123 protein-coding genes, 1 tRNA gene, 2 pseudogenes and 3 other annotated features (1 of these 129 cut by a window edge) are annotated in these 115,343 nt (G+C 36.5%); of the genes and pseudogenes, 45 read left to right on the top strand and 81 right to left on the bottom strand.

The genetic code is table 11. The features are described 5' to 3' along the window. Nucleotides 1-60 precede the first annotated feature (60 nt). The 6 genes from calY to KPL75_RS20460 form a co-directional block, all read right to left on the bottom strand. Nucleotides 61-654, bottom strand: coding sequence for a biofilm matrix protein CalY (gene calY, locus KPL75_RS20485; protein ID WP_219917544.1), 594 nt, complete (start codon nt 652-654; stop codon nt 61-63). Between the two features lie 365 nt (nt 655-1,019). Next, the gene (locus tag KPL75_RS20480) at nt 1,020-1,850 is read right to left on the bottom strand and encodes a DUF4047 domain-containing protein (RefSeq protein WP_219917543.1); all 831 of its coding nucleotides are present in this window, start codon (nt 1,848-1,850) and stop codon (nt 1,020-1,022) included. Nucleotides 1,851-1,997: 147 nt separating this feature from the next. Then, nucleotides 1,998-2,585 (bottom strand): CalY family protein, encoded by a 588-nt coding sequence (locus tag KPL75_RS20475; RefSeq protein WP_219917542.1) that lies wholly within the window; start codon nt 2,583-2,585, stop codon nt 1,998-2,000. Between the two features lie 64 nt (nt 2,586-2,649). Beyond that, a complete protein-coding gene (gene sipW, locus KPL75_RS20470) occupies nt 2,650-3,219 on the bottom strand; it encodes a signal peptidase I SipW (protein WP_219917541.1) in 570 nt (189 codons plus the stop codon). 201 nt (nt 3,220-3,420) lie between these two features. Beyond that, on the bottom strand, nt 3,421-4,707 hold the full coding sequence (locus tag KPL75_RS20465; RefSeq protein ID WP_219917540.1) for a D-alanyl-D-alanine carboxypeptidase family protein: 1,287 nt from the start codon (nt 4,705-4,707) through the stop codon (nt 3,421-3,423). Nucleotides 4,708-4,862: 155 nt separating this feature from the next. Continuing rightward, nucleotides 4,863-5,090: a hypothetical protein gene (locus KPL75_RS20460; RefSeq protein WP_002202721.1), complete on the bottom strand. Its 228-nt coding sequence runs from the start codon at nt 5,088-5,090 to the stop codon at nt 4,863-4,865. A 283-nt stretch (nt 5,091-5,373) separates the two neighbouring features. Here KPL75_RS20460 and KPL75_RS20455 point away from each other — a divergent pair, with 283 nt between their 5' ends. Continuing rightward, a complete protein-coding gene (locus tag KPL75_RS20455) occupies nt 5,374-5,598 on the top strand; it encodes a hypothetical protein (protein WP_219917539.1) in 225 nt (74 codons plus the stop codon). Nucleotides 5,599-5,790: 192 nt separating this feature from the next. Next, nucleotides 5,791-5,863, top strand: a tRNA-Val gene (locus KPL75_RS20450). A gap of 90 nt (nt 5,864-5,953) precedes the next feature. Here the strand turns inward: KPL75_RS20450 and KPL75_RS20445 are convergent. From KPL75_RS20445 to KPL75_RS20420, 6 genes are all read right to left on the bottom strand, one after another. Next, the gene (locus KPL75_RS20445) at nt 5,954-6,550 is read right to left on the bottom strand and encodes a hypothetical protein (protein WP_219917538.1); all 597 of its coding nucleotides are present in this window, start codon (nt 6,548-6,550) and stop codon (nt 5,954-5,956) included. A gap of 168 nt (nt 6,551-6,718) precedes the next feature. After that, nucleotides 6,719-7,264 carry a hypothetical protein gene (locus KPL75_RS20440; RefSeq protein WP_219917537.1) on the bottom strand — a complete coding sequence of 182 codons (546 nt, stop codon included), beginning with the start codon at nt 7,262-7,264 and terminating at the stop codon, nt 6,719-6,721. Between the two features lie 40 nt (nt 7,265-7,304). Continuing rightward, on the bottom strand, nt 7,305-7,667 hold the full coding sequence (locus KPL75_RS20435) for a hypothetical protein (protein WP_219917536.1): 363 nt from the start codon (nt 7,665-7,667) through the stop codon (nt 7,305-7,307). A gap of 136 nt (nt 7,668-7,803) precedes the next feature. Then, on the bottom strand, nt 7,804-7,986 hold the full coding sequence (locus KPL75_RS20430) for a DUF3976 domain-containing protein (protein ID WP_002011459.1): 183 nt from the start codon (nt 7,984-7,986) through the stop codon (nt 7,804-7,806). 28 nt (nt 7,987-8,014) lie between these two features. Beyond that, nucleotides 8,015-8,392 carry a permease gene (locus KPL75_RS20425; protein ID WP_219917535.1) on the bottom strand — a complete coding sequence of 126 codons (378 nt, stop codon included), beginning with the start codon at nt 8,390-8,392 and terminating at the stop codon, nt 8,015-8,017. Beyond that, on the bottom strand, nt 8,389-8,604 hold the full coding sequence (locus KPL75_RS20420; RefSeq protein WP_219917534.1) for a helix-turn-helix transcriptional regulator: 216 nt from the start codon (nt 8,602-8,604) through the stop codon (nt 8,389-8,391). Before KPL75_RS20420 ends, KPL75_RS20425 begins: the two co-directional genes overlap by 4 nt. Nucleotides 8,605-9,582: 978 nt before the next feature. Here KPL75_RS20420 and odhA point away from each other — a divergent pair. From odhA to KPL75_RS20390, 6 genes are all read left to right on the top strand, one after another. Further along, entirely contained in the window at nt 9,583-12,450 is a 2,868-nt protein-coding gene (gene odhA, locus KPL75_RS20415; RefSeq protein ID WP_016094520.1) for a 2-oxoglutarate dehydrogenase E1 component, read from the top strand. Between the two features lie 129 nt (nt 12,451-12,579). Next, nucleotides 12,580-13,836, top strand: coding sequence for a 2-oxoglutarate dehydrogenase complex dihydrolipoyllysine-residue succinyltransferase (odhB, locus tag KPL75_RS20410; RefSeq protein ID WP_002149727.1), 1,257 nt, complete (start codon nt 12,580-12,582; stop codon nt 13,834-13,836). A gap of 125 nt (nt 13,837-13,961) precedes the next feature. Further along, entirely contained in the window at nt 13,962-15,881 is a 1,920-nt protein-coding gene (locus KPL75_RS20405) for a putative thiazole-containing bacteriocin maturation protein (RefSeq protein ID WP_219917533.1), read from the top strand. Continuing rightward, nucleotides 15,878-17,827 (top strand): TOMM precursor leader peptide-binding protein, encoded by a 1,950-nt coding sequence (locus KPL75_RS20400; RefSeq protein ID WP_219917532.1) that lies wholly within the window; start codon nt 15,878-15,880, stop codon nt 17,825-17,827. Before KPL75_RS20405 ends, KPL75_RS20400 begins: the two co-directional genes overlap by 4 nt. A 22-nt stretch (nt 17,828-17,849) precedes the next feature. Further along, complete coding sequence (locus KPL75_RS20395) at nt 17,850-19,412, top strand: SagB family peptide dehydrogenase (RefSeq protein ID WP_219917531.1); 1,563 nt, start codon at nt 17,850-17,852, stop codon at nt 19,410-19,412. A 92-nt stretch (nt 19,413-19,504) separates the two neighbouring features. Then, nucleotides 19,505-20,095: a class I SAM-dependent methyltransferase gene (locus tag KPL75_RS20390; protein ID WP_219917530.1), complete on the top strand. Its 591-nt coding sequence runs from the start codon at nt 19,505-19,507 to the stop codon at nt 20,093-20,095. 31 nt (nt 20,096-20,126) lie between these two features. On the opposite strand, the gene KPL75_RS20385 is transcribed toward KPL75_RS20390, so the two are convergent. The 3 genes from KPL75_RS20385 to KPL75_RS20375 form a co-directional block, all read right to left on the bottom strand. Then, nucleotides 20,127-20,537 carry a DUF3908 family protein gene (locus tag KPL75_RS20385; protein ID WP_219917529.1) on the bottom strand — a complete coding sequence of 137 codons (411 nt, stop codon included), beginning with the start codon at nt 20,535-20,537 and terminating at the stop codon, nt 20,127-20,129. A gap of 251 nt (nt 20,538-20,788) precedes the next feature. Further along, nucleotides 20,789-21,277 (bottom strand): GNAT family N-acetyltransferase, encoded by a 489-nt coding sequence (locus KPL75_RS20380; protein ID WP_219917528.1) that lies wholly within the window; start codon nt 21,275-21,277, stop codon nt 20,789-20,791. 99 nt (nt 21,278-21,376) lie between these two features. Beyond that, nucleotides 21,377-22,711 carry an FAD-dependent oxidoreductase gene (locus tag KPL75_RS20375; RefSeq protein ID WP_219917527.1) on the bottom strand — a complete coding sequence of 445 codons (1,335 nt, stop codon included), beginning with the start codon at nt 22,709-22,711 and terminating at the stop codon, nt 21,377-21,379. Between the two features lie 199 nt (nt 22,712-22,910). Between KPL75_RS20375 and KPL75_RS20370 the strand changes: the two genes are divergently transcribed. Continuing rightward, nucleotides 22,911-23,333, top strand: coding sequence for a hypothetical protein (locus KPL75_RS20370; RefSeq protein WP_002140880.1), 423 nt, complete (start codon nt 22,911-22,913; stop codon nt 23,331-23,333). Between the two features lie 44 nt (nt 23,334-23,377). On the opposite strand, the gene KPL75_RS20365 is transcribed toward KPL75_RS20370, so the two are convergent. Next, entirely contained in the window at nt 23,378-24,616 is a 1,239-nt protein-coding gene (locus tag KPL75_RS20365; protein ID WP_219917526.1) for a TcaA 3rd/4th domain-containing protein, read from the bottom strand. A 19-nt stretch (nt 24,617-24,635) separates the two neighbouring features. Then, complete coding sequence (locus KPL75_RS20360; protein ID WP_016094528.1) at nt 24,636-25,421, bottom strand: zinc ribbon domain-containing protein; 786 nt, start codon at nt 25,419-25,421, stop codon at nt 24,636-24,638. A 200-nt stretch (nt 25,422-25,621) separates the two neighbouring features. Here KPL75_RS20360 and KPL75_RS20355 point away from each other — a divergent pair, with 200 nt between their 5' ends. After that, nucleotides 25,622-26,455 carry a hypothetical protein gene (locus tag KPL75_RS20355; RefSeq protein ID WP_219917525.1) on the top strand — a complete coding sequence of 278 codons (834 nt, stop codon included), beginning with the start codon at nt 25,622-25,624 and terminating at the stop codon, nt 26,453-26,455. Between the two features lie 14 nt (nt 26,456-26,469). Here the strand turns inward: KPL75_RS20355 and KPL75_RS20350 are convergent, their stop codons facing one another. From KPL75_RS20350 to trpE, 10 genes are all read right to left on the bottom strand, one after another. Beyond that, on the bottom strand, nt 26,470-27,153 hold the full coding sequence (locus tag KPL75_RS20350) for a DUF2278 family protein (protein WP_219917524.1): 684 nt from the start codon (nt 27,151-27,153) through the stop codon (nt 26,470-26,472). Between the two features lie 90 nt (nt 27,154-27,243). Then, on the bottom strand, nt 27,244-28,743 hold the full coding sequence (locus KPL75_RS20345) for an L-lactate permease (RefSeq protein WP_219917523.1): 1,500 nt from the start codon (nt 28,741-28,743) through the stop codon (nt 27,244-27,246). A 114-nt stretch (nt 28,744-28,857) separates the two neighbouring features. After that, the gene (locus KPL75_RS20340; protein WP_219917522.1) at nt 28,858-29,217 is read right to left on the bottom strand and encodes a DUF4029 domain-containing protein; all 360 of its coding nucleotides are present in this window, start codon (nt 29,215-29,217) and stop codon (nt 28,858-28,860) included. Nucleotides 29,218-29,290: 73 nt separating this feature from the next. Further along, nucleotides 29,291-30,067: a tryptophan synthase subunit alpha gene (gene trpA, locus KPL75_RS20335; RefSeq protein WP_219917521.1), complete on the bottom strand. Its 777-nt coding sequence runs from the start codon at nt 30,065-30,067 to the stop codon at nt 29,291-29,293. Between the two features lie 3 nt (nt 30,068-30,070). Then, nucleotides 30,071-31,264, bottom strand: a complete 1,194-nt coding sequence (gene trpB, locus KPL75_RS20330) for a tryptophan synthase subunit beta (protein WP_002140871.1) — start codon at nt 31,262-31,264, stop codon at nt 30,071-30,073. Continuing rightward, on the bottom strand, nt 31,261-31,875 hold the full coding sequence (locus KPL75_RS20325; protein WP_219917520.1) for a phosphoribosylanthranilate isomerase: 615 nt from the start codon (nt 31,873-31,875) through the stop codon (nt 31,261-31,263). The genes trpB and KPL75_RS20325 overlap by 4 nt, the downstream gene beginning before the upstream one ends. After that, complete coding sequence (trpC, locus tag KPL75_RS20320; RefSeq protein WP_219917519.1) at nt 31,872-32,633, bottom strand: indole-3-glycerol phosphate synthase TrpC; 762 nt, start codon at nt 32,631-32,633, stop codon at nt 31,872-31,874. The genes KPL75_RS20325 and trpC overlap by 4 nt, the downstream gene beginning before the upstream one ends. Nucleotide 32,634: 1 nt before the next feature. Continuing rightward, on the bottom strand, nt 32,635-33,660 hold the full coding sequence (gene trpD, locus KPL75_RS20315; protein WP_201039734.1) for an anthranilate phosphoribosyltransferase: 1,026 nt from the start codon (nt 33,658-33,660) through the stop codon (nt 32,635-32,637). Next, nucleotides 33,657-34,244 carry an aminodeoxychorismate/anthranilate synthase component II gene (locus KPL75_RS20310; RefSeq protein ID WP_219917518.1) on the bottom strand — a complete coding sequence of 196 codons (588 nt, stop codon included), beginning with the start codon at nt 34,242-34,244 and terminating at the stop codon, nt 33,657-33,659. Before KPL75_RS20310 ends, trpD begins: the two co-directional genes overlap by 4 nt. Further along, nucleotides 34,241-35,659 carry an anthranilate synthase component I gene (gene trpE / locus KPL75_RS20305; RefSeq protein WP_219917517.1) on the bottom strand — a complete coding sequence of 473 codons (1,419 nt, stop codon included), beginning with the start codon at nt 35,657-35,659 and terminating at the stop codon, nt 34,241-34,243. The genes KPL75_RS20310 and trpE overlap by 4 nt, the downstream gene beginning before the upstream one ends. Nucleotides 35,660-35,710: 51 nt before the next feature. Further along, nucleotides 35,711-35,955, bottom strand: a binding site (T-box leader). 42 nt (nt 35,956-35,997) lie between these two features. After that, nucleotides 35,998-36,236: a binding site (T-box leader), on the bottom strand. 306 nt (nt 36,237-36,542) lie between these two features. Here trpE and putP point away from each other — a divergent pair. Both putP and KPL75_RS20295 read left to right on the top strand, forming a co-directional pair. Next, the gene (gene putP, locus KPL75_RS20300; protein WP_219917516.1) at nt 36,543-38,021 is read left to right on the top strand and encodes a sodium/proline symporter PutP; all 1,479 of its coding nucleotides are present in this window, start codon (nt 36,543-36,545) and stop codon (nt 38,019-38,021) included. Nucleotides 38,022-38,182: 161 nt separating this feature from the next. Continuing rightward, nucleotides 38,183-38,581, top strand: coding sequence for an Ig-like domain-containing protein (locus KPL75_RS20295; protein WP_219917515.1), 399 nt, complete (start codon nt 38,183-38,185; stop codon nt 38,579-38,581). 24 nt (nt 38,582-38,605) lie between these two features. Here KPL75_RS20295 and KPL75_RS20290 read toward each other — a convergent pair whose 3' ends face one another. Further along, nucleotides 38,606-39,001 carry a PH domain-containing protein gene (locus KPL75_RS20290; protein WP_219917514.1) on the bottom strand — a complete coding sequence of 132 codons (396 nt, stop codon included), beginning with the start codon at nt 38,999-39,001 and terminating at the stop codon, nt 38,606-38,608. Between the two features lie 89 nt (nt 39,002-39,090). On the opposite strand from KPL75_RS20290, the gene KPL75_RS20285 reads away from it, so the two are divergent. Further along, nucleotides 39,091-39,762, top strand: coding sequence for a DUF4386 domain-containing protein (locus KPL75_RS20285; RefSeq protein WP_219917513.1), 672 nt, complete (start codon nt 39,091-39,093; stop codon nt 39,760-39,762). Here KPL75_RS20285 and KPL75_RS20280 read toward each other — a convergent pair. Continuing rightward, nucleotides 39,752-40,327, bottom strand: coding sequence for a Crp/Fnr family transcriptional regulator (locus KPL75_RS20280; RefSeq protein ID WP_219917512.1), 576 nt, complete (start codon nt 40,325-40,327; stop codon nt 39,752-39,754). The genes KPL75_RS20285 and KPL75_RS20280 overlap by 11 nt on opposite strands. Before the next feature lie 323 nt (nt 40,328-40,650). Continuing rightward, nucleotides 40,651-41,562 (bottom strand): DMT family transporter, encoded by a 912-nt coding sequence (locus KPL75_RS20275; protein ID WP_219917511.1) that lies wholly within the window; start codon nt 41,560-41,562, stop codon nt 40,651-40,653. Between the two features lie 203 nt (nt 41,563-41,765). On the opposite strand from KPL75_RS20275, the gene KPL75_RS20270 reads away from it, so the two are divergent. From KPL75_RS20270 to exsF, 6 genes are all read left to right on the top strand, one after another. Then, a complete protein-coding gene (locus KPL75_RS20270; RefSeq protein WP_219917510.1) occupies nt 41,766-42,497 on the top strand; it encodes an alpha/beta hydrolase in 732 nt (243 codons plus the stop codon). 90 nt (nt 42,498-42,587) lie between these two features. Then, complete coding sequence (locus KPL75_RS20265; RefSeq protein WP_002011397.1) at nt 42,588-43,106, top strand: YjcG family protein; 519 nt, start codon at nt 42,588-42,590, stop codon at nt 43,104-43,106. 1 nt (nt 43,107) lies between these two features. Then, the gene (locus KPL75_RS20260; RefSeq protein WP_219917509.1) at nt 43,108-43,530 is read left to right on the top strand and encodes a GNAT family N-acetyltransferase; all 423 of its coding nucleotides are present in this window, start codon (nt 43,108-43,110) and stop codon (nt 43,528-43,530) included. A 99-nt stretch (nt 43,531-43,629) separates the two neighbouring features. Next, nucleotides 43,630-45,696 carry an ATP-dependent helicase gene (locus KPL75_RS20255; RefSeq protein WP_219917508.1) on the top strand — a complete coding sequence of 689 codons (2,067 nt, stop codon included), beginning with the start codon at nt 43,630-43,632 and terminating at the stop codon, nt 45,694-45,696. Between the two features lie 296 nt (nt 45,697-45,992). Then, nucleotides 45,993-46,463, top strand: coding sequence for a spore coat protein CotY (cotY, locus tag KPL75_RS20250; RefSeq protein WP_219917507.1), 471 nt, complete (start codon nt 45,993-45,995; stop codon nt 46,461-46,463). A 167-nt stretch (nt 46,464-46,630) separates the two neighbouring features. Continuing rightward, entirely contained in the window at nt 46,631-47,134 is a 504-nt protein-coding gene (gene exsF, locus KPL75_RS20245) for an exosporium protein ExsF (RefSeq protein WP_219917506.1), read from the top strand. Between the two features lie 76 nt (nt 47,135-47,210). Here exsF and KPL75_RS20240 read toward each other — a convergent pair whose 3' ends face one another. Both KPL75_RS20240 and KPL75_RS20235 read right to left on the bottom strand, forming a co-directional pair. Next, the gene (locus KPL75_RS20240) at nt 47,211-47,396 is read right to left on the bottom strand and encodes a hypothetical protein (RefSeq protein WP_033718211.1); all 186 of its coding nucleotides are present in this window, start codon (nt 47,394-47,396) and stop codon (nt 47,211-47,213) included. 164 nt (nt 47,397-47,560) lie between these two features. Then, nucleotides 47,561-47,920, bottom strand: a complete 360-nt coding sequence (locus KPL75_RS20235) for a DUF1360 domain-containing protein (protein ID WP_000899658.1) — start codon at nt 47,918-47,920, stop codon at nt 47,561-47,563. A gap of 124 nt (nt 47,921-48,044) precedes the next feature. Here KPL75_RS20235 and exsY point away from each other — a divergent pair, with 124 nt between their 5' ends. Continuing rightward, nucleotides 48,045-48,509 carry an exosporium assembly protein ExsY gene (exsY, locus tag KPL75_RS20230; RefSeq protein ID WP_002149783.1) on the top strand — a complete coding sequence of 155 codons (465 nt, stop codon included), beginning with the start codon at nt 48,045-48,047 and terminating at the stop codon, nt 48,507-48,509. A 48-nt stretch (nt 48,510-48,557) separates the two neighbouring features. Here exsY and KPL75_RS20225 read toward each other — a convergent pair whose 3' ends face one another. The 10 genes from KPL75_RS20225 to KPL75_RS20180 form a co-directional block, all read right to left on the bottom strand. After that, nucleotides 48,558-49,103: a spore coat CotO family protein gene (locus KPL75_RS20225; protein WP_219921141.1), complete on the bottom strand. Its 546-nt coding sequence runs from the start codon at nt 49,101-49,103 to the stop codon at nt 48,558-48,560. A gap of 150 nt (nt 49,104-49,253) precedes the next feature. Beyond that, a complete protein-coding gene (gene fabI, locus KPL75_RS20220) occupies nt 49,254-50,024 on the bottom strand; it encodes an enoyl-ACP reductase FabI (protein WP_002011384.1) in 771 nt (256 codons plus the stop codon). A 108-nt stretch (nt 50,025-50,132) separates the two neighbouring features. Beyond that, nucleotides 50,133-50,987: a dTDP-4-dehydrorhamnose reductase gene (rfbD, locus tag KPL75_RS20215; RefSeq protein WP_219917505.1), complete on the bottom strand. Its 855-nt coding sequence runs from the start codon at nt 50,985-50,987 to the stop codon at nt 50,133-50,135. An 11-nt stretch (nt 50,988-50,998) separates the two neighbouring features. Continuing rightward, nucleotides 50,999-51,970, bottom strand: a complete 972-nt coding sequence (rfbB, locus tag KPL75_RS20210; RefSeq protein ID WP_219917504.1) for a dTDP-glucose 4,6-dehydratase — start codon at nt 51,968-51,970, stop codon at nt 50,999-51,001. Between the two features lie 15 nt (nt 51,971-51,985). Beyond that, nucleotides 51,986-52,531 (bottom strand): dTDP-4-dehydrorhamnose 3,5-epimerase, encoded by a 546-nt coding sequence (gene rfbC / locus KPL75_RS20205; protein ID WP_219917503.1) that lies wholly within the window; start codon nt 52,529-52,531, stop codon nt 51,986-51,988. An 8-nt stretch (nt 52,532-52,539) separates the two neighbouring features. After that, nucleotides 52,540-53,277, bottom strand: coding sequence for a sugar phosphate nucleotidyltransferase (locus tag KPL75_RS20200; protein ID WP_219917502.1), 738 nt, complete (start codon nt 53,275-53,277; stop codon nt 52,540-52,542). A 14-nt stretch (nt 53,278-53,291) separates the two neighbouring features. Then, the gene (locus KPL75_RS20195) at nt 53,292-53,972 is read right to left on the bottom strand and encodes a glycosyltransferase family protein (protein ID WP_219917501.1); all 681 of its coding nucleotides are present in this window, start codon (nt 53,970-53,972) and stop codon (nt 53,292-53,294) included. Nucleotides 53,973-53,985: 13 nt separating this feature from the next. Beyond that, a complete protein-coding gene (locus KPL75_RS20190; protein WP_219917500.1) occupies nt 53,986-54,672 on the bottom strand; it encodes a glycosyltransferase family protein in 687 nt (228 codons plus the stop codon). After that, nucleotides 54,669-55,358 carry a class I SAM-dependent methyltransferase gene (locus KPL75_RS20185; RefSeq protein ID WP_219917499.1) on the bottom strand — a complete coding sequence of 230 codons (690 nt, stop codon included), beginning with the start codon at nt 55,356-55,358 and terminating at the stop codon, nt 54,669-54,671. The genes KPL75_RS20190 and KPL75_RS20185 overlap by 4 nt, the downstream gene beginning before the upstream one ends. Nucleotides 55,359-55,513: 155 nt before the next feature. After that, complete coding sequence (locus tag KPL75_RS20180; RefSeq protein ID WP_002149800.1) at nt 55,514-56,611, bottom strand: glycosyltransferase; 1,098 nt, start codon at nt 56,609-56,611, stop codon at nt 55,514-55,516. Between the two features lie 165 nt (nt 56,612-56,776). Here KPL75_RS20180 and KPL75_RS20175 point away from each other — a divergent pair, with 165 nt between their 5' ends. The 7 genes from KPL75_RS20175 (at nt 56,777) to KPL75_RS20145 (ending at nt 64,238) form a co-directional block, all read left to right on the top strand. Continuing rightward, a complete protein-coding gene (locus KPL75_RS20175; RefSeq protein ID WP_219917498.1) occupies nt 56,777-57,637 on the top strand; it encodes a BclA C-terminal domain-containing protein in 861 nt (286 codons plus the stop codon). 122 nt (nt 57,638-57,759) lie between these two features. Then, nucleotides 57,760-58,605 carry a TylF/MycF family methyltransferase gene (locus tag KPL75_RS20170; protein ID WP_219917497.1) on the top strand — a complete coding sequence of 282 codons (846 nt, stop codon included), beginning with the start codon at nt 57,760-57,762 and terminating at the stop codon, nt 58,603-58,605. Between the two features lie 224 nt (nt 58,606-58,829). Next, a complete protein-coding gene (locus KPL75_RS20165; RefSeq protein ID WP_219917496.1) occupies nt 58,830-59,588 on the top strand; it encodes a class I SAM-dependent methyltransferase in 759 nt (252 codons plus the stop codon). Between the two features lie 6 nt (nt 59,589-59,594). Next, complete coding sequence (locus KPL75_RS20160) at nt 59,595-60,521, top strand: glycosyltransferase family 2 protein (RefSeq protein WP_219917495.1); 927 nt, start codon at nt 59,595-59,597, stop codon at nt 60,519-60,521. A gap of 127 nt (nt 60,522-60,648) precedes the next feature. Continuing rightward, on the top strand, nt 60,649-61,809 hold the full coding sequence (locus tag KPL75_RS20155; RefSeq protein WP_219917494.1) for an FtsW/RodA/SpoVE family cell cycle protein: 1,161 nt from the start codon (nt 60,649-60,651) through the stop codon (nt 61,807-61,809). Nucleotides 61,810-61,888: 79 nt separating this feature from the next. Next, complete coding sequence (prpE, locus tag KPL75_RS20150) at nt 61,889-62,629, top strand: bis(5'-nucleosyl)-tetraphosphatase PrpE (protein ID WP_219917493.1); 741 nt, start codon at nt 61,889-61,891, stop codon at nt 62,627-62,629. Between the two features lie 223 nt (nt 62,630-62,852). Then, nucleotides 62,853-64,238 (top strand): peptidase G2 autoproteolytic cleavage domain-containing protein, encoded by a 1,386-nt coding sequence (locus KPL75_RS20145; RefSeq protein ID WP_219917492.1) that lies wholly within the window; start codon nt 62,853-62,855, stop codon nt 64,236-64,238. Nucleotides 64,239-64,283: 45 nt separating this feature from the next. On the opposite strand, the gene KPL75_RS20140 is transcribed toward KPL75_RS20145, so the two are convergent. Genes KPL75_RS20140 through KPL75_RS20125 form a run of 4 tightly spaced genes read right to left on the bottom strand, consistent with a single transcriptional unit; the run spans nt 64,284 to nt 67,049 of the window. After that, on the bottom strand, nt 64,284-65,177 hold the full coding sequence (locus KPL75_RS20140; protein ID WP_219917491.1) for an RluA family pseudouridine synthase: 894 nt from the start codon (nt 65,175-65,177) through the stop codon (nt 64,284-64,286). Between the two features lie 15 nt (nt 65,178-65,192). Then, a complete protein-coding gene (locus KPL75_RS20135; protein ID WP_000673193.1) occupies nt 65,193-65,990 on the bottom strand; it encodes an NAD kinase in 798 nt (265 codons plus the stop codon). Between the two features lie 18 nt (nt 65,991-66,008). Beyond that, complete coding sequence (locus KPL75_RS20130; RefSeq protein ID WP_001081481.1) at nt 66,009-66,647, bottom strand: GTP diphosphokinase; 639 nt, start codon at nt 66,645-66,647, stop codon at nt 66,009-66,011. Nucleotides 66,648-66,677: 30 nt separating this feature from the next. Continuing rightward, the gene (locus tag KPL75_RS20125; RefSeq protein ID WP_219917490.1) at nt 66,678-67,049 is read right to left on the bottom strand and encodes a UPF0738 family protein; all 372 of its coding nucleotides are present in this window, start codon (nt 67,047-67,049) and stop codon (nt 66,678-66,680) included. A gap of 144 nt (nt 67,050-67,193) precedes the next feature. Between KPL75_RS20125 and KPL75_RS20120 the strand changes: the two genes are divergently transcribed. The 4 genes from KPL75_RS20120 to KPL75_RS20105 all read left to right on the top strand — a co-directional run bounded on the left by KPL75_RS20120 (nt 67,194) and on the right by KPL75_RS20105 (nt 69,651). Next, nucleotides 67,194-67,772, top strand: a complete 579-nt coding sequence (locus KPL75_RS20120) for a CYTH domain-containing protein (RefSeq protein ID WP_219917489.1) — start codon at nt 67,194-67,196, stop codon at nt 67,770-67,772. Between the two features lie 184 nt (nt 67,773-67,956). After that, a complete protein-coding gene (locus tag KPL75_RS20115) occupies nt 67,957-68,355 on the top strand; it encodes a globin domain-containing protein (RefSeq protein ID WP_219917488.1) in 399 nt (132 codons plus the stop codon). Continuing rightward, complete coding sequence (locus KPL75_RS20110; RefSeq protein ID WP_219917487.1) at nt 68,355-69,248, top strand: ClpXP adapter SpxH family protein; 894 nt, start codon at nt 68,355-68,357, stop codon at nt 69,246-69,248. Before KPL75_RS20115 ends, KPL75_RS20110 begins: the two co-directional genes overlap by 1 nt. A gap of 229 nt (nt 69,249-69,477) precedes the next feature. Beyond that, nucleotides 69,478-69,651, top strand: coding sequence for a hypothetical protein (locus tag KPL75_RS20105; protein WP_000748141.1), 174 nt, complete (start codon nt 69,478-69,480; stop codon nt 69,649-69,651). A gap of 145 nt (nt 69,652-69,796) precedes the next feature. Here KPL75_RS20105 and pepF read toward each other — a convergent pair whose 3' ends face one another. The 4 genes from pepF to mecA all read right to left on the bottom strand — a co-directional run bounded on the left by pepF (nt 69,797) and on the right by mecA (nt 75,300). Continuing rightward, nucleotides 69,797-71,623: an oligoendopeptidase F gene (pepF, locus tag KPL75_RS20100; RefSeq protein WP_219917486.1), complete on the bottom strand. Its 1,827-nt coding sequence runs from the start codon at nt 71,621-71,623 to the stop codon at nt 69,797-69,799. Nucleotides 71,624-71,673: 50 nt separating this feature from the next. Continuing rightward, nucleotides 71,674-72,909, bottom strand: a complete 1,236-nt coding sequence (locus KPL75_RS20095) for a competence protein CoiA (protein ID WP_219917485.1) — start codon at nt 72,907-72,909, stop codon at nt 71,674-71,676. Nucleotides 72,910-72,999: 90 nt separating this feature from the next. Further along, on the bottom strand, nt 73,000-74,544 hold the full coding sequence (locus KPL75_RS20090; protein ID WP_219917484.1) for a cardiolipin synthase: 1,545 nt from the start codon (nt 74,542-74,544) through the stop codon (nt 73,000-73,002). 72 nt (nt 74,545-74,616) lie between these two features. Beyond that, a complete protein-coding gene (gene mecA, locus KPL75_RS20085) occupies nt 74,617-75,300 on the bottom strand; it encodes an adaptor protein MecA (RefSeq protein ID WP_219917483.1) in 684 nt (227 codons plus the stop codon). A gap of 436 nt (nt 75,301-75,736) precedes the next feature. Between mecA and KPL75_RS20080 the strand changes: the two genes are divergently transcribed. Beyond that, a complete protein-coding gene (locus KPL75_RS20080; protein WP_219917482.1) occupies nt 75,737-76,411 on the top strand; it encodes a TerC family protein in 675 nt (224 codons plus the stop codon). Nucleotides 76,412-76,461: 50 nt separating this feature from the next. Here KPL75_RS20080 and spx read toward each other — a convergent pair whose 3' ends face one another. Continuing rightward, entirely contained in the window at nt 76,462-76,857 is a 396-nt protein-coding gene (spx, locus tag KPL75_RS20075; protein WP_002011348.1) for a transcriptional regulator Spx, read from the bottom strand. 579 nt (nt 76,858-77,436) lie between these two features. Between spx and KPL75_RS20070 the strand changes: the two genes are divergently transcribed. Next, nucleotides 77,437-77,640: a hypothetical protein gene (locus tag KPL75_RS20070; protein ID WP_219917481.1), complete on the top strand. Its 204-nt coding sequence runs from the start codon at nt 77,437-77,439 to the stop codon at nt 77,638-77,640. 29 nt (nt 77,641-77,669) lie between these two features. On the opposite strand, the gene KPL75_RS20065 is transcribed toward KPL75_RS20070, so the two are convergent. Continuing rightward, the gene (locus tag KPL75_RS20065; protein WP_219917480.1) at nt 77,670-79,316 is read right to left on the bottom strand and encodes a peptide ABC transporter substrate-binding protein; all 1,647 of its coding nucleotides are present in this window, start codon (nt 79,314-79,316) and stop codon (nt 77,670-77,672) included. A 352-nt stretch (nt 79,317-79,668) separates the two neighbouring features. Between KPL75_RS20065 and KPL75_RS20060 the strand changes: the two genes are divergently transcribed. After that, nucleotides 79,669-81,114 (top strand): MATE family efflux transporter, encoded by a 1,446-nt coding sequence (locus tag KPL75_RS20060; protein ID WP_219917479.1) that lies wholly within the window; start codon nt 79,669-79,671, stop codon nt 81,112-81,114. Between the two features lie 104 nt (nt 81,115-81,218). Here the strand turns inward: KPL75_RS20060 and KPL75_RS20055 are convergent, their stop codons facing one another. From KPL75_RS20055 to KPL75_RS27715, 8 genes and pseudogenes are all read right to left on the bottom strand, one after another. Continuing rightward, nucleotides 81,219-81,908 (bottom strand): cardiolipin synthase, encoded by a 690-nt coding sequence (locus KPL75_RS20055; protein ID WP_219917478.1) that lies wholly within the window; start codon nt 81,906-81,908, stop codon nt 81,219-81,221. A 19-nt stretch (nt 81,909-81,927) separates the two neighbouring features. Next, nucleotides 81,928-82,434, bottom strand: coding sequence for a matrixin family metalloprotease (locus KPL75_RS20050; protein ID WP_219921140.1), 507 nt, complete (start codon nt 82,432-82,434; stop codon nt 81,928-81,930). 360 nt (nt 82,435-82,794) lie between these two features. Further along, nucleotides 82,795-83,730, bottom strand: coding sequence for an ABC transporter ATP-binding protein (locus tag KPL75_RS20045; protein ID WP_070141281.1), 936 nt, complete (start codon nt 83,728-83,730; stop codon nt 82,795-82,797). After that, the gene (locus tag KPL75_RS20040) at nt 83,723-84,766 is read right to left on the bottom strand and encodes an ABC transporter ATP-binding protein (RefSeq protein WP_002149824.1); all 1,044 of its coding nucleotides are present in this window, start codon (nt 84,764-84,766) and stop codon (nt 83,723-83,725) included. Before KPL75_RS20040 ends, KPL75_RS20045 begins: the two co-directional genes overlap by 8 nt. Before the next feature lie 18 nt (nt 84,767-84,784). Continuing rightward, the gene (gene opp3C, locus KPL75_RS20035) at nt 84,785-85,801 is read right to left on the bottom strand and encodes an oligopeptide ABC transporter permease (protein WP_219917477.1); all 1,017 of its coding nucleotides are present in this window, start codon (nt 85,799-85,801) and stop codon (nt 84,785-84,787) included. Continuing rightward, nucleotides 85,798-86,727 carry an oligopeptide ABC transporter permease gene (gene opp3b, locus KPL75_RS20030; protein WP_000534165.1) on the bottom strand — a complete coding sequence of 310 codons (930 nt, stop codon included), beginning with the start codon at nt 86,725-86,727 and terminating at the stop codon, nt 85,798-85,800. The genes opp3C and opp3b overlap by 4 nt, the downstream gene beginning before the upstream one ends. Before the next feature lie 127 nt (nt 86,728-86,854). Next, the gene (locus KPL75_RS20025) at nt 86,855-88,489 is read right to left on the bottom strand and encodes a peptide ABC transporter substrate-binding protein (protein ID WP_070141279.1); all 1,635 of its coding nucleotides are present in this window, start codon (nt 88,487-88,489) and stop codon (nt 86,855-86,857) included. After that, nucleotides 88,486-88,698, bottom strand: a pseudogene (locus KPL75_RS27715) (hypothetical protein). The gene KPL75_RS20025 and the pseudogene KPL75_RS27715 overlap by 4 nt, the downstream one beginning before the upstream one ends. Before the next feature lie 110 nt (nt 88,699-88,808). On the opposite strand from KPL75_RS27715, the gene KPL75_RS20020 reads away from it, so the two are divergent. From KPL75_RS20020 to KPL75_RS20010, 3 genes are all read left to right on the top strand, one after another. Then, on the top strand, nt 88,809-89,189 hold the full coding sequence (locus KPL75_RS20020) for a DUF3899 domain-containing protein (RefSeq protein WP_219917476.1): 381 nt from the start codon (nt 88,809-88,811) through the stop codon (nt 89,187-89,189). A 104-nt stretch (nt 89,190-89,293) separates the two neighbouring features. After that, nucleotides 89,294-89,511: a binding site (T-box leader), on the top strand. Between the two features lie 74 nt (nt 89,512-89,585). After that, entirely contained in the window at nt 89,586-90,575 is a 990-nt protein-coding gene (gene trpS / locus KPL75_RS20015) for a tryptophan--tRNA ligase (RefSeq protein WP_219917475.1), read from the top strand. A 76-nt stretch (nt 90,576-90,651) separates the two neighbouring features. Continuing rightward, entirely contained in the window at nt 90,652-90,849 is a 198-nt protein-coding gene (locus KPL75_RS20010; RefSeq protein ID WP_219917474.1) for a hypothetical protein, read from the top strand. Nucleotides 90,850-90,964: 115 nt separating this feature from the next. On the opposite strand, the gene KPL75_RS20005 is transcribed toward KPL75_RS20010, so the two are convergent. The 7 genes from KPL75_RS20005 to KPL75_RS19975 all read right to left on the bottom strand — a co-directional run bounded on the left by KPL75_RS20005 (nt 90,965) and on the right by KPL75_RS19975 (nt 97,099). Next, nucleotides 90,965-91,711, bottom strand: coding sequence for a YjbA family protein (locus KPL75_RS20005; RefSeq protein ID WP_219917473.1), 747 nt, complete (start codon nt 91,709-91,711; stop codon nt 90,965-90,967). Nucleotides 91,712-91,849: 138 nt separating this feature from the next. After that, nucleotides 91,850-92,641: a DUF2268 domain-containing putative Zn-dependent protease gene (locus tag KPL75_RS20000; protein ID WP_219917472.1), complete on the bottom strand. Its 792-nt coding sequence runs from the start codon at nt 92,639-92,641 to the stop codon at nt 91,850-91,852. 114 nt (nt 92,642-92,755) lie between these two features. After that, nucleotides 92,756-93,994, bottom strand: coding sequence for a beta-ketoacyl-ACP synthase II (fabF, locus tag KPL75_RS19995; RefSeq protein WP_219917471.1), 1,239 nt, complete (start codon nt 93,992-93,994; stop codon nt 92,756-92,758). A gap of 31 nt (nt 93,995-94,025) precedes the next feature. Then, a complete protein-coding gene (gene fabH / locus KPL75_RS19990) occupies nt 94,026-94,958 on the bottom strand; it encodes a beta-ketoacyl-ACP synthase III (protein ID WP_219917470.1) in 933 nt (310 codons plus the stop codon). Between the two features lie 262 nt (nt 94,959-95,220). Continuing rightward, on the bottom strand, nt 95,221-95,397 hold the full coding sequence (locus KPL75_RS19985) for a ComZ family protein (protein ID WP_193645655.1): 177 nt from the start codon (nt 95,395-95,397) through the stop codon (nt 95,221-95,223). Nucleotides 95,398-95,461: 64 nt separating this feature from the next. Next, nucleotides 95,462-96,307 (bottom strand): NAD-dependent epimerase/dehydratase family protein, encoded by an 846-nt coding sequence (locus KPL75_RS19980; protein WP_219917469.1) that lies wholly within the window; start codon nt 96,305-96,307, stop codon nt 95,462-95,464. Between the two features lie 57 nt (nt 96,308-96,364). After that, nucleotides 96,365-97,099 (bottom strand): lipase family protein, encoded by a 735-nt coding sequence (locus KPL75_RS19975; RefSeq protein ID WP_219917468.1) that lies wholly within the window; start codon nt 97,097-97,099, stop codon nt 96,365-96,367. Nucleotides 97,100-97,255: 156 nt separating this feature from the next. Here KPL75_RS19975 and KPL75_RS19970 point away from each other — a divergent pair, with 156 nt between their 5' ends. Beyond that, nucleotides 97,256-97,438, top strand: a complete 183-nt coding sequence (locus KPL75_RS19970) for a YjzD family protein (protein WP_001211111.1) — start codon at nt 97,256-97,258, stop codon at nt 97,436-97,438. A 31-nt stretch (nt 97,439-97,469) separates the two neighbouring features. On the opposite strand, the gene clpB is transcribed toward KPL75_RS19970, so the two are convergent. Together clpB and KPL75_RS19960 are read right to left on the bottom strand one after the other, a co-directional pair. Continuing rightward, on the bottom strand, nt 97,470-100,070 hold the full coding sequence (clpB, locus tag KPL75_RS19965; protein ID WP_219917467.1) for an ATP-dependent chaperone ClpB: 2,601 nt from the start codon (nt 100,068-100,070) through the stop codon (nt 97,470-97,472). A 172-nt stretch (nt 100,071-100,242) separates the two neighbouring features. Further along, nucleotides 100,243-100,422 (bottom strand): YjzC family protein, encoded by a 180-nt coding sequence (locus tag KPL75_RS19960; RefSeq protein ID WP_002117000.1) that lies wholly within the window; start codon nt 100,420-100,422, stop codon nt 100,243-100,245. 491 nt (nt 100,423-100,913) lie between these two features. On the opposite strand from KPL75_RS19960, the gene KPL75_RS19955 reads away from it, so the two are divergent. The 3 genes from KPL75_RS19955 (at nt 100,914) to KPL75_RS19945 (ending at nt 102,168) form a co-directional block, all read left to right on the top strand. Then, nucleotides 100,914-101,723: a Cof-type HAD-IIB family hydrolase gene (locus KPL75_RS19955; protein WP_105584269.1), complete on the top strand. Its 810-nt coding sequence runs from the start codon at nt 100,914-100,916 to the stop codon at nt 101,721-101,723. 106 nt (nt 101,724-101,829) lie between these two features. Then, nucleotides 101,830-101,970, top strand: a complete 141-nt coding sequence (locus KPL75_RS19950; RefSeq protein WP_002170819.1) for a hypothetical protein — start codon at nt 101,830-101,832, stop codon at nt 101,968-101,970. Further along, the gene (locus tag KPL75_RS19945; protein ID WP_098778083.1) at nt 101,971-102,168 is read left to right on the top strand and encodes a DUF3813 domain-containing protein; all 198 of its coding nucleotides are present in this window, start codon (nt 101,971-101,973) and stop codon (nt 102,166-102,168) included. It begins immediately after the preceding gene. A 26-nt stretch (nt 102,169-102,194) separates the two neighbouring features. Here KPL75_RS19945 and KPL75_RS19940 read toward each other — a convergent pair whose 3' ends face one another. Continuing rightward, the gene (locus KPL75_RS19940) at nt 102,195-103,052 is read right to left on the bottom strand and encodes a YitT family protein (RefSeq protein WP_219917466.1); all 858 of its coding nucleotides are present in this window, start codon (nt 103,050-103,052) and stop codon (nt 102,195-102,197) included. A gap of 100 nt (nt 103,053-103,152) precedes the next feature. Between KPL75_RS19940 and KPL75_RS19935 the strand changes: the two genes are divergently transcribed. Beyond that, a complete protein-coding gene (locus KPL75_RS19935) occupies nt 103,153-103,284 on the top strand; it encodes a DUF3941 domain-containing protein (RefSeq protein WP_001120851.1) in 132 nt (43 codons plus the stop codon). A gap of 130 nt (nt 103,285-103,414) precedes the next feature. Then, nucleotides 103,415-104,260, top strand: a complete 846-nt coding sequence (gene prsA / locus KPL75_RS19930) for a peptidylprolyl isomerase PrsA (protein WP_219917465.1) — start codon at nt 103,415-103,417, stop codon at nt 104,258-104,260. A gap of 55 nt (nt 104,261-104,315) precedes the next feature. Here the strand turns inward: prsA and KPL75_RS19925 are convergent, their stop codons facing one another. The 3 genes and pseudogenes from KPL75_RS19925 to KPL75_RS19915 all read right to left on the bottom strand — a co-directional run bounded on the left by KPL75_RS19925 (nt 104,316) and on the right by KPL75_RS19915 (nt 106,366). Continuing rightward, the gene (locus KPL75_RS19925; protein ID WP_219917464.1) at nt 104,316-104,579 is read right to left on the bottom strand and encodes a hypothetical protein; all 264 of its coding nucleotides are present in this window, start codon (nt 104,577-104,579) and stop codon (nt 104,316-104,318) included. A 41-nt stretch (nt 104,580-104,620) separates the two neighbouring features. Continuing rightward, nucleotides 104,621-105,311, bottom strand: a pseudogene (locus KPL75_RS19920) (hypothetical protein). 200 nt (nt 105,312-105,511) lie between these two features. Further along, nucleotides 105,512-106,366, bottom strand: coding sequence for a CvfB family protein (locus KPL75_RS19915; RefSeq protein ID WP_219917463.1), 855 nt, complete (start codon nt 106,364-106,366; stop codon nt 105,512-105,514). Between the two features lie 435 nt (nt 106,367-106,801). Between KPL75_RS19915 and KPL75_RS19910 the strand changes: the two genes are divergently transcribed. Then, complete coding sequence (locus tag KPL75_RS19910; protein WP_002116984.1) at nt 106,802-107,293, top strand: YajQ family cyclic di-GMP-binding protein; 492 nt, start codon at nt 106,802-106,804, stop codon at nt 107,291-107,293. A gap of 38 nt (nt 107,294-107,331) precedes the next feature. Here KPL75_RS19910 and KPL75_RS27490 read toward each other — a convergent pair whose 3' ends face one another. Both KPL75_RS27490 and KPL75_RS19905 read right to left on the bottom strand, forming a co-directional pair. Further along, a complete protein-coding gene (locus KPL75_RS27490) occupies nt 107,332-107,517 on the bottom strand; it encodes a hypothetical protein (protein ID WP_258237049.1) in 186 nt (61 codons plus the stop codon). Nucleotides 107,518-107,761: 244 nt separating this feature from the next. Next, on the bottom strand, nt 107,762-109,117 hold the full coding sequence (locus KPL75_RS19905) for an alpha-amylase family glycosyl hydrolase (RefSeq protein ID WP_219917462.1): 1,356 nt from the start codon (nt 109,115-109,117) through the stop codon (nt 107,762-107,764). A 157-nt stretch (nt 109,118-109,274) separates the two neighbouring features. Between KPL75_RS19905 and KPL75_RS19900 the strand changes: the two genes are divergently transcribed. Beyond that, nucleotides 109,275-110,510 carry an ammonium transporter gene (locus KPL75_RS19900; protein WP_219917461.1) on the top strand — a complete coding sequence of 412 codons (1,236 nt, stop codon included), beginning with the start codon at nt 109,275-109,277 and terminating at the stop codon, nt 110,508-110,510. Between the two features lie 120 nt (nt 110,511-110,630). Here KPL75_RS19900 and KPL75_RS19895 read toward each other — a convergent pair whose 3' ends face one another. The 6 genes from KPL75_RS19895 to KPL75_RS19875 form a co-directional block, all read right to left on the bottom strand. Then, entirely contained in the window at nt 110,631-111,272 is a 642-nt protein-coding gene (locus KPL75_RS19895; protein WP_219917460.1) for a DUF1232 domain-containing protein, read from the bottom strand. A 176-nt stretch (nt 111,273-111,448) separates the two neighbouring features. After that, nucleotides 111,449-111,685, bottom strand: a complete 237-nt coding sequence (locus KPL75_RS27710; RefSeq protein WP_002149873.1) for a hypothetical protein — start codon at nt 111,683-111,685, stop codon at nt 111,449-111,451. 20 nt (nt 111,686-111,705) lie between these two features. Then, on the bottom strand, nt 111,706-112,386 hold the full coding sequence (ytaF, locus tag KPL75_RS19890) for a sporulation membrane protein YtaF (RefSeq protein ID WP_219921139.1): 681 nt from the start codon (nt 112,384-112,386) through the stop codon (nt 111,706-111,708). A 56-nt stretch (nt 112,387-112,442) separates the two neighbouring features. Further along, nucleotides 112,443-112,676, bottom strand: a complete 234-nt coding sequence (locus KPL75_RS19885) for a hypothetical protein (RefSeq protein ID WP_219917459.1) — start codon at nt 112,674-112,676, stop codon at nt 112,443-112,445. Then, nucleotides 112,666-112,968 carry a hypothetical protein gene (locus KPL75_RS19880; RefSeq protein ID WP_002087012.1) on the bottom strand — a complete coding sequence of 101 codons (303 nt, stop codon included), beginning with the start codon at nt 112,966-112,968 and terminating at the stop codon, nt 112,666-112,668. The genes KPL75_RS19885 and KPL75_RS19880 overlap by 11 nt, the downstream gene beginning before the upstream one ends. Before the next feature lie 13 nt (nt 112,969-112,981). After that, nucleotides 112,982-115,343 carry the 3' portion of a cation-translocating P-type ATPase gene (locus KPL75_RS19875; RefSeq protein ID WP_219917458.1) on the bottom strand. Its footprint extends 2,228 nt past the window's final position, so only the last 2,362 of its 4,590 coding nucleotides appear in the window; its start codon lies off the right edge, out of view; it ends in the stop codon at nt 112,982-112,984.

Genomic DNA, 115,343 nt, shown 5'->3' with positions numbered 1-115,343 from the left:
AATGGGCACTTCTTTTTTTCTTTATAAAAAAAAGCGGGGAATCCCCGCTTTTTTTATTTATTATCTTTCTTCGCCCTCTGTTTGGCTTGCGTTGAATGTCCATTCTAAGTTCAATGAATCGCCTTGGAATTTGTTTTGATCTTTACCATTATCTACGAATTCAAACTGTACCCATAGATAGTCTTCTGAATTTGGTGCTAGACCACCATTCTCTGCCCACTCTGGAGCAAAGATGTCTTTAGCTAAAACATCTGGATCCACATTTTGTAAATCTGCTAAAGTTGTTTCATATACAGGCTCGCTTTGTTTATCCCAGTTCCAAAGGAATTTCACTTTAATATGCTTACCGAAGTCTTCACCAGCATTATCGCCTTTTGCATCTTTAACAGTATACTTTGTCGCTAATTTAACGTCTTTAATCGCTAACGTACCGTCGTTCTTTAATAAGAACTCTTTCTTAACAGAATCCCCTGGTTTTAAATCTTTAATATCTACAAGCGTTTTAGGGTTTAATGTAAGATCTAACGTCCCAGCTGCAAATGTATTATTTGACACTTCTTTATCACTAAAGAATGCAAATGTTCCTCCACCAATTAAAGATAACCCCAATGCTGCTGATGCAACTCCCATACCTAATTTCTTTTTCAGACTCACAATCAATTCCCCCTAGCTGTTTTTTGTATTTTTATCTCTTATTTGAAATAAGAGGTGTAACTAAAACTGTATTAGCTAAGCTAATATTTGTTCTTTTTAAAAACCTTAAGTTCATTATAACGAACAAATCTATATAAGTACAATATATTTTTGATTATTTTTATTTCTCAATATTGTTTTGATTTTTCAGAAAATAATACATGATACTTTATACTAATTTATAACTTTTTTCACACTATAAGAAAAAAGAAAGACAAAGAGGTGAGGGCTAACGTTCCCTCACACTCACATAAACATTAATAGTTTTGTTTATTCGCTCGTTATCTCTTGCACCACATTCTTGTTTTCCAGCTTTTTATCTGTTTCTATTTCTTCTGTTCCTCTGCTTTCTTCTGCTCATCTACTTTCTTTTGTTCTTCTACCTTCTTCTGTTCTTCTGCTTTCTTCTGTTCTTCTACCTTCTTCTGTTCTTCTGCTTTCTTCTGTTCTTCTACTTTCTTCTGTTCTTCTACTTTCTTCTGTTCTTCTGTTTTCTTTTGTTCTTCTGTTTTCTTTTGTTCTTCTAGCTTCTTCTGTTCTTCTACTTTTTTCTGCTCTTCTAGCTTCTTCTGTTCTTCTGTTTCATTCTGCTTCTTTACTGTTTCATCTTTTAATAGTTGTTGTAACGCCTGTATTTGTTCATCAATGGCTTGCAAACTAGCCTCTTTATCAACATAATCACGCTTCTCTTTAATGCTATGAAAACCTTCGTTCACATACAAGGATACTTGCTGAATTGATTCACTTTTATTCACTTTCAATTCTTCTTGTATTTGATTGTAAGGAGTTTCTATTAAAGTATATACTTTTTGTAAAGACTCCTTCTCAGAAGCAATTTTCTCACGCCCTTGCTGCCATACAACAATTGCTTGTTCTATTTCTTCAATAGAAGTAACTTTCAATTTCGCTTTCATTTCTCCATACTCATGTCCAATAAGCTGTTTATGTTGCTCAGCTTGCTCTTTTAACGTATCAACTGTTTTCGGAAATATAATCGCTGTAGAAAGAGTGGCTTCTACTTTCGTTTCGTGAATAAATGAAGCTTCTGTATACGTCATCACTTGAGAGCCTAAATAAAACGTAATAGAGCACATACACGGCAATATAAGCATCCTTTTTAATTTGCAAGGTGTTTTCAGCATCTTAATCTCTCCCATCGAACAATGTGTTCTTTATACAGAACGTTACTTTCATTATAATAAAGACCTGTACAAAATGATAGCCATATCCTAGAAAATACATTCCAATCCACGCTATTTAACTGTAAAAGGGGCTATCAAGGTGATAGCCCCTTTTATATTATATTATCTTTCTGTACCATCTGTTTGTTGTGCATCAAACGTCCAAGTTAAATTTAGTTTATCGCCTTGGAATTCATTTTGGTCTTTTTTATTATCAACAAACTCGAATTTCACTGTAAATTTATCTGACTTACCTGCAGAAATACCTTTTTCATCCCAGAACCAAGCAGATAAATCATTGTCTACCGCTGTAAGTGTGTCACCCTTCAATTTATCTAGCGTTGTTTCTTTTACAATTGTTTCATGTTTATCTACATTCTTTAAGAATGTTACTTTAATATGTTTACCAAAATCATCTTTATTGTCGCCCTTCGCATCGGTTACTTTGTAATCTGTTTTTAGTAAAACTTTTTTGATGTCTAAAGAGCCTTTATTTTCTAGTTTAAAATCTCTTTTAATTGTATCGCCAGGCTTTAAATTCGATACATCAACAACTGTCGATGGGTTTGCCGCTAAATCAAGTGTACCAGCTGCAAATGTATTGTTTGACACTTCTTTGTCGCTAAAGAATGCAAATGTTCCTCCACCAACTAATGCTGCTCCTAATACTGCTGATGCGATACCCATTCCTAATTTTTTCTTTAAAGTCATGTCCATATCCCCTTAATATATATATATTTGTTAACTTCCTAAACGGAAAGTATAACCAAACGAACTAGACGGATTGTTCTACTTTTTTATCTTTCTTTTCTCCGTCAATGCTACGAATAGCGCCCAAAATAGAAATTGCGGAATAGCCAAGTAAAAAGACTCCTGGAATAATGAGAAGTAATGCTGCTCCCGCTTTTGAACTCGCATAATTCAGTCCATAACCAACGTATGGAACTGTAATATCTGCATACTTCCCGATTACATTCTCTGCAAGTACTGGTGCTAAATCTGGTCCGTTGTTGTTATCGCCTTTTGTTTCATACATTACTTTTCCATTTGTATCTTTCACACCGATAATACGGTGAGTGATAATTTTGTCATCTTTCTCTTTAAACGTAATAACATCACCTTTTTTATATTTAGAACCATCTTTCGTTGGCTCTATCGCAATGATTGATCCTGTTAAAAATGTTGGTTCCATCGATCCTGAAAGAACGCTCTTAAATTGATATCCCATCACTGTTGGATCCCCGCCACTCGCTTTTGAAGAAATAACTACAAAAGCTAAACAAACCATTACCGCAAATAAAACAAATGAGATAACGTTGCTAATCACCTTCCAAATTAATTTCATCGTCTCTCTCCCTCTCCGTTGTTTTATATTATTTGAAGTATGCAATATCCATCTCCGTTCTTTAACAAGAACACAATTAAATAATATAACGAACAATACAGAAATGCAATAAGAAAATTTACAATTATTAGTTAAATAACTTTTAAAATACATACAAAAAAGACCGTGACAAAACCTCATCACAGTCTCTATACTAACAATTTATTTCTCTTCTGATTTCATTCCTTGTTTATTTCGGCGTAGCACTACATATAAAATGGCTCCAAATAATAAAATCGCACCTATTCCAACACTTATCACTTTCATATTGGATTCCTTTACTTCAGGTGCAACTGTATCTTTTTTAGGCATCACAAAAGTAACCTCTTCTTTTGAAAGAACATTTACAGTCGCAATCGTTTGATTATTTTTTATAATATCTACCGCACCAACTACTTCACCGCGATGAATTCCTTTTTGGTACAAAGCCTCTTTATCCACTGAATTAACCCGAAAAGCCGTTTTTACATTTTTCCCTTCATCTTTCTTTAGCATAAGCTCAGCACTTTTTTCCAATTCAGAATCAACATCTTTATTTAAATACGTTGTCTTTTGATGCCAACTATGCTTATCTAGTACAGTTTGCTTCGTAAATTGCCCAAAAGAATATTCCGCCATCTGCTTCAAATCTTCATAAATTTCAGGTCTTTGAGAAGCCATTACTACATTTATAATACGATTTCCATCCTTCTCATTTAATAAAACGAGCGTATTGCGCGCTTCATTCGTAAATCCTGTCTTACCACCAATACTATACGGATTTTCAAAATAAGTAGACTTATTAAAAATAGACACTGTTTGCGTAGATGTCGTAACCGTCGTTCTTTTCGTATTCATCGCTTGTAAAATTTCAGGATACTTTTGCACGCCTCTCGTAATCATCGCCATATCATATGGCGTCGTATAATGATTGGGATCATGCAATCCATTTGGCGTTACAAAATGGCTATCTTTAGCCCCTAATTGCTTCGCCTTTTCATTCATCATATTAGCGAAATTTTCAACACTTCCTCCAATACGCTCCGCAATCGCATACGACACATCATTCGCACTCAACACCATTAAAATCATAAGTGCAGTATTTCTATTAATAGTCTCACCAGGTTGAAACTCAATTTGATAATTACTCTTCTCTTGATCTAATGCTAATTGTGAAAACGTAAATTGATCCTCTGGCTTCGTATGCTCCATCAGTAAAATCGCCGTTAACACTTTCGTCATACTAGCAGGGAACGCACGATGATGTGCATTTTTGTCGTACAACATATCTCCTGTTTTCGCATCAATCGTAGTTGCAAACTGACTAAAAACATTCGGCCCTTCCGCAGGTGGAGGTGCCACTTGCTCCGGATTTATTCCAACATTCGTCTCAGCATATAACGTCATAGGTGTCAAAAAAAATAAACAAATAACCATAATAAAAACCGAAATTTTCTTAAAATTTACCATATGACTCTCCCTTTTCACTTTACTTTCACATTCTATAAAATAACTCTACCAATCCATACGCAATTTGTATTAAATTGGAAGAATATTCACTATTTTTTACTATATCACACTTTTACGATAAGGAACATAAATATACAATAAAAAATAAGAAGGAATTACTCTTTCTTATCCTTCTCATCAATCAACGAATCTATTAACTTTTGACTAGCTTCCTCAGGCGTAATCTCATCCGTCATACCCATAAATGACCAACCTTTAGAATCGACCCACTCAACGAACTCTTGCAAAAACTCATCATGTGTCACATCCACATCAAGAATCGAGCCATCAATCGAAATCGTTCTATTTTTAGACACACGCATCTTGAACGTTTTTCTTACCATTACAATTATTCTCCCTCTACTCCTGAATATTTATAAATATCTTGTACTTCTTTTATACATGATTTCTTGAAAATTGTAAAAAGGATATATTGGCCAATTTGCATATTAAAAATGAAAATCTCTTATTATATAACCCTCACACTACATTCATTTAGTCATAAATTACGGAATACATCCATATAAAAAAACAGACCAACTTACATTTTATCACACTAAATATACTTGACTTTAGTACAATTAAATGGAATATATTAGAAAATACCTTAAAATGAGGAGGAACTCCATGGCGCGTTGTACGTATTGTAAAACGAAGTGGAAAGTAAAAGATGTATGGTCGATACTCATAACATTTGAAAAAGATTGTCCGTATTGTTTTGGAAGACAATATCTATCAAAGAAAACATTGAACGCTATGCCTGAACTTATAAGCTTACCTTTACACTTCTTACTCCCTTTTCTAGTTGATTTGAGTGATGAAGGACCTTTGGATTGGTATCGGAAAACATAACATAGCCGCTTTATTCAAAACCCGATTGCTATTAAAGTCTCTTCTTATATATATTCCCGAATACACTACTAGCGTGATTCCAAATACTTTACCTTTAACAGATTACTATAAAAATATTGTAAAATTTCAGTTAATTATATATAATTGCTTTAGCATAATGATTAAAGATGCTATTACATAAGCATTTTTGAAGATCCCGTAGCTCAGCAGGGAGAGCGCCACCTTGACAGGGTGGAGGTCGTGAGTTCGAGCCTCTCCGGGGTCATAAAAAAACACCATATCAACCTATTAGGTGATATGGTGTCTCTTTTTATCCAAGTTACTTCTTATAAAAACTAAAAATCTTGCCATTTAATTACTTCCCACCAAACATCTTCTCCAAAGACTTCGCATTAGCAAATAACAATTCTTGTAGGTTGTCATCAGCAACAATTTTGTAGTCACCATCTTTGTCTTTCTTTAAGTTCAATGTAACTTCACGAGTTGCCATTATTGCTTCTTTATCTGATAAGTGTTTGATGATCGCTGATGTCATCGTTTTTTCTATTACCTTTTCAGATTTCTCTTTGTCTTCACTAAAGGCACTAGCGAAAGCCATTGGCATAACTTCTCCCATTGCTTTTGTTACAGCAACAGATAGATCAACAGATGTAACTTTCACTTTAACTTCTGCTTTGTCATCCTTTTTTGATACTTCTTCTAGCTTTTCAAATTTAAAGCCCTTCGTAATTGCGCTTAGCATTGCTTTTCCGTCAGCATCATCTGTTTTTTCATTTAGTTTACTAAACTCTTTGTCACTTTCAACAAATGTACGAGCTTTTTCTAAGTCACCTTTTTGTATTGCTGTTAAAAATTCTTCAGCAGTATCTTTCGGATTTGCACATCCCGCTAGAACACCAACTGTTAATCCTACTACCATCATTAACAGCAATAATTTCTTTACCTTTTTCACGTTCATTCTCCTCTTACCTTTTCTTTTCTTTGCTAGTAAGCCATCATTATAAAATAGTATAAAACTTACATTACAAATATTTTTCAGTATAAAATTTATACGATTTGTTTTCTATTCTTTCCCAAAAGATGAAGAGCCTTGTAGCATTTCTACAAGGCTCTTCATCTATCAATCCGTATCCGTAGCGCAAATTAGCCACATTTTATGCTCTTTACTATCTAACACCATCCAAGTATTATCCCATGCAACATCGTAAAACCAATCTGTCCAAGGGCTTTGACTCTCAAACACTATAATATCCTCATAACGATCTTGGAACATGTATTGGCATACCTCGCTCGCTAATTGCTTCGCGACTACCATTCTCTCCGGAAAGTATTTATATGCTCCTCCTCTTATAATTTGAAATGCGATACTCCCATCAAGCATTACCGCGCTATTATATTCAAATTGAAACTTATATTTTTCTGATGTATGTATTTTTAATTCCTCTAAGTTATTGATTATATCTAAAGAGTTGAAGATTTTTTTGAAAAAGTGCTTGTATCTGTCTATTTCATAAGGTATTTCTTTGAAAAAATTTTCGTTATGTACTTTAAAACAGCTTATTACTGCTCCACCATTTAAGTTTTGTTTCTTAAATGTATTTATAAGCTGCTCAATAGATAAATCATTCGTTTCTATTTTTTCAAAGGCTCCTGCTTTCCATCCCATAACGCCCACTACTCTCTATTAAAAATTTGTTTCTTCATTATTATAGTACTTGTTTTAGCATCGGCCTTGCTACTCTATATTCTTCACTATTAGGTTCTTTTACGAGTATGTGGCGCCTTTCATCCTCTTCTTCTAAAATCATTTCAAATACTTCTGTTTTTTCTTGTAATATGTTGGATTCACTATCTTTAGTAGGCTGTTTGCTTGTTTCAATTTTCTTTGTTACTTCGCCAAGTTTTTGTCCGACTTCTTCTGCTTTGGCAGGTTCATTCGTAATGTAGTATTCCTGGCCCTCCCATACTAATATAGGTGGTACATGTTCTCGTTTGTTGCATATTATGTAAGTAATACTAGCTATAAGTAGTAGACATACTGCTATAAAGAAGATAGCTTTTTTATTCATATACTATTCTCCTTACCTATCATTTTATTGGATTATATAATATACAGAATAGATAGTAAATGGATTTTATGGTAATTTTTGTTTTATTTTTCAAATAGAAAAACCTTACTGTAAAGTAAGGTTCCGTTTTTAAATTCTATAATGTTTTATTAATTAAAACGATCATTACGATAATCGCTATAAACATAACAACTAAACAGCCGATCATTTTATAAAATCCTCTTTTCGTTAACGTTCCACCTTGGACGTCTTTACGAATAAATAGGAACACCGCTAAAAATAAAACAAGCCCCATACCAAAAGCGTACATCATTTGCATTTGTTAATCTTCCTTTCTCTCTTACATCTTAATATCTTTTCGATAAAACAACAAACGCTATAAAGACTGTACTCATCGTAAGTGCCATTAATATGTTTAATAGTTCAACCGCAGATAGTGTAATTACTTTTAAGTTTAAGCCGATAGAGAAAAGAAGATAGTATGCTGTTAATGCAAAAAATGTCACGAACATTCCTTTGTAACGAATGAGTTTCATTCGCTCATCTTTTTCTTTAAATTGCGGGTGCAAGTAGCTTAGGCAGAAACTCATAATCATCATTGCAAGCAATGGATAAGTTATAGCCGGCGGTGCGGAATGTGTCATTACGCCCGTTAGTACCATAAATCCACTCATAAACAGAAAAATAATTCCCATAATTACAAAGTACTTTTGTGAATAATTCATCCTTTCTCCCCCTCTTCTTTTCCTTCATGAATAAATACATGTTCTATCGTTGTCTGAAATGTTTTCGCTATTTCAAATGCTAACGGAAGTGATGGATCATATTTCCCCTTTTCAATCGAGATAATGGTTTGTCTGGAAACTCCAAGTTTCTCAGCCAATTTTTCTTGAGATAGTCCAAATTTTTTTCGGTATTCAACCATTTTATTTTCCAAGGAAATTTCTCCCTCCTCCCTTATATCGAGTATAAATGTAAAGGAAACTTTACGTCAAGGTTCCTTTACATTCTTTTGAATTATTTTGCATTCTATTTATCCCGTATTAACGGGCAGTAAGACTCCTACCTCAAAATTCGGCGGATGCGAGAAAGTTAGGTGGGAGATAACTGCCCGTTAATGCCCGATTGGTTCAACTAATAATCAGTGGAGGATGGACAAAACCCACACTGATTAAAGTTTCACTTTATATAGAAGAAATTTTTTCAAATTCAGCACGTCTATTTTGAAATGAAACATGGAACAATGTATATAGCCGTTATTATATTTCCTCCCCGCTTTTGTGAAAATTTAATATCTCCATATTTGTTTTATCCTTTTAAAATATTTCATTCTTCTCTTTATTGGGTGATGTGCGCTATTATTTTTACGTTGTTTTTCGCCATATTTATAGAAACTAACGGTTTATGAAGCATTTTTTATGTATAGCCACTTTTTTTGTAGAAATCCTTCATTTTCCTTTCAATATTTAACACTATCGATATAAAGTTTATGGTAAATTCATAATTTTTTATTTTTTATACTATATTCCGTTATATTGTTGTATAATATCAATGAAAGCGCTTATTATTTCAATATACATAATTCGAACCCGATTTTATCGAAACATTCTGATAGTTATACTTATATTTAAATTCAACAATTATAGTTATTAATGTAGGTATACCAAATATATCCACCCCATTTTTCTGTAAAATTACTTTATAACATGAAAGATTAACTTGGGTGATAAGTTATTGTGAATGTTTTTTTACAAAACAGATAAGTAATAGTGTTTGGTATTATGTAAATTATTGTAATAACATAAGATTAAAGAAAAACATTTACATTAATTATTATTTCATCAATTATTGAAAAAGAGCAAAATGCACCTTTTTGGATAGGAAAAGGATTATATGCATTGGGAGGTTTAAACAAATGACGAGGAAGAATACAACGACAAACCCTTGGGCCAAGTTCCATGGTCCGAACCTTGGTTATGTTATTGAACAGTATGATCTTTACGTAACTGGAGCAGGTTCTGTTGATCCGGAATTACAAGAGCTTTTTGAAATTTTTGGAGCTCCTTCGTTTCAAGATGATGTCGTAACAGGGGACAACACAGCAACACATTTTTCTCCTCAAAACACAGGGAACATTGAAAAGATTCTTAAAGTCGTTCAACTTGTTGAACAGATTCGTTCTTTCGGGCATACGTTGGCTCACATCAATCCGATGGAAGATGCTGCAAATGGGCAATCTCTTATCGAGAAAACAATGAACGAACTGAGCGATGCTGATTTGAAAGCGATTCCAGCTAAAACAGTATGGCAAGATGCACCAGAGGGTATTCACACTGCACTTGATGTAATTCATAGATTGAAAGACGTTTATACAAAATCTTTAGCTTATGAATTCTCACATATACAAGATAGTGAAGAACGCGCGTGGTTGCATCAAATGGTGGAATCAAATTCATTGCGTCAACCATTATCAAATAAAAAACGAACTGCTCTTTTAAAACGTTTAACTGCTGTTGAAGGTTTCGAGCAATTCTTGCATAAAACATTCGTTGGTCAAAAACGTTTCTCAATAGAGGGCGTTGATATGCTTGTACCTGTACTAGATGAAATTGTTTCAGAAGGTGCTAAAGGCGGCGTTGAAGATGTCATGATTGGTATGGCTCACCGTGGTCGTCTAAGCGTACTCGCTCACGTACTAGAAAAGCCATATGGTCACATGTTTGCTGAGTTCAAACATGCAAAAATAGAAGGCGCAGTGGCAAATGCTGGCTGGACTGGCGACGTGAAATACCATTTAGGTAGAGAACAAGTCGTTGGTAATGAAGAAGTTAGCACCCGTGTTACATTAGCAAATAACCCGAGTCATCTTGAGTTCGTTAACCCTGTTGTTGAAGGTTTCGCACGTGCAGCTCAAGAGAATCGTAAAAAATCTGGTCTTCCAGAACAAGATACTACAAAGTCATTCGTAATTTTAGTTCATGGTGATGCTGCATTCCCTGGTCAAGGTGTTGTGTCTGAAACATTGAACTTAAGTAGATTGAATGCATACCAAACTGGCGGAACTATTCATGTTATCGCAAATAATGCAGTCGGCTTTACGACTGATAGCTATGATTCTCGTTCTACTAAATATTCAAGTGACCTTGCAAAAGGTTTCGATATTCCGATTGTTCACGTGAACGCTGATGATCCGGAAGCTTGTCTTGCTGCTGCAAACCTTGCGATTCAATATCGTACGCTGTTCAAAAAGGACTTCTTAATCGATTTAATCGGTTACCGCCGATATGGTCATAACGAAATGGATGATCCAGCAGTTACGCAACCACAAGTGTACAAAAAAATTAAAAACCACCCAACTGTAAGAGCAATTTATGCAGATCAATTACAATCTGCTGGTGTTCTGAATGCAGATGAGGTTGAAACAATTACTCAGTTTATGCAAGAGGAATTAAAGGCTGAATACGCACAAGTGCCACCAGCTGATACGAGTGCTGCAACAATTCACGTTAAAGTTCCAGAGGTTGTTGCAAAAGGAATCCAGCCAATTGACACTGGTGTTTCAATTGACTCGCTTCGTGCAATTAATGAAGGACTATTATCTTGGCCTGAAGGCTTTAACGTATATCCAAAAGTGAAGAAAATTCTTGAGCGCCGTAAAGATGCTCTGGAAGAGAACGGTAAAATTGAATGGGCACTTGCTGAATCTTTAGCATTCGCTTCTATTTTGCAAGAAGGTACGCCAATTCGTTTAACTGGTCAAGATTCACAGCGTGGTACATTTGCGCATCGTCATATCGTATTACACGATACTGATACAAACGAAACATATTCACCATTACATCGTTTACCGAACATTAACGCATCATTCTCTGTTCATAACAGTCCGTTATCAGAAGCTGCTGTTGTTGGTTACGAATATGGTTACAACGTATTTGCTCCAGAAACTCTTGTGATGTGGGAAGCTCAATACGGTGACTTCTCAAATACTGCGCAAGCATTATTTGATCAATATGTTTCAGCAGGAAGAGCGAAATGGGGTCAAAAATCAGGTCTAGTTCTTCTATTACCACACGGTTATGAAGGTCAAGGACCGGAGCATTCTAGTGCACGTCCAGAGCGTTTCTTACAATTAGCTGCTGAGAACAACTGGACAGTTGCAAACTTAACGAGCGCAGCACAATACTTCCATATCTTGCGCCGTCAAGCATCTATCTTAGGAACAGAGGCGGTTCGGCCATTAGTAATTATGACGCCGAAAAGCTTATTACGTCACCCACTTACACTTTCTACAGGTAGTGAGTTAAGTGAAGGACGTTTCCAACCTGCTTTAGAACAAGGAAACCTTGGTGCGAAACCAAACAAAGTAAAACGTCTTGTTTTAAGTACAGGTAAAATGGCAATTGACTTAGCAGCAGAAATCGAGAGTGGTAAGCATGAGTACAGCCTAGATGAAGTTCATATGGTTCGTATCGAGCAGTTGTACCCATTCCCTGCTGAAAAAGTTCAATCTATTATTAAACGCTTTAAAAACTTAGAAGAAATCATTTGGGTTCAAGAAGAACCTCGTAATATGGGCGCATGGCATTACATGGCTCCAATTCTGTTCGAACTAGCTGGGGATAACGTGAAAACAGGTTACATTGGACGCCCGGATCGTTCTAGCCCATCTGGTGGCGATCCATTCGCTCACAAAGCTGAGCAAGAATTAATCGTTGCACACGCTTTAGATGTGAAGTACAACTTCCGTCAAGATAAACAAGAAATTGAAGTTTTCAGCAACTGAAAGTAACAATGAGTTTTTCAGGCTCAGCTGTGGCAGATAGTCTGCCACAGCCGGGCTAACAAATGGAGATTACCGAAGATTAAAGAAAACAAAACACACCGTTAGGCAAATAAGGGGAGGACATTTAAAATGATCGAAATTAAAGTACCTGAGCTTGCAGAATCTATTTCAGAAGGAACTATTTCACAATGGCTTATCAACGTAGGCGACAAAGTTGAGAAAGGTGGCAGCGTTGTTGAGCTTGAGACTGACAAAGTCAATGTAGAAATCATTGCAGAAGATTCAGGTATTGTATCGAAGTTACTAGGCGAACCTGGAGATACAGTTGAAGTTGGCGCTACTATCGCAATTTTAGACGCAAACGGCGCAGCAGTTGCAGTAAGTACACCTGCTCCGGCTAATGAGCAACCAAAACAAGAAACTACTGAAGCACCGAAAGCAGCAGCTCCAAGTGCTGAACAAAATAAAGCGTTGCAAGGTTTACCAAATACAAATCGTCCTATCGCATCACCAGCTGCTCGCAAAATGGCTCGCGAATTAGGGATCGACTTAAACGACGTACGTAGCACAGATCCACTTGGACGTGTGAGACCACATGATGTACAAGCTCACGCTGCAGCGCCAAAAGAAGCACCAGCTGCTCCAAAACAAAGTCCGGCTCCAGTTGCAAAAACTGAATTCGAAAAACCAGTTGAGCGTGTGAAAATGTCCCGCCGCCGTCAAACAATTGCAAAACGTCTTGTAGAAGTTCAACAAACATCTGCAATGTTAACTACATTTAACGAAGTTGATATGAGTGCAATCATGGAATTACGTAAAGAACGCAAAGATGCTTTCGAGAAAAAACATGATGTACGTCTTGGCTTTATGTCATTCTTCACAAAAGCAGTTGTTGCAGCATTAAAACAGTTCCCATTATTAAATGCTGAAATTCAAGGCGACGAGCTTATCATTAAAAAATTCTATGATATCGGTATTGCAGTAGCAGCTCCAGATGGATTAGTTGTTCCAGTTGTACGCGATGCTAACCAATTGAACTTCGCTGAAATTGAAAGCGAGATTCGTAATTTAGGTCTGAAAGCACGCGATAATAAACTTTCATTAAAAGAGCTACAAGGTGGTACATTTACGATTACAAACGGTGGCGTGTTCGGTTCTCTAATGTCGACACCAATCCTAAATAGTCCACAAGTAGGTATTCTAGGGATGCATAAAATCCAAGTACGTCCAGTTGCGATCGATAACGAGCGTATGGAAAACCGTCCAATGATGTACCTTGCACTATCTTACGATCACCGTATTGTTGATGGTAAAGAAGCAGTTAGCTTCCTTGTTGCTGTTAAAGATATGCTTGAAGATCCAAAATCATTATTATTAGAAGGTTGATAGATTATTAATCTATTAAAGGCTGTAGAATGAATCATTCTACAGCCTTTTTTCATTATGTTCATACGGGACAAATCACACTACATAGACTAATAATGTATGCCTAAAACGTAAGGGGGATAAACATGAATAACCTTCCAGTTCATGCAAAACTTAAAGCAAATAAGGATACTTTCTTCCTCCCCGATTCAAACGGGGGTGTTTACTTTCGAAATAACTCCAGTTCATTCCGTATGGATGGTGATGGAATTTATGACTGGATTGAGAAATTAATGCCTATGTTTAACGGTAATCATTCTTTGACAGAAATAACCGATGGTCTCCCTCTCCCCTATCAAAATCGTGTACTTGAAATTGGAGAGATTTTATATGAAAATGGTTTCGTTCGTGATGTAAGCCAAGATGCTCCCCACGAATTAAACAGTGCATTACTCGACAGGTATGCTTCGCAAATTGAGTTTTTAGAAGCTGATTCCCATTCAGGCGCGTTAAAATTCGAAACGTACCGCGCAGCAAATGTGCTTATAATTGGTTCTGGCGATATGCTTACTTCACTAGTTTCGTCTTTATTAGAATCTGGTTTACCTACATTTCATTATCTTGTTACAGATCGTGCTGAAACAAACTACGATCGAATTCATGAACTAAGCGAACGTGCATATGCAAATGATAGCAATGTACTTATTCAAGAAATAGATATTACAATTGATCTTCCTTTACATGAAGTATTCGAGCCTTTCGACTGGATTTTATACGTTTCCCAAAATGGAGATATTGAAAGTTTAAGAGCAATCCATACTATTTGTAGAGAGTTTAAGAAAAATTTCATACCAGCTATTTTCTTATCAAGAATTGGTTTAGCTGGACCTGTCGTAACTGCGGACCGTGAAGAATGCTGGGAATCAGCTTGGCATCGTCTACACGAAACTACTTTACAAAGTGAAAATCCATCTGAACCTTTCTCACCAATTACATCTGCAATGTTAGCAAATATTATCGTTTTTGAGTTATTTAAACATGTCGCTGAAGATTCACACAGGCAGCATAATCCTCAATTCTTTTTATTAAACTTGGAAACACTTGAAGGAAAGTGGCACCCTTTCATAAAACATCTTCTCGCAACCGATGAAATCTTTACAATTGATACGGTGCAAAATCTTCAAGAAAACCTTGCCCATCGTTCCGGACAATATACTTCAACTGAACTTTTTCGTTTTTTTGATACGTTAACTTCTAAAGAAGCTGGCATATTCCACATGTGGGATGAACAAGATTTACACCAATTACCTTTATCACAGTGCTATATTCAAGTTGCAAATCCATTATCAGACGGACCTACCTCTCCTCTTCCTACTATAGCTTGCGGTGGATTAACTCATAATGAAGCACGCCGTGAAGCTGGTTTAACAGGAGTTGAAATATATGTAGCTGAAATGATTCATCGTCTTATCCCCGAACATACTGATATCGGTATTGGTGCTGGGGAAACGATGACAGAAGGTGTATACCGAGCACTACAAAAACATTTAAATAATAAGTTATATGAACGCCAATCACATATGCTAGAGGAGATTACAGAGCTTGATTTAACCGAAATTTATGATAAACATTGCAGGTTTTACTACGATGCTCTCTCTACAATTCATGAAATACCTAAAGTAGGAATGAGTAAGGAGTTACTTGGTTTTCCTGTCGTTTGGATCGGTATAAATGATAGATGGTATGGTGCGGCCAATATTAATATAACACTCGCGTTAAGAAATGCTCTGCAACAAGCACTCCTTCATATTCAAAATGAAGAGATTCCTTATAAAGCTAATATGTTACCAGAATCATCCATCGTTTTATATAGTACGGATTCTGTTAGAGTAGCAATACAAGAAGAGGAAGAAATTCCAGGCGTACAGTCTTTACAAGTTGCCTTGCAAAATTTAGCGGAAAACAATTTTTATCCATTCGTTTTTGATTTAGCTATTGAGTCATTTTTAAGAGACAACTTAGACGGTGTATATGGGGTATTAATTGCAAAGGAGGATGACCAATGACTCAAAACATATTACTTATAGGAGATGGCCTACTCACAGAATATGTACATGAGCAATTGTGTAAGCAATATTCACTCATCCGCCAGCATACAATTACAGAAGCTCTCCCTGAAAACATTCATCTTGCTCTCGTCTTACATGACGGGTCTCCTTCTTCCGTACATCATGATGCTGAGCTTATCTTTCGCTCAAATCATATTCCGTGGCTTCGCGCGTTTACTTCGTTTGGTGAAGGTGTTATCGGTCCTTTCGTGAAGCCTTTTACAACTGGATGTTCCCACTGCGCTGATGGACGCCGGTTTATAGCTGGCTTTGATCAAAAAGAAATGTGGGAACTACAACGAAAATATGCATTAAAAGCAGAGAACGTGACGAGGCGTGATGTACGCGCCACCCAAAATGGAATGTTACAAATGTGCCAGCTCATTCATGCTGAAACAGAGAAGATATTAACTAACAAACATTCTTCTATAGACAATGAACTCATTTTACTGGACTTACAAACGTTACAATGTACCCGGCATTCGTTTCTTCCAGACCCTCTCTGTCCGGTATGCAGCAATTTGTCTGACGATACAGCAGATGCAGCGCAAATTTCTTTACAACCAAGTTTGAAAACGAGTACTGAAACGTATCGCTGTCGTTCCATTCATGAGCTAAACACATTTTTAACGAGAGACTATTTAGATTACCGGACTGGTATTTTAAACGGCCAAATGCAACATTCTTTATTACCGTTTGCTGATGTCATTATAAACATGCCATTACTGTTCGGAAATGAAGGTGTCGCGGGCCGAACTCATTCATTCGCACTTAGTGAAGCAACCGCTATTTTAGAAGGATTAGAACGATATTGCGGTATGTCGCCTCGTGGGAAAAAGCCAAATGTGCATGGTAGTTTTCATGAGCTGGAGCATATTGCACTGAATCCCCTCACACTCGGTGTGCATACAAATGAACATTACAATCGTGATAGTTTTCCATTTAAGCCGTTTGATCCTGATTATGAGCAAAACTGGGTATGGGGATACTCTTTATCACAAAGCCAGCCACTTTTAGTTCCAGAATCAATCGCTTATTATAGCCTTGGTCAACGAGATGCTTTCGTATATGAAACATCAAATGGATGTGCGATTGGTGGTAGTTTAGAAGAGGCAATTTTTCACGGCATTTTAGAAATTGTAGAGCGTGACGCCTTTTTGCTCACTTGGTATGCCGAATTACCTCTTCCCCGCCTTGATCTTAGTTCAGCAAATGATACGGAATTACAATTAATGATCCAGCGGTTACACACGATTACCGGGTATGAATTACATGCTTTTAATGCGACGATGGAACATGGTATCCCGGGCCTATGGGTCATTGCAAAAAATACGCGTGAAAATGGAATGAACGTTGTTTGTGCAGGAGGCTCTCATTTAGACCCAATCCGAGCTCTAAAGAGTGCAATTCACGAAATAGCAGGCATGTTACTTATAACAGACGATGAGCTCACACAAAAAAGAGAGCATTATGAAAACTGCTTACAAGATCCTTACCTCGTTAATAACATGGAAGATCATAGTATGCTGTACGGATTGAAAGAAGCGGAAGAACGTCTTCACTTCCTTTTACGTGAAGATGCTCCGGTGCAAACGTTCCAAGAAATGAATGCATTACAATCATTTGATATGGATTTAACATCTGATCTTCATCAACTTTTAAACAGGTTACATCAATCTGGACTTGAAGTAATTGTTGTAGATCAAACGGTCCCCCTTATAGAAAAGAACGGCTTACATTGTGTAAAAGTCATTATTCCAGGCATGTTACCGATGACGTTTGGCCACCATCTCACTCGGGTTACAGGACTGGATAGAGTGTATACCGTACCGATGACACTTGGATATAGGGCTGAGCCTTTAACGAATGAATGTTTAAATCCACACCCGCATCCGTTTCCATAATTCATAGCGAGGGGGAATTTTGATGCAACTGGATACTTTTTTACATCATCTCCATTTTTCTATTAATGAAATTATGTCGTCCGATAAAGAGACTGATTGGGAAGACGCACCACTTCCTTATAAATTATATCGAAATTTACCAGTCATCCCTCTCTCTTTAGAAATCCCATTAAATTTGCGGAATTCTTCTACTAAACCTAACTTAGAGGAAATCGGTCATTATCTTTGGTACTCATTTGGTTTAACACAATTATGTCAGCCTACTACTAACCTAGAAAATAATAAAACAACGACTCTATTTCGAAGATTCATCCCTTCTGGGGGTGCTTTATATCCAAATGAATTATATATGTATTTAAAAATTGATCATTATCCAGACGGCATTTACCATTACGACGCCGCGCATCACCGTCTTATCTTACTTCGCGAAGGAAATTTTGATTCTTATCTTACAGAAGCACTCGGCAATCGTTGCAACATACATTCTTGTTTTGGTGCTGCATTTGTATCCACTATGTTTTGGAAAAACTTCTTTAAATACAATAACTTTTCGTATCGTCTGCAAGGATTAGATAGTGGTGTTCTAATCGGGCAATTGCTTGAATGCGCAAAACAATTCGGTTATACAAATGGTGTGTATTTTCAGTTTCTAGACCGGGCAATGAATCATTTACTTGGACTGTCAGAAGGTGAAGAAAGTGTGTATGCTGTTCTTCCTTTAAGTACAGAACCAAGTGCAGATTGGTTTCACAACAATCATCGTGAAAATAAAACAGTTACTTCTCATGACTTGTTGCAACAAATCCCGCCGTTAATACATGAGCATTTCGTTCGTTCAAAACATGTAGATGACTATCCGATGATAAAAAAAACAAACGCGGCATCTATGGTCGAATCCACCGAATACTTTCAAACGTTAACACATGCAGAAAATTATCAATATAGTTCGCATACTGTGCATCTACCGCAAGCAGAGCGTTTATCATATGATTTCTTACAACTTTGTAAAAAACGATATTCACCTGATTCTGATTTCATTTTAACGAAATGGGATGCAGTCGAGCTCGCTACTCTACTCCAAGAAGCGAGCCTCTCCTTCCCTTATTACAACGACCTTGATGGCAAATATTTAAATAAAAACGCACGAGTCTCATTATATGGATGTTTTTATAACGTAAAAGACATTGAAAACGGTGCTTACGCTTATAACAGTAAAACGCATTCCATACAGCCCATAAGGCACGGAGACCTTCGTTATTCTCTGCAATCCAGTATGACGATGGATAACGTAAACCTTTTTCAAGCACCGCTTTGCTTACATGTAGTCGGAAAGAAAGATTACTATACAAATACATTAGGCTATAGAGGATATCGCATTCACCAAATGGAAGCTGGTATACTCGTTCATAAACTTGTTTCAGCTGCGACCGCTATGGGAATGGGTGGTCATCCTTTACTCAGTTTTGATACAAATTCATGTGATCAATTGTACGGGATTGATGCCAGAAATGAAACTTCACTCATTCAAATTCCGGTTGGGGCGTATCGGGCGCGGAATTGGCTAAAAGGGTCCTTGCATAATTAGAAGCACGCCGATTAATGGTGTGCTTTTTTTGAAGGAGTTAGATTATTAAAAGCGAAATAAATACATATTCTTATATAAAAGGAGAGTTTGAATTGAGTATTTTACAAAGATTAATCAAACAAGCGAAAAATCCTCGCGGGACAATTGGTTCCTCTATGCTTTGCATTATGAATGCTGCGCATACGAGACTAACAAATTGGGCCTTACAAAAAATACATATACGTGAAGATGCAGTTATTTTAGATATTGGTTGTGGGGGTGGTAAAACCATACAGACTCTTTCAAAACGAACTCCCCACGGAAAAATATACGGCATTGACTATTCAGAACAGGCTGTTGAAAACTCAAAGAAAACCAATATGAAGGATGTAAAAACAGAAAAAATAATCATTCATCAGGCAAGCGTGTCCTCTATTCCATACAATACGAACTTCTTCGATCTCATTACTGCCTTTCAAACTCATTACTTTTGGCCCGATTTTGAACACGATATGAAAGAAGTATTTCGCATCTTAAAACTGAACGGATCCTTTTTACTAGTCGCTGAAACTTTCAAAATTCAATATCATATGGATAAATTTAAGACGACCGAAGAATTAGTAAACCTTTTTTATAAGACGGGATTTACAAACGTGAAATGTTATGAAGAAAGAGGGTGCCTTTGCGTAATAGGAAATAAGTAAAAAGGCAGACCCTTCAAGGCCTGCTTTTTTACTAGATTAATTTAAAAATACTCTTAATTTGTCTTGCAAATAACCAATTTTTCGTACCGTAGTTATCATTCAGACTGTCTAAACTGATAGATTTCCCGTTAGCAAACTTTAATTCTAACGTTGTATTTTTATCATTTGTTTTTAAGTTACTATTTGTAATATCATCATACTTTAGTTTTTCAATCTCTATATACTCTTCCTTCTCTTCTCCGATAACGACGTGATCTTGGAAGAAGAACAATACTTCTACTTTCTTACCGAAACAAAATACGTTTTTCGTATAAATTAATGTCGCGTTATCAAGTCCGACACATACTTCTTTCATCTCTTCAACAACGTTACCTAAGTCTTCTTCGTTTCTTGTATTTGATTCAGCAATCCATTCTTCGATTGTGTTCATGTTAATTGCCATACTGTGCCCCCTGATTCGTTCATTGCTCTATTAAAAAATAAATACTATATGACAATATAAGCGAAACGTACTATCTTTTCAAGGGTAAACGGTATATTCACAATAAAGTGAAACTTTAATCAGTGGGGGTTTTCTTCATCCCCCACCTAACTTCTTTGCTTTCGCTGAATTTTGAGATGGGGGTCTTACTGCCCGGCGAATAGCGGGATAAAGTTAAATTTCAAAGTAATATACTAGGAGTACTTATTTCATTATATTTTAAACGTTTGAACGAGGCATTCTTCATCATCAATTATTTGTTTTCGTTCATCAAATTTAATGTTTAGCTCTCTATATACTTTCTTCCAAAACGTAACAGCTGGTACGTTTTTTATAAGTTCGATAACGAAATACTGTCCTCGTTTCTCTTCTAGTAAATTCTCAATAACTTGTTTGCCGATTCCTTTTCCCTTGTATTGATTCAATATGAAAATATCATTAATGCCAAAGTCGTTTTCTTTCTTCAAAAATGGACGTTCCAGTAGTAATAAGAACCCTACAATACTATGATTCATCTTTATAAAATACGGTGTGATTCCATCATTTTTCCAAAGCATGTGCAAATCTTCATATTCAAAAAATCCGTCCGCTCCAATTTTTATGTTAGCAGTAAATTTAGAAAGGTCATGAAGATATAATGCATATAAATTACGTAATATTTCTTTTTCTGATTCTTGAACTCTTTGAAGTGCTACAACCATTTAAAATAATCCCCTCCCCTATATGTAACTATTCCCCAGCCCTTTTATTCGACAAAAATGATGATTCCCCTTTAACAAAAAAATAGCACTTAAAAAGTGCTATTCCGCTCGCCTTGCTGCTTGTTGAATTGGATCCCAAACGCTGTTATATGGTGGTGCGTAACTTAAATCAACATCTTCTAAATCGTGAATGCTCATTTTATTGAAAAGTGCCACTGCGATAACATCAATACGTTTATCTACACCTTCTTCTCCAATTACTTGTCCGCCTAATAATTGTTTCGTATCGGCGTGATATAGTAATTTCAAGTGAAGTGGCAAAGCACTCGGGTAATAGCCCGCCATATTTGTTGAATCTACTTTGACCGTCTTATACGGGATGTTTAGCCCTTTCGCTTCTTTTTCATTTAAACCTGTTCTTGCGAGCGTCAGATTCATAAATTTAATAATGCCTGTGCCGAGAGTGCCTTTAAACGCTCTTCGTTTATCAACCATATTGAGTCCGGCAAGTCGCCCTTGTTTATTAGCAGTCGTTCCGAGCGGGATGTGATCATGAATTTCCTTTATAACATGGTAATGTGTTGCACAATCACCAGCAGCGTATACGTCTTTCACATTCGTTTGCATATAAGCATTTACTTCAATTGCACCTTTATGATTTTGGCGTATATTTGTCCCCGCAAGAAAATCAGTATTTGGCTGTACACCGACAGATACTAAAACGAGATCTGTTTTATACGTCCCTTTATCCGTCTCCAGTTGTTCTACTCTTTCTTTTCCTTTAAACGCTTTTACATTCTCATTCGTTAAAATTTCAATATTATGTTTGTCTGCTTCTTTATGTATATATTCCGCCATATCGGCATCATAAATTGTGCCAATATGATCGTTTCGCTCAATCATTCTTACTTTCTTTCCTAGCTCTACAAATGTTTCTGCCATCTCCAGACCAATTGCACCGCCGCCAATAATCGTTACGTGCTCAACGCTATTTGTTTGTAGCGTGTCTACTATACGCTCAGCATCCGGAATTGTTTTTAAAAGATGAACACCTTGTAAATCTTTACCTTCCCAATCCGGCATAACAGGGCGTACACCAGTCGCAATTAATAAACGGTCATATGAAAATTCAAATACATCTTTTGTCTTCGTATGCTCTGCATACACAATTTTCTTTTCCGTATCTACTTTCGTTACTTCATGACGCACTTTCGCATCAATCCCATATTTATCACGAAACGTCTTTACATCGCGTGCAATTAACTTTTCAGTAGAGGCGATAACACCACTAATCACATACGGTAATCCGCACTGAGCGTATGAATAGATTTCACCTTTTTCTAACGTTACAACATTTGCAGTTTCATCGTTTCTAACAATTTGCATTGCTGCACTCATACCAGCGGCATCCCCGCCAATAATGACATAGTTCACTTTACCACTCCTTCTTTTTTACATACTCTTTACGATTTCCATATTTTATAAAAATAACACCTACTTCCATTGTAAAGAAAGAGAATTTCATCTACAAATTTGGTGCACAAGACTATGCGTTAATAGGTAATCGTCGTGTCTTATAAACAAGATATTTAATATGCTATAACAGTAACTATTGAAAGTAGGTGAAACATACATGTGCGCCGGCCTTCTCGTCCAGCTTCCAGAGGAACCGATAGAACCGAGACCCGCCCTCCCGCTTGAACAAGAGTTTACCGTTAGTGTAACTTTATACAGTGCACGTGCTTGGTTATCTGATAATGACACTTTCTCACAAACTATTTGGAAATCGACTCGCTTTGCTTCTGCCTCACACGCTCGCAAATCCATCTTCCCAGTTGGTACTGTTAAAATTGTGAACTTTTCTGAGGATACAATAACGGTTACTATATCATCAGAATCAGATGATGCACTCAAAATAGTCGTTCCCCCTCGTTCTGAAGCTGCTTTAACGTCTAGTTCTTTATCTGATGTGCAAGCAAGTACATCAGGAGGAGCAAGTAAAGTCACATTCCTCTTTCACATCTTTTTCTCAAGGGATCCTGGTCCAGCTAAATAATCATAGAAAAGGTACAGTTATGTACTGTACCTTTTTCACGCACTCTATTCTCTTGATTTGATCAGTTCAACATTATAAGCTTCAATATCCGTTAACGTTCCTGTAAAATACGGATTTTCTCTGTACCAAGACTGTTTTAAAAAATATGCTTGCATATCTTTCGTTTGAAAAATATGTCCATGTCTTGCGTATATTTCATTTCTAGCAATTTTCAATTGTTCTTTCGTTAAATATGTTAAGTCCGCACCCGTTAATTTTCGAATATCACTATCAGGGAAGATGAAACCGTTATATACATACCCAGTCGTAGGCGGCGGAGTAGCATTGTAAACAACTGTTTTTTCTACACTTTTCTTTTGAAATGGGAGATTATAAGCCGAGAGTGCCGTTACCGTTTCTATCTTTGTCGTTTCCCTTCCACCTTCTCCATTTCGCTCTAAATAAATCGCCGCACTTCCATCAGTCGCTACCGGTCCCCACGTAATTTCTTCTCCGGTCAATGTTGTAACTGGCTTTTGATTCACATATAATGTCGCACCAGGCGCATTTGTTTGAACTGTAATATATTTCCCTTGCAACGTTAAATCTATCGTTACATTATTTTGACTATGTTTCATAAGTACAACCTTTTCCTCACGTGATAGTTTTACATAGTCATTTTTATATTCTGCTTGAAATACTTGATTTCCTGGGAGAAACGGTCCATATTGCTTCTCAAACTTTTTATCATTTGTTTTATCAATTTCTTTTCCATTCATTTTTAAAAATGTACCTTTTTCATTTGTAAGCAAAGTCGTATAATACGTCTTCGCTTTCAATTTATACCGATCAAATAAAAAGAAATGTTTCCCGTCTTTCGTTAAAGAAAAATCTGCTCTTTCTATTCCATCCCCTTGTTTTTCACTTTGCCTCAAATATTCTTTCAATTCATTCACGTAAGATGGATTTTCTTTTATATATGAAAATAGAGGCGTTAAACTCTCTCTCGTTACAATAACTGCTGGGTCATCTGCCGTTATGATCTCAGCTAATTTCTCCCCGTCCCTCTCTTGTAAAACAGTAATAATTCTCTCTACTTGCGATGAATGTGAGTAATATGAAGATCCATACGCATATAATCCGCCCAATACTATAATAAAAAATGTTAAAATTGTAATTCCAATTATTGTCCCTTTGCTTATTTTCTGCTTCTTTACTACAGGATTCCCCCTCTTCGTCCCGCAGCTTTGACAAAATTGCACTCCATCTTCATACTGTGCTCCGCACTTTGTGCATACATTCATCCATTCAACCACCTTTTCATTAGAAGCCTGTGAATCCTCCAGTAAAGGTTTGAATTATCGTGTTAATGTAAGACCAAAATACAATCCATGTTGCGACTCCGATGAAAACATTTGCGATAAGAAGAGTGTAAACAAGATTTAATCCACCATTATCTAATTTTACTATAGCTACAATTACACTAATTCCCATATAAGTTACCGCCACCGATAGTAATATCGGTAAGAAAAAGATTAATAAAAAACTAAAAAGAAAAGAAAGAACTAATATAGCAATAGCTGGCGTCGCTATCGTCCCCCATATACCGAATGCTTCAAGAAAAGAAAAAGATGATTTCATCATCTTACCACTTACAAAAATAATAAATCCGACAAATAAAGTTAAAATTAATAAAAAGAAAAAGACCATTACAGATTCTCCAAAAAAAGTAGGAGTAGTTATATCTGGTACTAATGTCCTCGTAACAGTCGCCGCTGCGCTCATCATTCTATAAAAAATACATGCTCCTAAAAAACAAATAAGTACAAGACTTGCAATTCCATTTCGCACTTCAATATTTCCACTTTTCATAATGGCCGTTGGTGATTTAAAAGCATTTTTGAAGAACTGAAAATAGCCACTTGCAAATTGTTTTGCTTGCTCTACCGTTTCATTTGGTCGAGTTTCTTTCACTTGTACTACGCGCGCTTGTTGCTCGCCTTCTTCCTGTGCACCACTTGCCACTACTTCTTCCGTTAACGAATATCCACAATTCCCGCAAAACTTTGCTTCTACTGCATTTTCTGTATGACACGCCGGACATTTCATTCTCTCATCCCTCCTTAAACATATACCTTATAGGATGTTACAAATTCAATATATGACTTTGTACATAAAACATGACTACAAGAAAAAGAATATGAAATCCTTCTTTTAAACGAAACTATGTGTGCTAGTAATATAGAAAAATAATGTTATTATGAAACAGAGCAAATAAAGTTAAACTTTAAACAGATTGGATGAAGGCAGTGGAATTTGTAAACTCGATTTTTCAAACACTCCTTACAAGTGTAATCCAATTATTTTCTTTAATTGGAATCATCATTGTAATTGGATTTCTATTAGGATATTTAGAATCTCTCACACGAATGTATTGGTCGAGAGCTTTTGGTAGGAAAGGCTTTCTTTTGACTGCGTGGATTGGTGTCCCTATTCATGAACTTGGGCATGCAATTATGTGCGTACTATTTCGTCATAAAATTGTAGCGACGCAGTTCTTCCCGACAGATACAAGTCAAGGGGCTTTAGGTTACGTACAACATCAATACAATCAAAAAAGCGTATATCAACGAATCGGTAATTTCTTTATCGGCATCGGTCCTATTATTTCTGGTATTACTGCCTTAATCCTTTTAATGCGCTATTTCGTACCAGAGTCATATTCTTTATTTAATACGACTCTCGAAACAACGATTGCATCGACTTCTATTAACTTAGACATGATCCAAAACATGTTTTTATCAACATTCTTTTTATTAAAAAGCTTGTTTACAATGAACAATTTATTGACCCCTTCTTTTTGGTTATTTTTATTTATCGCTATTTGTATTTCCGCACATATCGCTTTAAGTAAACCAGACATTAAAGGATCAACAGATGGCGTTATCGTAATGTTTATCGTATTATTTTTATTCAATATAATAGCGGGACTGTTTCAGTACGATAGTAACCAACTAATCGGCAAAGTTATGAAATATAATATGTATCTCATCGCGTTTTCTAGTGTGGCGCTGCTTTTCTCTTGCATTTCTACACTTGTGAGTTTTGTGTTTTATAAAATAAGAGGAGGGCGTTCGTTTTGAACGCCCTCTTCTTATTAGTTATTTCTCTTATAATCACAATGCTCAACCGGAACACGAGCATGCCCTTCTTCATCGGTACACCATGACTGTGATTGGAATGCAAGAAAGATACCGATCCATTCTTCTTCCTTTTCAAAGTGAATGAGTATTCCCCCGTCTTGCCATTTGCCATCATCACCTTGCCATTTCTCTACATTACCTTGATTCATGTGAATATCGTGTATACCGTTTCCAGGTGTAAAGTGGAAATACGAATCAGGCACTGTTTCTTCTGGTCCCCACCTTTCACCAAACGCATAAATAATTGCTTTCTCATCTATTGCTCGCTTTATATAACGCTCTATTTTTTCATTTAAATCATTATCCACTCCTGCTTTTTCAGCAGGTAAAGGAATCATTTGCTTGGAATCAAATAAATTACCTCTTACATAATCTAAAGCAACTTTTGGCTCATTATTTTCCACTTCCGTAAAACCAAACGGTAATGTCGGTAAAATATGAATCGCCTCTGACCGAATATTGTCGCTCGCAAAATATAAAACTTCTGATGGATAACTTTGCGACTTCACGTTAATTGCAATACGATAATCTACTCCTGCTTCACCTTGTAAATGAACTTGATAATGAGGTGTTTTGCCTTTTCCAATCTTAGATTGTATAACTGTACCTTTTAATACACCGTAGTTTTTTAAGGGCATACCTTTCATCTCCTATTCATTTAGTAGAAGCTTTTCATATTTAAAACATTATCCAGTCATAAAGAAAATCCTCCTATGTTAGGAGGATTTTTAATTTCTCAATATATACCAAAAGAAAACTTCCACTACTACAAGTAACACCGCACCAAAAATCATTAACGTCGTCTTCTTTAGTAGTTCGTTTTCACGATATGGAATATTACATAAATAAGCCCCGAGTGTAATTCGTGACGGACAAGCAATTGTCGCTACTGATGATGCGGTGTTTTGGAGTGTTGTGACATATTGCCACGGGAGTGCTACGTTTTGTGCGGTTTGCATTTGCAGTTTTATAAACATCGCATTTGATCCTGCGTTACTACCAGTTAAAAAACCGCCGATTCCGCCGATGAACGGTGCAACGAAAACGAAAAAGGTACCAAATGTTTCACCAGCTGTCTTTGCGAGTAATGCATGCATACCAGATGCCCCCATTAACTCTGAAATCGCAATGAACATTGTCGTTGTAATTGCGAATGGAATCCATTGTTTTATCGTTTGCGAGAGTGATTTTTTAATAATATTAGATGGAATGCGGAAGAAAATAATTGTAAATAAACAAGTCATGGCGAGCCAAAACCCTGGCGAATATAGTAGCTCTAGTTTGTAAAAATATGATTTTAAATCGAGAACTGCATATGACCTGAGCAGATCATGTAATGCTGGAACGAGGCGAGAAAGTAAAATACAAACTGTTAAAAAGATATAAGGGCTAATAATTTTTATAATCGATACTTCTCTCTCAGTAGCCGCCGCATGTTCTGTTAAAAGGTTTTGCTCATCTTTTCCTTTTAATTTAATGATTAAAAAACCAAATGTAATGGTAACGATAGAACTTAATATCCCCGCTAGTTCAACACTTACGTATGCGTTAGAAAGATAGATTCCAAGAGAAAATAATAGAAAGAACCCTATCCCTTCCTTCCACTTTTCTATAACTGCCTGAAAGCCACCGACAACGTATAAAGAAAGGATGACAAAGTATGCAAAAATCGGGATGCTTAATAATGCTGTATTTGTACCAAGAGTTGTAAGCGGCATGTTAATAAGCTGAGAACCGATAATCGTGCCCGTTGCCATTGCGCCCCATGAACTTGCAAGTAGGCCGATAAACGAAAGTAGCACAGCTTGAAACGGTTTATAACCGAGAGAAAGAAAAATAGGTGCTGCGACCATAAAACCAATTCCGAACCCACTCACTGATTCAATAAGTGGACAAATACCAAAACACATAAGAAGCATTTGCAATAATCGATCGCGCGTGACTTGTTCTAGAAATCTCGCTACTTGATCGATGTATCCCATTTTGTTCATGAGGTGAAATAAAAAAATACCGAAAAACAAAACGTATCCAACAATAAAACAAATTAACCAACCTTTAATCGTTGCATGTACAGTTTCACTTATCCCTAACCGAAATGTTGGCGAGAGTAAAACAATTCCAACAGAAACGGCATAAGAAATTAATGAGGATCTTAATGACGTTTGTTTAAATAAAAATAAACAAATGAAAATCATCATAATTGGGATAAGTGCCAACAATATGGCCATGTTATCATCTCATTTCGTTAAAAATACAATTTTTAACTATTATATAACAGATAACACGATTTTCAATTATTTTTAAAACAGATTAAAAAAAGAGCCAAACAGCTCTTTTTTTGATCACTCCCATTTTCTTTTATCCTGAAAAACCGTCTGCTGCCTCAGCATCTTTTCTAAAACAACAAACACAATATAAGCACATATTACTTGCAATACAATATTTCCAAGTTTTATTAATTCAAATGAATGGATCCATCGAAATAATTCGTTTAATAATACAATCGAAACGATACTAAATAGTTCTATACTAACCGAAAATATACATACTTCGAAAATAGATTGCTCTTGAATCCTGTTTAAGTTGGAAAAGATGAATAAATACCCTAGAAATAGAGCCATTAACTCTATTTTCGTCATGCTAATTAACCAGGCATATAGTGGTACGGTTAAAAGAAGATATAATAGTTTACGTCTTAGCATGCCTTCTCACCTCTGAATTATAAGTGTTTTCTGTATATTTTAACATTTATTACATAAAAGAAACAGAAGAGACTTATGCCTCTTCTGTTTCTTTTACTGCATGTATTAACTCACATATTTCTTCTTGCTTTTCATTTTCTAAAAGCTCAATGACTTTACTCCCAACAACAACACCGTCGCATATCTCAATCATTTCTTCTATTTGCTCTCGTGTTGAAATACCGAACCCTGCAACAACTGGTAAGTGGACGTGTGATTTTACTTTTTCTAAGTAACTATGAATCTCACCTTTAAAGTTTTGACGTACTCCTGTTACGCCCGCTACTGTAACGGCGTAGACGAATCCTTGTGATTCACTCGTGATTTTTTCAATTCTTTCAATAGGACTCGTTACGGTAACGAGTGGAATTAAAGCGATATTCGCCACGCGAAGGAGCGGTGCAATAATGTCTTGTTCTTCATACGGTAAGTCTGGAACGATAATACCGTCCACCCCTGCTTCAAGACAGCTCTCAATGAAACGTTCCTTTCCGAATGCGAGTACTGGATTTAAATATGTCATGAGTACGAATGGAATTTGAACTTCTTGCCTCACCTCTATTAATGCTTGAAAAATACCTTTTAATGTTACACCGCTATCTAGCGCTCGTTTTCCTGCTCTTTGAATAGTTGGCCCATCTGCGACTGGATCTGAGAACGGAATACCAATTTCAACGATACTTGCTCCTGCTTCATCAAGAAAACGAATTCTTTCTTTTAACTTTTCAAGCCCACCATCTCCGCCCATTACATACGGAATAAATGCTTTCTTGCCATTTTCAAACGCTGCTATAATTTTTTCTACTCCCATTTTTCACACCTCTTCCATATAACGTTTTATACTCTCTACATCTTTATCACCGCGGCCGGATAAACAAATGACAAGTCCTTCGTCTTTCTTCATTTGCGGCGCTAGTTTTAAAGCGTATGCAACAGCATGTGAACTTTCTAATGCCGGGATAATCCCTTCTTTTTTCGTTAATAATTGAAATGCTTCTAACGCTTCTTCATCTGTAATGGAATGATAAGAAACGCGACCAATATCTTTTAGCAAGCTATGTTCTGGCCCAACACCTGGGTAATCCAGCCCTGCCGAAATAGAGTGCGCTTCTTGAATTTGCCCTTCTTCATTTTGCAGAAGGTACATCATCGATCCGTGTAAAACACCGACACTTCCTTTCGTTAAAGTGGCTGCGTGCTTTTCTGTGTGAACACCTTTTCCAGCTGCTTCAACACCGTAAAGAGCAACTTCTTCATCGTGTACGAACGGATAAAACATTCCCATTGCATTACTACCACCGCCAATACAAGCAACGACTGCTTCTGGTAATTTTCCTTCTAGCGCTTCGTATTGTTTTTTCGTTTCTTTCCCAATTACACTTTGGAAATCACGAACAATTTGCGGGAATGGATGTGGCCCGAGAACTGATCCCATAATGTAGTGCGTATCGTGTACATGTGAAACCCAGTAACGAAGCGCCTCGTTTACCGCATCTTTCAACGTGCCGCTACCTGCCGCAACGCTTTCTACTTTTGCTCCGAGTAATTCCATTCGAAACACGTTTAATTTTTGTCGTCTCACATCTTCTTCTCCCATGAAGATGACGCATTCTAAACCGAAAAGTGCACATACAGTAGCTGTTGCAACTCCGTGTTGTCCTGCTCCTGTTTCAGCGACAACTTTCTTCTTACCCATTCTTACCGCAAGAAGTGCTTGACCGATTGTATTGTTAATTTTATGAGCTCCCGTATGGTTCAAATCTTCACGTTTCAAATAAATCTTTGCTCCGCCGCAATACTTCGTCATATTCTCAGCGAAATAAAGCGGTGTTTCTCTTCCAACATACGTTTGTAAATAATGATTTAATTCCTTTTGAAACGCTTCATCTTGCATCGCTTCTTTATATGCTTCTTCTAGTTCTAATACGGATTGCATTAACGTTTCTGGAACGTATCGTCCTCCGTATATACCGTAATGACCTTTTTCATCTGGATATGCATAGTTCATTTGGAACACTCCTTCGCTTTTTTAATAAATTGTTTTATTTTCTCCAAATCTTTCTTTCCTTCTGTCTCTACCCCGCTACTCACATCGACCATATATGGCTGAACAGTTTGAATGGCTTCTTCTATATTAATGACGTTTAATCCGCCAGCTAATATCGTTTTCCCTCGCAGCTCGTTTGGCATATGTGCGAGTAACTCCCATGAAAATGTCTTTCCGTTTCCTCCGTGGAACTTTTCTTTCGGGCTATCAAATAACAAATAATCTGTTTCGTATTTTTTCGCATGTTCAATATCTTGTTCTAAAGCTACTCCTAACGCTTTTATAGACGGAATATTCAATCTTATAATTTGATGATTGTCTTCATCCCCATGTAGTTGCACATGCGTTAACCCGCACTCCTCTGCAATTTTCTGGATCACTTCTACTGATTCATTTACGAAAACACCGACCTTGAAAACGTGGGCTGGAATTTCCCCAATAATTTCTTTCGCTTGCCCTGGAGTGATTTGGCGTTTACTTTCTGCAAAAACAAATCCGATTGCATCTGCGCCATATTCACACGCACTTTTCGCTGTTTCCATATCAGTAATACCGCAAATCTTCACTTTCATATGCTCACCTTACAGTCTTCAAAAAAGGTACTGATAGAAGATGATGTCATAAGCGCTTCTCCGACTAATACACCTTTTGCACCAGCTCGTTTGACGCGAATGATATCTTCTTTTGAATGAATGCCGCTTTCACTAATCCAAAGTAGGTTTTCTTCATTCAGTCGTTTTCCGAGCTTTTCAGTTTGGCTTAAATCTACTTCAAATGTTTTTAAATTACGGTTGTTAATACCGATAACGTGCGGATTTAATCGGATTGCAATTTCTAATTCCTGTTCATCATGAACTTCAACAATCGCTTCTAATCCTTTTTCTAGCACGTAGTTATAAAGCTCGTTTAATTTCTCTTTTGACAATGCTGCAACAATTAATAAAATAAGATCTGCTCCTGCTTCATACGCTCTATCAATTTGGATTTTATCGATTATAAAATCTTTACATAAAAGCGGAATGTTACTTTCTGCTCTTGCCGTTTGTAAGTCGTGAAACGACCCTTTAAAAAATTGACCGTCTGTTAAAACCGAAACTGCTCCACCACCGCATTCTTCATATGTTTTCACTTGTTTTGGCACATCAACGTGTAAATTAATATCGCCTTTTGATGGAGACGCTCGCTTTACCTCTGCTATTACAGTAAACTGCTCTAAAGCTTTTACAAGTGAGTGTGTTTTCCTTTTTTCTTTCACTGGTGAATATGTTTCATATAACTCCGCAACTTCTACTTTCTTTTGCTCTACAATTTTGTCTAAAATCGTCCCCATTTTAATTCACCCTTTCTAATTTTTCATGGCTTGCTGCAATTAATAAGTTTAGCTTGGCTAATGCTTTTCCAGAGTCAATGCTGTGCGTTGCTAGTGTAATTCCTTCTTCAATCGTTTCTGCTCTTCCATTTGCGAAAAGGGCTAGACCTGCATTTAATAAAACAGTATCGCGATAGACACTCTTTTCTCCGCTTAATACGCCGAGCGTAATCTTTGCATTTTCTTTTGAATTCCCACCTCTAATTTCTTCATTTTTCACTCTTGAAAAACCATACTTTTCTGGATCAATACTCATTTCTACTATTTCATTATCTTTTAAAACGACGACATGATTTTCTCCCTGTAATGATGCTTCATCTAAAAAGCCACTTCCGTTTACGACGAGTGCTTGTTTTCTGCCAAGTTTCTGCAATACTTCCGCTACCGGCAATAACATATCTCGCTTATAAATACCGACAAATTGTGTTTCTAAATTAACCGGATTCGTCAACGGTCCAATTAAGTTAAAGATCGTCGGAACGTTTAATTCTTTTCTTATTTTCATAATGCGTCTTAATGCTGGATGCATCGCTGGTGCGAATAAGAAGGCAATCCCTACAATTTCTAATAAGTAGTCAATTTCACCTGGCGTACAACTAATGTTTACACCGAGTTCTTCTAATAAATCAGCACTTCCTGTTTTACTAGAAACAGCGCGGTTTCCATGTTTCGCAACCTTTACACCAGCTCCGGCAAGTACAAATGCCGATGTTGTACTAATATTGAATGTTTGCGCACCGTCACCACCCGTTCCGCAATTGTCCATCGCGCCTTTTATATGAGTTGAAAACGGTAATGCCTTTTCGCGAAGAGCACGAACGAGACCGTATATTTCTTCTGCTGTTTCGCCTTTCGCTTTCAGCAATACTAAGAAAGCTGCAACTTCACTTTCCAATATGTTGTCACTTAATAAAAGAAGTCCCGCTTCATACATTTCTTCTTCTGTTAAATGTTGTCCCTCTACTAATTTTCGAAGATAACTGTTCATACTCTCTCCTCCTCTTTCACTTCTGCTAAAAAGGCACGTATTAACTTTCCGCCTTCTTCTGTTGCAATTGATTCTGGATGAAACTGTAATCCGAAGAGCGGATAATAGTTGTGACGAACTGCCATGATTTCTCCGTCATCCATCGCTGTCGCCAGTATGTCAAAACACTGCGGTAAACTATTTTGCGCTGCAACGAGTGAATGGTAACGCATCGCTGTTAGCGGCTGCGTAACATACGAAAAGATTGACGTTCCGTTATGTTTCACACGCGATGTTTTTCCATGTTTAATGAGCTCTGCTCTAACAATTCCCCCTCCAAATGCGGATATGATTGCTTGATGGCCAAGGCAAATTCCTAAGATGGGAACGTTCTTATGAAAGTGACGAATAGCATCGATACAAATTCCAGCATCTTCTGGTTTCCCTGGTCCTGGTGATAGCACAATTCCTTTCGGCTTCATCTCCTCTAATTGTTCAATTGTTATTTGATCATTTCTTACGACGACGATGTTTTCTTCGTACTCGCCTAATAGTTGATACAAGTTATATGTGAAGGAATCATAGTTATCAATCAGTACAATCATTTCATAACCTCCAAAAGCGCTCTCGCTTTATTTAATGTTTCTTCATATTCAGCAACCGGGTCTGAATCGTAGACGATACCCGCTCCTGCCTGAACGTACGCTTTCTCATCTTTCACAACCATCGTTCGAATTGCTAGCGCCATATCAAGATTTCCTGAGAATGAAATATATCCAACTGCTCCGGCGTATACATTTCTTTTTTCATGCTCTAACGTATTAATAATTTCCATCGCCCTTATTTTCGGAGCTCCTGATACTGTACCAGCTGGTAAACAATACGCTAATGCATCAAATCCACTTGTTCGTTTTCGCAATGTTCCGTAAACTTCAGATACAATGTGCATAACGTGAGAGTATTTTTCTACTTTCATATATTTATCTATCGTCACAGAGCCAATTTCACTTACTCTGCCAATATCATTTCGTCCTAGGTCCACAAGCATCATATGCTCTGCTCGTTCTTTCTCATTTCCTAACAGTTCTTTTTCGATTTCCTCATCTTCCTGCTTCGTTTTCCCTCTCGGCCTCGTACCAGCAATTGGGTTTGTCATCACTTTATCCTCTCTTACTGATAACAAACTTTCCGGCGAAGAGCCAAGTACAACATAATCTTGAAAATCGATATAGAACATATATGGTGATGGATTTGCAATTCGAAGTTTCCGGTATAATGCAAATGGATCTCCTTTACATTCACTTTGCAAACGCTGGGATAATACAACTTGAAAAATATCTCCGGCCCGAATGTATTCTTTCGCTGTTTCTACCATTTCACAAAATTCTTTTTCAGTTACTGAAGAAGTAAATGATAAAGATGATATTACTTCATTAACCTTCTCTGCTTCTCCGTTTAGCACTTCCTCTTTGTATCTTTGCAATCTTTCGTATACTTCTTCATAAGAAGCTGAATCATCTTCCCTGCATACATATACAAACGACAACTTTTGGCGTAAATGATCGTAAACGATAAACTCACGATATAGTAAAAGATGTACTTCTGGAATATTTAATGGATCGTGTAAATCTGCTCCAATGTTTTCATACTGCCGAATGACATCATAGCCAATATATCCAACTGCTCCCCCGCAAAACGGAAATGGACTCTCTACTTGCGCTGGTGCGATTACCTCTTCTAGCATTTGCAGTACGTTACCCTGCAGCTTTTCTTTTTTCCCATACATCATTCGCTCTACTTCTATACCAACGCTTTTCACTTCTCCATACGGATTACACCCTAAGTAAGAATAGCGCCCTTTATCTTGATGAAGCTGCGAACTTTCTAATAAAAACTTTTTCTTTCCCTTCATACGTCTATATAAAGAAATTGGCGTAATGCTATCTCCTTCTTCTTCAGCGATTACTAAAAATGTGTTTCTTTGTTCTTTTTGCTTCATAAATTCCTCTTTTGTCATCATGCCTTTCACCTCACTCTGAAAAATAAAAAAGTCCCCTACATATCGAAATATGTAGAGGACGATAAATTTACCGTGGTACCACCTCAGGTTGGACGCAAAAGCATCCCGCTTTATTCAGGTACAAAATATATACCTTATCCTTGTAACGGCGGAACCCGGGTTGCCTACTGAAAATAATTGTTCAGCATACCTCTCGTAAGCCCATTCCGTATATGGCACCGCACCGGGCTCCCACCTGTCCCCGGCTCTCTGAAACGTCTCCAATATACGTACTCTTCTTACTTAAACGATTTAACATATTTAATTTTTTGTACACAAAAAGGGAGTACTCATCCTATAGAAAGGACGGGTACTCCCGTGGTGCCACCTTAATTCGTTACGAATGTAACGCACTTTGCCGTATCAAAAAATAATACGTGTCTCTTGTATCGATGAGATCATGTCGCCAAAGCCTACTTCTTTCGTTTCGGTTTGGAAGCTCCGAAGCCCATTCCACATCAATCCCATACTGATTCGCACCAACCATCAGCTCTCTGACATGTTCATCATGTGTACTCTTCTTCATCAACGCTTGCATTTTTTAAGTTGCACTCATTATAGACCTAACTTTTTTCACAAGTCAATACTTTTTTTAAAAAATTTTTTCTCCCTTCTTTCAATATTATATTGACAAAACAACGTGTTTTTATGTAAATATAATAAATACTCTATTAAAATTAAGGTTTTTTCGTCTGAAATTTATATATTAAAAAAGTAAAACGATGTCAAAAAACGCTTACATTTCTGAAAATTCATATTTGTATATGGATTTTTCAGAATAATCATGATAGATTATAAATATGCATAATGCATCAAAAGACATGACAAAAGGAAGGGGAACTACATGAATACGCAGATGTTAACTTTAACTTCTATCTCTATTTACATGCTCGGGATGTTAGTAATCGGCTATTTCGCCTACAAACGAACGTCCAACTTAACAGATTATATGCTTGGCGGGCGTACACTAGGCCCCGCAGTAACAGCATTAAGTGCTGGAGCATCAGATATGAGCGGTTGGCTTTTAATGGGCTTACCCGGTGCAATGTTTAGCGTTGGATTAAGTAGTAGTTGGATTGCGTTTGGCCTAACACTAGGCGCATACGCAAACTGGCTTTATGTCGCTCCTCGCTTACGTACCTACTCAGAAATTGCAAACAACTCTATTACTATCCCAGAATTTTTGGAACACCGCTTCCACGACAAATCTCACATGCTACGCTTAGTATCCGGACTTGTTATTATGATTTTCTTTACTTTCTATGTAGCTTCAGGACTCGTTTCAGGCGCTGTATTATTTGAAAATTCATTTGGTATGAACTATCATGTTGGATTACTCATTGTAGCAGGCGTTGTTGTAGCTTACACACTATTTGGTGGTTTCTTAGCAGTAAGTTGGACAGACTTCGTGCAAGGAATCATTATGGTAATTGCTCTTATTCTTGTTCCTATTGTAACAATTATGAATTCAAACGGACTTGGACCTGCATTTGATACAATTCGATCTGTAGATCCAACACGTTTAGATATTTTTAAAGGTGCCTCTACTTTAGGAATGATTTCTTTATTCGCATGGGGCCTTGGTTATGTTGGACAACCTCATATTATCGTACGCTTTATGGCAATTTCGTCTGTAAAAGAAATTAAAAGCGCACGAAGAATTGGTATGAGCTGGATGATTTTCTCTGTTGTCGGAGCTATGTTTACTGGTCTTATCGGTATTGCTTACTATTCACAACAAGGTTTGACATTATCTAACCCAGAGACAATTTTCCTTGAACTTGGAAAAATTTTATTCCACCCACTTATTACTGGATTTTTATTAGCCGCTATTTTAGCAGCTATTATGAGCACAATCTCTTCTCAGTTGCTCGTTACTTCAAGTGCAGTAACTGAAGATTTATATCGTACATTCTTTAAGCGTTCTGCTTCTGATAAAGAGCTTGTATTTGTCGGTCGTATGGCTGTTCTTGGCGTTGCTTTAATTGGGTGTGCATTAGCGCTTAAACAAAATGATACGATTTTAGCTCTTGTTGGATATGCTTGGGCTGGATTTGGTTCTTCATTTGGACCTGCTATTTTATTAAGCTTATATTGGAAACGTATGACGAAATGGGGCGCGCTTGCTGGTATGATTTCAGGTGCCGCTACAGTAATTATTTGGACTCAATTCAAATTCCTAAAAGATTTCTTATATGAAATGATTCCTGGTTTCGCTATTAGTTTAATAGTGATCATAATTGTTAGTTTACTAACTAAACCTTCAAAAGAAGTTGAAGAGCAATTTGAGGATTTTGAAAAACAACATCGTCATAATCTATAAAAAAGAAATCTCTGCTGTTATCGTAACAGCAGAGATTTTTTTTTACAGTTCGACAATCTTCTTCTCAAATTTAACAAATTCTTTATGTTTCGTTAAATTTAACATAACACTACTCCGTTATAGTATTAGTATCAGCACTTATACAGAAAGGGGACTCCAACATGTTAGCAGCTTTCCAGCAACAACATATAAGAAAATTTTCACCTATTACAAACACTTCTACGTCTTGTTTAAAAATTCAACCTAATCCATCCAAAATTTCAATTGCTCCTTCTGTTATTTCCGTTATCGGTATTCATATGCAAAAAAATAAGTTAAAAATAAAAACTGGACAAAGTGCGGATTTATCAGCTTCCGTTTTGCCAATGCAAGCAACCAATAAAGAACTTATTTGGACAAATATGAATTCTGACATTATCACTATATATCCAAAAGGTGATACGGTAACGATTACTGGAAAAAGTGCAGGAAGAGCAGTCGTAATTGTTACAACTGCTGAAGGAAAATTTCGTGATTTATGTGTCATTCATGTACAGCCTTATATGACAAATCCAAAGTAAAAGAGTGGCTATGAAGCCACTCTTTTACTTTATTTCAATTTGAGGATTTTTCCTTTTTAACAACAAAATAAATTTTTCTTTATTTTTTGGAGAAATAAGTTCTGTTTCATATGATCCATATAAAATTTCTAATCGATCGAATGATAGTGCATAGGCGGCTAATGGATTTTTTGTATTGGAAATTTTCTTTATATCTTTTATTAAGATCCGCTTCTTAATGGGTCCTGATTTAATAAAAATCACTTCTTCTTCCACGATATATTTCGTTGTAAACCAGCTCCAAACGAAAAGAATTACTAAAGGAATCGTAAAAAGTAGCAGAAAGTAAGCTCTTCCAGCTAATAACGGTGCAAAACATGCACCAATGGCAACTAAAAAAATTGGATATAACCATGCATCTTTTTTTGACGGAAATTCCACTAAACTTCTCCTTTCTTGATTTAAGTCAATGAATCATCATCCTCTCTCCTATTAAAATGAAAGTAACATTAAAAATAGGAGGATGTAATATGAATCAACGAAAGTTTGCCATAATTGCTGGTACTTCTCTTCTTATAATGGCATTCACTGCATTTTTTTCTTACGGTTTTGTTCACGGAAATCTCGTCGTACAAGGAGATGCGAACGCGACACTCCATAATATTCAAACTTCAAGCTCGCTTTTCAAAGCAGAAATCTTCGGATGGATTATCATTTTCATTACGGATATTGTCGCCGCGTGGGCTCTTTATTTCTTTCTAAAACCAATTCATACTAGTCTTTCATTACTAGCTGCATGGCTTCGCCTTATGTATACGGCTATACTTGGAATTGCCATATTCAATTTAACATTTGTATTACTTCTCTCGAAAAGTACAATTGCTAATTCAGAAGCATATATAACACTATTTCTAGAAGCTTTTGAATACATTTGGTCTGTAGGATTAATCATTTTCGGCTTACATCTTCTCACCTTAGGATACGTAACCTTTCAATCTAAAAACATACCGAAAACTATTAGTATATTACTTCTCCTTGCTGCAATCGGCTATATCGTCATTAACGTTATGAATATAATGTTTTCGCAATATGATGCGATTATTTCCATTCTTAACGTTACCTTTCAACTACCGATGATTGCAGGTGAACTAGGATTTTGTATATGGCTACTGCTTAGAGGTGGAAAAAACTCTACTGTATGAGCCTTTTCTTAATCCTGCTTAATGATTCAGGCGTAATACCTAGATAACTTGCCAATTGATATTGAGGAACACGATCGATTAAATGAGGTCGTTTTTGTAATAATGATTTGTAGCGCTCTTCTGGTGTCGATGCAATAAATAATGTAAGTTCTTCTTGCACTTCACCAAAATTGTATTCAATCATTTGACGCGTCATTTCTTCTAACTGTGAATATTTCTTATACATGTCCTTTTCATTATTAAGGTTACCAACGACTACTATGCAGTCTTCTAAACACGTTAACGTATGCGGGGATGATTTATCTTGTTTATGGTGGGTAAAATTTGCGATTGCTTGTTCTTCTGTATAAAATTTTGATGTAACTTCTTTCCCAGCTTCATCTATACAATGTTGCCTCACGCATCCTTTTAATACAAAATAACATTTAGACGGAACATCTCCTTGTCTTAAGAGCACTGTTCCTTTTTTATACTCTTCAATTTGTAATTCTTCTACGATCATGCGCTGCTGTTCTTCACTTAATGTTGTAAGCTTTGTCATGTATTTCATTAAAATATCTTTCATTTGGTCTCTCCTTCTCCCTCTATATTTGTATGAGAAACGTATGATTTAACTCCACTATATATTATCTTTTTCATACTATATAGTGGGAATTCCCTCTATTTATCTGTTTTATTTTTTGCATAGAACAAAAAAAAGAGAAGTTACCAATAACTTCTCTTTTCGTATTTTACAATAAAGTGAAACTTTAATCAGTGGGGGTTTTGTCCATCCCCCACTAATTATTAGCCAACACTAATCAGGCAGTTATCTTCCACCTAACTTCCTCGCATTCGCCGAATTTTAAGGTGGCAGTCTTACTGCCCGCAAATAGCGGGATAAACTCGTTATAGTTCCTGTGTATACACCGGTTCGTTCACCACATTTTTTGATGGCCGTTTTTGTTGCTGTAGTAAGAAAACAAATACACCAAACAATACGAGCACGCTGCCGATAATTTGCATTGCATTTAATTTTTCTCCAAGTAATAAAAACGCTAGTATAGATGCCCCAACTGGTTCTCCTAAAATACTCATTGAAATTGTTGTTGCATTTACGTAGTTTAATAACCAATTATTAATTACATGTGACACCGTCGGCACAATCGCCAGTAGGAGAAAAATACTCCAGTCCCACTTCGTATAGCCTGTAAATGGCACTTGAAGTATAACGTTATAAATCGCTATAAATATACCTGCGAATGCAAAAACTGTAAAGCTATAAATCCAGTGTGATACTTTCTTTACTGTCGTTTGTCCGATAAATAAATAACCGACAACCGCTATTACACTTAAAAAGGATAATATATCTCCATAAATTGCTTGTTTGCTTAAACCTAAATCTCCCCAGCCAATACACATTACACCTAATATAGCGATACCCATCGTCGCAATGGCTGAATAGGTTGTTCTTTCCTTAAACAGAAAAAAACCTCCAACTAAAGACACGATTGGCTGAAGTGCTAAAATAATTGTCGAACTAGCAACTGTTGTATGCTTTAAAGATTCAAACCATAAAAGAAAATGCAGCGCTAAAAAGAAGCCAGATCCAATTAAAAATCCCCAATCTTTTATTTGAATCTTACTAAACTCTTCCCGTTTTTTCCAAACGATAGGCAGCATAATAAGTACGATAATCCATAATCGATACATACTTAAAATTGAAGATGGTGCTGAGGACATCTTTGCAAAAACAGCTGCGAATGAAATGGCTATAATGGAAATTGCTAATGGTAGTGCGATTGACCTTTCTTGTTTCAAATTATGTCTCCCCTCTCACCTGTAAAAAATCCCACTTCATTATATCCGTTTTCTTTCATAACTTAAATACTAATTTTTTAGATTCTTCGTACCATTATGGTAAAATAGAAATTAAGGCACCTATTAGTGACTATTTCTTTCCTTTTCACTACAAGCGTCGCTCTTACAATCATTACAGTAAATTTTTATTTAGGGGGATATACATGAATCAAGCAATAGGGAGAATCGAAGAAATTTCATTTTTCAGTACATCACTTCAAGAGGAACTTACACTTCTTGTTTATTTACCAGTAAATTATACACCTCTCCATAAACATACGGTTGTTATTGCACAAGATGGTAGAGATTATTTTCAGCTCGGTAAAGCACACCGTGTAATTGAGCGTCTTCGCGAAACTGAAGAAATTGACCGCACAATTATTGTCGGTATTCCATATAAAAATGTACACGATCGTAAGGAAAAATATTTCCCAAGCGATGTAAAAAATGCTGCTTACATTCGTTTCCTTGCTCACGAGCTTGCTCCATATATTGATGAAAATTATCCAACGTATCAAATGGGTAAAGGACGCGTTTTAATTGGTGATTCTCTTGGCGGTACTGTTTCCTTTATGACTGCACTTATGTATCCGCATACATTCGGTAAAGTTGTTATGCAATCACCATTTGTTGATGAAACAGTCATGAACTTAGCAAGAGATTTCAAAGATCCGGGGGCGTTAGAAATTTATCACGTAATTGGGACTGAGGAAACGGCTGTAAAGCGTACAGACGGACAAGTATCTGATTTCGTAGAGCCAAATCGCGAGTTAAATAAACTTCTTACAGATAGAAATTTCATTACACATTATGAAGAGTTTGAAGGAAATCACACTTGGAAATATTGGCAAACTGATTTACCAAAAGCATTTTCTCATATTCTATCAATGAAATAATAGAGAGCAGTATTCAGAATAATTTGATATAATAGATAGAGAGATTTGTTCTCAAAATCTAACTAGACTTACAAAGGGAGGAATTTGAACATGAAATTAGGCATTGTAATTTTTCCATCAAAAATGATTCAAGATAAAGCGAACGGATTGCGTAAGCGTTATGATCCACATTACGCATTAGTTCCGCCACATATTACATTGAAAACACCCTTTGAGACGCAAGATGAGCAATTAGAATCGATTGTGAATGAGTTACATACAATCGCAAACAAAACGAACCCATTCACTCTTCATGTTGGAAAAGTCGGTTCATTCGCACCTGTTAATAATGTTCTTTATTTTAAAGTAGAAAAAACACCTGAACTTACTTTCTTAAATGAAGAAATGCATAATGGATTCTTCACCCAAGAACGCGAGTACTCTTTCGTACCGCATTTAACAATCGGTCAAGACTTATCAGATGCAGAGCACGCTGATGTATTAGGTCGATTACGTATGAAAGATTTCTATTATGAGCAACCAATCGATCGTTTCCACCTTCTATACCAATTAGAAAATGGAACATGGACTGTACATGAAACATTCCACCTTGGAAAGGAGAACAACTAATTTGCACGCACAAATCGTACAAACGGACGAACAACTAAGAGATGCATTCTCTGTACGTAAGCAAGTATTTGTGAATGAGCAACGTGTTTCTGCAGAAGAAGAGTATGATGAGTTTGAAGATACTTCGGCGCACGTTGTTATATATGATAATGATGTTCCAGTTGGTGCTGGTCGCTTCCGCATCGTTGATGGAGTTGGAAAAATGGAACGCATTTGCGTACTAGCTTCCCACCGCAAAAAAGGCATTGGCAACATCATTATGGATGCACTTGAAGCATATGCGAAGGAAGAATCGCTACCAAAACTGAAACTTCATGCTCAAACGCACGCTGAAGATTTCTATAAAAAACTTGGGTATGTTACGAGTTCTGATGTATTTATGGAAGCCGATATCCCGCACGTCGTTATGATAAAAGAATTGTAATTTGAAAACAGGAGGTAGCCCCTCCTGTTTTTTACATTGCTATTTTCTTTTTCTTCCGCTAAAGTTAAATGTTGATGCTATAGTTTTGAAGGTGAATATATGACACAAGAAAAATTTTCACAAAAATCGTTAACACACGCTGGTGTTCCGCAAGCGACGTATCATATTCCGAAAACATCTACCCATTTAATTATGGAAGAAGATGCAGATGCGGCTTATTTCCGCGCTTTAGAACAGCAAGGTGTTTATTTAAATGAAAAACAGTTAGAAGCAGTGCAAACGACAGAAGGACCTGTCCTTACACTAGCTGGTGCTGGAAGTGGTAAAACATCTGTTTTAACAACTCGCGTTGGTTATTTAGTTAATGTAAAACATGTTCATCCGCGAAATATTTTGTTGCTGACATTTACACAAAAAGCAGCTGAAGAAATTCGAAGTCGTGTAGCAAACTTACCTGGTATGAATCATGCTGCAAGTAGCTATGTCGTTGCTGGTACATTCCACTCTGTCTTTTTAAAATTGCTTCGTAGTCAAGGATATAATCAGCAAATTTTAGCAAATGAAAAACATAAACAAATTATGATAAAGAAAATTTTGAAAGAATTACGCTTAAAAGACGCTTATGATGCCGAAACGATACTCGCTATGATTTCACTTGAGAAAAACAAATTGAATCGTCCGAAAGATGTAAAAGCGAAAACACCGGTTGAACAAGAGTTCAAAGAAGTATACGAACGTTTCGAAGAGGTAAAACAACGATACAATTATATCGATTTTGACGACATCTTATTAGAAATGTATTATCTGTTAGAAAATAACGCTCCCCTGCTTACTCAATTACAAGAGCGTTTTCATTACATTGAAGTAGATGAGTTTCAAGATACGTCGTATGCACAATATGAAATTGTAAAATTGTTAGCCACGCCAAGAAATAATTTATTTATCGCAGGTGATGACGATCAAGCGATTTACGGCTGGCGAGGGGCAAGTCACCAAATTATTTTATCTTTTCCAAAGGAATTTGATAATACAACGATTATCGCACTTAATACGAATTATCGATCTAATCCATTTATCGTCGGACTTGGAAATGAAGTTATTAAGCTCAATCAAGAACGTTTTGATAAAGAGCTATATTCTGTTCGTAACGATGGCATGCAGCCGTTTTATGCACGACCTGCGACAACTCTTGATGAAGCAAATCAAATTTTGCAACTCATTCAGGAAAAAGTAGATAGTGGTGAACGAAATTATAAAGATTTTTGTTTATTATATCGTACGCATTCTGTAAGCCGTTCTTTGCTTGATCAGCTTACAATTCATAAGATTCCATTTATTAAACATGGAGCGAGCCAATCTTTCTACGAACATTCTTTAATTAAGCCCGTATTAGATCACTTACGACTCGTGCTTGAACCGTTCCGCCTCGAATCACTTTCAAATATATTACCAACAATGTATATTGGCCGTGATGAGTGCATTTCATTTATTGAACGTGAACAATGGAAATATGGTGAGGGCCGGTTCCCTTCCCTTCTTCATTTCCTATTACTAAATCCAAGCTTGAAACCTTTTCAAGTTAAAAAAGTAAATGAACGCATCGATTTTATTAAATTTATAAAGGAACTTGAACCGAAAAAAGCATTGAAAGAAATTATTCATGGTAAGGGAAAGTATTTAGAGTACTTACAAAGTAATGATCGTTCTTCCTTTACGATGCATAAGGACATACAAGAAGAAATGCTAGAAGAATTAATGGAATCTGCGACTCGATTTACGGATATTTCCGCTTACTTAGAATTTATTACTGCAGCAATTCAAGGGCAAAAAGAAATGGAAGCATTAAAAACAATGCCGCAAAAAGATGCTGTATCGCTTATGTCGATCCATAACGCAAAAGGCCTTGAATTCCCATGCGTCTTCTTACTCGGTGCGAGCGATGGCATACTGCCACATACATCTTCTTTAAAAGACGCGAATGACCGTGTAACTGAGACTTCTGAAGCATTAGAAGAAGAACGACGCTTACTCTACGTCGCAATTACACGTGCAAAAGAAGAACTTTACATTTCCTCTCCGCAATTTTTCAGAGGAAAGAAACTAGATATTTCTCGTTTTTTATATACTACGCGAAAAGATTTGCCTGAAAAGACATCCACTAAATAAGGATGTCTTTTTTCCATATCATGTTATGTACATCCCTTCTATATAAAGTGAAACTTTAATCAGTGGGTGTTTTGTTCGTCCCCCACTGATTATTAGCCCTCACCAATTGGGTGTTTACGGGCAGCAGGGCTCCCACCTAACTTCTTTGCTCCTGCTAAATTTTGAGGCGGGAGTCTTACTGCCCGTTAATGCGGGATAAATTCCCTGTTTCTATCCTGAGAATTAACGTAATATCGACCATATCCCGTTCATATTGTAATAGTGTATGTCAGAACTCACGATAAGGAGTGAACATAATGAGCTGCAATTGCAACGAAGATAATCATCACCATGATTTTGATTTCAACTGTGTATCTAATGTCGTTCGTTTTATACATGAATTACAAGAATGTGCAACCACTACATGTGGATCTGGTTGCGAAGTTCCATTTTTAGGAGCACATAACACTGCATCAGTAGCGAATACACGTCCTTTTATTTTATACACAAAAACTGGAGAACCTTTTGAAGCATTTGCACCATCAGGAAGTCTTGTTAGCTGTAAATCTCCAATTTTTCGCGTTGAAAGCATTGATGATGATGATTGTGCTGTGTTACGTGCATTAGCTGTAGTATTAGGTGATGGATCCTCTGTACCACCCGGTGACGATCCAATTTGTACGTTTTTAAATGTACCAAATGCAAGGTTAATATCGACCCCTGCTTGTCTGACAGTTGATTTAAGTTGTTTCTGTGCTATTCAATGCTTACGTGATGTTACGATTTAAAACTAAATAACGATTTAAGCATGGATTGGGTGGCAGAATTTTCTGCCACCCAATCCATGCTTAAAAGGTATTATTATGTATTTTTCATAAAATTGGGAACTTGTCTAGAACATAGAACCTGTCCTTTTCATTAACTGAGAGTAGAAACAGATAAAGGAGTGAAAAACATGTTCTCTTCTGATTGCGAATTTACTAAAATTGATTGCGAAGCGAAACCACCTAGTACACTACCTGCCTTCGGTTTTGCTTTCAACGCTTCTGCACCTCAATTCGCTTCATTATTCACACCACTACTATTACCTAGCGTAAGTCCAAATCCAAATATTACTGTTCCTGTAATAAATAATACAGTAAGTGTCGGAGCTGGCATTCGAATTCAAGTAGCTGGTATTTATCAAATCAGTTATACATTAACGGTGAGTCTTGAAAATGTTCCTGCACCACCAAATGCCGCTCGATTCTTCTTAACATTGGACACACCAGATAACGTTATTCCAGGATCAGGAACAGCAGTCCGTGCTAACATTATCGGTACTGGTGAAGTAGACGTTTCTAGTGGTGTTATTCTTATTAACTTGAATCCTGGCGACTTAATTCAAATCGTACCAGTTGAATTATTTGGAACTGTAGACATCCGTGCTGCAGCATTAACAGTTGCACAAATTAGCTAGTAAAAGGCGGTATTTCTTAATTGAAATACCGCTTTTTATATTTATAATAAAAAACACTCACCGTAACATGAGTGTTTCATTCTTCATATTGTTTTATTGTATTCTTCTTTTTCCCACAGTTGCATCCCTTTTTTTTCACAAACCCTTGTTGCTGTAATTGCTCTTGATACGCCTGATGTTGTGCTTGTTGCTGTTGCTGTATGTTATACCACTGCTGTAGGTCATATGAATTTTGCCTTGGATTATTGCTCACAGCAAACATCTCCTCTACTGTCAATTCTGTCTATTTACTATATGAACAACTCCTTATTTCCGTTCCCTCATCCTCTTAAACTCCGCTTTTACTAACATCATGAAGATTTATCCCGATTGGTGAGGGCTGATAATTAGCAGGGGATGCCCCCCACTGATTAAAGTTTCACTTTATTATTCTCCCATAAAATATCCTGTAATTGTTTCAATGATCGCTGCTGCACCTGCAATGGCTAATAATGCTAGCACAGGCTCTGCAACAATTGGAATCCATTTATATAAAACTAATAAAAAAGCACTAACCCACACACCTGTACACCAATAGCAGCTTAATAATTCTCCAATCCACTTTCTTAATCCTTTCCCTTTCACCTTTGTAAAAGTCGATACACTTCCATCAGGTTCTGTAATCTCTAACTCATCAATAAACGGTCTTCGCAAAAAAGCTGTAATTTTATCATAAACAATAAGACGAGTTAACCTAAAAGCAGCTAGCGCAAAAATAAAAAATAAAAGCCAGCTTGTAAATAACATAATTCCACCTTCCCTATCCTCTTTAGCCTATTTAAAAAAAAAGGTCTTAAGATTGTGACCAAATCTCCCCCACTCCAATATCTTATTAATGTAAATACAAACAAGAAGATAAGGAGTGACATTAATGAGTTGTAACGAAAATAAACACCATAGCTCTTCTCACTGCGTAGTTGACGTCGTAAAATTCATCAATGAATTACAAGATTGCTCTAGTTCAACATGTGGTTCTGGTTGTGAAATTCCATTTTTAGGAGCACACAATACTGCAGCAGTAGCAAATACACGCCCTTTTATTTTATACACAAAAGCTGGAACGCCATTTGAAGCATTTGCACCATCTGCAAGCCTTACTAGCTGCCAATCTCCAATTTTCCGTGTAGAAAGCGTAGATGACGATAGCTGTGCTGTCCTACGTGTGTTAACTGTAGTATTAGGTGATGGTTCTCCTGTACCACCTAACGACGATCCAATTTGTACGTTTTTAGCTGTACCAAATGCAAGATTAATATCGACATCTACTTGCATTACTGTTGATTTAAGCTGCTTCTGTGCTATTCAGTGCTTACGCGACGTTTCTATAGTTAAGTAAACTAAAAAACTATTGGGGTGGTAGAAGCTTTCTACCACCTTTACATATTTAAAAGCCGGCCATATCAATCGTTTTGATGTCTTCTATAGATAACCGAACATCTCTCATACTATTTGGTGGCATAATGGATACAATGCCATTACGATAAGATATAATCGATCCTATATATGAGACGGTAGTCGTTCTTATCCTACATCTTACTTTCGGAATGTAATGAGGGCGGTTTACTAAAAACTGAAGTTTTTCTTCATTGCTCATATCCTTAAATGATTTATTGTACGGGACTGTTCTCACTTGCTCTTCTTGCTCTTCTTGTTCCTCTTTTTCTAGTTTTCCTTCTACTTTTTCTTCTTCCACTTGCTGCTCCTCTTTCGCAAGCTTTTCTCGTTCTACCGTCTCTTCCACTGCACTACTTACAATACTTTCATTTCTATCACTTTGCTCTTTTCTATCCTCATTTTCAAAGTTTGTAAGAAGAATTCTTTTTATTTTCGGTGCATCAAGTTCTAAATTTACTTGTGCAATATATAACAACGGTTTTCCAACTGTTGAGCTTTTATTTTTATTCTTCACACTCGTCCCTCCCACTTCCATACATAGCTGGATAAATCGTGTACTATTATAGTTATATTCATAACAATGCAAGAACTTTCGTTAAAAATCGTTCTTTCCTAGAACAATTAAAAAGGACAGCCTCAATATGTAGAGACTGTCCTTTTTAAAAAACTATAATCAATATTATATTTATCCTAGAATATGATATCCTGAATCAACATGAATGTTTTCACCTGTTACTCCGCGTGCTAAATCACTGAATAAGAATACTGCTGTATCTCCAACTTCTTCTGGAGTCGTCGCACGACGAAGTGGTGCGCGCTCCTCAATTTCTTTTAAGATTGAGTTAAAGTCGCCTACACCTTTCGCAGATAACGTACGAATCGGCCCTGCAGAAATAGCGTTAACGCGAATGCCATGTTGTCCTAAATCGTTCGCTAAATATTTCACGCTAGCTTCTAATGAAGCTTTCGCCACACCCATAACGTTATAGTTTTTCACAACGCGCTCGCCGCCAAGGTATGTTAAAGTTAAAATATTTCCGCCTTCTGTCATTACTTTCTTCGCTTCTCTTGCTACAGCTGTTAAAGAGAATGCACTAATATTTTGTGCAAGTAAAAATCCATCGCGAGAAGTATCTACAAATTCGCCTTTTAAATCATCACGATTTGCAAAAGCAATACAGTGTGCAACACCGTGAATTGTACCAACTTCTTGCTTAATAGTTTCAAAGCAAGCTGTAAGTTCCTCATCATTCGTTACATCACAAGGTAATACAAGTGATTCTTGTCCTTCTAATGTTTCCGCTAGTTCACGAACGTTTCTTTCTAAACGCTCTCCTGCATATGTGAATATTAATTTTGCACCTGCATTATGCAAAGAGCGAGCAATTCCCCATGCAATACTTCTTTGGTTCGCAACGCCCATAACAACAAATGTTTTCCCTTGTAATAGTTCCATGATATATCCTCCCAGAAATACTTATACTTGTTATTAGTACCTGATACTATAATTATAGTACCATAAAACCTCTTAAAGGCAAACAAAAAAGTCACTAACATAAATTTGTTAATGACTTTTTGTTTCTATAAAAAACCTTTCTAATCCTTCTTCCCAAGTAGGCATTTGTAAAAAACCATTTAATTGTAGCATTTTATGCTGAAAGATCGAATATTTCGGTCTCGCTGCCGCCGATCCAAATTCCTCAGTCGACACAGGTAACACATTCACTCTTATTTTTGTATGCGAAAATATTTTTTGAGCAAATTCAAACCAAGAACATGAACCCCGATTTGATACGTGATACGTACCGTATAAGGATGTATGGATGAGCTTATTAATCACAGTAATTAAATCCGCCACGTACGTAGGAGAACCAACTTGATCCGCTACAACAGATATGTTTTCTCTCTCTTTTCCTAATCGTAGCATCGTTTTCACAAAATTATTTCCATACTTACCATACAACCACGATGTACGGACTATAAAATATTTATTATGTAACTCTTTTACGAACTGCTCTCCTGCAAATTTAGAAGCTCCATATATATTTATCGGTGCTGGATTATGAAATTCATGATAGCCATCCGGTTTGTCACCTGGAAATACATAATCGGTACTGACATACACTAACTTAGCCCCTACTAATTGTGAAGCAACCGCTACATTTCGAGCTCCAATCGCATTTATTAAGTAAGCAAGATCCTGTTCTTTCTCAGCACCATCTACCTTCGTATACGCTGCACAATGAACAATTGTATGTGGCTTTATTTCTTGTACCACTTGCTTAATTTCGGATATATTTGTTACATCTAATAACTTTTTATCAAATGGATATATGTCATATTCCTGAGAATTCAACTCTTCTTGTAGTTGCTTCCCTAGCTGACCGTTCGCTCCCGTTATGATAATCCGTTCTTTCATCTACATGCCCCTTACTTTTCTTTTAGTGGCTTCCACCAGTCCACATTGTTTTTATACCATTCCACCGTTTCTTTTAATCCTTGTTCGAACGTATACTTCGGTTCCCATTCAAACTCATTCTTCATTTTTTGTGCATCAATCGCATAACGACGGTCGTGACCTAAACGGTCTGTTACAAATTCAATATCTTTTTTCGTTTTTCCTAAAAGTTTTATAATTTGTTCCACAACATCTACATTTGTTTTTTCGTTATTCCCGCCGATATTATATACCTCTCCTATACATCCCTTATGCAAAACGGTGTCAATGGCACTACAATGATCCGTTACATGTAGCCAATCCCTTACATTCAATCCATCACCATATAATGGTAGTTTCTTTCCTTCAAGCGCATTCGTAACCATTAACGGAATTAATTTCTCAGGATATTGGTACGGTCCATAGTTATTAGAACAACGTGTTACAACAACTGGTAATTGATACGTTTTATAATAAGATAAGGCTATTATGTCGCTACTTGCTTTACTTGAAGAATATGGACTATTAGGAGCTAGCGGGGTTTCCTCTGTAAATTTCCCGGTTTTCCCTAAAGAACCGTATACTTCATCTGTTGATACTTGCACGAGTTTAATATGTGAATATTTTTTCACTAACTCCAACAGCGTGACTGTACCTATTACATTCGTATCATAAAAAGGAATTGGGTTTTCAATACTACGATCCACATGTGATTCAGCTGCGAAATTTACAATTACTTGCACGTCACGTTCCTTAGCAACATGTTCCAGCAGCTCTCCATTTTGGATTTCCCCTTTTACAAATGAGTAGTTAGGATTTTCTTGAATAGACTTTACATTATTTAAATTCCCGCTATATGTTAATGCATCGTAATTAATGATTTTATATGTTTCATAGTTTTTTAACATATAGTGAATGAAATTACTTCCAATAAATCCAGCTCCACCTGTAACTAATATATTCATAAACAACTCTCCTACTTAAAAACTATCTTCATATTCCTGAAGTAATGGTAATATTCGATCCTTATCGGACAAGATAGGATTTGTTACCGGCCATGGAATTGATAATTCTTTATCTTCCCAAAGCAAACCGGAATCGTGATCAGCACTATAATACTCATCTACTTTATACATAACAATTGTATGAGGTACAAGTGTACAAAAACCATGAGCAAATCCTTTCGGCACTAATAATTTCCTATGATTATCCGCGCTTAAAATATAACTTCTCCACTTTTTAAATGTAGGTGAATCTTTTCGCAAATCAACGATAACATCATATATTGCACCTTGCATAACTTGAATGAGTTTCGTTTGTGCTTTCGGACTTTTTTGAAAGTGTAGCCCTCGAATCGTCCCCGAATGCGCTGAATAAGATACGTTATCTTGCACAAATGAATGCGTAATCCCTAACGTTTCTAGCATCTTCTTATTATAACTTTCAGTAAAAAAACCTCGCTCGTCTTCAAACACTCTCGGTTCTAACAATTTCGCATCGGTAAAATTTGTTTCTACAACTTTCATATTTTCACCTATTCTCCATTAAACTGTTTCCCAAAGTCTATATCCCGCGCTAACGTATTCGCTCTTTGAAGAGAATCATGCGTTCCCGCATCAGTCCACCAGCCGCTCATTTCATTATAAGTAAGTACTCCTCGTTTTAAATACCAGTTATTTATATCTGTAATTTCAAGTTCCCCTCTTGTGGAAGGTTTTAATTCTTTTATATAAGAAAAGACTTTCGAATCATACAAATAAATTCCCGTAACAGCATAAGAACTTTTCGGCTCATTCGGCTTTTCTTCAATTCCAATTATTTTTCGGCCTTGAATATGTGCTACACCAAATCGCTCGGGATCTTCTACAGATTGAAGCAGCACTTTAGCCCCTTCTTTTTGACTTGTAAACTCTTCAACATACGGGCGAATATCATCTGAAAAGATATTATCTCCTAATATAACTGCCATCCGATCATTTCCTACGAAATCTTCACAAAGTCCTAGCGCCTGCGCAATCCCGCCCGCCTTATCTTGCACACGATACGTAAAGGATACACCAAACTCTTGACCACTTCCTAGAAAGTTAACCACATCTCCCATATGCTCTTTACCTGTAATAATCATAATATCTGTAATTTCACATCGCTTTAGCTTATATACCGCATGATAAATCATCGGATACCGCCCAACGGGAAGTAAATGTTTATTCGTTACTTTCGTTATTGGATATAATCTCGACCCTGTCCCGCCTGCTAAAATAATCCCTTTCATCCTTCATCTCTCCCTTATGATGGAGATAGTATATCTTTATAATGTTCCACAAAAACTTTTCGGTATTTCTCATATGTATCCGCATCAAACTCATCTCCGTTGTAATGAATACACCATAGATTTGATTGATTAGGGATACCAATTAAATATCCAGATTTTTGAAATTCTAAAGACTGTGACACATCATAGAAATGGAATCCTTGAAACAAATCCTCTCGCCACGGAAGGTCATGTTGCGTTGCCATTAGTAAACCATCAATTGCCTGAACTGACATAAATGATTTATTCCCATAAAAATCCTGATCCAAATTTAATAATTGATAATTCTGTCTTCTGTATTCAATCACTTTCCCTACCAAGTTTTTACCTTCCCACCATATCCCGTTACTCGGTAAAAATTGGGCGCCTGCCACTCCAATTAAGCCAAGCTTTTCATTTTCTTTAAAAAGAGAAATGAGGGTATAAAACATATCACGATTAATAAGGTAAGTATCTTGATGTATATATACTTTATATTTCGCCGGATATGAAAGTGCTCGATTGTACGCACTTGCCATACTTTTCGCATCTCGTATCGGAAAAATTTGCACTACATAGCCAGGGGGAACAAAAATGTTTCTTATTTGTCTCTCACATTGCTCGAAAAGCTCTTCATTATTTACACAAACAACGACTAATATTGTATGATCTTTCATTTTTGTAGCCCCTTCATTCTTCCTTATTTACATCTGACATATAATGCTCCACGAACACTTTCCTATACTTTTCATAATTCGTCATATTTACATCAAAATGATAATGAATACACCAAGCATCACGCTGCACGGGGACACCGACTGTATACCCAGCTTTTTTAAATTCAAACGATTGGGATACATCATAAAAATCAAACCCATCAAATAAGTCCTCTCGCCACGGAATATCATATTGTGTCGCCATCAATAAACCGTCAATACATTCCACTGGAATAAATGTTTTCGATTCATGAAATGGTTGCTCTAAACTAGCCATATAAAATAACTCGTTCATGTAACCAATTACTTTCCCAACTATCCCTCTTCCTTCGTTCCATACACCGTGCGGGGGAACATACTGGGCTCCAACCATCCCAATCATCCCAAGATGCTCGTGTTCCGTAAATAATTGAATTAATCCAAATAAAAAAGCCCCATTTACAATAAAAACATCTTGGTGTAAATACACTTTATATTTCGCTGGATTCGAAAGTGCTTGATTGTATCCGCTCGTCATACTTTTTGCACCGCGAATTGGCATGAATTGTACACTATATCCTGGAGGTACTGCCAATTTCAATATATGTCTCACGCATTGTGCATACAATTTCGAATCATTTACACATATCACCATCAAAATCGTTTTATCAGGATTATTCATAGTTGTGATTTTTCTGCTTCAATAATATATTGAAATACAACCGTCTCAGCCATGAAGCCACTTCCAAGACGATATTTCTTACAAATCCCATATAACTCTTCAATTAGTGGTTCATACATTTTGTGATCGATATATACACGATCTACTTTACTAATAGAGTAGCCCGCTTTTAAAAACATTCGTAACATCTCATTAAATGTAAAGAAACGAATATGTGTTTTATCTAATAAACCATATTCTGTATACGTCCAATTTCCCGCTAATAAAGGAGCTAACACTGAAATGTGAGCAACGTTCGGTATGCTAGCTAAAATAACTCCATTTTGTTTTATATAAGGTTTTACTTTTTCTATGACAGCCCATGGATCGAATAAATGCTCTAATACATCCCCGAATATGACACAATCAAATTGTTCCTTCTCATAAGGAAGATCCATTGTTTCTATATCACCTAAAATAACATGATCTAGTTTTTCTTTCGCTTTTTCGGCAGCCTCTGGGAACGCTTCAATTCCTGATACACGTGCTCCATTTTCTTTTATAGCCGCTCCTAATGCACCGCTCGAGCAGCCAATATCAAGAACTTCTTGCCATTCCTTTTTTATATGCTTTAATAAATTAGGATTTGCCGCATTATAATAATGTTCAGCTTTTTCTTCGTATAAAGAACTTTTCTCCCGATTCATTTCACACACTCCTTATGCAAATTGAATTTGAAATATAAATAAAATACATTCTACAAAGGATGCCATCTCTATTGGTTGCATTACCGATACTCTAATATATAGCCAATCTACTATCGTTAGAATAGCGACAAGTCATTTCCTAAAAATAGAACAAATCACATTTTATATTGTTTATCATAGACGCCTCTAAAATATTTACGGTTATATTCAATCGCAGCATTATTCGGAACATAAGAAGCTGCTAATTCATTATAATAATAAGCTTTATCTTGATCTCCTAATCTGCTATAACAAATACACATTTGCAAATATGGAATCCACGTATAACTAGCCGGACTGTGAAAAGGACTATCCTCTGCTAGCGGCACTTCAGTTGCTAGCTTAAACCAAAATATCGCTTCATTATACTTTTGTTGTTCCATATATATATATCCTATTCTTGTACAATTTTCTCCTCTAGGAATACCATAACGAAACGACTTCGTACAAGATTCAACTGCCTTCTCCCAGTCTCCTAACTTCGCATAACAATCCCCTAACTTACCACATGCATAAATTTTCTCTTCATGCCATCCTTCCTCTTGATTAAGAAATGTTTCATACAGCAGAACCGCATCGTCATATTTTTGATTATCCATAGATTCATTACCGTAATAAAATAAATCTCTCGGGCTTAATTCTTCTCCAGCTGCTACAGCATTTTGAAAAATTTTTAAATTACGATTCGTTACTTCTTTTTCCTTTTTATGTGTAATAGCGACATTACTATTGTAAATCTCACCAGAAACAGCCAAATACTCATGTACCTTTCCAAACCATTGAAACTGTTTTTCACGCTTTACAAGTCGATATCTTCTTGTGCAATATAAAGGTTTCCCATTAGAATCCATTACAAGATAATAAGGCATAGAAACAGCGTCAACTTTACCATCTAACTCTCGTTTTAATGTTTTCAGTAATTCTTGAGCATCCTCTAATAAAACATCATCCGCATCTAGCCATAATATATATTCTTGTGTTGCTTTTGAAAAAGCAAAATTTCTAGCCGCTGCAAAATCATCAATCCATTGAAAATCGTATATGTTAGAAGTGTATTTTTCTACATTTTTTTTCGTTCGATCAACAGAACCTGTATCAACTATTACAATTTCATCCACGATTTTTTCTACCGCGTCCAAACATCGATCTATTGTATTTTCCTCATCTCGAACAATCATACATAGACTAATTGTAATTCCTTGCTTGTTCAACATAATCACCCTCTTCCAACTCAATCATATGTTATACATACAATAAACTTTCCATTTTTTTAACTTGTTCAAGCTATTTAAGATTTCTTTTCAATAATTCAAATGTCCGTGTCATTTTCTTACGGTTTTGCATCTACTATATAATGAAAGCTTTATGGAGGTGAATTTATGTCAAATAATAATTATTCAGACGGCTTAAATCCAGATGAATCCTTATCAGCTAGTGCATTTGACCCTAATCTTGTAGGACCAACTTTACCACCAATACCGCCATTTACCCTTCCGACCGGGCCTACTGGACCTACTGGACCTACCGGGCCGACTGGACCTACTAGCGGTACTGGCGCGACTGGCGCGACTGGGCCGACTGGACCTACTGGACCGACTGGACCGACTGGACCTACCGGGCCGACTAGCGGTACTGGCGCAACTGGACCTACTGGTTCGACTGGACCTACTGGCTCGACTGGTTCGACTGGACCGACTGGACCTACTGGACCTACTGGACCGACTGGACCGACTGGACCGACTGGACCTACTGGACCTACTGGACCTACTGGACCTACTGGACCTACTGGACCTACTGGACCGACTGGACCTACCGGGCCGACTGGACCATCTGGATTAGGACTTCCAGCAGGATTGTACGCATTTAACTCTGCTACAATTAGCGTAGCTCTTGGAATTAATGAGCCAGTACCATTTAATACTGTTGGATCTCAGTTTGGTACAGCAATTTCTCAATTAGATGCCGATACTTTCATCATAAGTGAAACTGGATTCTACAAAATTACTGTTATCGCATATACTGCATTAGTAAGTGTATTAGGTAGCCTTGCAATTCAAGTTAACGGTGTCAATGTACCAGGTGCCGGAACAAGTTTAATCTCACTTGGAGCACCTCTCGTTATCCAAGCGATTACACAAATTACAATAACTCCATCAATGGTTGAAGCAGTTGTTACAGGACTTGGCTTATCGCTAGCTCTTGGTACTAGTGCATCAATTATTATTGAAAAAATTGCTTAATTTTTTACTTAGCAGTAAAACTGATATCAGTTTTACTGCTTTTTCAATTATGAATTCAATCATGAAACCTTCACTACCTACATAATCATATTGTTGTATGACATTTCGCAGGAGGCATCTATATGGAAAATAAATCTGCTGTCCAGCTTTATCTCGAGTTGTTAAAGAAAACAATTCTGTTTGAAATATGGCTAGAGTATGAGCCATATTTACCTGCTTCGTTACATATATCTAAGGAACTTCCATACGAACCCGTTACAGTTCCACTCCCTTTATTTATTAAACAATATGCAGAAAATCATAATTTAAAAATTATTAAACCTAACGTTTTAAAAAGCGAACGTCAAGACGGAATGGATTGGCCAAGAGCAGCACACAGTATGATCGGCCGGGAACGCATGAATCAATTACATGAAGCATTAGAAACAGTTGTCCGTGAAAATATAGAAGGTGATTTTATTGAAACAGGTGTGTGGCGCGGGGGATCGTGCATTTTTATGAATGGGTTTTTACAAGCAAATAACATTACTGATCGCAATATATGGGTTGCCGATTCATTTGAGGGCCTCCCAACACCAAATATAGAACAATACCCGAGAGATTTCGGCGATTACTTACACAGCTTTGATTATTTACGTGTTTCTTTGGAACAAGTACAAGAAAACTTTAGAAAATACGATTTATTAAATGACCAGGTAAAGTTTTTAAAAGGTTGGTTTAAAGATACTTTACCGTCAGCACCGATAGAAAAAATTGCAATTGCTCGCCTTGACGGTGATATGTATGAATCAACAATGGATGGTCTTGTAAACTTATACGATAAAGTTTCAACAGGTGGCTATATTATTATTGATGATTACGGACTACCACCATGCGCTGAGGCTGTGACAGACTTTAGAAATCAAAGAAACTTAAAAGCACCCATTACTAAAATTGATGTATTCGGTGTTTATTGGCGAAAAGAATAGGGCGAAGCTTTATTCAGTTAAGGTTTCTCCATCTCACACTAATTATTGGCCTTCGCCAATAGCATGATAAATAAAAACAAAGGCTCCCATTACTATTTCCAGTTGTTCTAGGGAGCTTTTTACATATCGCAACAGTTCTAATATCGTTTCCCCTCCCACCATAAAATGGTAGCTGCATATTAAAAATGTTGGTTCCCTGTTTACTACAAGGAAGGAGTGAAATTATGAGCGAGCTTGAAAAAAAAATCGCATTAATCCCACCTCCCGAACTCGTCCAATATGTAGGGGGCGACTTTCAAAAGGTTGGAAAAGAATTCATAAAACATTTTATTCAAATTGGTAGTTTAAAATCCAATGAAACAGTGTTAGATGTAGGTTGTGGTGTCGGCCGAATGGCGGTCCCATTAATGAATTACTTAAGCGATGATGGAGCTTATTATGGATTTGATTTATTTAAAGATGGCATTACATGGTGCAAAAATAATATTTCAGCTGCCCGTAGCAATTTTCATTTTGAACACGTTGATATATATAATCAATTCTACAACCCAGAAGGAAAAGAAGATGCTTCTCAATACAAATTTCCATATGAAGACGATTCATTCGATTTTATTTTTTTAACTTCTGTATTTACCCATCTCCTTCAGAAAGAATTAGAACATTACGTATCTGAGATTGTACGTGTTCTAAAAAAAGATGGGAGATGTTTTATTACCTTCTTTCTCATTAACCCTGAATCATCCTATTACTTAAATTCAGGGCTAAGTACATTAGGTTTTTATCATCAAATTGAAAATTGTTATGTTTTGAATAAAGATATTCCTAATTTCGCAGTTGCCTATCCTGAAGAAGATATCCGCATCTTATTAAATAAACATGGCTTAGAGGTAATTAATAAACCGCATTATGGTTTATGGTGCGGCAGAAATGAGTATACAAGTTATCAAGATATCGTTCTTACAAAAAAAGCTTCTGAAAGGTAGTTTCGTATGAATAATAAAAAAAAGTCACCTCTCGTTTCCATCCTTATTCCCACTTATAATCGACCACATTATTTCAAAATTGCTCTAGAAAGTGCATTAGCGCAAAGTTATCCGAATATTGAAGTTATTATTGGGGACGATAGTACAAATGATGAAACAGAGATCTTAATAAATGAACAGTATTTACCTAATTATAAAAATATAACATACATTCGAAATACCACTACTTTAGGACAATTTCATAACGATCTTATGCTATTAGAGAAATCTAATGGGGAGTATATAAATTTTTTAATGGACGATGATGTGTTTTATAATCATAAAATACAAAAAATGATGGCTTATTTTGAGCAAGACACAAATAAAAATCTCGCTCTTATAACCTCTTATCGAGTACGTATTGATGATCAGGGAAATTTAATTGGAGATGCTCATCCAACACAAAGATTATATAGCGAAGACATTCAATTAAACGGAATATTTTTAGGCGACTGGATGTTAAGAGATGGCCATAACATTATCGGTGAGCCTACAACTATTCTGTTTAGAAAACAGTTACTCACTGAACCTTTTGGAACACTACAAGATAGACCATATGCTTGTAGTGTCGATATGGCATCCTGGATTTCTCTACTTTCTAAAGGAGATGCAGTGTATATATCTGAGCCGTTAAGTCAATTTCGCTACCATGCTGGGCAACAAATACACGACAAGCTCCTTGAAGGCTCTGAAGATTTTCTGCATCTCATTATAACATCAAAAGAATATGGCTTTTTACAAAATACTAAGGACTATAGAATAGCCCTACTTAGCGCTTACCAATGGTGTAAAAACTCCTTAATATATTATCACAGTATACCAGATCCCATTCCAGATGCACATGTACGTCTTTCCCATTGTTTGGATATAATTATAAAAGAGCTGAATCATTAGCCGGTGCTACGAAAACAAAAATGTATGAACTATATGTGAATAACGCGTATAGTTCATACATTCTAAAATACGTGATGCAACAACTAAAATCCACTAATATAAAGAGGAGTAGAAAGGAATTCATACAGTGAAAGATCCGAACCCTCAATATCAAATAGACTACATATTAATATTCATTTTATTTGCCATCGGGACTGTTAGTTGCTTTGCTATTGCAAGTGCACAAGCTTCTTTACCACCATTTTTACAAAACGTAAATTTTGTATTAAAACAAATCCAATGGTATGCCATTGGATTTATCGCCATTGGTGTTATTATGGTTATTGATTTCGATCGCTATAAACAAATTGCTTGGTATTTATATAGCTTTGCACTCATACTTCTAATTGGCCTAGAACTTCAAGTTCCTAGCGCCGTTACAATTAAAGGGGCTACCGCGTGGTACACACTTTCAGGGATTGGAAACTTTCAGCCTTCTGAAATTATGAAATTATTTTTGATTATCGTCGTTGGACGAATTATAGCGAATCATAATGAAAAATACCTTTTTCGGACAACTCGTGAAGATTTCATTTTACTTTTAAAAATATTTGCAGCTAGTTTACCTCCTCTACTTCTAATCGCAAAAGAACCTGATTTAGGAAACACAATGGTTATTTCAGCGATGCTTGCAACAATGGTTTTAGTTTCTGGTATACGTTGGCGCTTTATCCTCGGATTAACCTCCGGTATTTTTGCCATAGGCTCTACCTTAACATATATTTATTTCACGCATACAGAGTTCTTTAAAGAGCACATTCTAAAAGAATATCAATTAAATCGCTTCTATGGTTGGCTTGCACCTTATGAATATGACGCACAAGGATACCAATTAAGACAAGCATTCTTAGCTACTGGATCAGGAGAGATGCAAGGAAAAGGATGGGAAAATGGACAAGTATATTTTCCAGAGCCACACACAGATTTTATTTTCACAAATATCGCTGAACAATTCGGTTTTTTAGGAGCAAGTATCATTATTTCACTTTTTTTCTTACTCATATACCGAATGATCCATATCGCTTTAGAAAGCAATGAACCTTTCGGTAGTTATATTTGCGCTGGTACAATCGGAGTGTTTACGTTCCAAGTATTCCAAAATATCGGGATGACAATTGGCTTACTCCCTATTACAGGAATAACATTACCTCTTATGAGCTACGGCGGGAGTTCACTGCTCACATATATGGTTGCTATTGGATTTATTTTGAACGTACGCTCAAGAACTAAAATCTTTATGTTTAAATGAACCATACCGAAAAACGGTATGGTTTTTTTCTATGTACATTTTAGATATACTAATAAAAAAATGAGCTGGAGGTTTAAATATGAAATATGACATTATAGGTGATATTCACGGATGCTTCCAAGAGTTTCAAGATTTAACAACGAAACTAGGGTATAGCTGGGATAGTGGTATCCCAATTCATAACGCAAAACGAAGGCTTGCATTCGTTGGTGATATTACAGACCGAGGTCCTCATTCATTACGGATGATTGAAATTGTATGGGAGCTCGTAATAAATAGAAAAGATGCTTATTATGCTCCAGGGAATCACTGTAATAAACTGTATCGTTTCTTCCTTGGACGTAATGTTACAATCGCTCATGGGCTCGAAACAACTGTTGCAGAATATGAAGCATTGCCTTCTAATAAGCAACAAATAATAAAAGAAAAATTCATTACTCTTTACGAACAATCACCGCTATATCACATACTGGATGAAAAAAATTTAATCGTCTGTCACGCTGGTATTCGGCAAGATTACATAGGAAGACAAGATAAAAAAGTACAAACCTTTGTATTATATGGTGATATTACAGGCGAAAAACACCCTGACGGCTCACCTGTCCGCCGAGATTGGGCGAAAGAGTATAAGGGTGAAACATGGATTGTTTATGGACATACACCTGTCAATGAACCTCGCTTTGTGAATCATACAGTCAATATTGATACTGGTGCTGTCTTTGGTGGTAAACTAACTGGACTACGTTACCCTGAGTTGGAGACCGTTTCTGTCCCTTCTTCCCTACCTTTTGTCCCTGAAAAGTTCCGTCCAATTTCATAAAATGAAACTTTAATCAGTAGGGGTTTTGTTCATCCCCCACTGATTATTAGCCCGCAAATAGCGGGATAAATACCTCTACTTAATACAATTCACGATTTGCAGAGGATCCTGGTGTTTTCTAGACATATTCCACACTAAAACTAGATAAAGCAATTAAAAAAAGATGCAATAAAGTGCATCTTTTTTTAATTGCACGGCATATACTGTCGCAGGAGGTGACGGAATGAAGAAAAAATCTTCTAAACAAAAAAGAAAATTCCATCCTTTATACCATCCCATGTATGGAATTAACAACTGGTGCAGTATTCGAGCTGCTGCTATAGAAGAACAAGAGTCATCAAAAAAAAGCAAACCGAGAGAAAAATATGTCTCTTTAGAAAATGCTGTTATGAGGCGAATTATAGATAGCAGGAAAATAAAAGCAAAACAAAAAAAGAAGCTCGCTTCTAATAATGATGAACCTGTTCTCGATTCGGAAAAGATACAAGAAAATATAGAAGAAAGCATTCCTGCAGCAATAAAGGAAAAAGTACAACCAGAAATTCCAGCTACTATTATAAATCAAGTAAAAAAAATAAAAGAAGCATTAATCTCGGGCAATGATGTACAAATAGAAAGATCCGCCCCTACTCAGGCGCCTGTACCTACACCTATAAAAAAAGAAAATAACAAAGGAGCTCGTCACGCATATAAACAAGGACTTCACTCTAAAGCTGATGGAATCGCTTCACATGCAGAAGGACTTCTTACACATGCAACGGGTCCCTTTTCTCATGCAGAAGGGACAAAAACAAAGGCAACTGGACATAGTTCGCATAGTGAAGGAAGTGAAACGACAGCAGGCGGCTCTTATTCTCACGCGGAAGGAAAACATACAATTTCTTTAGGTGAAGCAGCACACGCAGAAGGAACCGCAACTATCGCTAATGGATTCTCATCTCATGCGGAAGGAACTCATACATCAACAGCTAATTTTGCAGGTAGTCATATTATGGGGCGCTTCGGCACAGCAGAAGAAGCTTATTCTTGGTTTATTGCGAATGGCACAAGTGAAACCAATCATAATATAGGGGCAAAATGGCTTGCTCATAACGGAGAAATGTATATCGATGGTGCTTCTTACAATGCAAGCGGAACAGATTTTGCACAAATGTTTGAAACAGCAGACCACAAACCTATTGATGTCGGCTATTTCGTTACATTTAGTAGTGAAGAAAAAATCCGGGTAGCTACTTCAAATGATTCATTCATATTAGGAATATCTAGCGCCACTCCTGCTCTCATAGGAAATAGCGGTGCTTTAAGTTGGCAAAAACGCTATGAAACAGATAGCTTCGGAAAACGTCAATATACACGTACTAACAAACAAGAAATACAGCCCCTTTTAAATACAGAATGGGATCCAGCTTGTAAGTATATATCAAGAAAAGACCGTACTGAGTGGCTTCCTGTCGGATTAATTGGACAAATGTTAGTACGTGATGACGGCACTTGCGAAACACACGGGTATTGTCGTCCAAATGATGACGGCATTGCTACAAAAGCTGAAAGTGGCTTTTTCGTTATAAAACGTACTGGTGAAAATCAAATTTTAATATTATTCCGCTAAAAAAAGGGAACAAAATTCTTCGTTCAATAAGAATTTTGTTCCCTTTTAATTGTTATGTAAAGCGGATTGCATGTCATCTGGGATACTTACGGTAAAAGTCATTTCCTTTTCTAAAATAGGGTGATAAAACGTCAAAGACGTACTATGAAGCGCTTGGCGTTTTATCACATCTCTTCGGCCGCCATATAAATCATCCCCAAGTAGCGGATGTCCTATATATGCCATATGTACACGAATTTGATGTGTTCTTCCCGTCTCGAGCTCAAGCGATACATGCGTCTTATCGGAAGAACTTTCTATCACTCTAAAATGAGTAACAGCTCTTTGACCATCTTTACAGACAGTTCGCTCGATAATACTATCCGCTTTTCGTCCGATTGGCGCATCAATCGTTCCTACTTCTTCTAAAATAGTCCCATGAACGATTGCCTCATATGTTCGTTTCACCCCTTTTTGTTGATGCTGCTTCGATAAAAGGTGGTGAACGAATCTGTTTTTCGCAATTAACATAAGCCCTGAAGTATCACGGTCTAACCTCGTCACGATGTGCACCGTACTTGCAAGATTTTGTTTATCATAATGATATAAAAGTGCGTTTGCAACACTTCCTGACGGGTGCTCCCTAGACGGAATCGTCGACATATTTGCTTCTTTATTTATAACAAGAACCTCATCATCTTCATATACGATACATAAAGGGATCTCTTCCACTTCCATCCCTTCACTTCTTTCCTCCACTGGAAAAAAGACTTGTAACTCTTCACCAGCTTGTAACTTGTGACGAACACTCGTGTGTTGACCGTTTACTTCAATTGCTCCGCCTCGGAATTTTATATCCGTTAAAGCAGCTTTCGAAATCCCTTTTGCTTTCAAAAATTCTCTAACTAAAGTTCCCTCTTCAGCCAGCCTTATATCCCATTTCAATGTAAATCTGTTCAAATATATAAACCCTCTCTATTTATCTGCAACAAACGAGTCACGAACACGTTTCCAGAATGGGAACGGACGGAAACGAACAAATCGTACTTTCTCGTTTGCAACGCGATACTGAATTGATTTCACATCTTGATGAACCATCGTCAAATGATCCACCGTAATTTGCAAGTTCATTCCTACAGCCGGCTTTAAAACGCATGTATGATGCTTCGGCAGTACGAGCGGCGAACCTACCGTACGAAATACACGATTGTTAATAGATGCCATTTCTGCAATTTGAATCGCTTCAATAGAAGGGTGAATAATTGCTCCGCCAAGCGCCTTATTATACGCGGTACTTCCTGAAGGAGTAGAAATACAAAGGCCATCTCCGCGGAACGTTTCGAAATACTCTCCGCGTATTTCCACTTCTGTTACTAATGTACCTTCTGCACTTTTTACAGTCGCTTCATTCATCGCCAAATACTGCGACTCTTTACTACCATTCACATAGCGAATAATCACTTCTAAAAGCGGATATTCGACTACTTGGAATGGGGTTTTAGCGATTGCAATCACCAACTTCTCTACTTCCGTCGGTAACCAATCTGCATAGAAACCTAAATGCCCTGTATGTACACCAACAAATGCGGTTTCATCTAATCGATTATAGTAACGATGGAATGCATATAAAAGCGTTCCATCTCCCCCAACAGAAATTACAATGTCAGGTTCCTTTTCATCCATTATAAATCCAAAGTCTAGCAAGTATTCTTTCATCGTACTTGCTAATGTATCTGATGATTGATCTCCCTTTGACATAATTGTAAATTTCATCGCCCAACACCCTTTAGTTTATGATTCAGAATCTTTCGTTTCCTGCTTTCGTGAAAAGACCTTTTGCGCTTCTTGAATTTCAAGACGAATGGAAGACATTTCTTCATCTAATAAAAACGCCGCTTCCGCTGCACGTTGTAAGCGTATTTTAATATCTTCAGGAAAACGTCCACTATATTTGTAATTTAAAGAATGCTCAATCGTTGCCCAAAAATTCATTGCTAACGTGCGAATTTGAATTTCAACTAACACTTTTTTTTCTCCCTGTATCGTTTGAACAGGATAACTAATGACAACGTGGTAAGAGCGATAGCCGCTATCTTTCTTTTGCGTTACATAATCACGTTCTTCCACAATTTCAAAATCATTTCGTTTTCGAAGATATTCTACAACAGGCTTAATCTCATCAACAAATTGACACATCATTCGAAGGCCCGCGATGTCCTGCATATCTTCTCTGAGCCGGTCTAGCGGTACATTTCTCTTCTCCGCTTTATCAATAATACTTGCAACCGACTTTACCCTTCCTGTTACAAACTCAATTGGAGAATGCTCCGTTAACATTGCAAATTGAGTACGCATTCCTTTTAGTTTCACTTTCAGCTCCGCCACCGCTTGGTGATAAGGTGCTAAAAATTCTTCCCAATTACGATTCATTTCAACCACCACCAAAATCAATCCATTTGCTTATAGAAACACTTTTTCTACAGCAGTTACTAGTTCTTCTCCGTAATTTGCATTACCTTCAATATTTTCAACTAAATATTCTACTTCTTCTTTTAATCCTTCTAATTCTATTTCAACATCATTCACGCGAATAAACATCGCTGCATCTTTATTCATCGCTTCATGCATTGCTTCCCAGCATGTATGCGGAATACTTACATAAATGAAAGATGATTCATTTTCTAAGATATATAAAAATGATAAATTGTCTGAGTCTACAAGTACGTGATTACGCGCACTTAACTCCTTTACCTCTATTTCAGTATTTTCCGCACAAAAAATAAGCGCATTCTCTCTCGTTTCTACGCTCTTAACTTGAATTTTATTTTGCATGCTCGAACTCCTCCATCTCAACTTCCTGTCTTACTTAACAGTATTATTGTATCATAACATGGACGCAAACAAATAAAACATTGAACCGAATTTGCGAAAAAGCGATAATGTGTAAAGAATTATTTTTCAAAAGGAGCGCATACAATGACACAAGAAATTGAAATTGAATTTAAAAATATGGTTACAGAGGAAGAATTCCAAACATTATGCAAATCTTTTTCTATTGAAGCATTTACAAAACAAGTGAATCACTACTTTGAAACACCTCAATTTTCTTTAAAAGATACGGGATCTGCTCTTCGTATTCGTCATAAAGATGGAACTTATACATTAACATTAAAACAACCTGCTGAAATTGGTTTATTAGAAACCCATCAATCTATAACAGAAAAAGAAGCCAAACTTATGATGGAAACAAACGCAATCATTCAAGGAACTGTCATGGATCAGCTAGACAAATTACAAATTCCCGTTTCCTCTTTAACTTATATGGGAAGTTTAACAACAGAAAGAGCTGAAACATTATTTGAAGGCGGAACACTTGTCTTTGATCATAGTTTCTATTACAATCACGATGATTATGAAATCGAATACGAAGTGCAAGATGAAAAGACCGGTAAAGCAGCATTTATAAGGTTATTAAAGCAACATAACGTACCAGTTCGTCATACAAATAACAAAGTAAAACGCTTTTTCCTTGCCAAACAAAACGAAGAGCGCTAAAGTAAAATTTCCATCAGTGCAGAAGTGATTTACTGGTGACTATGTTTCACCTTTTTGGAAAGTTAAGATTTATTAGCAACATATAGAATAAGCAAAGAATGTTATGAAGGCTGTTTAGTTGCTCTTCATAACATTCCATTGCTACAATAGATATACATTTCATGGAAAAAGGAGTTTATAAAGGATGAGCAAGCAACCGATGACACCATTTGAAGCAATTGGCGGTGAACAATGCATTGCAACATTAGTGGATACATTTTATTCCTATGTCAGTGAACACCCTGACTTATCTCCGATCTTCCCGGATGATTTAACAGAAACCGCTAGGAAGCAGAAACAATTTTTAACACAATATTTAGGTGGTCCTAATTTATACACTGAAGAACATGGGCATCCTATGCTAAGAGCACGCCATCTTCCGTTTGAGATTACTCCAAAACGCGCAGAAGCTTGGCTATCATGTATGGAGCAAGCAATGGATGATACAGGAGTGCACGGTCATATAAGAGAGTTTGTTTTCGAGCGTTTAGCATTAACTGCTCAACATATGGTCAATACTCCAAATGAAACAGGTGAAGCGTAATGGATAAGCAGGAAGCAAAGCATATGAATATGCCTTCTCCTTCCACATGCGAGCATAAGTCTGTAGAAGCATATTTATTTATTGATCCACTTTGTAAAGATTGTTGGGATATCGAGCCATTTATTATTAAACTATGGCTTGAATATGGGAAATACTTCTCTATTCGTCATATCGTAACAGGAAAAGTGGACGGGGCAAACGCTTCCTCACACAAATGGAATAAACCTGCTAATATTCGATTTGTGTGGGAAAAAACAACAAGTTTACAAGGTTTTTCATGTGATGGAAAAGTACATATGCAAGAGGCATCGTCAACACCGTATTTAGTTTCGATGGCAATTAAGGCGGCGGAGTTGCAAGGCCGAAAAGCAGGTTCGAAGTTTTTGCGAAAACTCCAAGAATACATTCTTCTTGAAAATGTATCAAACCCTGACTGTGAATTATTGCTTACATGTGCTAAAGATAGCGGCATTGATGTAGAGGAATTTAAAAAAGACCTACACTCAGTTAGCGCAAAAAAGGCTTTCCAATGCGACCTGAAATTCACAAATGAGATGCATATTACAGAAATACCTTCCCTCCTATTTTTTCATGCAAATTCAGATGAGGAAGGTATTAAAATCGCAGGAATTTATTCCTATGATGTATACGTACAGCTATTAAAAGAACTTGTAAAATGCGAGATTGAGCCAGAGCCATTACCTCCTTTAGAAGTATTACTAGAAGTAACACAATTTATTTCTTCAAAGGAAATCTCATTTATATATGACTGCCCTCAGCAAGAAATAGAACGCGAACTAAAAAAATTACAACTAAAACGAAAAGTACAAATGATTGAAGTGAAGTGCGAGCGTTATTGGAAATGGATAGCAAAAGAAAAAGACCTGGTGTAAACACCAGGTCTTTTTCTTTACGGCTTATAAAAATATTAAAGGGGATGGGAGAAATTTTCACGTTCAAACAAAGGGGTATATGTTTGTATGTGAATTCGTTCACGCTTATTATATTACAAGATTCGACGTCAGATGACAACCCCTTTTGTCGAATTTCACACTTTTGTCACATTCTAAACGTTTTCATTCTTGAATAAGCTATAAAAAAAGCAATTTAGGAGGTTTCCTTATGAAAAAATCTCATATTTTTCTTATCTTTCTATGTGTTATTGTTTCTTTTTTCTTATATATCCTCTCTCTATTACAAGCTTTTCCTAAAATTATTGCCTTTCCTCTTTTATTCGGGGTTATCGTCATCGCTGTCTCTTATTTCAACTATAGAAAACGATTTAAAGGATTTTAACTCCAAAAATAAGTCGTGAAGATCCCTTATACTATAGAAAAAATAAAGAAAATCACTTTATTTTTTCGACAAATATCGACACACAATACTTTTGAACAAATGTTTCAAACAAAAAGACGAGGATAAAATCCCTCGTCTTTTCTTATTACTTCTCTTCAAACAATAGTGCTTCTAATTCATTTAACTTCTCTTCAAATACTTGTAATGCTTCTTTTACAGGTTCTGGCGATGCCATATCTACTCCTGCTTTTTTCAACACTTCAATTGGGTAATCAGAGCTTCCAGCTTTTAAGAATTCGTTAATGTAACGTTCTACTGCTGGTTGTCCCTCTTCTAAAATTTGTTTTGACAAAGCTGTCGCTGCACTAAATCCTGTTGCGTATTGATATACGTAATAGTTGTAATAGAAGTGCGGAATACGAGACCATTCTAAACCGATTTCTTTATCGATTACTAAAGCATCCCCGAAATATTTCTTATTTAAATCGTAGTAAATCTCCGTTAACATATCTGGCGTCACGGCATGTCCTTCTTGTACTTTTTTATGAATGATATGCTCGAACTCTGCAAACATTGTTTGACGGAATACAGTACCACGGAAACCTTCTAAATAGTGATTTAATAAATATAGACGCTCTTTCTTATCTTCTGTCGTCTTCAATAAGTAATCATTTAGAAGTGCTTCATTACAAGTTGATGCTACCTCTGCAACGAAGATTGAATAATCACCATATACGTGCGGTTGTGTCTTCCTTGTATAGTAACTATGCACTGAATGACCAAACTCATGAGCAAGTGTAAATAAATTATTTACATTATCATGCCAGTTCATTAAAATATACGGATTTATTCCGTATGCACCAGATGAATATGCTCCGCTTCGTTTTCCTTTATTCTCATATACATCTACCCAGCGATTTTCATATGCTTCTTTTAAAATTTCAACATATTCATCACCAAGTACATTTAAAGATTTCAATAACATTTCTTGCGCTTCTTCATACTTCACATTCATTTTCACTTCTGGTACAAGTGGTGTATATAAATCGTACATATGAAGCTCATCAAGACCTAGAGCACGCTTACGAATATCAATGTATCGATGTAGTAAGTGTAAATTATCATTTACCGATTCAATAAGTTGATCATACACCGCCTCAGGAATATTATTATTACTTAATGCAGCTTGACGTGCAGAATCGTATTTACGAACGCGCGCATTGAAATTATTACGTTTCACAGCCCCACTTAGCGTACTTGCAAATGTGTTCTTATATTTCCCGTACGTTTCATATACAGCTTTGAATGCATCTTCCCGTACACGACGATCATCACTTTCTAAAAACTGAATGTACCGACCATGTGTTATTTCTACCTCTTCTCCATCCTCACCTTTAATAGATGGGAATTTCAAATCCGCATTATTCAACATACCGAATGTATTACTTGATGCACTCATCACTTCAGATGCTTCTGCTAATAACGCTTCTTCTGCCTCAGATAATACGTGCGGGCGTTGACGTGTAATTTCTTCTAATGCATGCTCATATACACTTAGTTCTCGATTTTCTTGTAAGAATGTTTGCAATGCATCTTCTGAAATAGATAAAATTTCAGGTACGATATAAGCTGTGCTACTAGATACTTGTGAGTATAAATTTGTTGCGCGATCATTTAATGCTTGATACACAGAGTTTGTTGTATCTTGATCGTAACGCATATGTGCATATGTATATAGCTTACCTAATCGCATTGAAATTTCATCTTCATATTGCAATGCCTCAAGCAAATTGTCTGCAGAGTCGCCAAGCTTCCCTTTAAATTCAGTTAACTTTGGCAATAGCTCTTTAATAGCTTGGAATTCTTTTTCCCATTCTGCATCTGTTTGGAAAATATCTTCTAATCGCCATGTGTTTGCTTCTTCAATCTCATTGCGATTTGGTAATGATTTTACTGTATTTTGTTCAGCCATTCTTTAAGCCCTCCTTATAATATCTCTACTTAAGTACAATTCGATTTTTCTTATGTAATTCCTTCACGATCAGTCTTTATTATATCCCCTTTTCCATCTCTCATGTTGTACTTTGTCTCAAATAGAGATAGTGCATGAGCTAAGCAAATTTCATCATATTTCATAATTTCTTCCTCTGTTTTTACCACCACAACATCTCTTATTTTTCGATACTTATTAATACCTATTTTTATTAATACACCTGCATAACATAAAAATGTCATATACTCCGCAACTGCTACCTTCCATATATGTTGTGCAAAATACGGAAGTAGGCGCCTCTTCGTATATTTTGCTACATAGTTACATACGTATTGCAAGGAAATATACTCCCCTACCTTAAGCATACCTATACACTTCATATAAAGAAAAGCTTGCCATATAAATGGATTTGTTTGAAAAGCAAACGCGGATGGGAGCGGAACACCGATTTCAGAGGGAAAACTCGCTGGGGTACATTTATATTGATATAAGAGGCGGAGTAGTGACTTATGATTATAATTCCAGATAGATAGAGCGTTTTGCCGAAAATGGCTCTTTTTTCTCTTCCATTCTTTTCCTAATACCTCTTTTCGGAAAGGAACGGGAGAAAAGAGCATGTCAACAGTAGTCGTATCAGTTGGTAAATAAATAGTATGTGAGAAAGAGACATTTGTAGAAAACGGAGTGATAAATGCGCATTTCATAAACAATTTTTGTTTCGGACAAAAGAAAATAAGAAATGGCTGAGGATAAGGTTGTAAGGAGAAAGCCATAAGGGAGGAGAATGTCATCCAATAGGTGGATTGCTTTTTCAACTGATTTCCACCGATTATCCAGATGACTTGTATACTAGCTTTCCAATACGAATACGTTCGCTTATACAGCTGCTCTATGGAGAGATTTGCACATTGATATTCAATCGCAATTTTTCTATCCGCTCTCTCTACGTAAATATCTGGCCGTTGCTGGATTACCGGCAGATAATGCTCTATATCTACATGAAAATCTTGACGTTTTAACCATCTATATAACAATTCTTTACCGTGCATATGATACATAGATTCTGCTTCATAAAAGGTAAGACATGAATCCACTTTCTTATGAGCAAAATGCCAGCGCTTCTGTTTCCCTAATTTCATTTGCACTTCTTTTCCGCAAGCTGTACAAAAGAATTTTTCTCGTTTACGCATTTCGCGTAAACGCTCTTCATCCCGGTTATATAATAGATGAATTTTTTCTCCGTTTTCTCTCCTTGCAATAAACATTACCATCACACCCTTTCAACTTCTTGTATTCTACAATTTACTACAAATTCCTCTCAAAAAAAGAGATATCCTAAATTAGGACATCTCTTTCTATAATAAAGGTGATAATAGCCGATACGTCGATTCAACAATCCGCCTATGAAGACGTCTCTTATGAAATCGGTCAACATGAATTTCACTGGATTCTTCTAAATCGTCTTTAAAATCTTGAACGAGCTTTCGAATGCTACCTGTATCATATAAAAAGGCATTTACTTCAAAGTTTAAATGAAAACTTCTCATATCCATATTAGCTGTCCCAATTGATGCGAGATCAGAATCCACGATGACAACTTTACTATGAAGAAAACCTTTTTCATATTCATATATTTTTACTCCTGCATCTAATAACTCCGGAAAGTACGATCTTGATGCATAAAAGACAGTCCGCTTATCTGGCTTACTTGGCATTAACAAACGAACATCAATACCAGCAAGTGCAGCTACTTTTAATGCAGATAAAATATCATCATCTGGAATAAAGTATGGTGTTGCAATCCAAATCGATTTCCTAGCTGAAGCAATCATTGCAAAATATAAATGTTTAATTGTTTCCCATTTATTATCCGGTCCACCTCCAACAAGTTGGACTCCGCCCCAATGATCACCCTCAACTGCTTCCGCTTGTAAATATTCAGGTGCTAATACCGCCTCACCAGTCATATAAAACCAGTCTTGAAGGAAAATTAGCTGTAAACTTTGAACTGCTTCACCGCGTAAATATAAATGCGTGTCTCGCCAAAAACCGAAATATTTATCCTTCCCTAAATACTCATCACCAATATTTAATCCACCTACAAACCCTTCATTTCCATCTATAATAACGATTTTCCGGTGGTTTCGATAATTAATTTTATCGTTTAAAATTGGAAAGCGCACAGGGAAAAATGGAATCATTTCTACTCCTGCATCATTCAATTCTTCAATATACGAATTTGATAATTTAAAGCTTCCAACCGCGTCGTATAAAAAACGTACGACAACGCCTTCTTTGGATTTTTTTATTAGAATATCTTTAATTTCTGTACCTAGCTTGTCATCACGCACAATGTAATACTCCATATGAATGTGGTGTTTCGCTCGATTTAACCCATCTAAAATTTCCTGAAACGTTTCGTCTCCATTTGTTAATGTCCTCGTTTCAGTTTGAAACGAAATATTTAAAGCACCTAGTCGATCTGCTAAACGAAATAACAATTCTTGATGCTTATGATTTCGTAAAATCCGTTCTTCGTAATCTTCGTGTCCCTTATATTGTAAAAACGCCTGTTCATCGAGTAATGCCTTCTTTTGAAACATTCTTTTTCTGCGAAAGTTTTGTCCAAATAAAAGATAAGCAAAGAAACCGAATACTGGAAAAATACCTAGTACGATTAACCACGTAAGTGTTTTTGACGGATGGCGGTTTTCTAAGAAAATAACACATCCAATTAAAAATGCGGAAACCGTAAATAAAATACTAATAATACCTAAAATCGAAAAATCCTTTATCCCAATGACATCCGAATAAAATGCTACATCAATAAACATGCGTAATGAAACAAATACTGCGAACAGTAGTAGAAAAAAGAAAAGTAGTTTTAGTGTATTTTTCATCTCTTACCCCCTAAATAAGAAAACCTTCCTATTCTTCATAAAAAAAGCCGATTTCATACTATAGAAATCGGCCTACATTTTAGGAGGGAAATTGTTGCGAATTGTCTCAAGCGCACGCTCTTTCACAACCTGTTTCCCATACTCGCTTACACGGTGAATTGTTAAAGTAGATTCTTCTCCATATTCTAAAACAATACTTAAAATACGATCAATTTCTTCTTCTTCATGTAGCACTTCATCGAATTCAACATATACATAATAGCGGTCCTCAAATGAATGCAATTCATCTTTTATATCTTCAAAGATAAGACGATGACTTAATGAAATGACATCTTCAAAATCATTAAACTTAATTAAAAAGCCAAACGTACCATCTTCATTAAAGTTTGTTCCTACTTGTTCTTCTACCTCTTCCACTAATTCTTGCTGGAATAATGATTCGATGCCTTCATCTAGAGGAATGTCTATAATTTTATCCACACCTATTGGTAGTTCCAGCTTTTGTCCATCCTTTGAAAGCTCCGCTTTCGTTACAAGTACTTCAATCCCTTTATCGACTGCTTGCACTTGAATCCATAACGGCCCATCGATAAAGAAATCATCATGATCACGAGCTTCGTCCATCATCTCCCAAAAGAGCTCTTCACTTCGTTCGCGATCATACCAAATTTCTTCACGGTTAAACCCTCTGTCCTCTATATCAACGTACGTAATAAAAAATTTCATTGTATGGTCATTAATTCTTTCAATATCCAAAATACAACTCTCCCTTCCTGCTTGGAATTGTTATGAAGGGATTCCCCACTCATATGACAAAACAATAGATTCTTGTACTCTCATTTTATGATAAGATTCTCCAGAATGGAAATAAAATCGATTTATTTTACAAAAATAGTTATATACCTATCTGTATTCGACTGTTTACATAAAGTGAAACATTAATCAGTATTTTTTTCATCCTCCACTAATTATTAGCTCGCACCAATCGGGATAAATATACCATTATACCAATTCACTGCTTACAAAAAATTTGGACATACATTCCCATATTCCCTCGTACACTGTAATAAAGTGAAACTTCTATTAGAGGTGATTATTTTGTCCCCGGGGGCGCGGAATCAAAACTAGACAAACTTTCTTCACCACATACATATATTTCGCTTATTAAAACATCATAAATGGAGGCAGACGAATGGACTTAGAGTTTTTAACATCCGTACTAATGATTGTCGGTATCGATGTTGTACTAGGTGGCGATAACGCAATTGTCATCGCGCTAGCTAGCCGAAATTTACCTGAATCAAAACGAAATAAAGCCATTTTGATTGGTACTATTTTAGCAATTGTGCTACGAATTCTCCTCACAATACTAGCTGTCTATTTACTTGATATCCCATTTTTACAACTCATCGGCGGAATTTTACTCACATTAATTGCGGTAAATTTACTAACTGATAATAACAACGATCTTTCTTCTATCAAAGGAAAAACAACTTTATTCCAAGCTGTGCGTACAATTGTATTTGCGGATCTCGTTATGGGGTTTGACAATGTTATTGCCATTGCAGGAGCAGCTCACGGAAGACTTTCACTCGTAATTATCGGTTTATTCATTTCTATCCCGATTATCATTTGGGGAAGCAAACTTATTTTAATACTCATGGAACGCTTTCCATTTCTCATCTATTGCGGAGCAGCAGTTCTCGCCTATACAGCAGGAAAAATGATTACACATGAAGACAGACTTGCAACGTTTTTTCATCATAATCCTAGTTTTACCGCAAGTATCCCTTATTTGTTCATTTTCACGATTTTATGCATAGGCTTTATCGTTCAACAAGTACGATTACGTAATGTTAAACAGTAAAAAAAAACCTTCTACTCTATAATAGGTAGAAGGTTTTCATATTATTATAATTAATTTACAAGACGCTGTGCTTCACGTAATTGGAACGTTCTTACTGTACGTGGTAAGAAACGACGGATTTCGTCTTCGTTGTAACCTACTTGAAGGCGTTTTTCGTCAATCATAATTGGACGACGTAAAATACCTGGATAGTCACGAATCATCTTATATAAATCTTGAAGTGGTAAAGACTCTAAGTTCACATTCAATTCTTGGAAAACTTTTGAACGAGTAGAAATAATCTCATCCGTTCCGCTTTCTGTCATACGTAAAATCTCTTTAATCTCATCAATCGTTAATGGATCTGAGAAAATATTACGTTCTGTATAAGGAATATGATTTTCCTCTAGCCATAATTTCGCCTTTCTACAAGACGTACAGCTTGGAGAACTATATAATGTTACCATACAAAGCTCACTCTCCTTAAAGAGTACAAATTCTGTACTAATTACAGTTTAAATTTCTAACTTCCGCAATTTTTCGCGATAACTTGTCTTATAGCAAAGTAAAAAATCGCAATTCATGTAAGCAACAATAATTACTTTTAATAAGTAACTTCTATAATCATTATACAATAGTTTTTGCAAGAAATATACAGTGAATTTACTGCTAGTTGAGAAAAATTCTCCGTGTACTCCACTGCTATGTAACATGATTACACTCAGTAAAACTGTCCTTTAACAACGTTCTTCAACCCTTTTGATACTTACTTTCTACAATAATTTTCAATTGATATACAATTACAGTTTCATAATCTTCCCTATCAAAAAGAGAGCGTTTTCTTACCTTTTCCCGACAAAACGATTGAGAAATGTAAGACTCTAAAGGTTAGAAACAAAAGGAACATTCGTTCTCATCTTAACAAATCTCCTCACTCATGTCTATATGCTTTCTAAAGTAAATTGAATATTTTTCTGACATTTCTTTCTTTTTTACCATTTATCTCATACAATAAAAATACAGACAGGCAAAGGGGGAATTTGCATATGATCGCTTTTTTTACTGATTTTATCATTGTTGCTACCCTCATCATCGGAATAACAGCATTGATTGGTGTCATTACAAATAGCATCGGTGAAAAACTCTTTGGTGGGAAAGAAAAAATGAAGTTTGTTAACAAAAGTTTAGATGTACAATCTGGCTGGAACCAAGTTGGCGGAAAAAGCATTTATAAAAAACGTACGTATTAAAAAAAAGCAGGCGGTTAGCCTGCTTTTTTTTATTTTTCTACAGATGCCCACTTAAAGCTTAATTCGCCACCATATTTGTGGATATATACATCTTTAATTGTTTCTCTTTCTAATATAGATCTACCGCGTTGGAATACTGGTGCAATTGCTGCATCCTCAAATAAGATTTTTTCCGCTTTTAACAGGTCATTCCAACGTCCTTTTACATCTGAACCTTCTTGCTTTGCCTTTTTAATAAGGTCATCATACTGGGCATTAGAATAACTCATTTTATTTTGTGAACCATCTGTTATAAACATATCCAGGAATGTGATTGCATCAGGGAAATCAGGTCCCCATCCAGTAAATGAAATATCAAACTGTCCACTATCTTCAAGTTTTAATTTTTGTGCAAATGGTTGCATCTTAATCGTTACTGTTAGACCTGGTAAATTCTTTTCTAATTCTCCCTTTACATACTCACCAATTTTCTTAGATTCTTCATTATCGAAGTTTAAAAATTCTAGTTCTATTTTATCCTTACCTAATTCTTTCTTTCCTGCTTCCCAGAATTTTTTAGCTTCCTTCACATCGACTTTTGAAAGTTTTCCATTTTCTTTTCTGAAATCCTGCTTATCTGGTCCCTTAACAAAATCAGATGGTACTAAACCATAAGCTCCCTTAGAACCATTGTTTAAAATAACCTCACCAATACCATCTCGATCGTATGCACTAGAAATAGCATTACGAATATTTTTGTTAGCTAACGCTGGATTTTTTTGATTAAAACGCAAGAAAAACACAGTTGGATCATTAATTGTTTTAAAATCTTTTTGCCCTTTATACTTATCAACTAATTCCGCTGATAGACCAACTCTGTCAATCGCATTCGTATTATACAAATTAACAGCTGCTCCTGTATCTTTTACAACATTAAAATTAACTTCTTCTAATTTCACTTCTTTTTGATCCCAATAGGTTGGATTTTTCTTTAACTGGAAACTTTGTTCATGTTTCCATTCATTTAATACAAATGGACCGTTATACAAAGTTGTATTTGCTTCCAGACCAAATTTTTCTCCTTGTTCTTTCATATACTTCTCATTTAATGGGAAAAATAGTGGATACACCGTTAAATCAAGAAAATATGGAACTGGATTATCCAATTCAACTTCTAATGTATAATCATCTATCGCTTTTACACCTAATTGATCCGGTGATAGCTCTCTTTTATTAATTTTCTCTGCATTTTTCACATCTAGCATGATATATCCTGATTTCGCTGCCGTATCCGGGTTAACAGCTCTTTGCCATGCATATACAAAATCTTTTGCTGTTACAGGATCACCATTCGACCATTTAGCGTCTTCACGCAATTTAAATGTATATTTTTTACCATCTTCAGATTTCGTATGGGATTTCGCTACACCTGGAACTAACTTATCGCCTTTCCCAAGTCGATATAGCCCTTCCATTGTATTATTCATAACTTTTGAAGAAGCAGCATCCGAGGCAAGTGTTGTGTCCATTGTCGGAATTTCAGACACTTCTGTTAGATTAATAACTTGCTTCGCACCGCTTTTCCCGCTATCCCCTTTTGCGTTCGCTTGCGGTTCATCTTTTTGGTAGCCACATGCCCCTAAAATCATGCTCATTGCTACTGTTGATGCTACAAAAACTGGTATCTTTTTTTTCATACTTCCACCCTCCAAAAAAATGTTAGCCCTTTTATTTTCAAACAGAAAGAAATATATATATGTTCTAATAATTCATATTATACACACGAATATAATCTTTGTATATTTATATTTCTATCTTATTAAAATTTTCTGTTAACACTTGGTATATTTGTAAACGTTTCATACTGCATTTTTAGTGCACTAAGTTGTTAAAAATAATAAATTTTATTTTTTCTAAATTATCAGAGAATAGAAAAATTTATATCTCATTATATCGTACGTATAATTATTCTTCCTTTTTTGTCATAAAAGGAAGGTTTATTCATATTGAAAATATGTAGGCAAAAATAAGTGCAAAGGATATGAAAGTGTGTTACGATACACTTTGCTAAAAATAGATATCGGTAAAGAGGGGACGGACATGACAGCAATTCACTCAAAAAACGGGCCAACAGAGAAATTAAGTTTATTCTTATTAACATGGCCTATTTTTCTAGAAGTTTTTCTTTTTATGCTGATGGGAATCGCTGATACTTTCATGTTAAGTGCATTATCAGATGATGCTGTATCTGGGGTTGGTGCAGCGAATCAATACCTTCATATCGCGATTTTAGTACTAGAAGTCATCGGGAATGGCGCTGCTATCGTTGTATCCCAATACCTCGGTTCTAAACGCTTTATGGAAGCATCAAAAATATCAGCATTAGCAGTAACATTAAACTTAGGAGTCGGGCTCGTTATAAGCGCCGGTTTTCTTTTATTCTCAAAACATATGATGATAGCAATGAACTTACAAGGTGATGTATTAACGTACGCGCAAAGCTATTTATCCATCGTCGGAGGAGCCATTTTCCTTCAAGCTATTATTAACTCATTAGCCGCAATTATCCGCGTACACGGTTTTACAAAGCAAGCAATGTTTATTTCACTTGGAATGAATATTATTCATATCGCTGGAAACTACGTACTTATTTTCGGGAAATTCGGTTTCCCTGAACTTGGTGTGCAAGGGGCAGCTATTTCTTCCGCAGTCAGCCGGTTAATCGCACTTATCGTTTTCTTCTGGTTACTGTACCGCGTTATGGAATACCGCGTGAAATTACAATATTACTTCACTTTATCAAAAGAATACGTTGGTAAAATTTTAAAAATTGGCATTCCATCTGCATTTGAACAAGTCATGTATCAAGCTTGCCAAATTGTCTTCTTATATTACGCAACATACTTAGGAACAGAATCATTGGCAGCACGACAATACGCTACTAACATTTCCATGTTCACTTATTTATTCGCCATTGCGATCGGTATGGGAACAGCTATTATCGTTGGACGCCTAGTTGGCGGAAATGAAAAAGATGAAGCTTACACACGCGTATGGAAAAGTGTAAAATGGGCGATTGGTGTAACTTTATTTATGGTCATTCTCGTTGTTACATTCCGCACACAATTAATGGGACTATTTACGGATAATCCCCATATTATCTCTCTAGGGGCAAGCGTTCTTTTACTAAGTGTACTACTTGAAACAGGACGGACGATGAACATCGTCATCATTAATTCACTTCGTGCAGCTGGCGATGCAAAATATCCTGTTTTAATCGGCGCATTCTCCATGGTATTAATGAGCTTACCACTCGGTTACTTTTTCGCCTTCCATTTAGATATGGGACTCGTTGGTATTTGGCTAGCGATTGCCATCGATGAATGGACGCGAGCAATTATTATGTTCTTCCGCTGGAGAAGTAGAGCGTGGGAAAATTACGCACTTGTTAAACCGAATGAGCAAGAAGATAATGTTTCTGTTCAGGCGCAGTAAAAATCTTTTGATCCCAAGGGCCTCGATGGCAAATGAAATTTATATCGCCGATCCTTTAAATAATAGAAAAAGCTGTTCCAACAAATTTGTTGGAACAGCTTTTCTTAATTATACTTTGCAATTTCTATTTTTAGTTCGCCAATATTTTTATTAGAAATTGTATCCGTTATTTTACTATCTACTTGATTTTTCAAAATATATGTTTGGTTATCCTGTTTCTTTTTAACACTTAATCTCTCTTCGTCTACATGTAATAAATTTGACTGTAAATACGCTATATCATTTTCATCAAACATTATGGCAAATGGTTCAACTGCACCAAAGTAATGATTCATATTTTCATCTTTTTTCAAAAATAACATGTATTTCTTTCCAATCTCTGGCTTTATATAAAGAGGGTCTTCATTTACAACCTTAGCATTCGAATCATCGATTTCAATTTGTTCTGCGTATCGATAATTAATTTTCATTCTATCCTGTAAGGGGTCTCCTTTTAAAACTTCCTTTACGTTAAAATTGTATAAATGCCCCTCTACATAATTTTCTTGAGCTTCTTGACTAATGTCTTGTGGATTACGAGCCATATTCCAAGTTGAATCCAAGCCATCATAATTACCTATAGCAACTACATCGGCTTCCTTAACCATATCTTCTAATCTACTTGTGGATGGAAAATCTTTAGCTATTAAAATTGTTTTATCTCCGATTTCTCCAAAATAAATACTATATCCCCCTATACTTAAGCAAATTACGAAAGGGACTGTCAGCAAAATGAATTTCAATTTTTTATTCATTATAAATCCCTCCTTAATTTCATTTATAAATTGCATTTACACCATTCACATCATCTTTTTGAGGAACATGCATTTTGGCACGATCTCTATCACTATTCATAATAGATGTCCCCGTATTATGATCGAGTCCTAATGCATGTTCTAATTCATGAACAGCCGTACTTTTAGCAACATTTGATTTCGTGATATTTGTATTACCTGCATTAATGTCTCCAGAAAATTTCGTAACAATTTTATTATTTAGTTGAACATTCATTCTTCCATAATATGTGGACGAGGATTCATACCAAGAATTTAATGTATGCACCGAAGATCCGTGATAAAAGAACTTGGCATTAGCTGCACTATTTTGCCAAGATGAAATAGCATCCTGCCAGCCACTCTTTATTACACTGCTTCCTGATAAGCGGTCACCCCATTTAAAGCTTTGGTTTTTTGTCGATAATTTGTATCCTGTCTTTACATACGCATGCGACACATTAAAACTACTACCTACTACGAATACTATCCCAACAGCGACGAACATCGAAATAATTTTTTTCAGCAAATTACTTCCTCCCCGTTATTTTTAATGGATACTCGTTCTCCTTCATAATTCAATAAATCTTTTCATTTGCTATACGAAAATGGTTCCACTTCTAAAACACATCATGATATATATTAGTGCAATCTCTTTCACCAATCAAAATAATAAAATAAGATTTCCCCACTTAGAAAACACTTATTTTCTAAGCACAAATAGGGATAAACTTATAAAGGATTCTTATATTAATAGTTTAAATTAAGTAATAATCATTGAAACAAACTACTTTTAAAAGCTACCCCTTCACCTACCTTTATCAATAAAAAGAGCCATCCTTCCATAACGGAAGAATGGCTCTTTTTATTATTGATAAATCTCTTTATATTTCTTATACTCTGCTTCAGAACATAATACAAAATGTCCTGGGCGAATTTCGCGCATTGTTGGCACTTCACTACCATAATCATGCTGCGATGGGTCGTATACGATACGTTTACGATTGCGCTCATAATCTGGATCTGGAAGTGGAATTGCTGATAGTAGTGATTTTGTATATGGATGCATTGGATTCTCATATAACTCTTCACTTGTTGTCAGCTCAACGATTTGACCACGGTACATTACACCGATGCGATCACTAATGTATTTTACCATCGATAAATCATGGGCGATGAATAAGTACGTTAAACCTTTTTCTCTTTGTAACTGTTTCAGTAAGTTTACAACTTGCGCCTGAATCGATACGTCAAGTGCTGAGATTGGTTCATCAGCAATGATAAATTCAGGTTCTACAGCTAGCGCACGAGCGATACCGATACGTTGACGTTGTCCGCCTGAGAATTCATGCGGGAAACGGTTCGCGTGCTCTTTATTTAAACCAACTGTATTTAACAGCTCGTGAACACGGTCCATACGCTCTTTTTTGCCTTTTGCTAGTCCATGAATATCAATACCTTCTGCGATAATATCCCCTACTGTCATACGAGGATTTAATGATGCATATGGATCTTGGAAAATCATTTGCATTTTACGGTTGAACTTCTTAAGTTCTGCGCGTGATTTTTTACCATGTACATTTTCACCATCGAACAACACTTCACCGGCAGTTGCATCGTATAAACGAATGATCGTTCTTCCAGTTGTTGACTTACCACAACCAGATTCTCCTACAAGTCCAAATGTTTCACCGCGGTAAATATCAAATGAAATATCATTAACTGCTTTAACAACACCACCACTCACATCAAAGTGTTGTTTCACATTTTTTACTTCAATTAATTTCTCACGTTGTTTAGTCATGTTGTTCACCTGCTTTCATTTGAAGAATACGTTTTTCAACAACTGCTGGTGGTTTTACTTCTGGCGCTTGCTCATGAAGTAACCAAGTTGCCGCATAATGTGTGTCACTTATTTTAAATAAAGGTGGTTCCATTTCAAAATCAATTTTCAGCGCCTGTGGGTTACGTGGTGCAAAAGCATCACCCTTTGGCGGTTTTAATAAGTCTGGAGGCGTTCCTGGAATCGCATATAGCTCGTCCTCTGAACCATCTAAGCTTGGCATAGATGCGATTAAACCCCATGTGTATGGATGTTTTGGATTGTAGAAAATTTCATCAACAGTTCCAATTTCAACAACTTTACCTGCGTACATAACCGCAACTCGGTCTGCAACGTTTGCCACTACACCTAAGTCATGCGTAATGAAAATGATTGCTGCTTCTGTTTTTTGCTGAATGTCCTTCATAAGTTCTAAAATTTGCGCCTGAATTGTAACGTCTAGCGCTGTTGTTGGCTCATCGGCAATTAATAATTTCGGATTACAAGCTAACGCCATCGCAATAACTACACGCTGTCTCATACCACCTGAGAATTGGTGAGGATATTGTTTTAAGCGCGCTTCTGGATTTGGAATACCTACAAGGTCGATTAATTCTAAAGCAACTTTACGTGCATCCGCTTTACTCATCCCTTGGTGTTTAATAAGACCTTCCATAATCTGATTACCAATTGTCATCGTTGGATTTAATGATGTCATTGGATCTTGGAAAATCATCGCAATATCTTTACCGCGTACTTGCTGCATTTCTTTTTCTGTTAGTTTCGTTAAGTCACGACCTTCAAATACGATTTCACCGTTTTTAATACGTCCTGGAGGATTCGGAATTAATCCCATTAACGCTTTAGAAGTAACTGATTTACCAGAACCAGATTCTCCTACAATCGCTAATGTCTCTCCTTTTTTCAAATCAAAAGTAACACCGCGTACAGCTTGTACTTCACCTGCATGTGTATCAAAGGAGACTTGCAAATCTTTTACCTCTAGCAATGTTTTCATTTTTACTTCTCCCCTCTTTTACTTACGCATTTTTGGATCTAACGCGTCGCGTAATCCGTCTGCTATTAAGTTGAATGCTAAGATTAACATACTGATGACAACAGCTGGGATGAACATCATATGTGGATACGTTTGAATTGATTTATAACCATCGTTTACAAGGGAACCAAGTGATGCGAATGGTGGCTGAATGCCTAGTCCGATGAAGCTTAAGAATGCTTCACCAAATACCGCTGTTGGAATTGTAAACATTGTCATTACGATAATTGGTCCCATTACGTTCGGAATTAAGTGCTTCACAATTAACTGTGTATTCGTTGCCCCTAATGTACGAGATGCTAATACATATTCTTGGTTTTTTAATTTTAGGATCTGTCCACGAACGATACGCGACATCCCTATCCAACCTGTAATTGCCATCGCAAGTGTAATCGACCAAATACCTGATCCCATAATGATTACCATTAAAATAACGATGATTAAGTATGGAATACCGTTAATAATCTCCATAATACGTTGCATAATATTATCTACTTTGCCGCCATAGAAGGCTGAAATACCTCCGTATGCAACCCCAATTACTAAGTCAATCGCTGCTGCTAAAAGAGCGATATATAATGATACTCGTGTACCTTCCCATGTTCTTGTCCATAAATCACGGCCAAGATCATCTGTACCAAACCAGAAGTACTCTTTAATATCACGTTTTTCATATTGGTCAACACCATATTGATCTGTACCGTCAAATGGTAGCCAATGAACATTTTCAATCACTGGAATTTTCGGTGGCATTTTCGCACGACCTAAATCCTGCTCTTTATAAGAATGCTTACTTACCATCGGTCCTATAATTGCTAGTAGTACAATAAGCATTAATAATACGAAACCAAACATTGCACCTTTATGTTGGAACAAACGTCTTCTTACATCTTGCCAAAACGTTAAGCTTGGACGGGCAATGACTTCATTATCAACATTACTTTGATTGGCTGGTTGAAATAAATCTGGAGATAATTTTTGTACATCTTTCATCATTTTTTCCCTCCCGCTAAACGAATACGAGGATCAATAATTCCGTATAAAATATCGACAATGAAAATAACTAAGATGAAGATCGCACTATAGAAAATTGTAGTTCCCATAATAACTGTATAGTCATTCACTGTAATCGATTTAACGAATTGTTCCCCAAGTCCAGGTACAGCGTAAATTTGCTCAATAACTAGTGTCCCTGTAATTAATCCTGCAACCATTGGTCCTAAAATTGTTACAACTGGAATTAATGCGTTACGCAGTGCGTGCTTGATAATGATAACGCCTTGGCTAATTCCTTTCGCTTTCGCTGTTAAAATGTAGTCAGCTTGCATAACCTCAATTAACTCTGCACGAGCGAAACGTGCGATTGTTGCGATAACTGCCATCGATAAGGCAATTGTAGGCATTACTGTAAACTCCGGTCCTTTCCAGAATGCTACTGGGAACCAACCAAGTTTTACCCCTACGAAATATTGTAGTAATGCGGCGAATACGAATGATGGTACCGACATCCCGAGTACGGAAATAATTGTCGCCCCATAATCGACCCACGTATTGTTACGAAGTGCCGCAACGATTCCTAAAATTAAACCGATAAATGTTCCTAATATAATCGCTTGTAAACCAAGTTGTGCTGATGGTCCAATACGATCCACAATCATATCTGTTACTGGGCGGTTATCATATTGGAATGATACCCCTAAATCACCTTTTGCTAAGTTACCTAAGTAACGTGCATATTGAACTGGTACTGGATCATTTAATCCATATTTTTCAAGAATGATTTCTTTTTGTGCCGGTGATAGCTTCTCCTGGTTTTTAAGCGGAGAACCCGGTAGTAATTTCATCAAAAAGAAAGTCAGTGTAGTAATTAAAAATAATGTCAAAGCCATGTACACGAAACGTTTTAATACATAACGTCCCATAGTCAAGCACCTCCCCGTTTTTCTCAAAAGCAATAAGATAGTTTGAAATATTCTTACTTTTATTTTTTTAAAATAAGAGCACATGCCCATCATAGGCATATACCCTTATTCATGATGGAAACCATTTTTAGTTTTTGAGTTCAACCCACTTATAGCTAAATTCTCCGCCGTATTTATGTTCTAATAGGCCTGTAATTGAACTACGTTGTAAATATGCCTTTCCAGGTTGATATACTGGAGCAATCGCTGCATCTTCAAGCAGTTGTTGTTCTGCTTTTAATAGAGCATCCCAACGAGCTTGTACATCTACTTCTGTTTTGGCTTTCTTAATTAGTTCATCATAAGCTGGGTTTGCGTAATTCACTTTATTTTGTGAATTACCTGTTGTATACATTTCAAGGAATGACATTGGATCCATATAATCTGGACTCCATCCCGCATATGACATCGCATAATCTCCACTTGCTTCAAGTTTTAACTTTTGTGCAAATGGCTGCATTTTTGTTGAAACTGTTAAACCTGGTAAGTTCTTTTCGAATTGTCCCTTTAAATACTCTCCGATTTTTTTGGCATCATCAGTATCAAAGTTTAATAACTCTAACTCTACTTTGTCTACACCAAGTTCTTTTTTACCAGCTTCCCAATATTTTTGTGCTTCTTTAACATCCTCTTTTATAAGCTTTCCGTTTTCTTCACGGAAGTCTTTTCCGTTAGGTCCTTTTGCCAAACCTTTCGGAACAAAACCATACATTCCTTCTGAACCATCGTTTAAGATAACTTTCCCGATATTTTCACGTTCAAAGGACATCGCAATTGCTTTTCGGATATTTTTATTTGCTAAAAATTTATTTTTTTCATTTAAACGAATGAATTGTGTAGATGGTCTCTTAATTGTTTTAAAATCAGCATCTGATTTGTATTTATCTACAAATTCTGATGTTAATACTACACGATCAATCGCTTTCGTTTCATATAAGTTTATAGCAGTTGAACGATCCTTAACAATATTGAAGTTTATCTCCTCAAGCTTCACTTCTTTATTTTCCCAATACGTTGGATTTTTCTTAAGGTGGAAACTTTGTTCATGTTTCCATTCATTTAAAACGAATGGGCCATTATAAAGTGTCGTATTGGATTCTAATCCAAATTTTGTTCCTTGTTCTTTTACAAATTTCTCATTCAAAGGATAAAATGTTGGATAGACTGTTAGACTTACAAAATAAGGAACAGGATTATCTAATTCCACTTCAAGTGTGTGATCATCAATTGCTTTTACACCAAGTTCCTCAACTGGTAATTCTTTTTTATTAATTTTCTCTGCATTTTTCACATCAAATAGTATGTAAGCAAATTTGGCACCCGTATTTGAATCAACAGCTCTTCTCCAAGAATAAACGAAGTCTTTCGCTGTTACAGGTTCACCATTCGACCATTTCGCATCTTCACGTAATTTAAATACATACTTTTTACCATCTTCTGATTTCTCATAAGATTTAGCGACTCCTGGAACGAGTTTATCGTCTTTCCCCAGACGATACAATCCTTCCATTGTGTTATTCATGATGTTAGAAGATGCTGCATCCGTTGATAGCGTCGTATCCATTGTTGGTATTTCAGCAGTTTCTGTTAGATTCAATACTTGCTTATTTGAAGTACTGGATCCTTTCGCGCTTGCCTTATTATCATCTTTTTGATAACTACAGGCTCCTAGCACACTTACTGTCAACGTCGATGCAAGCAATAGCGGTATCTTTTTCTTCATGCTGTGTTGCCTCCCCTAATTGCACTTACTGTACCCTCACTTGTAGAAAAACAGAATTGAAAGAATAATCTCCAAGTTTCTACAATTTTCATTATACATATAATATGACGATTGTGAATATAGTTTTTTGTTTTTTTGTTAAAATTTTTAATAAAATGTTTATATTTTTAATTTTTTGTAAAGGGATGCGTTAACATTGCTACCATCATCTTGAAATTAGAACCTGAATTGAACATAATTTTCAAAAAATTATTTATATTACTTATTATAACTTTTATAGTATAATAATTCTAGTAATATTTTGACGGAGGGGAATATTTTGAATAAAGTTTTTTTTCATACTTGTATACTATTTTTTGTAGCGATAATCGCTGCTAGTGTTGGTGCATTCCTCGTTTCATCTCATTTTTTGTTGAATTTTGTCAACATCTCATTTTATATCGCATTGTTTTTTATTCTTATAGGTGGTTTTTTATACATCTTTCAAAATGGATTTTTTAACGTAACAATTTACGCATTCCAAAGAGTATTTGGTACGAACAAAAAGATTGACTCTTTAATTGAAGAAGCTGAGGAACCTATCAATAAGAAAGAACGTATTTATAAAACATATTCATTCAAATGGACGTATCCGATTTGTATTACTGGTATCGTACTTGGGTTGTTCTCGACCCTCATTAGCTTTACTATTTTGATGTAGTTTGCAAACACTATTCCATATGATATAATAATCAGCAAAACATTTTTTTATAAAACTTTAGTTCTTTCATATTAAAGAGCTCAGTTAAAAATAAATAAATTTATATGTATGCGATGATAAAGAAGAGTACATATTGGGGCAATTTCAGAGAGCTTGTGGCTGGTGTGAACAAGTAATTGTACAGTATGGAATGGGCTTTTGAGCACCAAACCGAACCGAAAGTAGTAGGCTTTGGCGTTATATCCAGACGTTATTATGGATCTTGAGAGATTTCACAGCTGTGAAATAATTAGGGTGGTACCGCGGTCCATTCGTCCCTATATAATTTGGGATGAATGGGCTTTTTTGTATGCCTTCTCTTCCCCATCGCACATTCAATTTTAGGAGGAATTATTTATGTCAGTTATCTTTTCTGGTATTCAGCCAAGCGGAACAATTACACTTGGAAACTATTTAGGAGCTATGAAGCAATTTACAGAGCTTCAAAACGAACACGACTGTTATTTCTGTATTGTAAACCAACATGCGATTACAGTACATCAAGACCCTGCAGGGCTTCGCAAAAACATCCGCAGCCTTGCTGCGCTATACATTGCATGCGGCATCGATCCTGAAAAGGCTACTTTATTTGTACAATCAGAAGTACCGGCACACGCTCAATTAGGATGGATTATGCAATCCGTTGCTTACGTTGGAGAATTAGAACGTATGACACAATATAAAGACAAAGCTTCAGGAAGAGATTCAGTTCCAGCTGGATTACTTACATATCCACCATTAATGGCTGCTGATATTTTACTTTACAACACAGAAATCGTACCAGTTGGCGACGACCAAAAACAACATATTGAACTAACACGCGACCTAGCAGAGCGTTTCAACAAACGTTACCGCGAAATCTTCACAATGCCTGAAATTCGCATTCCAAAAGTAGGAGCTCGCGTTATGTCATTAACGGAACCTACGAGAAAAATGAGCAAATCTGATCCGAATCCAAAATCAATGATCAGTATGCTTGATGAGCCAAAAACAATCGAAAAGAAAATTAAAAGTGCCGTAACCGACTCTGAAGGTATCGTGAAATTTGATAAAGAAAACAAACCTGGAATTTCTAACTTATTAACAATCTACTCTTCATTCTCAGGAAAAACAGTAGAAGAAATAGAAGCAATGTACGAAGGAAAAGGATACGGCGACTTCAAAGGTGACCTAGCACAAGTAGTTGTAGAAGCAATTCGTCCAATCCAAGACAAATATAACGAACTAATCAACTCACCAGAACTAGACGAAATTCTAGACAAAGGTGCAGAAAAAGCAAACCGCGTTGCATTCAAACAACTACGCAAAGTAGAAAACGCAATGGGACTAAGCAGAAAACGTAGGTAATATATAAAGCAGAGGCGGCTCGTTCAGCTCTGACTGGCTAAGGTTCTTTCGCATAGAAGACGCTTTTTGTCTTCTTATGCGGAAGGTTCTTAGACACGAAGAGCTTGCCGCTGGAGCTGGATTACTACAAAAAGCGGAGGCGGCTCGCTTAGATTGTGAGGGGGATGGAGCTCCTGACGTAGAGGCGCTTTTGGCCTCGCAGGAAGGCGCGAAGCCACCGAACACTCTTGCCGCTGGAGCTGGATTACTACAAAAAGCGGAGGCGACTGCTTAGCCCTGACGGCTAAGGTTCTTTCCCACAGAAGGTGCTTTTTACCTTCTCGTGGGGAAGGTTCTTAGACGCGAAGGGCTTGCCACCTCAAAAAAAAAAACCGCCAATTGGCGGTTTTTTAATTTACCTTCTGCTCGTTTTCCATTTCCCATAACTTTTCAAAAAACGGCTGTCCTTTTACAAGGCGCTCACATAATTGCTCGTGCTTCTCAGACCATCCAGTTTTCGCTTCATCATAAAGTCTAACCCAAACATCTTCAAACTCCATATGTTGTACCATTCCGTACGCTGATGGATCCCACTCTGTGAACCAATAGCGAATTTCAGCTGGATTTTTCGTTGTATGTAATTGATCTAACGCCATAAATAATAATTGTTTTAACTGTCTTTCTTTACGAGTTAGGCCGTTCATAATGAAAGGTGACGGCGATAAAATATGATGTTCTTTTTCAATCTCTTCCACTTGGAACTCATACTTTTCTGCTTGCACATTTTCTACCATCTCATATACCATCTGTTCTTGACGAGGTATAAGCCTACTTTTTCTAATTGGCACATTATAGCCAATTGAATCAATTGCAATAATTCCTTTTCCATCTGTAACTACAAAACAATATTCTTGTTGCAAACGTTCGTGATTTTTACGAATATAAGCCTTATGATGTACGTCTTCCAATAATTTTTGCGGAAGCTCTAATAATTCGTTCTCGATGTAATGATATAATGTGGAATCTACTTTTAATAATGGCACTTGATCTAATAGCTCAATCGTATCATCTTTCCGCCATTCGTAAAAATGACAAACGTTATACCCATTCTCTTCACCTTCAAACCAATTTACCCATACATCATGTAGATATAACATTCACTACCCCTCACTTCACTACTGTTTGTACCAATCATTATGTTCATTTTTGCTTAACTTTATTCCACTTGAGGAAATATATTCTAATTATTTTTTCTTCTATAATATAAAAAAGCAGGAGATAGCTCCCCTGTTTTTTTATGAAACATGAAACGTATTTGCTTTATTCAATATTTCCTTCGCATCTATAGATAATAAAGACAGTGTATTTTCCCCTTCAAAAGCTACACAATCTTTTACAATATGGAATCCAAGTGCATAGCCAAGCATTTTCGGATACGAGTGCAGTCCATTTAATAAAACATCATGCTCCCTCGTACCTCTCTTTACGTCTATTCGTTCTTGTATTGAATTTCTCCAATAATAAATAGCATCTTCTTTTGAGATGTAAGTAGTCCACGGTGCACACCTTTTTTCTGTATACCTTTCATACACAGCTTGCTCAGCTAATCCTTCCATAATCATCGTATCAAGTAATGTATACTCTGTTTCTTTCGTCTCAATTTGATGTAATCTACATATATGGTGGTATTCATGCGTTAATAACGCTTTTAGTTCCTCTACTGAATTACGTCCACATACGAATAAGAAAATAACGTGACGCATAGATAAACCAGCCTTCCCGTTATATTCATCTTGTACGGTTCGATTATATGAATCTGATAATAAAATAAAGATAGGGACATCTGGACCTTTAAGCCAATTTTTCAATTTTTCATACTCCATGCTAAGTTCTTTCCAAATTTCTTTTTTCTCCAATTCTTTAATTTCCCGCTCTCCCCGCATTACTGGGCGATACATACCTTTAGAGATTAAAAAACGATACAGCCTCTCTTTTGGCAATGGAATATACTTTGTAAATTTCTCACAAAGCTTCTCTGGACGTCCATAATACAGATGTAACCATTCTGCCGTTTCAACAACCCCCACCTTCATCCCCCCTTTTCTTATGTATATGCAAAAAAGATTGGAACGTAAAGGTGATAAAAAATAAATAAGGTGTCTTTTCGTAGTACTTTACGAAAAGACACCTTATTGTACATATTACTTATATGCTTTAAATACTAATACTGCGTTATGACCACCGAATCCTAATGAATTACTTAATACAGCTCGGACTTCTTGATGTCTCGCTGTATTTGGTACGTAATCTAAATCACATTCTGGATCTGGTGTTTCATAGTTAATCGTCGGAGGAATTACTCCGTCTGTAATTGATTTAATAGAGAAGATCGCTTCAACAGCACCAGCTGCTCCTAATAAATGACCTGTCATTGATTTCGTTGAGCTAATCGCTACTTTATATGCATGCTCACCGAAAGTTTCTTTAATTGCCATCGTTTCATACTTTTCATTTGCATCTGTACTTGTACCATGTGCATTAATGTAATCAATATCTTCTGGCTGAAGACCTGCATCAGCTAAAGCTTGACGCATCGCACGAACTCCGCCTTCACCGCCAGGAGCAGGCATTGTAATATGGAACGCATCACCAGTTGCACCATAACCAGCAATTTCCGCATAAATGTGAGCACCACGTGCTAATGCGTGCTCTAATTCTTCAAGAATAAGAATTCCTGATCCTTCCCCCATTACGAAACCACTACGGTTTTTATCAAATGGGCGGCAAGCCGTTGCTGGATCTTCATTGAATGTTAATGCTTTCGCTGAACTAAACCCAGCGAATGCCATACTTGTTAATGGCGCTTCTGCTCCGCCTGTTATCATCGCATCAGCATCACCACGCTGGATTACTTTAAACGCATCACCAATTGAGTTTGCTCCAGATGCACAAGCCGTTACAGAGCAAGTATTAATTCCTTTCGCTCCTGTAGCGATTGAAACTTGACCTGCTGCCATATCTGGAATCATCATTGGTACGAAGAATGGGCTCACGCGGCGCGGACCTTTTTCAGTAAAAATCTTAAATTGTTCTTCGTATGTTTCCATACCACCAATACCAGAACCAACCCATACACCAATGCGTGGTGCATTTTCTTCTGTAATTTCAAGCTTCGCATCTGCAACTGCCATTTTCGCTGCTGCTACTGCATATTGCGTAAAGCGGTCCATACGGCGCGCTTCTTTTTTATCTATATATTTTTCGACTTCAAAGTCGTTAATTTCTGCTGCTACTTTTGCAGGAATTTGTTCTGAATCTATTCTTGTAAGTCGTCCGATTCCGGATACACCATTTTTAATGTTTTCCCAAGCTGTTTCAACATCTGTTCCGATCGGTGTAACAGCTCCTAGCCCTGTAATTACGACCCTCTTTTTTTCCATACAAAATACACTCCTTTTTTTCTCTCAGTCCTTATTTACCCCAACGAAGAGCTACTGCTCCCCAGGTTAACCCGCCGCCAAAACCGACTAGTATAATTAAATCACCATCTTGAATACGTCCATTTTGCAATTCCTCTACCATTGCAATTGGAATTGAAGAAGCCGATGTATTACCGAACTTTTCAATTGTCATACTCATTTTTTCTTTCGGTAAATTTAATCTTTCTCTTGCAGATTCCATAATACGAATATTCGCTTGATGCGGTACTAAGAAGTCCACATCCTCTTTCGTAAGTCCTGCTTTTTCTAACACGCGAAGACAGGAATCACCAAGTTGGCGAACAGCAAATTTAAAGACTTCTCTGCCGTTCATCATAACATACTCGTCTTGATAAAGATGCTTACCGCCACTTCCGTCCGCTCCTAATTCAAAGGAAAGTACACCTTTTCCTTCCGAAACAGCTCCCATTACGATAGCACCTGCTCCGTCCCCAAATAGTACTGCTGTATTTCGATCGTTCCAGTCTACAATTTTAGATAGTTTGTCACTACCAACTACTAATACATTTTTATAAGTTCCCGTTTGAATAAATTGCTGCGCTGTAATCATTCCGTACATAAAGCCAGCACAAGCTGCGCTTAAATCCATTGCGGCTGCGTTTTTTGCGCCAATTGCTTCTTGGATTACACAAGCTACTGCTGGGAATGCGCGATCTGGCGTTACTGTTGCCACTAAAATAAGGTCGATATCCTCTCCGCTAATCCCGGCATCTTCAAGTGCTTTCTTAGAAGCCTCTACCGCCATATATGAAGTATCTATTGTATCATCGGCAATGCGTCTTTCTGCAATTCCCGTTCTCGTACGAATCCATTCATCAGATGTATCTACGATTTTCTCTAAATCGTGATTTGTGACTACTTTTTCTGGCACATATCTTCCGATCCCTAAAATGCCCACGTTCACATTGCAGCCCTCCGTTTTATATCAATTATTATGACTTGGTACTAATTTTAAAACATAAATGTACTTTTGTCTAGAATATATTTCAGCTAAAAAAATAAGACAACGCATTACTAACTTTATTTTTCATTAAAAGAAATAGAAAAATTCCTACCCTTTCAAAATACAAATTATTCCACAACCTTACTCCGCTCGAAACAAAAAAGGCCCCAACCGCTTCTATCCTCGGTTCGAGCCTCTCTTCCCTCTAAAAAAGAAGGTTTTTTTATTCTTTATCAGCTTTCCCAAGCTCATATGCTTCATCCATTACTTTCATCAATAGCTCTAACACTGGCTGCGCTTTCTCCATATCAAGTGCAATTCCATTAGAATCTAAAATTGCCTTAGCTTCTGGTAAATGTTTCATTGCAATTTGTAAAAATTGCATACTTTTTTCATTCATGTAATCTCTCCCTCTCCATTAAAGCTTTTCAATCAATTATTCATACAATAGTTTAACACGTGCGCTACCCTTCGTATAACTCTTTATATTTTTTCATATGTGCCAATTGTTTATTTAAACCGAATTCTACTGGTGTATTTTTTTGAATAGAAATAACCTCTACAGCTTCATCTCTTACTTCCACATTTTTTTTATTTACTTTATCATCTGCATGCAGCAAGGTCATACCTTTTTCCCATAACTCTTCTTTTCCACTAAGTAAATTATATATACCGAGGTGTTTTACATTCAGTCCATTTTCCCATAAATATTCACAGACATCTTCAACGTAAAGTAAATCGCTTCCTTTTTCTCCATTTATACAACGGCACTCTTTTTCATCAAGTTCTGATAAAATAAGTTGATGGTACATCATAAACGATGGTTGCCACGGCCCGTATAATGTAGGAACTCGATATGCACTATATTGTAATTCTCCTTTTTTCAACCCTTCTTCCACTTTCGAAAATAGACGTTTGTTTTCGGATTCTTCCGTGCTTCCTATTTCAATAGAAGAAATTAGATTTAACTTTACGTTATTGTTTTCACACATCCTTACGATTCGTTTTAAATATTGTAATATGACCCTTTCATTCCGAAATCCACTTTGCTGATTTGGCTCATACAAGCAAAAATAAACTGTATCGAAACTCTCTTCCTCTACCGATCGCCATCCGTCTTCATCCCTTATAGAATAGTACGTAAATAACGCATTTCGCCCAATCAACAATAATTTCTCTTCATTAATTTTTGTCATACTATCAAATTCATCAAAATCCAGACCATATACTTCTACTTCTTCTGCAATCATTTTATTCACAAGGTGATAACCTACAAACGTAAGTGCACCTATAATCAGCACGCGTTTCATACCACCAACCCTTTCCCCCTTGAAACAAATAGCTCCTCATTTATGTATATGGGAGCTTCACAATTCTTCTTCATATTTTTTAAAGAAATCAGTTGTTTGTCTAACCATTTTATATTTCACATCTTGCAGATGGAATAAAACAGAAGTATCGCATTGATTGAATTGCCTCATTTTCTCGTATTTACGTAACAATTGTTTTCTTCCTCTTTTTTCCTGTGTTGAGACAAAAATTTTAACAGGTACACAAGACGGAAGAAGTGCAAATGATTTCTTATTTATTTTTGATTCTAATTCTTCTTCTTTGGAATCATACGCCAAACTTAATTCCTTCACTAATCTTTTGTAAAAAAACTTATGCTCTTTCTCAAACTCCACATATTCTGGTAAATCTAAACACGGATTTAACATAACGACAGAACGTATACATTCAGGGTATTTGTTCATCATCTCCAGTGCTACAAGCGCTCCCATACCATCTGCCATAATGTGCATTTTCGTATTTAATGTCTCTTTTCTTAGAACAACATCATACAAACGTTTTGCTAGACAAACAGCTCGATCGTTCCCCCAATGCCTTCCATATAAGTTAGATGAAAAGACCGTATAGCCTTTTTCAATAAGGCCCTGTAAAAAATAAGCTCTCCCTGCATGTTGTGTCCATAAACTTGTACCATTCTCAATAAAATAGTTATAATCCCCTAGGAGCATAACAGAAAATCCATTTGGCTTTTCTGGCAAATAAATTACACATGGTTCTTTTTCTAAATAAAAAAAACGTTCCGTAATACTCATTTTTCCCCCGCCTTATTTTCTAAACGTATAAAAGTACTCTTTTATAATGTATGAACAGAATGCAAATTTGCGTTGAAAAATCTACAAATATTTTTCTATATTCTTTTTTCAATTGTGTTACAATAAGGACAGATTGAACGAATAGAGGTGTAAAATATGCGTTTCATTTGGGCATTAATTTGGTCGTTCGCGCTTGTACATATGATGAGCTATGTAATCGGCTCTATGACTGGCGGTACATATGATTTTAACCAAGCGTCTATTTTCTCAGTTGTTCTTGCGGTATTAGTATTAGCGATTGCAGCTGCGATTCCAAACGAGCCAGTAGAACAACACTAAAAAGAGTCCGGATTTTATCCGAACTCTTTTTTTACTTTACATGAACAACTAATTCATTATTTTCTACATCGACAACTACGTGACTATTATCAGTAATCGTTCCTGCAATCAATTCTCTCGCTAATTTTGTCTCAACTTGACGCTGTACGTATCGTTTTAACGGACGAGCTCCGTACATCGGATCGAATCCAGCTTCTACAACAAATTCTTTTGCAGGTTCCGTCAATTCTAATGATATGTGACGATCTGCTAAACGCCCTTGTAATTCTTGTACAATCTTATCAACAATACCTTTAATTTCATTCCTTGTAAGAGGTTTGAATAAAATAATTTCATCGACACGGTTTAAGAATTCTGGTCGGAAATGTCCTTTTAATTGTCCCATTACAAGTTCTCTTGACTCTTCTTTAATAGAGCCATCTTCTTCTAGCCCTTCTAATAAGTGAGCAGATCCAATATTTGAAGTCATAATAATAACCGTGTTTTTAAAGTCTACTGTACGTCCTTGTGAATCTGTAATACGTCCATCGTCTAACATTTGTAATAAAATGTTGAATACTTCTGGATGTGCTTTTTCGATTTCATCTAACAAAATAACAGAATACGGTTTACGTCTTACTGCTTCTGTTAATTGTCCGCCTTCTTCATATCCAACATATCCAGGAGGCGCACCAATTAAGCGTGACACTGCGTGTTTCTCCATATACTCAGACATATCGATACGAATCATTTGCTCTTCACTGTCAAATAACGTTTGTGCTAACGTTTTTGCAAGCTCAGTTTTACCAACACCTGTAGGACCTAAGAAAATGAATGAACCAATTGGACGATTCGGATCTTTAATGCCAGCACGAGCACGAAGTACTGCGTCTGATACAAGGCTTACCGCTTCCTCTTGACCGATAACACGCTCTGATAAAATTTGTTCAAGACGTAATAATTTCTCACGTTCACCTTCAACGAGTTTTGCGACAGGAATACCAGTCCACCTTGAAACAATGTCTGCAATTTCTTCTTCACTTACTTCCTCGCGTAATAAACGATTCTCTTGTTTATTATGTGCCCCCATCTCTTCCGCTTCTTTTAACTCTTTTTCGATAGCTGGAATTTTCCCGTGGCGAAGCTCAGCTGCTTTATTTAAATCGTAATTTCCTTCTGCTTCTTCTAACTCACGGCGCAAGCGCTCTAAATGTTCACGCAAGTCACGCACTTTATGAATGTCTTCTTTTTCTTTCTCCCATTTCGCTCTCATACTACTTGCAACTTCTTTTAAATCCGATAATTCACGTTGCAATGTTTTTAGGCGCTCTTGACTACCTAAGTCCTTTTCTTTCCCAAGAGCAGCTTCTTCAATTTCCAACTGCATAATGCGGCGCGTTACTTCATCTAATTCTGTTGGCATAGAATCAATTTCTGTTCGAATTGTTGCACAAGCTTCATCAACAAGATCAATTGCTTTATCGGGCAAAAAACGATCTGAAATATATCGATCTGATAAAACAGATGCCGCTACAATCGCGCGGTCATGAATATTTACACCGTGATAAATTTCAAAACGCTCTTTTAAACCACGTAAAATGGAAATTGTATCCTCAACAGTTGGCTCTTCTGCTAATACTTGTTGGAAACGTCTTTCTAACGCTGGATCTTTCTCAATATATTTACGGTATTCATCTAATGTCGTTGCCCCGATACAATGCAGTTCACCACGCGCTAGCATGGGTTTTAACATATTTCCTGCATCCATTGCTCCTTCTGTTTTACCAGCGCCGACGATTGTATGAAGTTCATCAATGAATAATAAAATGCGGCCTTCACTCTTTTTAATTTCATTTAATACAGCTTGCAGGCGCTCTTCAAACTCACCGCGGAATTTAGCTCCAGCCACAAGTGCACTCATATCTAAAGCGAAAATTGTTCGATCTTTTAATCCTTCTGGGACATCTTTTTTCACAATACGCTGCGCTAATCCTTCAACGATTGCTGTTTTACCAACACCTGGTTCCCCGATTAAAACAGGGTTATTTTTCGTTTTACGTGAAAGAATGCGGATCACGCGGCGAATTTCACTATCTCGGCCAATTACAGGGTCAATTTTCCCCGCTCTTACTTCAGCCACTAAATCACGGCCATATTTTTCTAACGCTTCATAAGTTGCTTCTGGATTTTGACTAGTCACTCTTTGATTCCCCCGAACTGTCATTAAAGACTGTAATAAGTTATCTTTCGTAATATGAAATTTTGTAAATAATTGATTTATATCGCCTTTTTCTTCAGAAAAAGCAAGCAATACATGTTCTATTGAAATATAATCATCTTGTAATTTTTCCGCTTCTTTTCCTGCTCTCACAAGCAGTTGTTGCAAAGCACCTGTTACATATAATTTCCCTGCCTCTGCCCCGCTTCCAGTTACAGAAGGCTTTTTCTTAATTAAACTTTCTACACCTTGCTTTAACGCTTCTATATCGACATTCATTTTTTGAAAAATACGTACTGTTAATCCTTCTTGCTGCTCTAATAATGTAAGCAATAAATGAACAGTATCTACTTCTTGATGATGATGAGATACCGCTAAAGATTGAGCACTCATAATCGCTTCCTGTGTTTTTGTTGTCATTTGATTTAAGTCCATCTTTACAGTCCTCCAAACGTTTGACTTTCTTTGACCTTTGATTTGATTATACGCCAACTGACTTTTTTATACAATAATTTTGCTTATGTAGTTCAAACTTATTATTGGAAAAAGAAAAAAGTAACATTCATTTTCCTAATCAAAAAAGCCGCAATAACGATTGCGGCTTCTGTTACGGTTTTCTTTTATATGTCCACTGACGATTATGGTTTGCGTTCTCTGGAAACCTTTCCCCGGCAGTTAATTTCACCATTTGTGGATCTTTCACCATACTTCCCGTTTCACCAATTTCTACGTAAATGCCATCATTTGGCGCCTTTTGCCCTGAACGAAACCTGCGATTTTGTCCCATTTCCATTCTCCTTCCATGACGTCTTGCCTCATTAGTATATCCATTTTAAAAGAAAGCTTTTCTGTCATGTTTAGGAAACAAGTACTACCGTTTACCCATGTACATATATATAATTACACAAGCTTAAGCAGGAATTATTGGTATATTTGTTGAAAAAAAAGAAACCAACCTAAGTTTAGGCCAGTTCCAAAGGAGAGTCAAACATATACGAGAAGATTACATGTTCATTATAAGTCGCATCACTCAAACAATGTAACCCTTTTCACAAATTGTACATAATGAAAGAAACATTGTTTGAACTTTCTAAAAAGATGTTGACTTTCCCTAATTTCCAACGAGAAATAGTAGACACCACAGCGCTTCGCGACGTAAGATGGATATATAGTGAAACTTTCATCTACAGTAGTTTCACCCAGTCTAACCTCTTATTTCTGCCTATTAAAAACGGAAATACAGATAGAAACAAAAAAATTATTATAAGAGGTGAAATTATGAATAAACAACATTTAATCGCTTTAGACTTAGACGGAACTTTATTAACAGACAACAAAATAATTTCTCCAAGAACGAAAAACACAATTGCAAAAGCAAAAGAACAAGGACATATTGTCGTTATTTCAACAGGGCGTCCATTCCGCGCTAGTTACGATTACTATAAAGAACTTAGCCTTAATACACCTATCGTAAACTTCAATGGAGCTTATGTGCATCACCCTCTTGATTCAAAATGGGGCATACACCACTCTCCTCTTGAGCTTTCAACAGCACAAGAAATCGTCCGAGCTTGCTTTGATTTTGGCGTAAAAAATGTATATGCCGAAGTCATGGATGATGTGTATGTTCGTGAAATTGATGAAGATAAAAAACATATTTTTGAATTCGGTTCTCCAAAAATTTTCACAGGAGATTTATTAAATATTTTAAACGACCATCCAACTTGCTTATTAATTGACGCACATGACGGGCATTCGGCTGCAATTCGTCAGCATTTAACAGATATGCACGCTGAAGTAATCGACCATAGAAAATGGGGTGCGCCTTGGCCAATTATTGAAATTGTGAAAAGCGGACTAAATAAAGCTGTCGGATTACAAAAAATTTCAAGTCATTACAATATTCCAAAAGAGCGAATCATCGCTTTCGGTGACGAGGATAATGACTTTGAAATGATCGAATTTGCTGGTCATGGAATCGCAATGGGTAATGCGATTCCTGAATTAAAATCACTTGCAAATCATACGACATTAACGAATGAAGAAGATGGTATCGCTCTATATTTAGAAGAGGTTCTTGGATTGTAATCTAAAAATTCCCTGCTTATAGTTTCTCGCCAAATGCTCATACTATTATTAGACGCAAGAGAAAGCGCGTCAATTGTTTTCAGCTAAATAAAGGGAGGTTTTTCGAATGGGTAAAAAGAACAAATCAAAACGTTTTATCCAGCAAGGAGCCGATGCTGTTATGAAGCATGATGCAAGATTCCCGTACAGAGGTACATTAGCTGAGGCAGAAAAAGCAAGAAGTAACTCTTCTCTTGGAGGGGTTTAAATGGGGAACTTACTATTCCAACAAGCTAGAGACGCTGTTGCAAGTGCCGTTTCTTGTTCAAGTGGCGCTGAACAACAGGAACTCGTTTATAGAGCAAAAAACTCTTTGCACTCTGCTTATGCAAACTCTTCAACTGCTGAAAAAGTTCAGCTACGTGAAATGCAAGAGCAATTGCAAAACATTACGAATTTGCATTAAAAAAAGAGGACCAGCTTTGGTCCTCTTTATTCTTTTCGAAACAATCCAAACACTCCGACCGTTTGCAGTACATTTGTAAATGCACCCGGATCCACTTGTTTTATAACCCTCTCTAATTCGTACAACTCGTAACGAGTAATAACAATCATTAACATTTCTTTATTTTCATTTGTATAAGCACCTGTTGCCGGTATAGTTGTAATCCCTCTCACTAAGCGAGAGTGAATCGCTTTTCGCACATCTGCCCCATTCTTTGTAACAATTAATGCCGTAATTTTTACATGACGTGTATGAATCGCATCAATAATTCTCGTTGACACATACAAAGTGACCAAAGTATATAATGCTTTTTCCCATCCATATACGTAACCAGCAGCGATAATGATAATTGCATTAAAGAAGAAAAAATATGTACCGACAGGCTTATCTTTTATCTTTGATAAAATCATGGCAATAATATCTAGACCACCTGTAGAAGCCCCCCACTTTAAAGCAATCCCTACCCCGATTGCTGAAATAACCCCACCAAACATCGCATTCAATATTATATCGTCCGAAACCGCTCTAACTGGGATAATTTCTAAAAACAGAGTCATAAATATAACGCAAAGAAAACTAAAAAACGTAAAAGCCTTTCCAACCTTTTTCCACGCTAAAATAACGACGGGGATATTAAATAAACTAAACAACACCCCCGTCGATATATGAATAGATAAAAAGTCACCTAATATTTGTGATAATAATTGAGACAATCCAGCAAAACCACTCGCATACACTTTCGCTGGTGTTAAAAATAAATTCATCCCAATCGCATTTAATAAACCCGCAATAATTACAACGACTAACTTCTTAATAAGTTCAGTATAGTTCAGCTTCAAATCCATTTCTAATCCACCTTTAGTATTCATGAATGCACCGCTATACATAGTCTTTACGAAAAAGGAAATGATAAACATACAACGTTTAGAAATGGAGTTGATACATATGCCACATACTAGCGATAACGACAAAAAAGCACGCGACAATAATGCAAAGCGCACTCAAAAAAATGAACAAGAGCAAAAAAATATTCAGCAAGGAAAACGTGCATATTCTAAGAAAACGGATCACCTTTGATTACATCGTACATCAACGTTAATGTTGATGTACTTTTTTTACATTTTACAGGAAAAAAACATTAAAAATTCACTTCATGTTCACTTCTATATTCTACAATAGCGATAACATATTCAGATGAGGTGTTAGCATGAGAGGAAAAAGTATATTCATTATCACTGCACTAATAAGTATATTAATGCTATCTGCTTGCGGACAAAAAAATGACTCGGCCACAATCGCTACAACAACAAACTCAGCCATTACGAAGGGCGATTTCGAAAAACAATTGAAAGATCGATACGGAAAAGATACGCTATACGAAATGGTAGCACAAGATGTTATTACTAAAAAATATAAAGTATCTGATGATGCAGTAGATAAAGAAGTAGAAAAAGCAAAAGATCAATATGGAGAACAATTCAAAGCAACACTAGAAAATAATCGTTTAAAAGATGAAGAAGATTTCAAAAATCAAATTAAATTCAAACTTGCATTGAATGAAGCGATTAAACAAAGCGTTACAGAAAAAGATATAAAAGACCACTACAAACCAGAAATTAAAGCTAGTCACATTTTAGTAAGTGACGAAAATGAAGCAAAAGAAATAAAGAAAAAATTAGATACCGGCGCTTCATTTGAAGAATTAGCAAAACAAGAATCTCAAGATTTGGTATCAAAAGATAATGGCGGAGACCTCGGATACTTCGGAGCAGGCAAAATGACACCTGAATTTGAAAAAGCTGCCTACAAATTAAAGCCCGGCCAAATTAGCAATCCCGTAAAATCACCAAACGGCTACCACATTATTAAACTAACTGATAAAAAAGATTTAAAACCTTACGATGAAGTGAAAGACTCTATACGCAAAGACTTGGAAGAAGAACGTATTGCCGACCCTTCCTTCGGTCAAAAATTATTACAAGATGAATTAAAAAAGGCAAATATTAAAATAAATGATAGTGATTTGAAAGATACATTTTCTCATCTTTTTTGAGAAAGGGAACTAAAATAAAGCACGATCTTATTGAAAAAAATAAGATTGTGCTTTTTTAATCTTCTATCAACATTTTTAACTTTTTCTTCAAGCTTTTATAATGCCAATTGATATGATCTAATTCTACCTCCATTTCAATTAGCGCATCTATTAAGTCTTCTTTAGACTGCTGGGAGTGTATCATATTTTCAAGCATTTTTTGAAAGCTTTCACTACTCTCATATATATCATATAAATCTACCGCTGCTATTTCACTTTCTTTTTCAGGGGATAATACGGAAAGACGTTTTATTAATTGTTCTAGTACATTCTCTTGCACTATCATGCCTCCCTTTTCAGCCGATACTTATGCAGATTCCTTCAACATTTCAAAACTAACCACGGATACCACAACACCTCTTCTGCCTCAATTTCCCCATCATCAATTAAATGGATAATCTGCTTTGCATCTTCATACTTATCAACAAGTGATAATTCATTTAATCTCTTACCAAAATCCTCTTGTAAATTGTTATGAATAAAAGAATAAAAATTATTGTTACTAAAGCCACATATATCAAATCCTAATATTTCATCGTTTTCAACATCAACAGGTAATGAACTTTCGAGAAAGTCATATATCGAAGCTTCAAAATCATTTTCGTCTCGCTCATTCATTAAGAAATCCGTCCGATACTCTTCTGAAAGATACAAACTAATAATCTCTAGATTTTCTATCCCCTTTAAATAATTCCGCTTAAAAAATCGTGCATCCTTTAAAGATTTAAAAGTATTCGGCCACGCAATTTTTTTCTCGCATTAATGTATCTAAAAAAGATTGTCCACTTTCATGTTCCTCTTTACTAATCTTCAACCTTCCATTTATCATCTGAGCAATAGGGTCATTTCCATTTGAATTACACCAAGGGAAAAACCAATAATCCGGAAATGTAGGCCGTATCCCATTACATATCGTTAAAATCGTTTGTGATAGTCCCTCAATATTGCATTCTTTATAGATAAGTTCCCTATCATAGGAAATTATGAGGTATCCAGCGTTATAATATTTCATTTACACACCTCTTTTCTTTTCCATTAAAAATAAATTCAACTTCTCTTTCATATAGATATAACTATCTATCCTTTCTATATTCTTTAAAATATTCCTCTTCCAACGATTCTCTTACTCCCCCTCTCAATTCTTGCTAAACGCAAAAAGAACTATCTCTTCCCTAATACTTTTAGAGAAAAGATAGTTCTTTTTAATCCAATTTACTTCTTAAAGTAAGTCCAGCCTTCTTCTTGGTAAATCTTCTCTTCTTTCATCAGTTTACCAAGTGCACGCTTAAAGGCAGCTTTACTCATATTGAAACGTTCTTTAATGTCTTCTGGGTTGCTCTTATCCCAAAACGGCATCGCTCCGCCTCGTTCTTCCATATATGCATAAAGTACTGCTGCATCATCTTCCATTCCTTCTTCTTTACGAGGAAGAAGTGAAATGTTGATTGTACCGTCATCTTTCACGTCAATAATACGGCCTGTTACGCGCTCACCGATGCGGACTTGTTCTTTTCTTTCTGTATGGTGTAAGAAAGCACGGAAATGCTCGTCAGTTAGTATGAATGAACCAACTTGAAGTGAGCGATACACACGTCCATTTACGTTTTTATTACGCATAGATGGCGTTGCATCTACGATAATTTCTTGCATATCACTGTCTCTCGCCGGAAGAGCAATTAAACGATCACGATTCGTTAATTTTAACGTACAATATAATTCGTCGCCTTCTTCTGGCCATACTGGCATATAAATTGGAAACTCATCAAGTGGAATTAGTATATCTTTTGATACACCAATATCAACAAACACACCTAAACTAGGAATAACTTCTACAACCTTTACCCAATTCCAATCATGTGTTGTAATAATTGGTTCCTTCATTGTTGCTGAAATACGATTTTGGTGATCAAGGTATAAGAATACATCAATCGTATCGCCTTCTGCAATTTCTCCAACTAATTCATTTTTATGTAGGAAGATTTCTTCCTCTTCGTTTCCAACCATATATCCGATTTCCGTTTCGCGTAAAACAGTTACCTGTTCAATCGATCCTAATTGTAAATACATATTTTTAATTCCCTTCTATATATATAAAGTGAAACTTTAATCAGTGGGGATTTTGTTCATCCCCCACTGATTATTAGTTGAACCAATCGGGCGTTTACGGGCAGTTGATCTCCCACCTCACTTCTTTGCTCCAGCTGAATTTTGAGGTGGGAGTCTTACTGCACGTTAATGCGGGATAAAGTTATCTTTTTTATCATTCCAAACAAAAGTTAATTATAACACGATTTTCCCTTTATTTGTCCAACTGCCCAAAATTCACTATAATTAAATAAAGACTTTATCTATAGGACTATATTACCCTACGGATGGTCCGTCAAAACACTTAAGTTGCAACACTCTATCTAATCGATGTATTTTCCGCTATACTTTAATATGTATATTACATAGCCTATTTAGGTGCATTAAAAGATAGAAATTTATTTGGAGGTGCTAACTATGGCAAAAGACAGTTCTTTTGACATCGTTTCGAAAGTAGAATTACCTGAAGTAACAAACGCAATTAACATCGCATTAAAGGAAATCCAAAACCGATATGACTTTAAAGGTAGTAAAAGTGATATTAAATTAGAAAAAGAAGTACTTGTTTTAACTTCTGATGACGAGTTCAAATTAGACCAAGTAAAAGACGTTCTAATTTCTAAACTTGTAAAACGTAACGTTCCAATTAAAAACTTGGACTACGGAAAAGTTGAAGCTGCATCTGGTAACACTGTTCGCCAACGTGCAACTCTGCAACAAGGTATCGATAAAGATAACGCGAAAAAAATCAACAACATCATTAAAGAAATGAAATTAAAAGTGAAAACACAAGTACAAGATGACCAAGTACGCGTAACAGCGAAAAGCCGTGATGACTTACAAGCAGTAATCGCAGCAGTTCGCAGTGTTGACTTACCAATCGACGTACAGTTCATTAACTACCGCTAAAAAGAAACCTCCTCTATTCAGAGGAGGTTTTCTACTTATTAAGAGCAACACATTATCGCTTTATCAAATAATTTTTCCGGAATATAAACTTTATCATTTTTAATTTTGTATTTAATATTATTCCTCTTAAGAACTTCTGTATCAACAGAATGAACACTATCGCCCCACCGAACAAATTCCCCATCGTCACCGTTGTCCCAAAAATGCAAACTTACGAATACGATAAGAAGACATACAGTGAAACTTTAATCAGTGGGGGTTTTGTTCATCCCCACTGATTATTAGCCTTCACCAATCGGGCGTTTACGGGCAGTTGATCTCCCACCTAACTTCTTTGCTCCAGCCGCATTTTGAGGTGGGAGTTTTACTGCCCACAAATAGCGGGATAAACATAAAGCGAACCACTTCTTTTTTCTCAAACATCTCACCTCATCATAAACTATCAATTAAGCGCAAAAGAGAACCCCTTCATTTCCTCCTCTTTTTAACCGCAATTAAAAAAGCAATAAATAATACGTTCACACCGACTATTAAGGAGATAAACAACCAATTCACACCTGTTTCTTCGTTAACTTTATACACATTCGACTCTTCGCGCTTTAAAACAAGATAAAATTTTCCGTTTTCTTCTCTTATAATTTCGTCTTCTAACAATCCTCTTAGCTCTTGTTTTTCACCAATTGCACTTACAGGTAAGGAAACCTTTTGCGTTTCTTTCGTATTATTAATCGCTACTAGTGTTACTTCATCTTTATACTTTCTTTTTAGTATACTCATTCCATCTTTATCATATAGAAGTTCAAACGTACCACGTCGTAAAGATGGTCTCGTTTGTCTAAGTTCACCTAACTTCTTTATGTGCTGCATAAACTTTTCATCAGACTTGAAATCCATTAATCGTCTATTATCTGGAGCATCTCCCCCATCTAATGCGATTTCAGTTCCGTAATAAAAATTCGGTATCCCTGGGGATGTTAATAAGTAAGTGATCGCTAGTTTTAAACGAGACGGCGGGTAATACATATTTTCTTTTGCAATACGCGCAAATCGCTTTGTTTCTTGATTATCTAAAAACGTAGCGAATTCCTCCTCTTTTCCGCTCACATCATATAAAGGTTTCACAGACATATCTACTTTTGAAAATGACTCTACTATTTTTTTATAGTACTCATTATCTTCCTTTGTCATAATGTGAAAATCTTTCTTTACCTTCTGCAAATCATTTTGCACTTCATCCCAAAAAGCACGCGGCTTTTTTTCACTATGTATCACATAACTTCCGTCTACATCGACTTCTTTTATCCACCATTTCATCGAGTCTATTAATTGTTGTTCATTTTCTTCATACGGAAATTGAAAGACAACTTTCATTCCTTTTTTATGAGCCTCATTTACAAGTTCTTTCACATCATTTTCTGTTCCGAAATGTTCATTTACTTTTTGAAAGTTTCGAACGCCTAATCCATCATACTTTTCACTTTCAAAAAGCGGCGAAAGCATAATAGTAGTAAATCCCATTTCTTTTATGTAGTCCAATCTTTTTATAATCCCTCTTATATCTCCGCCCTGATACCCTTCTAAATTACCAACCTCTAACTGTTTGTCATTTTTCGGTTCTCCGTTATTGAAGCGATCAATCATAATGGAATATATAACTTCATCTCGCCATTCCCTTTTTTCTTCCGCAAAAGTATGTACTGGTACAAACAAAATAACAGCTAAACAAAAACAAATGAATAGTTCCTTAGTCCATATTTTTTTCACACGCATCCCCCAAACTTCCAATTGTAAGAATATTATACCAATTTTCAGAACAAATCGCATACGTTGATTTTATCCATCCAAAATAAACAATGTCAGGTTTTCTAACATTACCCAGAAAGTTTTCTGAATTTTTAGTTGATTTTTCTTTTTATTTCGAATATGATATGAAACATAACAAGTTGATGTTATTTTTTCTAACATCACAGGAGGAGAGAGAATGAATACAGGAGATACAGTTTTTATTTTTGTAACGACAGTAATGGTCATGTTGATGACACCAGGATTGGCACTTTTTTATGGAGGTATGGTTCGCAGTAAAAACGTACTCAGCACAACAATGCACAGTTATAGCGCAATGGCTATCGTTTCGATTCAATGGATTGTTATCGGTTATTCTTTATCATTCGGACCAGATTGGCACGGACTTATCGGCAATCTCGATTGGTTCGGTCTAAACGGAGTTACCTACGCACCAAATCCAGACTACTCATCTACTATTCCTCACAATTTATTTATGATGTTCCAACTCATGTTCGCTATTTTAACTCCCGCTTTAATTTCAGGTGCATTCGCCGAAAGAATGCGATTTTCTGCCTTTCTTATTTTCATCCTCCTTTGGACAACAATCGTTTACAATCCTGTGGCTCATTGGGTATGGGGCGTTGGCGGATGGCTGAGAGAACTTGGTGCGTTAGACTTCGCTGGCGGTAATGTCGTCCATATCACATCTGGCGTCGCTGGTCTTGTATTAGCTATTTTCCTAGGAAAACGAAAAAACATAAGCGGCACCTCCCCGCACCATTTACCATTTACGATGTTAGGCGCAGGCCTACTCTGGTTCGGCTGGTTCGGTTTTAACGTCGGTAGTGCATTATCCTTAAATGACGTAGCTTTAACTGCATTTATTAATACAAATATAGCCGCTGCTGCCGCCGCTTTAACTTGGATGCTCTCAGAATGGTTCTTCCAATCAAAACCGACTGCGATGGGTGCTGCTTGCGGAGTTGTTTCTGGTTTAGTCGCAATTACGCCAGCTTGCGGATTCGTTACACCATTCTCCGCTCTTCTTATCGGAGCAATCGGCGGTATATTATGCTTTGGTGCTGTCTTCTTCCTAAAAAATAAATTTGGTTATGATGACACGCTCGATGCATTCGGATGTCACGGCATCGGAGGAACTTGGGGCGGTATCGCAACCGGACTTTTCGCAACAACCTCTATAAATAGCGATGGTGCTAACGGATTATTTTATGGAAACGCAACTCTCCTTTTCAAACAACTTGTAGCAATCGGCGCAACATATGCATTCACGATCATAATGACATACGCCATTATTAAAACCATTAACTTCTTCCTCCCTGTTCGCGTCGATGAGCATGAAGAACAAATGGGGCTTGATATTTCAATGCATGGTGAGAAAGCTTATGAGTATGTAGAAAAATCCGCAAATTAAAACGAAAAAGGTGTACTCCGTTCTAACACGGAGTACACCTTTTTCGTATATTCATAACGATACAATTATCCCAAACTATTGGCATATAAATATCTTTATCTATCTATTCATATAAACATCTTACCTTTTCATTAGTGCATTTAAAACGAGTTGTACCGCAACCGCATCATCTAAATAACCGATTGGAAATATATAATCCGGAATTACATCGACCGATAATATAAAGTAAATGAGCGCACTTCCCATTAAAGCAAGTTCTGCAGTCGTTCCCTTCTTCTTCATAAATCTCTCATACAGTTCTTTTAAATCATTAATAAACGGGCCAATACTGCTTACCTTTTGAATCTTTTCAAGAAACCCCTTTTCAATCGTTTCTTTTCCTTCTTCTGTTTGTGAATATTGTTCGTAATTAGCCAATTGTTGCTCTACATTCGCTATACTAAACTTTTGATCGTATAACTGTGAAGATTCAAGTAAATGTTCAATGTTATTAATAGATACATGAATATCAGATTGTTCTTCCTGTTTTGTTTCAATAGAATATCCTGCCGCCACAAATAGATCAGCAATTGGAATACCAAGGCAATCTGCAAACTTTTGCAAATGCTTCGGATTTGCTTTTCGCTTACCATTTACAATCATTGAAATGGTAGCAGTATCAATTTCAGTAAGCGAACTAAGTTTTCGCATCGATAAAGACTTTTCCTTAAGTAACTTTTTCAACAACAATCCAAGATTACTTTTTTCATTATCTTGAGACATATCTCATTCCCCTTTATTCACGAGAATAACCATAGTTATTATAAGAAAAATAACTACAACCTCTATACAATTCATATTAACAAATTTTTTTGACTATTTACAAGGTAGAAGTCTTTTATATGTTTACATTTTGTAAACAAAAAAGCTATCTTAAAAATTTAAGATAGCTTTTTAACTCATTTTAACCATTTCCGCAATAATAAAAATACACTACCGCAAATTACGTAAGAACTCACAAATGTAACAATTGCTATAAAAAATGAATGATGCAGCGAAAAGGTTAGTACCGTTAATGAGAAAGATACAAAGATTAAATCCAATAAAATAAAATACCCTGAACTTAAAACACTTTCTACTAATTGTAATTCCGACTCTAACTCCGAGTACTTTAGCCTTTTATACAGTAATCTCAATTTCACTCACCTTCTATGAATTAATCAAAAAATGCAGCAAACGCAATAACTAATAATAATGTTCCACTAATCAATGTACCAAACTGACCTAAAGTGAATTTACCGATGCGAACGTGAGCTATCTTTCTACCTAATGCAACTCCGCCCCATACTGTAATAAAACTACCCACTGCAGCTGCAATACAAATAGCAATTGGATTCAAACCGAATAAACCCGCTCCTAATCCATTTGTGAGCGCATTAGCAGACAAACCAATTCCAAGAAAAATAGATTCTGTAAAACCGATTTCCCCAGATTTACCGATATTTTTCGTCAAGCCATTTATTTCTGTGTCCGCCGCTTCGCCTTCAGTCTCTTGCACCGAAACCTTCCGAGGCATTGCTAGTAAAATGATTCGGAGGCCGATTATAACTAATAAGAACGAACCGATTACAACTGGCATAATCCCAGGTAAAATTTTTGACAGCCATAAGCCAAAATATATTCCTACTACACTAAATAAAAAGCAAATTACCGAAATAATAAAATTTGATAGATGACTAATTTTTATATTTCGAATGCCGTAAGAAATCCCTACCCCTAAGTTGTCAATACTTGATGAAAATGTTAGTGCTAATACCATCATCCATGCTGCCATTTCGTTCACCCCTTCGTATTGTTGAACGTTCCGGAAACTAACGTGACATACATAGCATGGAATATGAATAAGGGAGATACAAGCTCCCTATATTCCTTCCACTTAATCCCCTTCCTCCCTTAAAAGCGAGGAAGAGTGAACCATTTCATTATATTCATACGATTTGCTTTTCCTTTTTCACGAACAGAGCGAAAGATTTCACCAGTGAAAGATCCCATTTTCGTAGCAACCTCTTTTTGCATCGCTTTATTTTCTGATGCCGCTTTTACACTTAAATCTAATGCCTGCTCAAAATGCTCTAACGCTTTTTCCAAATGATAATCTGCATCTTTTTCTACAGCTTTATGCATCATGCTTAATCTCCTCCTCTTCATCTTGCGCTTGTTCAGCTGCCGCTTCTATAATTTCTTGTTCATCAGTAGTGTCATCTTCCACATAAGAAAGTTCTTTTTCAAATTGCTTTTGCATCCTATCCATTTTCGCTTCCACAATAATATCTTCTACTTCTTCTTTAATTGTTTCAAAAGTAGACTTCACACCTCTTGCTCCCGATTCAACAAGCGGACGAAGTGTATTTCTTACGACAGGTAATAAAGCGGCACTTGCTAACGCTAAAGTAGATCCAATAACAACTTTTCGTATCATTTTCATTGCTCCTTTACACTGTTTTTAATAATGCAGATTCAGAAACTACCGGTTTTACTAGATTATTATTCTTATATGAAACTAAATTAATAATAGGTTTCGAGATTTGAGATACTGTACCCGCTACGAGAAGAACAGGTATCCATTGCGTCAGTGTTAACGGAACGGTATGGAATATACGAGCTAACGGCGGTACATATATAGCTGATAACAATACGAGCCAAGATGTTCCTAACGCTGCAATAAAGAAACGGTCTTTTGACCAATCACGCATCGTTTCTTCCGATCCCTCTTGTCTCCAGGAGAAAGTTTGGATGAGCTGTCCGGCAACTAAAGCCGCAAATGCTGATGTTTGCGCTACTGGAAGTGGCACTCCAACTGCTAAACTAATACCAAATACAGCGAGCGAGCCTATCCCAAGCAATACTCCTCTTGTCACAACTTTTTTGTACAAATCTTTATCAACAATATCTTGGCGTTTCGTTTGCTTCGTTTTGTTTCCAGGGTTTACAGCTAAAATCATCGCTGGTAAAGCATCGGTAATAAGATTCATTAATAAAATTTGAATTGGCACTAATGGAATCGGCATTCCTGCAATAACAGCAGCACTAGTCACTAACACTTCCGCTAAATTCCCCGTTAATAAACAACCAACTGCTTTACGAATATTTCCGATGATCGTTCTACCTTCTTTGACCCCTTCAACAATTGAACCGAAATGATCCTTCTTCAAAATCAAATCAGCTGCTTCTTTCGTAACTTCTGTTCCGGTTTGCCCCATCGCAATACCGATATTCGCCTTTTTTATAGCCGGTGTATCATTTACACCATCTCCAGTCATCGCGACGATTTGACCATCAGCTTGGAATGCAGTTACAATTCGTAATTTGTGAGCCGGGGTCACACGCGCAAAAACAGATGTACTTTTTACAACTTCTTTTAATTCCTCATCTGCCATGTTATCAATTTCTAATCCCGTTAAAACACGATCTTCACGGTTCCAAATTCCAGTTTGTTTCGCAATCGAAATCGCAGTAGTCGGATGATCTCCCGTAATCATTACTGGCTTCACACCTAACTCAATCGCTTCACGAATACTCTCTTCCACTTCAGGTTTTGGCGGATCAATCATACCGACTAATCCAACAAAAGTAAGATCATCACTTTCGCCATTGCTGTATGCGAAACCTAATACTCTTAATGCCTGTTTTGCAAACTCTTCATTTTGTTGTAAAATAACTTCTTTTTGCTTATCACATAACGGATATATTTGACCGTTATCTTGATACCATTTACAACGAGTAAGAATTGCCTCTACAGAACCTTTCGAGAACTTATATAACTCTTCAGCATTACTCTCTTTACAAACAACACTCATAATTTTCGTCTCTGAATCAAAGGGTTCTTCATGATGACGTTCAAATGACGCCATATCTTCATGTAATGCACCCGCTTTAGAAGCCAAACTTAATAAAGCTCCCTCAGTCGGATCACCTTTCACAATCCATAGGTCATCTTCCTGCTCTAATTTACTATTGTTACAAAGGACACCAATTTGAAGAATACGAGATAAATCCGGATTTTCTAGTGGCATACTTTCCGTTTCATAATAAGTAACCTCTTCTATATCCGTATCTACAGCAGCAGCAACTTTAGATGAAGTTACATCAGCAATCGCCCCTACTGGTTCATATCCATCACCCGTTACACTCCATAAACGATTCGGCGTAGCAATTACTTTAACCGTCATTTCATTTTTCGTAAGAGTTCCCGTTTTATCAGAACAAATTACCGTCGTTCTACCGAGCGTTTCTAAACTCGAAAGCTTCCGAACGAGTGCATTTTGCTTTTGCATACGGAATATACCCGCACTTAAAGCAATTGTGATCATAATTGGCAACCCTTCTGGAACAGCAGAGGCAGTAAGAGCAACCGACGTCGTGATCATTTGCGTAATTGGCAGTCCCCTTAGTATCCCCGCCATAAGTACAAGACCACCAGCTACAAATGCTCCTTTAATAAATGTTTTACTAATAGATGTCACCTTTTGCTGCAATGGCGTAGGCTCTGTTTCCTCCCCTTTCATTAAGGAAATCATATAGCCCATCTCTGTACACATACCTGTTTCTACTACAATTGCTACCGCTTTACCACGTGTTACAGACGTCCCCATAAAGAGCATATTATTTCGTTCTGCTAACGAGCATTCTTCTGGCATAGCGTCCGCTTTCTTTTCAACTGGAAGTGACTCTCCCGTTAACATCGCTTCATTAATTTCTAAGTTCCAAGAGTTAACAACGCGAAGATCAGCAGGTACACGGTCTCCCGCTTCCAGGCAGACAATATCTCCTGGAACGAGTTCGCTACTTGATATT

Source organism: Bacillus sp. NP247, assembly GCF_018966865.1.
Lineage (GTDB): Bacteria > Bacillota > Bacilli > Bacillales > Bacillaceae_G > Bacillus_A.
The sequence above is the reverse complement of the archived record's forward strand: the minus strand, read 5'-3'. Positions and strand labels throughout refer to the sequence as shown.

Coding starts and splice junctions, on each gene's coding strand:
- KPL75_RS20480 (WP_219917543.1), bottom strand. CDS start 1,850: ATGGGAGAGATTAAGATGCTGAAAACACCTTGCAAATTAAAAAGGATG.
- KPL75_RS20475 (WP_219917542.1), bottom strand. CDS start 2,585: ATGACTTTAAAGAAAAAATTAGGAATGGGTATCGCATCAGCAGTATTA.
- sipW (WP_219917541.1), bottom strand. CDS start 3,219: ATGAAATTAATTTGGAAGGTGATTAGCAACGTTATCTCATTTGTTTTA.
- KPL75_RS20465 (WP_219917540.1), bottom strand. CDS start 4,707: ATGGTAAATTTTAAGAAAATTTCGGTTTTTATTATGGTTATTTGTTTA.
- KPL75_RS20460 (WP_002202721.1), bottom strand. CDS start 5,090: ATGGTAAGAAAAACGTTCAAGATGCGTGTGTCTAAAAATAGAACGATT.
- KPL75_RS20455 (WP_219917539.1), top strand. CDS start 5,374: ATGGCGCGTTGTACGTATTGTAAAACGAAGTGGAAAGTAAAAGATGTA.
- KPL75_RS20440 (WP_219917537.1), bottom strand. CDS start 7,264: ATGGGATGGAAAGCAGGAGCCTTTGAAAAAATAGAAACGAATGATTTA.
- KPL75_RS20435 (WP_219917536.1), bottom strand. CDS start 7,667: ATGAATAAAAAAGCTATCTTCTTTATAGCAGTATGTCTACTACTTATA.
- KPL75_RS20430 (WP_002011459.1), bottom strand. CDS start 7,986: ATGCAAATGATGTACGCTTTTGGTATGGGGCTTGTTTTATTTTTAGCG.
- KPL75_RS20425 (WP_219917535.1), bottom strand. CDS start 8,392: ATGAATTATTCACAAAAGTACTTTGTAATTATGGGAATTATTTTTCTG.
- odhA (WP_016094520.1), top strand. CDS start 9,583: ATGACGAGGAAGAATACAACGACAAACCCTTGGGCCAAGTTCCATGGT.
- odhB (WP_002149727.1), top strand. CDS start 12,580: ATGATCGAAATTAAAGTACCTGAGCTTGCAGAATCTATTTCAGAAGGA.
- KPL75_RS20405 (WP_219917533.1), top strand. CDS start 13,962: ATGAATAACCTTCCAGTTCATGCAAAACTTAAAGCAAATAAGGATACT.
- KPL75_RS20400 (WP_219917532.1), top strand. CDS start 15,878: ATGACTCAAAACATATTACTTATAGGAGATGGCCTACTCACAGAATAT.
- KPL75_RS20395 (WP_219917531.1), top strand. CDS start 17,850: ATGCAACTGGATACTTTTTTACATCATCTCCATTTTTCTATTAATGAA.
- KPL75_RS20385 (WP_219917529.1), bottom strand. CDS start 20,537: ATGGCAATTAACATGAACACAATCGAAGAATGGATTGCTGAATCAAAT.
- KPL75_RS20380 (WP_219917528.1), bottom strand. CDS start 21,277: ATGGTTGTAGCACTTCAAAGAGTTCAAGAATCAGAAAAAGAAATATTA.
- KPL75_RS20370 (WP_002140880.1), top strand. CDS start 22,911: ATGTGCGCCGGCCTTCTCGTCCAGCTTCCAGAGGAACCGATAGAACCG.
- KPL75_RS20365 (WP_219917526.1), bottom strand. CDS start 24,616: ATGAATGTATGCACAAAGTGCGGAGCACAGTATGAAGATGGAGTGCAA.
- KPL75_RS20360 (WP_016094528.1), bottom strand. CDS start 25,421: ATGAAATGTCCGGCGTGTCATACAGAAAATGCAGTAGAAGCAAAGTTT.
- KPL75_RS20350 (WP_219917524.1), bottom strand. CDS start 27,153: ATGCCCTTAAAAAACTACGGTGTATTAAAAGGTACAGTTATACAATCT.
- KPL75_RS20345 (WP_219917523.1), bottom strand. CDS start 28,743: ATGGCCATATTGTTGGCACTTATCCCAATTATGATGATTTTCATTTGT.
- KPL75_RS20340 (WP_219917522.1), bottom strand. CDS start 29,217: ATGCTAAGACGTAAACTATTATATCTTCTTTTAACCGTACCACTATAT.
- trpA (WP_219917521.1), bottom strand. CDS start 30,067: ATGGGAGTAGAAAAAATTATAGCAGCGTTTGAAAATGGCAAGAAAGCA.
- trpB (WP_002140871.1), bottom strand. CDS start 31,264: ATGAACTATGCATATCCAGATGAAAAAGGTCATTACGGTATATACGGA.
- KPL75_RS20325 (WP_219917520.1), bottom strand. CDS start 31,875: ATGAAAGTGAAGATTTGCGGTATTACTGATATGGAAACAGCGAAAAGT.
- trpC (WP_219917519.1), bottom strand. CDS start 32,633: ATGGGGACGATTTTAGACAAAATTGTAGAGCAAAAGAAAGTAGAAGTT.
- trpD (WP_201039734.1), bottom strand. CDS start 33,660: ATGAACAGTTATCTTCGAAAATTAGTAGAGGGACAACATTTAACAGAA.
- KPL75_RS20310 (WP_219917518.1), bottom strand. CDS start 34,244: ATGATTGTACTGATTGATAACTATGATTCCTTCACATATAACTTGTAT.
- trpE (WP_219917517.1), bottom strand. CDS start 35,659: ATGATGACAAAAGAGGAATTTATGAAGCAAAAAGAACAAAGAAACACA.
- putP (WP_219917516.1), top strand. CDS start 36,543: ATGAATACGCAGATGTTAACTTTAACTTCTATCTCTATTTACATGCTC.
- KPL75_RS20295 (WP_219917515.1), top strand. CDS start 38,183: ATGTTAGCAGCTTTCCAGCAACAACATATAAGAAAATTTTCACCTATT.
- KPL75_RS20285 (WP_219917513.1), top strand. CDS start 39,091: ATGAATCAACGAAAGTTTGCCATAATTGCTGGTACTTCTCTTCTTATA.
- KPL75_RS20280 (WP_219917512.1), bottom strand. CDS start 40,327: ATGAAAGATATTTTAATGAAATACATGACAAAGCTTACAACATTAAGT.
- KPL75_RS20270 (WP_219917510.1), top strand. CDS start 41,766: ATGAATCAAGCAATAGGGAGAATCGAAGAAATTTCATTTTTCAGTACA.
- KPL75_RS20265 (WP_002011397.1), top strand. CDS start 42,588: ATGAAATTAGGCATTGTAATTTTTCCATCAAAAATGATTCAAGATAAA.
- KPL75_RS20255 (WP_219917508.1), top strand. CDS start 43,630: ATGACACAAGAAAAATTTTCACAAAAATCGTTAACACACGCTGGTGTT.
- cotY (WP_219917507.1), top strand. CDS start 45,993: ATGAGCTGCAATTGCAACGAAGATAATCATCACCATGATTTTGATTTC.
- exsF (WP_219917506.1), top strand. CDS start 46,631: ATGTTCTCTTCTGATTGCGAATTTACTAAAATTGATTGCGAAGCGAAA.
- KPL75_RS20240 (WP_033718211.1), bottom strand. CDS start 47,396: ATGTTTGCTGTGAGCAATAATCCAAGGCAAAATTCATATGACCTACAG.
- KPL75_RS20235 (WP_000899658.1), bottom strand. CDS start 47,920: ATGTTATTTACAAGCTGGCTTTTATTTTTTATTTTTGCGCTAGCTGCT.
- exsY (WP_002149783.1), top strand. CDS start 48,045: ATGAGTTGTAACGAAAATAAACACCATAGCTCTTCTCACTGCGTAGTT.
- KPL75_RS20225 (WP_219921141.1), bottom strand. CDS start 49,103: ATGGAAGTGGGAGGGACGAGTGTGAAGAATAAAAATAAAAGCTCAACA.
- fabI (WP_002011384.1), bottom strand. CDS start 50,024: ATGGAACTATTACAAGGGAAAACATTTGTTGTTATGGGCGTTGCGAAC.
- rfbD (WP_219917505.1), bottom strand. CDS start 50,987: ATGAAAGAACGGATTATCATAACGGGAGCGAACGGTCAGCTAGGGAAG.
- rfbB (WP_219917504.1), bottom strand. CDS start 51,970: ATGAATATATTAGTTACAGGTGGAGCTGGATTTATTGGAAGTAATTTC.
- rfbC (WP_219917503.1), bottom strand. CDS start 52,531: ATGAAAGTTGTAGAAACAAATTTTACCGATGCGAAATTGTTAGAACCG.
- KPL75_RS20200 (WP_219917502.1), bottom strand. CDS start 53,277: ATGAAAGGGATTATTTTAGCAGGCGGGACAGGGTCGAGATTATATCCA.
- KPL75_RS20195 (WP_219917501.1), bottom strand. CDS start 53,972: ATGAAAGATCATACAATATTAGTCGTTGTTTGTGTAAATAATGAAGAG.
- KPL75_RS20190 (WP_219917500.1), bottom strand. CDS start 54,672: ATGAATAATCCTGATAAAACGATTTTGATGGTGATATGTGTAAATGAT.
- KPL75_RS20185 (WP_219917499.1), bottom strand. CDS start 55,358: ATGAATCGGGAGAAAAGTTCTTTATACGAAGAAAAAGCTGAACATTAT.
- KPL75_RS20180 (WP_002149800.1), bottom strand. CDS start 56,611: ATGTTGAACAAGCAAGGAATTACAATTAGTCTATGTATGATTGTTCGA.
- KPL75_RS20175 (WP_219917498.1), top strand. CDS start 56,777: ATGTCAAATAATAATTATTCAGACGGCTTAAATCCAGATGAATCCTTA.
- KPL75_RS20170 (WP_219917497.1), top strand. CDS start 57,760: ATGGAAAATAAATCTGCTGTCCAGCTTTATCTCGAGTTGTTAAAGAAA.
- KPL75_RS20165 (WP_219917496.1), top strand. CDS start 58,830: ATGAGCGAGCTTGAAAAAAAAATCGCATTAATCCCACCTCCCGAACTC.
- KPL75_RS20160 (WP_219917495.1), top strand. CDS start 59,595: ATGAATAATAAAAAAAAGTCACCTCTCGTTTCCATCCTTATTCCCACT.
- prpE (WP_219917493.1), top strand. CDS start 61,889: ATGAAATATGACATTATAGGTGATATTCACGGATGCTTCCAAGAGTTT.
- KPL75_RS20145 (WP_219917492.1), top strand. CDS start 62,853: ATGAAGAAAAAATCTTCTAAACAAAAAAGAAAATTCCATCCTTTATAC.
- KPL75_RS20135 (WP_000673193.1), bottom strand. CDS start 65,990: ATGAAATTTACAATTATGTCAAAGGGAGATCAATCATCAGATACATTA.
- KPL75_RS20130 (WP_001081481.1), bottom strand. CDS start 66,647: ATGAATCGTAATTGGGAAGAATTTTTAGCACCTTATCACCAAGCGGTG.
- KPL75_RS20125 (WP_219917490.1), bottom strand. CDS start 67,049: ATGCAAAATAAAATTCAAGTTAAGAGCGTAGAAACGAGAGAGAATGCG.
- KPL75_RS20120 (WP_219917489.1), top strand. CDS start 67,194: ATGACACAAGAAATTGAAATTGAATTTAAAAATATGGTTACAGAGGAA.
- KPL75_RS20115 (WP_219917488.1), top strand. CDS start 67,957: ATGAGCAAGCAACCGATGACACCATTTGAAGCAATTGGCGGTGAACAA.
- KPL75_RS20110 (WP_219917487.1), top strand. CDS start 68,355: ATGGATAAGCAGGAAGCAAAGCATATGAATATGCCTTCTCCTTCCACA.
- KPL75_RS20105 (WP_000748141.1), top strand. CDS start 69,478: ATGAAAAAATCTCATATTTTTCTTATCTTTCTATGTGTTATTGTTTCT.
- pepF (WP_219917486.1), bottom strand. CDS start 71,623: ATGGCTGAACAAAATACAGTAAAATCATTACCAAATCGCAATGAGATT.
- KPL75_RS20095 (WP_219917485.1), bottom strand. CDS start 72,909: ATGTTTATTGCAAGGAGAGAAAACGGAGAAAAAATTCATCTATTATAT.
- KPL75_RS20090 (WP_219917484.1), bottom strand. CDS start 74,544: ATGAAAAATACACTAAAACTACTTTTCTTTTTTCTACTACTGTTCGCA.
- KPL75_RS20080 (WP_219917482.1), top strand. CDS start 75,737: ATGGACTTAGAGTTTTTAACATCCGTACTAATGATTGTCGGTATCGAT.
- spx (WP_002011348.1), bottom strand. CDS start 76,857: ATGGTAACATTATATAGTTCTCCAAGCTGTACGTCTTGTAGAAAGGCG.
- KPL75_RS20070 (WP_219917481.1), top strand. CDS start 77,437: ATGATCGCTTTTTTTACTGATTTTATCATTGTTGCTACCCTCATCATC.
- KPL75_RS20065 (WP_219917480.1), bottom strand. CDS start 79,316: ATGAAAAAAAAGATACCAGTTTTTGTAGCATCAACAGTAGCAATGAGC.
- KPL75_RS20055 (WP_219917478.1), bottom strand. CDS start 81,908: ATGAATAAAAAATTGAAATTCATTTTGCTGACAGTCCCTTTCGTAATT.
- KPL75_RS20050 (WP_219921140.1), bottom strand. CDS start 82,434: ATGTTCGTCGCTGTTGGGATAGTATTCGTAGTAGGTAGTAGTTTTAAT.
- KPL75_RS20045 (WP_070141281.1), bottom strand. CDS start 83,730: ATGACTAAACAACGTGAGAAATTAATTGAAGTAAAAAATGTGAAACAA.
- KPL75_RS20040 (WP_002149824.1), bottom strand. CDS start 84,766: ATGAAAACATTGCTAGAGGTAAAAGATTTGCAAGTCTCCTTTGATACA.
- opp3C (WP_219917477.1), bottom strand. CDS start 85,801: ATGATGAAAGATGTACAAAAATTATCTCCAGATTTATTTCAACCAGCC.
- opp3b (WP_000534165.1), bottom strand. CDS start 86,727: ATGGGACGTTATGTATTAAAACGTTTCGTGTACATGGCTTTGACATTA.
- KPL75_RS20025 (WP_070141279.1), bottom strand. CDS start 88,489: ATGAAGAAAAAGATACCGCTATTGCTTGCATCGACGTTGACAGTAAGT.
- trpS (WP_219917475.1), top strand. CDS start 89,586: ATGTCAGTTATCTTTTCTGGTATTCAGCCAAGCGGAACAATTACACTT.
- KPL75_RS20010 (WP_219917474.1), top strand. CDS start 90,652: ATGCGGAAGGTTCTTAGACACGAAGAGCTTGCCGCTGGAGCTGGATTA.
- KPL75_RS20005 (WP_219917473.1), bottom strand. CDS start 91,711: ATGTTATATCTACATGATGTATGGGTAAATTGGTTTGAAGGTGAAGAG.
- fabF (WP_219917471.1), bottom strand. CDS start 93,994: ATGGAAAAAAAGAGGGTCGTAATTACAGGGCTAGGAGCTGTTACACCG.
- KPL75_RS19985 (WP_193645655.1), bottom strand. CDS start 95,397: ATGAATGAAAAAAGTATGCAATTTTTACAAATTGCAATGAAACATTTA.
- KPL75_RS19980 (WP_219917469.1), bottom strand. CDS start 96,307: ATGAAACGCGTGCTGATTATAGGTGCACTTACGTTTGTAGGTTATCAC.
- KPL75_RS19975 (WP_219917468.1), bottom strand. CDS start 97,099: ATGAGTATTACGGAACGTTTTTTTTATTTAGAAAAAGAACCATGTGTA.
- KPL75_RS19970 (WP_001211111.1), top strand. CDS start 97,256: ATGCGTTTCATTTGGGCATTAATTTGGTCGTTCGCGCTTGTACATATG.
- clpB (WP_219917467.1), bottom strand. CDS start 100,070: ATGGACTTAAATCAAATGACAACAAAAACACAGGAAGCGATTATGAGT.
- KPL75_RS19960 (WP_002117000.1), bottom strand. CDS start 100,422: ATGGGACAAAATCGCAGGTTTCGTTCAGGGCAAAAGGCGCCAAATGAT.
- KPL75_RS19955 (WP_105584269.1), top strand. CDS start 100,914: ATGAATAAACAACATTTAATCGCTTTAGACTTAGACGGAACTTTATTA.
- KPL75_RS19950 (WP_002170819.1), top strand. CDS start 101,830: ATGGGTAAAAAGAACAAATCAAAACGTTTTATCCAGCAAGGAGCCGAT.
- KPL75_RS19945 (WP_098778083.1), top strand. CDS start 101,971: ATGGGGAACTTACTATTCCAACAAGCTAGAGACGCTGTTGCAAGTGCC.
- KPL75_RS19940 (WP_219917466.1), bottom strand. CDS start 103,052: ATGGATTTGAAGCTGAACTATACTGAACTTATTAAGAAGTTAGTCGTT.
- KPL75_RS19935 (WP_001120851.1), top strand. CDS start 103,153: ATGCCACATACTAGCGATAACGACAAAAAAGCACGCGACAATAATGCA.
- prsA (WP_219917465.1), top strand. CDS start 103,415: ATGAGAGGAAAAAGTATATTCATTATCACTGCACTAATAAGTATATTA.
- KPL75_RS19915 (WP_219917463.1), bottom strand. CDS start 106,366: ATGTATTTACAATTAGGATCGATTGAACAGGTAACTGTTTTACGCGAA.
- KPL75_RS19910 (WP_002116984.1), top strand. CDS start 106,802: ATGGCAAAAGACAGTTCTTTTGACATCGTTTCGAAAGTAGAATTACCT.
- KPL75_RS19905 (WP_219917462.1), bottom strand. CDS start 109,117: ATGCGATTTGTTCTGAAAATTGGTATAATATTCTTACAATTGGAAGTT.
- KPL75_RS19900 (WP_219917461.1), top strand. CDS start 109,275: ATGAATACAGGAGATACAGTTTTTATTTTTGTAACGACAGTAATGGTC.
- KPL75_RS19895 (WP_219917460.1), bottom strand. CDS start 111,272: ATGTCTCAAGATAATGAAAAAAGTAATCTTGGATTGTTGTTGAAAAAG.
- KPL75_RS19885 (WP_219917459.1), bottom strand. CDS start 112,676: ATGATGCATAAAGCTGTAGAAAAAGATGCAGATTATCATTTGGAAAAA.
- KPL75_RS19880 (WP_002087012.1), bottom strand. CDS start 112,968: ATGATACGAAAAGTTGTTATTGGATCTACTTTAGCGTTAGCAAGTGCC.